Genomic DNA, 114562 nt, shown 5'->3' with positions numbered 1-114562 from the left:
TCTTCGCCTATGACGGCGAGAGCGGCCAGTTCAGCCTGGAGGATCCGGTGTAGGCTCTCCGCCCTCGGGGCATCACGCGGTAGGTGCCGGACCGACCGTGGTTGAGGGGCGACCTCCGCCATCGCGGTTCGGCACGATCCAAAGGGATGAATGCCATCGCCCAATGGGAGGGGCGCAAATGTCCGTTCACTGGAGCCAGGCCCGGCAAGAATTCACCTGATCATCTCTTCGGACAACGTCCCAATAGACAGTATCGGACGAGGCCGAGAGGGGTTGCGAGCCGGTCAAACTCGCCTACTCTAGTAGTCACTCGCATGGACCCGGTGGAATTCCGGGTGGCTCCTCCGGCCGCTGATCCGCCTGACAACGCAACGCGATATCGACGCAGCAGCGACGGTCAGACGATGACGCTCCTCATCGCGGAGCACGTCGAGAAGACACTTGCCTGCAAGGGCTTCTGATCCGGCCCGACCGATCCCTTCCCGCGCCGGCCTGATCGCTGCGCCGCTGCTCTCGATGATCTCCACGAGTTCAGTCGATGACCCATGCAAGCCACACGCCGTGCTGCCGAACATTCGTTCCTTCGGTACTTCGCCGCCTTCCTTGCGTTGGGCGCAGGTTTATTTCTTGTGATGCTCTATACCCTTAGGGCACTCGGTTCCCTGCCGGCGCCTCCTCTGACCGGCACCTTCTGCATCGATGAGAAGTTCAAGTTCCTCGCGGAGCAGGAGCTCGCCGACGTCGACCTGCTGGCCGTCGGGTCGTCCGTGACGTGGCGCAATATCGATTTCACCCCATTCGTCGCGAACGGCCTGTCCGAACACCCGCTGAACGCCGCCCCCTGCCTGCTTTACATGCATCAGACGGCGTTCTTCACAGAATTTCTTCTCGATCACTTAAAGAACGTCCGAACCGTCATCACCGTGGTCGCGCCGAGGGATTTCGAGACGTGCCCGGAGTCCGGTCGGTCATTCTTCTATCCGGAGCAGGCTGCCCCCTATGTCTTCCGCGACTCGTCGCCGCTGCTCATCTACGCGGCAAACTTCCGCCCGCTGCAGCTGATCCGCGACGCCCGTCACGTCGCCCGAAGGCGCTCCGACCCCGCGTCGGGAACGCCGATCGTGATGGGACCCTTCGGATCCGGGCCGATGGAAGGCACGACAGGCTGGAATCCGGCCCCTTCCTTCGACGACAAATGCTTTCAGGCTCTTGCCGCATTCGAGAAGATGCTCGCCGGCCGCGGCGTAGAGCTCATTCTGATCAGTTTTCCACTACATCCAGCTTGGCATTCCAAATACGACCCGGAGGGGCAGGTCAGCCGGGCGTTCGAAGCACAACTGAAGGCTTCGCTGTCGCAGGAGGAGACAGTGTTCGTCTCCAGCCGGGGATTCTCTCCCGACGGCGCCCTCTATGTCGACGCGGTCCACTTCAACTGGCGAGGCGCACGCCTCTTCTCGGCGGCCCTGGCCGACCGGCTTGGACCGGTTCTGACGCCGATCGCACGTTGAGGAGGAGGTGAATGCTCTTCAACTCCTTCGAATTCATCACGATCTTCCTGCCGATTTCTCTGATCGGATATTTTCTCTGCGCCCGCATCAGTCGAAATCTCGCATATGCCTTCCTGACGGCGGCATCGTTCGTCTTCTACGGCGCCTGGAGCGTTGCCTATGGCGCCATGCTCGTGGCCCAGCTCACGGCCAACTTCTTCATAGGGAAATATCTCTCCCGGCACATCGCCACGCGGAGGGCGTGGATCGCGCTGATCATCGGGGTAGCCCTGAACCTCACGCTGCTCGGCTATTTCAAGTACGCCAACTTCTTCCTGGAAACAGTCACTCAGCTATCCGGCATTCATTTCACCGCATTGTACATCATCCTGCCTCTGGCGATCTCGTTTCACACCTTTCAGCAGATCGCCTATCTAGTAGATGAATATCGTGGGCAGGCCCCTCGCTATACCTATCTTGAATATATCCTGTTTGTTCTGTTTTTCCCGCAGTTGATCGCCGGCCCGATCGTTCACCATTGGCAGCTGATCTCAGAGTTTCAGAAGTCGCGCATGAGATTCGATGCCGCCGCGTTCTCGTCCGGGCTGGCGTTCTTCGTGCTGGGTCTTTCAAAGAAGGTCCTGATCGCCGACCAGCTTTCCGGCCTGGCTGATCCGGTTTTCGATGGAGCCCTCCTTGTCCGACCGGATTTCGTCTCTTCCTGGATCGCCGTTCTTGCCTTCGGCCTCGGGCTCTACTTCGATTTTTCGGGCTACTCGGACATGGCGGTCGGCCTGGCGCGGATGTTCGGCATCCGGCTGCCCTACAACTTCAATTCGCCATACCGGAGCACCTCCATCATCGACTTCTGGAAGCGTTGGCACATCACGCTTTCGACCTGGCTTCGGGACTATCTTTACATTCCGCTCGGCGGCAATCGAAGGGGCCCTATCCGTCGACACGCCAATCTCATGGTCACCATGCTGACGCTGGCCGTATCGACGAATCTCACCGTCGTACGGCAGTTCGCCTACTTTCAGTTCTAGGCCGGCGCCGCTGATGACCGTGCGCCGCCGGTCCCGTCACCGCGGGAACCGCAGCAGCGACTCCAGCCCCCTCCGCTCCCGCGCCACGAGCCGGGCCCTGGCGTCGCCCTGGGGCGGGTCGCCGGCAGCGGCGCGCAGGATCGCGAGCAGGCGGTCGAGTACCACCTGCGCCTCGCCGTCATGCAGGTTGCAGGGGTCGAGGTAGAAATAGCCGTGCTCGACCTCGTGGTCGCGGACGATCACCGGCGGGTCGCCGGCGGCCAGCCGGTCGGCCATGTCCCAGGCGCCGAGGCCGGCCTTGGCCGGGTCGATCGTCACCCGGAGGCGGTCCAGCGGGTTGTCGGTCGGGTCGGGCTCGATCACCGCGGTCACGCCCGGCAGCCCGGCCAAACCCTCATGCCACAACTTGAGATGCCCATCCTCCCGCGCCCGCACCGCCGCATGGTCGCGCTTCTCCCAGGCGTCGAGCGCGGCGATGGTGCCGACCACCCCCTCCTTGCCGACCTTCATGCCGCGGCCGATGCCGCGGTTCTGCAGGAAGGCGGCGCGCACCAGGTCCTCGCGGCCGGCGACGATGCCGCCGGTCGGGCCGCCCAGGAACTTGTGCGAGCTGTAGATGGCGAGGTCGGCACCGCGGGCCAGGAAGCCGGTCAGGTTGTATTCCGAGGCGGCGTCGACGATCACCGGCACCCCCTTGGCCCGGCAGATCTCGGCGAATTCCTCGAGCGGGATCTGGCCGTATTGCACCACATGGTGCGAGACGACATAGAGCGCCGCGGCCGTGCGCTCGGTGATGGCGCCCTCCAGCTGATAGCCCTGCGCCAGGGTGGCGGTGCCGACCGGCACCACCTTGGCGCCGGCCAGCCGCACCGCCTGGTCGACCGGGGCGCCGTAGCTGACCATGTGGCCCACCTGAAGCAGCACCTCGGTCTTGGCGAGAGCGGTGGTGTCGGGCAGCCGCTCGATCGCCAGCAGGTCGGTGCCGGTCATGGCGCCGGCCACGGCCAGGCTGATCCCGGCCGAGGCCGAGGCGGTGACGAAGCCGGCCTCGGTGCCGCAGGACTTCGCGATCCGGACGCTGGCCTTGCGCTGCAGGTCGGTGATCTCGACGAATTGCGGCAGGATCTCGGCGATGGTCTGCACCGCCTCCGGCACCACGATCGAGGCGCCCAGCGAGGTCATGGTGCCCGAGACGTTGATCACCGGGCGCAGGCCCAGGCGGCGGCGGATATCCTCGTTCGACTTCATGGGCGTGCCTCCCTCAGCGCGCGAACTCGACGACGGCTTCGATCTCGACGGTGATCTGCCGCGGCAGCGACCCCATGCCGACGGCCGAGCGGGCGTGGCGGCCGATCTCCGGCCCGAACAGTTCGACGAACAGGTCGGAGCAGCCGTTGATCACCTCCGGATGATGCTCGAACTCTGGCACCGCGTTGACCATGCCGAGCAGCTTGACGATGCCGGTGATGCGATTGAGGTCGCCCAGCGCCTCCTGCATCACCGCCAGCAGGTTGACGCCGGTCAGCCGGGCATGGCGATAGGCGACCTCGCGGTCGACCGTGGCACCGACCTTGCCGCGGTGCAGGGTGCCGTCGGCCTCCAGAGGCCCCTGCCCCGACAGGAACAGGAGCTGGCCGGACACCCGGTGCGTCTCGAAATTGGCGACCGGCGGCGGCGCCTTGGGCAGCGTGATGCCGAGCGCGGCGAGACGGTCGTAGACATTGGGCATGATCAGTCCGTGGTCGGTTGGTCGTTCAGTTCGGCGTCGCGGATGCAGGCGACGAAGCGCCCCGGCTCCCGCTTCTCGAGCGGTGGCACGGCCCGGGCGCAGGCCTCGGTCGCGGCCGGGCAGCGGGTGCGGAACACGCAGCCGGAGGGCGGCGCGATCGGGCTCGGGATGTCGCCCTTCAGGATGATGCGGTCGCGCTTGGCCCGCGGGTCCGGCACCGGCGCGGCCGAGAGCAGCGCCTTGGTGTAGGGGTGGCGCGGCCGGTCGTAGACCAGGCGGGTCGGCCCCTTCTCCATGATCCGGCCGAGATACATCACCACGATCTCGTCGCAGAGATAGTCGACCACGGCGAGGTCGTGGGCCACGAACAGAAGGGTCAGGCCGAGGTCGCGCTGGATGTCCTGGATCAGGTTCAGCACCTGGGCCTGGACCGAGACGTCGAGGGCCGAGACCGGCTCGTCGGCGACGATGAAGTCGGGTTCCACCGCCAGCGCCCGGGCGATGCCGATGCGCTGGCGCTGGCCGCCGGAGAATTCGTGCGGGAAGCGGCGCTGGTGGTCGGCGTTGAGGCCGACCCGCTCCAGCAGCTCGCCGATCCGCTGGCTGCGCCGGCCGCGGGCCAAGCCGTGCGTGTCCAGCGCCTCGCCCAGGATCTCGGCCACGCTCATCCGCGGGTTGAGGCTGGCATAGGGGTCCTGGAACACGATCTGCATCCGCCGGCGCCAGGGGCGGAACGCCTTTTCCGGCAAAGCGGTAACGTCGGTGCCGTCGAACATCACCCGGCCGCCGGTCGGCTCGATCAGCCGCAGCACGGCACGGCCGGTCGTGGTCTTGCCCGAGCCAGATTCGCCGACGAGACCGACGATGCTGCCGCGCCGGATCGACAGGCTGACGCCGTCGACGGCGCGGACGACGCGGCCGCCGCCGATCGGGAAATGCACCGACAGGTTCTGCACGTCGAGCAGCGGCGCGGCGGCATCGGCTTGAGGAGCGATGCGGAGGGCGGTGGCGGTCACAGCTGGTCGGTCCTCCGGCAGCGGGAGCGGTGGCCGGGCTGCACCGCGGCGAGGTCCGGCACCGCGGCTTCGCAGGGCGCTTCGGTCAGCGGACAGCGCGGGGCGAAGGCACAGCCGGGCGGCAGCGCCATCACGCTGGGCACGGTGCCTGGGATCGGCTGCAGCCGGGCGTCGTCGTGCCGGCCGCCGGTGCGGGCGTTCGGGATGCAGGACAGGAGGCCGCTTGTGTAGGGGTGGCGCGGCCGGTCGAACAGCTCGAGCACCGGCGCCTCTTCCACCACCCGCCCCGCATACATCACGGCGACGCGGTGCGCGATCTCCGCCACCACGCCCATGTTGTGGGTGACGAACAGGATCGACATGCCGATCTCGGCCTGCAGCCGGCGCAGCAGATCCAGGATCTGCGCCTGGATGGTGACGTCCAGCGCCGTGGTCGGCTCGTCCGCGATCAGCACCGAGGGGTTGCATGACAGGGCCAGCGCGATCATCACCCGCTGGCGCATGCCGCCCGACATCTGATGCGGATAGTCATCGAGACGCGACGCCGCGGCCGGGATCTCCACCAGCTCCAGCATCCGCCTGGCCCGCGCCATCGCCTCGGCCCGGCCGACGCCCTCATGCAGTTGCACCGCCTCGGCGATCTGGTCGCCGACGGTGAACAGCGGGTTCAGGCTGGTCATCGGCTCCTGGAAGATCATCGCGATCTCGGCGCCGCGCAGGCGGCGCAGCAGCGCCTGGGAGGCGTGTGCCAGGTCGTGCTTCGTGCCCTTGCGGTCGCGGAAACGGATGGCGCCGCTCTCGATCCGGCCGGCCGGCTTCGGCAGCAGCCCCATGATCGACAGGCTGGTGACCGACTTGCCGGAGCCGCTCTCGCCGACGATCGCCAGCGTCTCGCCGCGCGCCAGGTCGAAGGACACGCCGTCGACCGACTTGGCGATGCCGTCCCGGCTGTGAAACCAGGTCCGCAGGTCCTCGACCGCGAGGACGATGTCGCGGGTGGACGCACTCATGTATGGACCGCCGGGTCGAACAACCGGCCCGCCTTGACCGACTTGGTGCCCAGCACCGCATGGCGCGGCGCGAACAGCCGGTCCAGCGTGGCGCTGTCGCCGGAGGAATCCGGCAGCGTCACCGACGCCTCCTCCAGCCCGAAGACGGTGAAGTCCGCCTCCGCCCCCACCCGCAGGTTGCCTTCGGCCGGCAGCCCGACCACCGAGCGCGGGCGGGTGCTGGCGGCGGCCACCACCTCTGCGAAGGGCATGCCGACGGCCAGCAGCTTCGACATGGTCGTCGCCATGTCCCAGACCGGGCCCTCGATCGACCGCAGATGCAGGTCGGTGGAGATCGAGAAGGGGTAGAGGCCGCGCTCGATCCCGGCGCGCGCCACCTTGAAGGAGAAGGAGGCGCCGCCGTGCCCGACATCGAGCCGCACCCCGGCCTCCGCCACCTGCTTGGCGATGCCGAACAGCTCCTCATCCTCCAGGATGTTGCCGCCCGGCTTGCCGTGGAAGCAGTGGGTCAGGACGTCGCCGGGGGTCAGCACATCCAGCACCTCCTCCAGCAGCGGCGGCGGCTCGCCGACATGGACCATCAGCGGCAGGCCCGAGATCTTCGCCACCTTCTTGGCGATCTTCACCGGCGTGATGCCCCAGGCGGCGGTCACCGTGCTGCAGGCCCGGCATTTGATGCCGCGGATGATGTCGCGGTTGGTCTCGATCACCTTCAGCGTACGGGTGATGTCGATCGAGCGCTGGTCGATCAGCTCGCTGACCCGGTTGCAGGCGACGAGGCCGATCGAGCCGATGTTGAGGAAGGCGACCACCCGCTCCGCCGCCGGCTCGACGATGAACTCGCGGAAGCCGACGAAGTTGCCTTCGCCCGAGGATCCGGCATCGACGATGGTGGTGACGCCATGCGCCAGCCCGCCCTGGGCCGGGCGGATCGAGATGTCGGTGCCGCCGTGATAGACATGGGCGTGCAGGTCGGCCCAGCCGGGCGACACCCAGCCGCCCTGGCCGTCGACGATCTCGACATCGGCGGGGGCGTCGATCCCCTGCCCCACACCGGCAACGCGGCCGTCGGCGATCAGGATGTCGAGCGGACCGTCGTCCGGGTGGTCGGGGAAGCCGGCCGGGCGGGCGGCGCGGATCAGGACAGGACGGGACATCACAGTTCCTTGCGCAGGCGGGGGTCGAGGATGTCGCGCAGGCCGTCGCCGACCATCTGCAGCGACACCACCGACAGCACGATGGCGAGGCCGGGGAAGACCATCATCCAGTCGGCCGAGCCCATGTATTGCTGGCCGGCATTGATCATGGTCCCCCAGGTGGGGATCTCGGGCGAGACGCCGACGCCGAGGAAGGACAGGCCGGCCTCGGCCAGGATGGCGTAGGCGAAGATGAAGGTGCCCTGCACCAGGATCGGCGACCACAGGTTGCGCAGGACATGGGCGGTGACGATGCGCCAGGTCGAGACGCCGAGCGCCCGCGCCGCCTCGACGAAGGGCAGCTCGCGGATCACCAAGGTCGAGGCGCGGACAATGCGGGCCAGGCGCGGCGTGTAGACGATGCCGAGGGCGACGATGACGTTGACCAGCGACGGCCCCAGCGCCGCGACCAGAGAGATCGCCAGCAGGATGTCCGGGAAGGCCATCATGGCGTCGATCACCCGGGCCACTACCTTGTCGGCCGGCCGGAAGAAGCCGGCGACGAGGCCGAGCACGATGCCCAGCAGCGAGGACAGGATCACCACGGCGAAGCCGACGAACAGCGACAGCCGGCCGCCATAGATGACGCGGGTGAAGACGTCGCGGCCGAATTCGTCGGTGCCGAACCAGTGCGCCAGATCCGGCGGCTTCAGGCGGTTGACGATCGACAGCTTCTGCGGCGCGTAGGCGGTGATCCAGGGTGCCGTGGCCGCGGCCAGGACCAGAACCGCCAGGATCACCAGGCCAATCAGCGCGGTCTTGCGGCGGACCAGCAGGCGGGCCAGCTTCAGGCGCTCGCCCGCAACGGAGATGGTAGCGGTGGCGGCCATCAGGTGCGCACCCTCGGGTCGACGAAGAGGTAGAGCAAGTCGATGGCGAGGTTGATCAGGACGTAGAGCGCCGCGATCACCAGCAGCGCGCCCTGGATCACCGGGTAGTCGCGCCGCAGCACGCCGTTGACGACGAGATTGCCCACCCCGGGCAGGCCGAACACCGTCTCGGTCACCACGGCGCCGGAGACCAGCAGCGCCGTGGTCAGGCCGATCACGGTCAGAATCGGGATCAGCGCGTTCTTCAGCGCGTGCTTCAGCACCACCCGCCGCTCCGGCAGGCCCTTGGCCCGGGCGGTGCGGACATAGTCGTCGTTCAGCACGTCGAGCATGCTGGCCCGGGTGAAGCGGGTGATGAGGGCCGAGTTGACGAGGCCCAGCACGATCGCCGGCAGCACCAGATGGCTCATCCGCTCAAGGAAGGTCGCCCCAGGCCCGCCGTAGCCCGATACCGGGAACCAGCCGAGCTTGACCGCGAAGATCTGCATCAGGATCAGGCCCAGCCAGAAGCTCGGGATGCTGGCGGTGAACATCGACACGGTCAGCACCGCCTGGTCCAGCGACGAGCCGCGCCACACCGCGGAGGCGATGCCGACCGGCAGCGCGATCGCCACCGCGATCAGGATCGACAGAACCGTCAGCATCAGCGTCGGCTCGGCCCGGTCGCCGATCGCGCTCAGCACCGGCTGGTTCAGGAAGATCGACTGGCCCAGGTCGCCAACCGAGATCTGGCCGAGCCAGGTCACGTACTGCACCGGCAGCGGCTGGTCGAGGCCGAGCTTGGACCGTAGGTCGGCAACATCCTCCGGCCGCGCCTCGGGGCCGAGCATCACCGCGGCGGGGTCGCCCGGCGTCACCCGGATGATGACGAAGACGACCGTCGCCACGATGAACATCACCGCGACCATGCCGATCAGGCGATTGACGATGTAGGAGAGCATGGGGCTACAGCGTCCTGAGCGTCTGCAGGCATCTTTTTTCTGTCATTGCCGGGCTTGACCCGGCAATCCAGGGGCCACCGAGAGCGGCTCGGGCCGCCCTGGATCCTCGGGTCAAGCCCGAGGATGACAATAAAGGAGAATGGTCGAGCACCAGCACGGCCCTCACTTCTCCACCCACGTGTTCCAGAAGGACGGCCAGGGCGACGGCTCGTAACCCTTCAGCTTCGGCGACTTGGCCGAAAGGGCGTTGAAGTCGCCGACCTTGATGAACGGCACCTCCGCCATGATCGCGGCCTGGACGTCGGCGTACAGCTTCGCCCGCTGCGCTGGGTCCGAGGCCGCATTGAAGGCGTCGAAGGCGGCGCGGCGGCGCTCGGTCGACCACCAGCCCGGGCCGCTCTCGGACATGCCGAGATTCAGCGCCGGCTCCGGCAGGAACGGGCTGTGGGTGAAGAAGATCTCCCACAGCGCCGGGTCGTTGCGGCGCTGGGTCAAGGTCGCCCAGTCCGACACCTGCAGGTCGACCTTGAAGCCGGCCGCCTTCAGGTATTCCGCCGCCACCAGCGCCATCTTGTAGTGGAACTCGTATTGCCGGCTGGTCAGGATCCGGATCGGCTCGCCGGCATAGCCGGCCTTTTCCATCAGCTCCTGCGCCTTCTCCGGATTGCCCTGGTCGTAGGTGTCGACCCCGGCGTCGTTCCGCCAGGGGAAGCCCTCCGGATACATGGCGCCGTCGACGGTGAAGAACTCCGGCTTGCCGAAGGCGGCCAGCATCATGTCGCTCTCGCTCAGCGCCGCCTGCACCGCCTGGCGCAGCTCGAGCTTCGCCAGCGGTCCCTGCTTGGTGTTCAGCATCATGATCGGGTAGCCGAAGGACTTCAGGATCACCGGCTCGGTGGTCGAGAGGCCGGTCAGCCGGTCGTAGGATTCGACCGGCAGCAGGTCGGAGAAGTCGTACTGGCCGGAGATCGCGCCCTCGATCCGGGTGTTGGCGTTCGGCACCGGGATGAAGCGGATCTCGTCGAGATACGCGGTGCGCCGGCCGGCATAGCGGCTCGGCTCCTCGTTGCGGGCGGCATAGCCGTCGAAGCGGGTCAGCAGGATATACTGGTCGGGCTTGCGTTCGGCCAGCCTGTAGGGGCCGGTGCCGATCACCTCGGTCAGCGGCTCGTCCATATGCGCCTTCGGCATAATCACCGCGGCGCTGTTGTTGAAGGCCAGCAGCGACAGCAGCGGCGCATAGGCCTGCTTCAGCTTGATACGGACCGACAGGTCGCCGGTCGCCGTCACGCTCTCGATCATCGGCGCCGCCTGCTTGCCGCGCGAGGCGACCCGCATCCAGCGCTCCAGCGAAGCGACGACGTCGGCCGCGGTCAGCTTCTCGCCGTCATGGAAGGTGACGCCCGGGCGGATCCCGATGTCGTAGGTGCGGCCGTCGTCGGAGATCGCCGGCATCGCCTCGGCCAGCAGCGGCTGCAGCCGCCACTCACCGTCGAAGGTGAACAGCGTCTCGTAGACATGCTGGGTGATCATGCCCAGCAGATCGCCGGTGTTCGCCATCGGGTCGAGCGTCGGCGGCTCGCCGATGGTGGCGACGTCGATCGTGCCGCCCTTCACCGGGTCGGCGAACGCCGCGCCCGGCACCAGGGCGGCGGCAACGAGGAGGGAGAGCAGCAGGCGGCGCATGGGCTGGGTCTTCATGGCTTGCGTTCGGCGGCGGCAACGGCGGTCGGGAAGAAGCGCAGAGGAGCCACCCTGACCGTCATTGCGAGGAGGCGAAGCCGACGAAGCAATCCAGGAGCCAAGGCAAGCTGCCCTGGATTGCTTCGCTGCGCTCGCAATGACGGTGTAGTGTCATTCAGGCGTCCGTCACTTCTCGACGTACGCGTTCCAGAAATACGGCCAGGGGGCCGGGGTCACGCCCTGCAGCGCCTTCGACTTCGCCGACAGGGCGTTGAAATCGCCGACCTTGATCAGCGGCACCTCCTCGGCCATCACCTGCTGCACGCCGGCCCAGAGCTTCACCCGCTCGTCCTGCGTCAGCGCCTGGTTGAAGGCGCCGACCGCCTTCTCCTTGGCCGGGGTGTCCCACCAGCCCGGCGAGCCCTTGGCCAGGGCGCCGATCAGCGCCGGCTCCGGCAGGAACGGGCTGTGGCTGATATAGATCTCCCACAGCGCCGGGTCGGTCCGACGCTGGGTCAGCGTCGCCCAGTCGGTGACGTCGAGCTGGACCTGGAAGCCGGCGGCCTTCAGGTATTCCGCCGCCACCAGCGCCATCTTGTAGTGGAACTCGTATTGCCGGCTGGTCAGGATCCGGATCGGCTTCTGCCCGTCATAGCCGGCCTCTTCCAGCAGCTTCTGCGCGCCCTCGGCATCGCCCTTGTTGTAGATCTCGGTGCCGACCTCGGTCCGCCAGGGATAGCCTTCGGGATACATGGCGCCGTCGAGGGCGTAGAAGTCGGTGCTACCGAAGGCGGCCGCCAGCATGTCCTCCTCGTTCAGCGCCAGTTGCACCGCCTTGCGCAGGCGGACGTCGCTGAGCAGGCCTTCCTTCGTGTTCATGACGAAGACCGGCCAGCCGAAGGGCTTCAGGATGATCGGCTCCGACGCTCCGGCCTTGACCTTGTCATAAGCCTCGACCGGCAGGGAATCGGTGTAGTCGAACTGGCCGGCCACCGCCCCTTCGACCCGGGTGTTGGCATTCGGCACCGGCGCGAAGCGGATCTCGTCGAGATACTGCTTGCGGGCGCCGCCATAGCCGTCCGGCTCGCCCTCGCGCGGCTTGTAGCCGTCGAAGCGCACCAGTTGGATGTACTGGTCGGGCACCCGCGCCTTCAGCATGTAGGGGCCGCTGCCGATCGGGTCCTTCATCTCCGGCGCGATCTTCTCCGACGGCACGATCACCGCGGCGCTGTTGTTGAAGGCCAGCAGGGCCAGCAGCGGCGCGAAGGGCTGCTTCAGCGTGATGCGGATGGTGTAGGGGTCGACCTTCTCGATCGCCTCGAAATTGGCGACGGCGAGCTTCCCGCGCGACGCCACCTCGGTCCAGCGCTTCAGCGAGGCGACGACGTCGTCGGCATCCAGCGCCGAGCCGTCATGGAAGGTCAGGCCCTGTCGGATCCGAATGGTGTAGACGCGGCCGTCGGCGCTGATCTCCGGCATTGCCTCGGCGATCAGCGGCGTGACGGTCCAGTTGGCGTCGAAGGTGTAGAGCGTCTCGAAAATGTGCTGGGTGATGATGCCGACCAGGTCGGCGGTGCTGACCATCGGGTCCAGCGCCGGCGGCTCGCCGATCGTCGCCACGGTGATCGACCCGCCCTTGGCCGGCGCGGCCGCGGCGCCGGACGACACCGGCAGCAGCCCGAGGGCGATCAGGCACAGGATTCGCAGCATTGACTCCCCCTGTCGTGAGCCTCTAGTATTCCGTTATTAGGAAGCAACATCTTCCGTTGCGGAATACGCTAAAACCGATGCAGCCGGGGCGTCAACCCCATCCGATCGGGCCGAGCGGCGGAATTGCTCGGCGATTGACCGCAATGCGAGACAAAGCCTAGCTTCGGACAGGCGCGGGCTATACCACTCGGCCGGAGCAGCGGCCGGGAGCAGACAGGACGGGACCATGGTGGAAGCAGCGGTGACGAAGGCCGAGAAGGCGGGCGAGCGCAGCCGGGTCAGCGGCATCGAGCGCGCCGTGCAGATCTGCGACCATCTGCTGGCCGTCGGCCGGCCGCTGACCGCCTATGACGTGTCGAAGGCGCTGGGCGCGCCGATGTCGACGATCTACGGCGTGGTGGACTCGCTGCTGCGGCAGGACCTGCTGTCGCGCGACGGCGACGGGCTGCTCTGGTTCGGCCCTCGCCTCTATCACTATGGCCTGGCCTATGGCCGCAGCCTGAATCTGTTGGAGACCGCGTCGCAGGAGATGCGGGAGCTCAGCCGCCTGCTGGGCGAGACGGTGCAGATCTGCGGTCGCGACGAGGGCCATATGGTGGTGCTGGCGATGGCCGAGCCGCCCGGGCATTTCCGGGTCTCGTCCAAGGTCGGGACCCGAGTGCCGTTGAACTGGACCGCCTCCGGCCGCCTGCTGATCGGACACTTGCCCTGGGCGGAGCGGATCGAGCTGATGCGCCGCGCCGCCCAGCCCTCACCCACCGGTATGGCCGAGACCGACCCGGAGGCGCTGTGCCGGGCGGCGGAGACGGCGCTGGCCGAGAAGCTGGCGATCCAGCTCAGCGAATCCGACTTCGCCGTCGCCTGCATCGCCGCCCCGATCTGCAATCCCAACGGCGACTGCGAGGCGACGATCAGCGTCGTGCTGCCCGAGCAGAAGGCGCGCGAGCGCGAGCGCACCTACAGCGTCGCCGTCCAGGAGGCGGCGAGCCGGATCGAGCGGCTTCTGGGCTGGCGGTCCTGAAGCCCTCCCCTACCGATCCCGCGCGGCTAGGTCGCGTACGACCGGGTCCACGGCGTGATCGAAGGCGGCAGCCTCCGCCACCGCGAAGCGGAGCGCGCGCCGCTTTTCCGTGACATAGGCCGCGCCGGCGACACCGGACAGGCCCGACGGGTCGGTGTGGCGGAAGGCCCGCTGCGCCCGGTTCGTCGCCCGCGCCGCCTGCTTGGCCCGCACCACCTGGCGCGTGAAGTCGCGATCCATGGCGATCTCTCCCTCGTTCGGGATGCGGCCGTCGCCGCATCCGGTCGACGCCGGTGCCGGGGAAACGCATGCATCGACACCGGTGTTCCCGAGAAGGACGCGGAGACTCCGCCATGCCCTTCCCGGATGACGTGCCTGAAGATGCCAGATCTGACGCGAACCGCCCAGCAGACATTGAAAGAAGGTCAGACGCTCTGACCTTTCCGTGAGATCTACAACCCTGATCCAATACATCATACAAATATATTAATCATGACCGATTTCACCGGCACCAACGGCGCCGAAATCATACCCAACCTCATCATCGGACCGGTCCAGGCCATCGGAAACGACTTCGTCGACGCCCAGGGCGGCGATGACGTCGCGATCGGCTGGTCCGGCGACGACGTCATCCGCGGCGGCGCCGGGGCGGACGTGATCATCGGCGGTCTGCTGAACGCCGCCGGCGTCATCACCCTTTCGGGTATCGATGCAGCGGATTACACGAATTCCGCCGAAGGCGCGACGGTCGACCTCTCAGTCATCGTCGACCTCGTGCTTCCGATCCTGGGCATCGACATCCAGCTCACCGGCGCCTCCCAGGGCTTCGGCGGCGACGCTCAGGGCGACTACCTGGTCGGCATCGTCAACCTGCTCGGCTCCGACACGGGGGGGCGACAACCTCAGCGGCAGCGCCGCCGCCAACACCCTGAACGGCCAGGGCGGCAACGACACCCTGGACGGCCAGGGCGGGGATGACACCCTGCTCGGCGGCGACGGCGACGACCTGCTGACCGGCGGGGCCGGCGCCGATTCTCTGCAGGGCGGCGCCGGCACGGACACGGTGGACTATTCCGGTTCCGCTACGCCCGTGACCGTCAACCTCACCACCAACACAGCCAGCGGCGGCGACGCCGAGGGCGACACCTTCTCCGGCATCGAGCGGGTGATCGGCACCGCCGGGGACGACAACCTGACCGGGTCCACCGGCAACGACACGCTGGTCGGTGGTGCCGGCGCCGACACCATCAGCGGCGGCGGCGGCGTCGACACGGTCGACTATTCCGGCTCGGGCTCCGGCGTCGATGTCGACCTGCAGAACGGCACCGCCAGCGGCGGCGACGCCGAAGGCGACACGCTGAACGGCATCAGCAACATCACCGGCACCGACTTCATCGACCACCTGTATGGCAACGCCTCGGCCAACACCATCATCGGGTTGGACGGCAACGACACGCTCCGCGGCGGCGGCGGTGCCGACGCCATCGATGGCGGCGCCGGGTCGGACTTCGCCAACTACCAGGGGTCGGCGGCCGGAGTGACGGTCAACCTGCTGACCGGCACCACCAGCGGCGGCGATGCCGCAGGCGACACCCTGACCAGCATCGAGAACCTGTACGGGTCGAGCTTCGACGACAACCTGACCGGGGACGACAACCACAACATCATCGGCGGCGAGCTCGGCAACGACACGATCGTCGGCAATGGCGGCGACGACGTTCTCTCCGGCGAGGAGGGCAATGACAATCTCGACGGCGGCGACGGCGCCGACCGCCTCGTCGGCGGGGACGGCAACGACACCGCCAATGGCGGGGCCAGCAACGACTCGGTCAGTGGCGGTGCCGGCGACGACACCATCAATGGCGGGGCCGGCGACGACGTCCTGACCGCCGCGGACGGGACCGACACGATCAGCGGCAATGACGGCAATGACATCATCAATGGCGGGGCCGGCGCCGATGCGATCGACGGCGGGCTCGGCACCGACACGGCCTACTACATCAACAGCACGGCCGGGGTGACCATCGACCTCGCCACCGGCAGCGTCTCCGGCGGCGACGCCGTCGGCGACACGCTGACCAGCATCGAGCAGCTCTACGGCTCGAACCTCGCCGATGCGCTGACCGGCGACACCGGGGCCAACCGGCTCTGGGGGAATGGTGGCGATGACGTGCTCACCGGCGGCGCCGGGGCCGACACCCTCAAAGGCGGTGCCGGCAGCGACAGCTTCGTCTACACCGCCATCGGCGATAGCACCGTGGCCGCGGCCGGCCGCGACGTGATCGAGGACTTCGCGACCGGCGACCGGATCGACCTGTCCGCGATCGACGCCAACGGGTCCGGTGGCGCCTTCACCTTCGGCACCGGTGCCTTCACCGGCGTGGCCGGCGAGCTGCGGGTGGTGGCGCTGTCCAACGGCTATCAGGCGGTCTATGGCGACACCACCGGCGACAAGAACCCCGACATCGCGATCATCGTCCTGTCGGATCACACGCTGACGGCCAGCGACTTCGTGCTCTGAACCCACTCCCGCACGCCCCCACCCTGCCGCCGTGCAGGGTGGGGTTCTTTTTTGCGCGGGTCGCGTGCGGGCGCTTGGCCCGGGCGGGTGCTACGGCGATACTCGCAGCCGGAAGGCCGGAACGGCCCGGTCCGGAGGGACGAACAGGGATGCGGCTCACATCAGCTCTGCTCGCGGGTGCGCTCCTCGTCCTCGCCGCCCTCGCCGCTCCGGCGGCCACGCCGCTGCTGCTGCCCGGCCTCGGCCCCGACGACCGGCGCGTGCCGGTGGACGGCACGGCCGCACCGTGGCGCAGCCTGGCCAAGGTCCAGACCGGCATCGGCGGCCGCTGCACCGGCGCCCTGATCGGCCCCCGCCGCGTGCTGACCGCGGCGCACTGCCTGTTCAACCCGCGGACCCGCCGGTTCCTGTCCGCCTCCTCGCTGCATGTCCTGTTCGGCTACGACCGCGGCGAGTTCATCGAGCACGCCCAGGTTGCCGAGGTGGTCCACGCCGAAGCCTACGACCCTCTGCGGCCGCGGGAGGAGTATGCGGTGGACTGGGCGATCCTGGTGCTGGCCGCGGATGCCCCGCCGCAGGCTCCGCCGCTGCTGGTCGCGGAATCGGTGCCGCCCCCGGGCACGGCCGTCGTGCTCGGCGGCTACAGCCAGGACAAGGCGCAGATCATCACCGCCGACACCGCCTGCATGGTGCTCGGCACCGACCGGACGGCGCGCGGCCTGGTGCTGATCCACGACTGCAACGGCACGCGCGGCACCAGCGGCAGCCCGCTGCTGGCGCTGCAGGACGGCGAATGGCGGGTGGTGGGCGTCGCCGTCGCCGGCTCGACCGACCGGCTGACGCTGAACTTCGCCGTCCCGTCCACCGCCTTCGCCGCGGCGCTGCGGTGATGAAGGCCTCACGCCGCCCCGGGCAACCGAGCCGCCCTGGGCCGGCCGGTCAGCCCTTCTCGCTTCGCCGGTCGCAGACGACCTTGAGATAGCGCCCCTCACCCAGCTTCGGCCCGAGCGCGGTGCTGGCCAGCATCGCCTGGCCGGAGACGCCGCAGCCGAGCGGCGAGCTCGCCACGGGACCGGCGACCACGTCGACCGCGGTCTCCCGGTTGCAGTCGCGCTGCGGCATCGCCGTCGCGCAGACGAGGATGAGGGTGGTGAACAAGTCCATGATGCTACCGCTCCCTGGGTTGTGCACCACCCGGGGCTTCCTCCTGGAGATTCGTTCCGGATCGACAACCGATCCCGCGCCGGCCGGCTTCCGTGGCTGCGACGCAACGTCACCGGGCCCCGCCACGGCCTGCTCTCGAAATCGGTCCAGCGACCGCTCCGGTCATTGTGCACCGCAACATAAACGGAGACAAGCCTGCCCGGCAGCGCCGGGGCCATGCCTCAGAAGTGCCATGGGATGATGGTAAGAAGATGGAGCCGGCAGGGAGTCGAGGCGGACCGCCGCAGTGGTGGAAAGCCCGTCGGGCCTGTGCAGGCGGTCGTTCGTCCTGATCGGGGGGAGTGATGCGACGGACTCTACTGTGCGCCGTCATCTGGACGGCCGCGGCCTCGCCGATGGCGGGTCACGCTCAGGACATGTTCTGGTCGACGACGCTGCCCGCGGTCACCGGCACCGATACGCTCGGCCTTCATTTGCGCAATCTGCGAGAGCAACAGCAAGACGGGGGTCAGCAGCCGAAACCGGCAGTTCCTTCCGCTGCGACCTTCCGGTACACCCCTTCGCTCCAGCGCCGCACCGCCAACCTGGCGCAGTTCGTGGCCAAGAGCCGGCAGAACGATCCCAAGGGCGCCGACGATCTCGCCAGGGTGTTCGCCTCGACCGATGTGATCGAGGCGATGCGAGCCCCGCTTGCCGAGGCCGGGCTGCGGATCGACGACGTTGCCGATGCCTATGCCGTGTACTGGATCAATGCCTGGCAGGCGAGCCGCGGCGTCGACGACGATGTCAGCCGCCGCATGGCGACGGCGGTCAGGAACCAGGTGGCCGGCGTGATGGCGTCCACCGGCGCGCTGCGCGGAGCTAGCGATGCGGCCAAGCAGGAGATGGCCGAGAGCCTGCTGATCCAGGCGGCGCTGATCGGGGAAGCGATGAAGCAGAGCCAAGGCAACCCCGCGCTCAGCCGCCAGCTCGCCGCGGCGGTGTCGCAGGGTGCGCGCGGGATGAACCTGGACCTGGCCAGCATGACGCTGACCGAGGACGGCTTCGTTCGCGCGGACTGAATCTCTAGGCCTGGCGCGGGTCGCGCCAGCTGTAACGCGGCTCGTAGCCGAGCACCCGGCGGGCCTTCTCGATCGACAGCAGGGTCTCGTTCGGGCCGAAGGGGCGCTTGCGGGGCACGCCGGGATAGACGGCGTCGAGCAGCGCGTCGTTCGGCTGATTCATCACCGTATCGGCGTTGGCGATGACGAAAACATCCGCGCCGGTCAGCTTCGATTCCAGCGCCAGCCGGATCGCCTGGGCAGCGTCCCGCGCGTCGATATAGGCCCAGAGGTTCCATTTGCGCTTGCGCGGATCGTCGTCGAAGCCGGGGAACTCGGCGTAGCGCTCCGGGTCCATGACGTTGGACAGGCGCAGCCCGATGATCTTGGCCTCTGGGTCCCAGCGGCAGAACTGCTTCGCCATCTCCTCGCCCATCAGCTTGGACAGGGAATAGGCCGTCTCCGGCCGGCCGGGATATTCCTCGTCCACCGGCACATAGGGCGGCGGAGTGTCGAAGGGCAGGCCCAGCACGGTCTCGCTCGATGCCCAGACGATGTTGCGGATCCTGAGCTGCCGCGCCGCCTCGAACACGTTGTAGGTGCTGACCGTGTTGGTGGCGAAGGTGACGTGATTCGGCGCCAGGCCGGGGGCGCGGATCGCCGCCAGATGGACGATGCCGGTGACCTGCGACACCCGGTCGTCGATCGCCGAGAAGGCGGCGATGGTCTGGCCGAAATCGGTCAGATCGACGCGGCTGTGCCGGACCGACGGGTCGGCCGGCGGCGCCAGGTCGACCGAGCAGACGTCATAGCCATGCGCGATCAGGTCCTTCAGGCAGGCGCGCCCCGCCTGGCCGCTGCCGCCAGTGACGATGATCATCTGCTCCTCCCTCACCGCTCTATTGTCAGACAAGATAGGTCAGGGATCGAGCTCGGGATAGTGGCGGAAGATGCCCATCTGGTTGAACGGGATGCGCCGGGGCGAGGCGAGATAGGCCTTGATCCGCGGCAGAGCCGCCACAAGATCGTGCAGCGCCACGAGGCGCGGATGCTGCGGCTCGATCCGTGCCATCGCCTTCGGGAAGGCGTAGCGCAGCCCGGCGATCATCTGGAACATCGATAAGTCGGCCGTGGTCACCTTGTCCCCGACCATATGCGCGTCGCCGGCCGGGTTGCGGGCCAGCACCCGCTCGAAATAGCCGAGATATTTCGGCAGTCGGTGGGCCAGGAAATCCGCGGCCCGGCGCTTCGCCTCCGGCTTCTGCTCCTCGTAGTACAGGCCACTGCCGATCGGGTGGTGGGTGTCGTGCGCCTCGACCAGGAAGTCGGCGATGGTGAGCTGCAGCTGGTGGGTCCACAGCCGCCCGCCCTCCTCCGCCGGCGCCAGCCCGTGCCGGTCGCCCAGGAACAGCAGGATGTTGGCGGTCTGGCCGATCACGAGGTCGCCGGCCTTGAGATAGGGCGGCGCGAAAGGCGGCTCGGCCACGGATTCGTCCTGCAGGAAGTGCATCAACCCGGGAAGGTCGTCGCCCTCGCCGCGGGCGACGTCGACATAGTCGGCGCCGGCCTGCTCGAGCGCGAGCCGGACGAACTCGCCGCGCCCCTGGATCTCGGGCCAGTAGTAGAGCTCATAGGTCATTCGCCGGATCCTTTCGTGACCGCCCGGCCGGGACGTCCCCGGCCGGACGCCGCCATTTCACGCTGGGTTCACGTCGCTCCGCTAGCGTGGTCCATGCCGTCTCGCCCGGATGGTCGCCCCATCGAGCCTCTGCTTCGCTAGCTATTTCATGCGCCGTCATATTCAATCGTACCGCATAGTCGGAGAGGCATATTCAATCGAAGCCGTCGGCTCGATGGGCTCCGGCACAGCAGATTCCGGGACGCGGCACGTGTCGGAACCCAGTCGTGGAAAGGGAGGATAATGGGGCAACACGGCGGACTGGACTGCCCGTCATTCACGGCGCGGTTCGGCAAGCGGCCGGGCGCCGGGGCGCTGGCGGGCGCGACCACGCAGACAGGCACAGCGCAGGCCTTTCGCAATTTCGGCTCCGGCGACCCGCCGTCGGCGGCAGAGGTTCATCGCCGCGCGGAGGAGCCGCTGGCGGCGCAGACGTTGATCTGCAAGCTGATCCGGCGGATGCAGGAACCGCACCGCTATGCCGATGAGGGCAAGGCGCATGCCGATCCGACCGACAACGGGCGGATCCCGGCCGGCTACACCTATTTCGCCCAGCTCGCCGGGCACGATATCGTCCACGGCGCCATGACCACCGTCAGCCTGGCCGACGGCACCCTGCCGCGGGTCAACCTGCGGTCCCGGCCGCTGGTGCTGGACACCATCTACGGCCGCGGCCCGACCGACGATCCGATCAGCTACGAGATGCCGGAAGCCCATGGCGAACTCCGGGAGAAGCTGCGCCTCGGCCACATCCGTATCACCGAGCCGGGCAAGCCGAACGCTGCCTGCCCGGTGCACACCGCGCGCGATGTTCCGCGGGCGCGGATCGAGGGGCTGAGCGACCCGGCGACCGAGGGTGCGGCCGACACCCTGCTGACCGACCCGCGCAACGACGACAGCGTGAACCTGTCCCAGCTGACCACGCTGTTCCTGATGTTCCACAACGCGGTCATCGACATCCTGCGCAGCCGCAGCCCGTTCCCGGACGAGGTCTCGGCCTCGGCCGAGCTGCTCAGCTTCGCGCGCTTCTCGCTGGCCCGGCAGATCACCGCGGCGGTCTATCGCGGCATCGTGGTCAATGACCTGCTGCCCCGCCTGATCCGGCCGGAGATCTGGAAGCTGTACAACCAGGCCCGCCCCCGGCCGCTGGCCGACACGCCCGACGGCCGGATGCCGATCGAGTTCTGCGACGCCGCCTACCGCCTCGGCCATGCCATGGTGCGGGCGAGCTACCGGATGAGCCGGCAGACCGAGACCTTCGGCGTCCGCGACATGATCGAGACCTCCTCGGCCCGGCGGGCGCGCGAGACGCCGATCCGCGACATCTGGGTCTGGGAATGGTCGCGCTTCTTCTCGATCGACGAGTCGAGGCCCCAGCTCAGCCGGCGCATCGGCCCCTCCTACAACGCTGTCATGCTCTATGACAGCCTGTTCCGGAACGCCTATGCGCCGGGATCCGACGACACCGTCGACGGGACGATGTCGGGGCTGCTCTACCGCGACCTGGTCCGCGGGTCGTTGAGCGGCCTGCGGACCGTCAACACACTGGCCGAGTTGATGCCGGCCGCGGTGCTCGACCGCTCGCGCCTGCTCGCCGACCGCGAGCACCGCATCGCGACGCTGCGTGCCTGGCTCGACGCGGGGGACACCGTCGCCTTCGAGCCCGGGGAGCGCGACGCCATCGCCGCCGACCCGCCGCTTCTGTTCTACCTGCTGTTCGAGGCCGCCCATGAGGAGGACGGCAAGAGCTTCGGCACGCTCGCCTCAGTCATCACCGCGGACGTCTTCGCCGGGGCGCTGGAGCAGACCCGCGACCTGATCGAGGAGGCGCGGGACCCGGTGGCCGGGATCACCACCGAGGAGGCGGTCGCCCACGTCTTCGGCCGGTCCGTGCCCGGGACGATGAGCGAGCTGATCGTCTTCGTCGCCAAGGCGCTGAAGCTCGAATCCGTCGAGCCGCCATTCATCTGAATCACATCACCGTCACCGCGCTCCCGCCGGGGGCGCCGATATCCAAGAAGAGAGGGGAAGGTCATGAGCGGGAAAGACGAGCTGAAGCCGATGAAGATCCTCGATTACGAGGCGGCGGGGCGGAAGGTGGTGATGTGGGCGCAGAAGCCCGAGACCCGGCCGAAGGACATGGCCGAGTTCCGCGCGCAGCTCAAGGGATTGGTCGACATTCCGGAGCGGTACGAGACGCTGGAGATCTGCCAGGGCGACGACCACCATTTCATCCTGCGCCTGCCGCCCAACCGGCAGGTGACGGAATCCGAGCGCCGGGCGAAGAAGCAGGCCAAGGAGAATCCGGGCGTGGCCTCCTATGATCCGCCGCACTTCTACCTCGATATGCTGACCGGCCAGAAGCCGTTCGACAATGTCGAGTTCTACTACTCACGCATCTCGGATTACACGATTCGGGGCTGCAAGTAGGCGGGCAGACTGCGGGAACGGGGCGATCGCGGAGTCGCGCTCGATGAGCCCGGCGATCGCCAGCCCATCCCGCAGTGCTTCCCACACCTTGCGATCGGCAATCGGAAAACAGTGCAGCAGCCATCTGGCGACATCGGTTTCGTCCGGGTCGGGGTCCCCGAACCAGGCGGCCTGCACGGTCTCGACAAAGCGCGCGCCTTCGGCCTGGGCGGCATCCGTGTCGCCGACAAGGCCGTGGGCGGCCGCCTTCCAGCCGCCGAGATAGTAGAGGACGTCACCGGCATTCTCCGCCGCGGCGATCGCGCCGGCATAGTCGCCGAGAACGAAACGGACCCCCGCCTGATAGGCCCAATGCAGGCGGGAAATGCCAAGGCCGAGATCGAGCGCCATTTCGGCGGTCGCTGCGGCCTGGGCCGTGTCGCCGCAATAGGCATAGCCCAGCGCGGAGGACACCAGCGTCCAGGGATCGTTCGGGTTGAGGTCGCAGGCGAGCTGATAGCTGACCGGCGCCTTGTCGTAATTGCCGCTCATCGCATTGGCCCAGCCGAGGGAGAGGTGGGCGCGCGTGTCGAGCGGATCGAGCTGGACCGCCATCTTGGCGAATTTGAGGGCTTCCTGGTGCCGCTCCATGGTCCGGGCGATGCCGGGGAAGACCAGATGCCGGGAATTGAGGATCTGGACCAGGCTGGCATAAGCCGGGGCGAAGCTCGGCGCCTCCTCGATCAGCGACCGGAAGATCGATTCGGCCCGCGCCTCGTCGTCCGGCCGCCACTGGAAGCTCAGGGAATGGCCCCGCAGCCAGCGGTCGTGGTGGGCCAGCGACAGCTCCGGGCTGCCGGAGATCTGGGTCAGCCGCTCGGTCGACAGGTTGATGTCGAGCGCCCCGGCGATGCGGCGGATGATGCGCTGCTGCGCCGGCCGCCAGCCATGCTCGACGATGGTGAAGCGCTCGCTCCAGACGAAGCGGCCGCCGAAGGAATCCTTGAGCGTCAGGATGAAGCGGGTGCCGGATTCGTCCGGCAGGGCGGTGCCGTCGATGCGATAGGCGTTCGGCATCTGGGCCTGGGCCACCGCCTCGCTGCCGTCGATGATGCTCCAGTCGCGGAACCGGACCAGCGAGGCGATCAGCTCGTGCCGGAAGGCGCGGATCATGCCGCGCTGCTCCGGCGCGATGTCGGCGATGTCGAACTCGGTGACCACGATGGCCTGGCCCCGACCGGCCAGGGCCGGCAGGGAGGCGGGCACGGCGGGCTGAGGCGCCGGCACCGGCGCCGCGGCGGCCTGGGCGGCCTTCGGATCGCCGAACTCGCCCGCCTTGACCTTGAGGATCAGCTCCTGGGTCTCCGGCGAGGGTTCCATGCCGAACTCCTGGTCCAGCAGGTCCCACAGGTCGCGATAGGCGCGCAGCGCCCCGCCGAGGTCGCCCAGCCGGGCCGAGGCCTCGATCACCGCCCGGCAGCCGACCTCGTGGGTCGGGTCGAGATTGACGATGGCGGTGCCGATCCGCTTGGCCAGGCGCGGATCGGCTGACCCCGGCAGCCGGTCCTCCAGCTCGCGCAGGATGCGCTCCTGCAGGATCTGGCGCTGCACCAGCAGCCAGGCGCGGAAGGCCGGGTCGATATCGTCGAGCCCGGCCAGGAAGCTGTCCGGCAGGCGCTTCTCCGCCAGCAGCATCGCCGGCACTTCCCCGGCCTCGAGGTCCCGGAGGATAGCGAGGCAGTCGACATGGAGCTGCCCGAGATCGAGGCAGACGGTCAGCCGGTCGGCCGAGAAGACGGTGGGGCCATGCGTGGCCAAGGCGCGGCGCAGATCGGCGATCGTCTGCCGCAGCGAAGCCCGGGCCTTCTCCTCCTCGTATTCGCTCCACAGCAGGCCGGCGACCCGCTCCCGGCTTTCCCGGCCGTTCAGCGTCGTCGCCAGATAGGCCAGCAGCGCCTGCGACTTGCGGTTCGCGATCGGGATCGGCGTGCCGTCGGCCCGCAACGACACCTGCCCCAACGTCGTCAAGCTTACCCTGGCTCCGGTCACCGGCCCGATCGGCTGTATTTCCATCACCCGCCCACACGACCCGCGCCCGGCGCGGCTTCCTGTCCGAAAATGGCTCAATCCAGAAACATTCAGAAAAGATCGATACCACGTTCCCAGGGCGGATTGCGCCAGTTCTTTTCCATGGCGCGATACAGGCGTGGCGATACCGGACCGGCGGGAAACGGCTGCAGAGACGGCACCAGCGCCCGGGCGACGGCGATGCCGAATTCGGCGCGGCCGAGGTCGGCCGCATAGGCGCGATGGCCGGCCTGCGCCAGCCGGCCGACCAGGGTGTCGAGCATCTCTTGGTCGCTGCCCGTGAACGGCGGCAGCTCCCGGTCCGGCGCAGTCTCCAGGATCGGCAGCTCGTTCAGCCGGACGCCCGAGGCACGGTCGAGCTGGCGCTGATCGGCATCGTTCAGAGCACCTTCGCCGCGATGACGGCGCTTGGCCACGACGAGATGAAGGCCCAACTCCATCTGGCACAGTTCGATCAGGGCCGACCGCGCGGCGCGCCGAAGATCGACGCCGGCGGCGAATCCGGCGGCGAAACCATCGCCTGCGGTGGTGAAGGACAGCGCTGCGACGCAGGGCACGCCGAGATCGGTGGAGATGTCGAGCAGCATCGTCTCGCGGCCCGCCGCTGTCCCCCGCAACGTGGAGATGAGATCGAGCGCGCCGAGACACCGCAGCATCCCGGTGTCGAGCCGCCGCCCCGGCTGCCCGCCGCGCCACCACAGCGCCACCGCGTCGCGTTCGATCACCTCGAGCAGCGCCGCGGTCGTGGCGCGCGCGTGGCTCACGCCTGCGGAGCAGCCGGTGCCGAGGGCGATGCGCGCCGTCCCGGCCAGCCCGCGGAACACCAGCTCCGCCGGCAGCCAGACGGCCTCCCCGCCGTCGAGTCGACGTCCCGGCGTCCAGGACCGCTGCCGCAACGCCGCAGCGTCGGGCAGGCCGAGCCATGCGGCGAAGACCTGTTGCGCTTCCGCCTCGGGCAGCCCGCCCGCGTCCAGCGCCTTGCCCGGCGTCAGGTGATCCCCCGGCCGGATGAACTGCGACAGATACTCCACCCCCTCGCCGACGCAGGCGGCGAAGGCACGGCCATGGTCGAGCGCGGCGCCGGCGAGGCTGGCGATGGTATCCTCCCCTGCAATGAGGCCGAGGCGCCGCGGGTCGGCTTCGCCGCCGACGAAGACCAGCCCGGGCGCATCCGGCGCCGGCAGCCGGAACAGCGCGGACAGATGCGCCGCCGCGTCCAGCAGCGCGACCGCATTCGGGACGGTCTCGCGATGAGGCTCCAGCGCCTCTCCGGCCTCCGATGCGAAGCCGAGGCCCAGGAGCAGCTGCCGCGCCGGCGCTGCCATCTCCGCCTCTGGCGGCCGCCGTCCCGATAAAATGTCGGCGGCCGCCGAGAACAGCCGCGCATGCTTGTCGGTGTCCTGCACGACGGCGCCTAGAACAGGCTCAGCTGCCGCTCGGCCGGCCGCCTCGGCGCCGGGTCCGGGCGGCGATGGGCCAGCAGCTCGGCCTCGATCTCGCCGAGGAAGGGCGACGGCTCGAGCCGGACCGTGCCGCCGCGCCAGCGCCGCTCGCGCGCCCGGCACAGGAACAGCCGGTCCATCGCCCGGGTCATGCCGACATAGAACAGCCGCCGCTCCTCCGCCAGCGCCGCCGGGTCGGCCTCGCCGAAGCGCAGCGGCAGCACCCCGTCCTCGAGGCCGAGGATGAAGACCACCGGGAACTCCAGCCCCTTGGCGGCGTGCAAGGTCAGCAGCGAGACCCGGTCGGCGCGCGGGTCCCAGAAATCCGTCTCGGTGGCCAGCGCCACCGCGGCCAGGAAGCCGGCGCGGTCCTCTCCATCCTGCCGGGACGCGATCAGGGACAGGCGCTGCAGCGCCGCCGTCGCCGCGGCCGGGTCGGCGCCGTCGCGACGCAGCCGCTCCGCCGCGCGCTGCAGCTGCTGCGCCAGCGGCCCCTCCTCCGCCTCCTCCTCCAGGGCCGCCATCAGCGCCCGCACCGTCGGGTCGTCGGCCAGCGGCGCCAGCGAGCTGGTCTTGACCGGCATGCCGGCGCGGCCCAGCGCGTCTGCCACCGCCTCGGCCTGGCTCTCGGTGCGGTACAGCACGGCGATATCGGCGAAGGAGATCTGATCCCGCGCCGTGCCGTTCGACCGGCCGCTGTCGATCGAGAAGAAGCTGTGGCCGCCCAGCAGCGCCTCGATCTCCGCCACCACGAACTCGGCCTCGGCTTTGTCGCTGGCGGCGGCATGGGCGGAGATGCGGTCCTGCATCGCCCGCACGATCTCCGCCGCCGGCTCTTCCCTCCCATCCGCGCCGATGAAGCGCGAGGCGGCGGTGACGATGGTGCCGGTCGAGCGGTAGTTGCGGCGCAGCCGGATCACGGCGGCGCCGGGATGGTCGCGGTGGAACCGGTCGAAGCAGGAGGCGTCGGCGCCGCGGAAGCCGTAGATCGCCTGGTCCGGATCGCCGATGACGCAGAGATTGCCGCCGGACGGCACCAGCAGCGACAAGAGGCGCACCTGGCTGTCGTCGACATCCTGGAACTCGTCGACCGAGACGTGGCGGAACCGGTCGCGGTAGAGCGCGACGAGGCCGGGATCACCCTCCAGCGCCGCGATGGTCTTGCCGACCAGATCGTCGAAATCGATCCAGTTGCGCAGCGCCAGCGCCTCGTCGGTGCGGGTCAGAGCCTCGGCAAGATCGGGATCGGCCGTCACGCCGGTGCGCTTGGCGCGGGAGATGGCGCGCAGCAGCCGCTCCGCCTTGGTGCGTGACACCTCCAGCACCTCCTGCAGCAGGGCCGCGCGCTCCGCCTCCCCCGCCACCCGGAAGTCGCGGTGCAGCCCGGCGGCATCGCCGTGCTCGCGCAGGATGGCGAGGCCGAGCGAATGGAAGGTGTGGATCGGCATCCGCGCCGCGGCCCCGGGCAGCAGGGTCTCCAGCCGCTCGCGCATCTCCGCCGCCGCCCGGCGGGTGAAGGTGATGGCGAGGCAGGATTCGGGCGCCGCGCCGCCTGCGACCAGATGGGCGATGCGGTGGGTCAGCGTCCGGGTCTTGCCCGAGCCCGGCCCAGCGACGATCAGCAGCGGCCCCGCCACCGTCTCCGCCGCCGCCCGCTGGTCGGGATCGAGCCGGTCGAGGAGGCCGGGATCCGGCTTCACCTCGTCATTGCGAAGAGGCGAAGCCGACGAAGCAATCCAGGAGTCGGTGCCTGTGGCCTCTGGATTGCTTCGCTGCGCTCGCAATGACGGTTCTGGAGAAGCCGCCTTCGCCTCCGCCCGCCGTTGCGGCAGGTCGAACAGCAGGCCGCCGGCGGTGCGGCTCTTCAGCTCCTGCGGCTCGAACAGGCGGATCAAGCCGTATTCGCCGTCATAGCCGGCGTCGCGGATCACCTGCCCCTGCCGTAGCCGCGTCACCGCCTCGGCCAGCAGCTCGGATTCGGCGCGGGCGATGTCCTCGACCGGCACCTCGCCGAGGATGCCGAGCTCCGACCCCAGCGTGCCGACCAGGCGGTCGTAGCTGCGCTCCACCGCCTTGCTGGCCGGCCCACTCGACAGCAGTTCGGACAGGATCTCGGGCAGCGGCACCAGGCTGGCGATCTCGCCGGCCGTCGGCGGCGGCACCGCCTCGGCCTCGCTGCGGTCGGCCAGTGTCTCCACCCGGTGCAGCACGCCGACGGTGACCGGCTGGCCGCAGACCGGGCAGCGGCCGTCCAGCGCCAGCGTCTCGCGCGGAGCCAGCCGGACGCCGCATTTGCGGTGGCCGTCGGCGTGGTACTTGCCCTCCTCCGGGAAGAACTCGACCGTGCCGACATAGCCCTCGCCGGTCTCCAGGGCCCGGCGGATGGCGAAATAGTCCGGGTCGCAGTCGAAGGCCGTCGCCTCGCGCCCCAGCTTGCCCGGCGAGTGCGCGTCGGAGTTCGAGATCAGGCGGTAGCGGTCGAGGAAGGATATGCGCCAGTTCATCGCCGGGTCGGAGGACAGGCCGGTCTCGACCGCGAAGATGTGGTCGGAGAGGTCGCCGTAGCATTCGGCGATGGAATCGAAGCCCGACTGCGAGCCCAGCGCCGCGAACCAGGGCGTCCAGATATGGGCCGGCACCAGATAGGCGCCCGGGCCCGAGGCCAGCGTGATCTCCAGGAGGTCGCGGGAATCGAGGCCGAGGATCGGTCGCCCGTCCGAGGCGATGTTGCCGATCTGCGCCAGGCTGGCCTGCAGCCGGTCGATCGTGTCGAAATCCGGCCCGTAGATCAGGTGGTGGATCTTCCGGGTGCGGTCGCCCTTCTTGTAGATGGTCGAGATCTCGGTCGACAGCATGAAGCGCACCGGCGTCCGGCACGGCGCCGGCAGCGTCGCCATCACCGCGGCCTCGAGGTCCGGCCGCAGCCGGAACAGACCCGGCGTGTCCGGCACCAGCTTGTCCTTCAGCTCGGCCAGCCAGACCGGGTGCACGCAGTCGCCGGTGCCGACCACGCCGATGCCCTTGCGCGCCGCCCAATGCGCCAGGTGCTCCAGGTCCAGGTCCCGGCTGGTCGCCCGCGAATGCTTGGAATGGACGTGCAGATCGGCGTGAAAGCGCATGGCGGTCCCGTGTCCTGCGCGCCCGCGGATCGCCCCGGCGGGACTCGGGCGCCGATCCGAGAATGATAAGACGCTGGGCTGGAGGGGCAAACGCTGCGACGTTAGTCGACGGCCGCCGGCAGGAACCGGGCGAAGGGCTCCTCCACCGTCCGCCGCAGGATGTCGCGGTAGCGGGCGTGGCAGGGGTGATCGACCGAGATGCGGCCGAACTCCGCCGTGCCCGCCGCCGCCATCGGCACCAGCACGATCGGCGCCGCCACCGGCGTCAGCTGCGAACCGGGCCCGGCCTGAAGCGTGGTCAGGATGCCGCGCATCTCGCCGGTGATGGTCGGCCGGCCGAGGATCGCGATCCGGTATTGCCCGTGGGTGTTGGTCACCAGGTAGATGTGGCCGGATTGGTGCGGCACCGACACCGCGCCATTCTGGGTGAAGGCGGCGTCGACCCGCTCGGATTCCCGAAAGGCCAGGCACGAGCCCGCCTCGTCCCAATGGATCTCGGTGCGGTAGGCGTAGACCGCGCGGCGATCGCCGAAGGACGGCCGCAGCGTCAGATAGACGCCCTCGATCCAGGACACGGCCGGCCGGGCATAGGAGCCGAGCTCTGCTGGCGCCACCCCGGCCGGCGGGGCCGGCGCGGCTGCGGTCGGTGTTGCCGATCGCGGCTCCGGATGGCGGAGCCTGACGCCCAGCGCCTCCTCCAGCCGGATCAGGGTGGCCAGGGTGAAGGGCCGGCGCCCGGACAGCGCCTTTTCCAGTGTCGACAGGCTGATCTTCGCCTGGTCGGCCAGGAACTGGCGGGAGATGCGGCGGCGCGCCAGCTCCTCCCGCACCAGCCCGGCGACGGCGTGGCTCTGCTCCTCCGACAGCTCGTGCTCGGCTGGGTGCGTGCCCCCCACCAAAGCGCCCTCCTGCGCACAGATCCGCACCGATCCGCACAGGCCGGTGCGCAGCAAGACCTATCGCGGCCGCCGCCTGCCGAACAAGCCGGATCATCACCGTGGCCGGACAGAGCCCGCCGGACGAACAAAAAACAAGGCCGGACGGACGCCGGCCCGAGGTCTACGGAGGGTTCGATGACACGCATGATACGCGGGGCGCCGCTGCTTCTGCTCTCTCTGCTGCTGGCGGTGCTGGCGGTGCTGACGCTGGCCGTCGCCGGCCGCACGGCCCGGGCCGAGGCCGGCCCCGCGCTGGTGACGCCCGGCGAGATGCAGTCCGGCGCGCTGCTGTTCCGCGCCAATGAGAAGGGTCGCTATGTCGAGGCGCCGCGGCTCGGCACCGATGTCGACCTCTCGGTCAGCGGCCCGACGGCGCGCGCCCGTGTCACTCAGGTCTTCCAGAACCCGACCGACCGGTGGGTCGAGGCCGTCTATGTCTATCCGCTGCCGGAGGACGGCGCAGTCGACACCCTCAAAATGGTGGTCGGCGACCGCATCATCACCGGCGACATCGCCCCACGCGAGGAGGCGCGCCGCACCTACGAGGCGGCGAAGCAGGCCGGGCAGACGGCGGGGCTGGTGGAGCAGGAGCGGCCGAACCTGTTCACCACCTCGGTGGCCAATGTCGGCCCGGGCGAGACCGTGCTGATCCAGATCGAATACCAGGAGAGCGTGCGCCAGTCCGGCGACCGCTTCTCGCTGCGCGTGCCGCTGGTGGTGGCGCCGCGCTACAGCCCGGCGCCGGTGGCCCAGACGGTCGATTTCGCGCCGGGACAGACCGGCTGGGGCCGGACCGCCGACCCCGTGCCGGACCGCGACCGCATCTCCCCGCCGGTGCTGGATCCGCGCGAGGATGCCCCGGTCAACCCGGTGACGCTGACGGTGCGGCTGCAGGCCGGCTTCCCGATCGGCGAGGTGGTCAGCGCCAACCATGCCGTCGACATCGAGACGCAGGGGCCGGACAGCCGTGCGATCACGATGAAGGGCCCGGTCCCGGCCAACCGCGACTTCGAGCTGAGCTGGACCCCGGCGGCCGGCGCCGCGCCTTCGGTCGGGCTGTTCCGGGAGACGGTCGGCGGCGAGGACTACGTGCTGGCCTTCGTCACCCCGCCGGCCTTGCCGCAGACGGAGGACAGGCGGTCGCGCGACGTGGTCTTCGTGATCGACAATTCCGGCTCGATGGGCGGCGCCTCGATGGACCAGGCCAAGGCCAGCCTGCTCTATGCCCTCGGCCGCCTGTCCCCGGCTGACCGCTTCAACGTGGTGCGCTTCGACGACACGCTGGACGTGCTGTTCCCGGACGTGGTGCCGGCCGATGCCGAGCATCTCGGCGAGGCGAAGGCCTTCGTCTCCGCGCTGGAGGCATCGGGCGGCACCGAGATGGTGCCGGCGATGCGGGCGGCCCTCACCGACCGCGGTGACGATGGCCGCGCCCGCCTGCGCCAGGTGGTGTTCCTGACCGACGGCGCCATCGGCAACGAGCAGCAGCTGTTCGACACCATCGCCGGCATGCGCGGCCGGTCGCGGGTGTTCATGGTCGGCATCGGCTCCGCCCCCAACACCTATCTGATGAGCCGCGCCGCGGAGCTGGGCCGCGGCAGCTTCACCCAGATCGGCGCACCCGAGCAGGTGGAGGAGCGGATGCGCAGCCTGTTCGAGAAGCTGGAGAGCCCGGTCGTCACCAGCCTCTCGGCCGGCTTCTCGGCCGGCGGGGCGGATGCGACGCCGGAGACCCTGCCCGACCTGTATCGCGGCGAGCCGGTGGTGCTGGCGGCGAAGCTGGCCTCGCTGTCCGGCACGATCGAGATCAAGGGCATGATCGGCGACCGGCCCTGGATCGTCACCCTGCCGGTGGCGCAGGCAGCCGAAGGCCGGGGCCTTTCCAAGCTGTGGGCCCGGCGCCGGATCGCCGATGCCGAGGTGGCGCAGACGCTGGGCCGGATCACGCCGGAGCAGGCCGACCAGCGCATCCTATCGCTGGCGCTGCAGCACCATCTGGTGACGCGGCTGACCAGCCTGGTCGCGGTCGACAAGACACCGCGCCGGGTGGAGGGGGCGACGCTGACCCGCACCGACATCCCGCTCAACCTCCCCGCCGGCTGGGATTTCGACAAGGTCTTCGGCGCCAGGCCCAAGCCCGAGTTCCGCGAGGCCGGGCTGCTGCTGCCCGCGGCCGCCCGCGGCGAGGGCCCGGCGGCCGCGGACAAGCCGGCGCCGGTCGACGACGTGGTACTGCCGCAGACCGCGACCGATGCCGAGCTGCGGATCATGGCCGGCCTTCTGCTGCTGCTCGCCGGTCTCGGCCTGGCGCTGGCCCGCCGGACGGGGAGGGCCGCATGAGCCTGACCGTCCCCCTCCCCCACCGGCCGGTGGGGCAGCGGCGCCGGCCCCGACTGCGGATGGCCGCCGCCCTCCTCCTCGTTCTGGCCGGGCTGATGCTGGCCGGCCAGGGCCTGTGGATCCACGCCAAGGCGACGCTGGCGCAGGTTCTCCTGGACCGCGCCTTCGCCGAAACGCTGGCGGCCGGCCGGCCGGTGAAGCCCTGGCCCTGGGCCGACACCTGGCCGGTGGCGCGGATCGAGCTGCCGCGGCTCGGCGAAAGCGCCATCGTGCTGGCCGGCAGCAGCGGCCAGGCGCTGGCCTTCGGCCCCGGCCATGTCCAGGACACGCCGGAGGCCGGCGATCCCGGCACCGCCGTCTACGCCGCCCACCGCGACACCCATTTCCGGGTCCTGCGCGACGTCAAGCTGGGCGACGAGATCGCCGTCACCCGCCGCGACGGACGTCGCGTGAGCTTCCGCGTGACCGGCACGCGGGTCGCCGCCTGGGACGTCTCCGGCATCGACCCGCGGGCGCCCGGCCGCAACCTGGTGCTGGCCACCTGCTGGCCCTTCGACGCCACCACCCGCGGCCCCTACCGCTACCTGGTCGAAGCGGAGGAGATCCGCCCGGCGCAGACCGGCCCGGCGGGCGCGCTGGTCGCCGATGCGGCTACAGGCCCGCGACGGTAAGAGCATTGCCAAGGGCGGCGAAGGCGGCGGTGTTGTCGAAGATGCACCAGGCCAGGACGCCCGCCGCCCGGTGCTCCTCCAGCAGCCGCCGCATCCCGGCCAGCACGGCGTCGTCATAGTGGGAATAGTAGATCCGCGGCGAGCCGTGCAGCCGGTAATAGACCAGCCCTCCCCAGCCGCCCGGCTCCCCTGCCCCCGGCGCGCGGGCCGGATCGGCGGCGACGCGGGCCACCCGCAGCGCCGCCAGCAGGTCCTCCACCTCTCGCCCGAACCAACTCGCGTGGCGCGGCTCGCAGGCCACCGGCGCATCGATCCGGCGGCGCAGGTCGGCGAAGAACGCCTCCGCCGCCTCCGCCTCGAAGGCCAAGCTCGGCGGCAGTTGCACCAGCAGCACCCCGAGCTTCGGCCCGAGCCCTTCTACCTCCGACGCAAACCGGTCGATCAGGTCGCCGCAATCCTTCAGGCGTCGCTCATGGGTGACGCTCCGCGGCAGCTTCACCGCGAAGCGGAAACCCGCCGGCACCCAGGCGGCCCATCGCTCATAAGTCTCGCGGCGATGCGGGCGGTAGAAGGAGGTGTTGATCTCGGCCGCGTTCAGCCGCTGCGCATAGCGCTCGAGTTGCGAGCCTTCGGCCGGGAACCGGTCGGCATGGCGCGACGGCACGCTCCAGCCGGCGGTGCCGATATAGGTCGGGACGTCGGTCATCCTGCAGACAACACCCCGGCGGGGATTTCCGTCGACGTGATGCAATCAGCCTTCATAACCGATGACACATGTCCCTCACCGTCATGGCGAGCCCCGAAGGGGCGTGGCCATCCAGCATGGTTGGGTTCGTTCTGGCTGCATGACTGGATGGCCACGCTTCGCTCGCCATGACGAGGAAGGGGCCGGAGAGTCGACCTCAATGAGGACTGGTGTAAGGTGCGGCCAGCGAGGAGGGCCGGTTTGGCGACGGAGCAGCTGGAGATCACGACGGATCGGCGCGCCGCGCCCGCCCGGCGCCGCACCATCCCGCTGTCCGGCACGCTGGCCGCGGTGATGGCCGGGCTGGTGGCGCTGACCGCGATCGACGTGCTGGCCGTGTTCTGGTTCATGACCGCCGGCACCACGCGCGACCTGCTGGCCAAGGCGGCGCAACTCGGGCTCGATTCGGTCCAGGCGCGGATCACCGACCGCTTCACCCCGGTCGAGGATCAGCTCGCCTTCCTGTCGCGGGAGATCGCGGCCGGGCGCGCCGACCCAGCGGACGGCGCGGGGCTGGACCGGCTGATGACCGGCGCCCTGGCCGGGACGCCGCAGGTCCGGGTCCTGTCCCTGACCACCCCGGACGGCGCGATCCGCGGCGTCACCCAGGGCCCGCACGGCGTCTTCGCCTTCACCGACGCGATCCACACCGACAATGAGCGGCGTGAGATCGAGGAGGCGCGCGGCCGCGACGACGCTGCCTGGGGCCCGATCTATTTCGTGCCGGCGGAGCCGATGCGCACCTCGGTCGCCAATCTGCGCCGGCCGGTCCATGCCGACAGCCGCTTCGTCGGGGTGCTCAGCGCCACGATCACGGTCGACGCCCTGTCGGACCACCTGCGGACGCAGGCCAACCCCGGCACCACGCCCTTCATCCTCTATGGCCGCGACCGGGTGCTGGCCCATCCCAACATGGCGACGGAGCGGCCGGCCCTGTCGCGCGAGCATCCCCTGCCCCTGCTGGGCGAGGTCGGCGACCCGTTCCTGGCGGCGCTGTGGACCGAGGGCCGGCCCGAGACGGTCGGCGAGGCCGATCTGGAGGCCCGCGTGGTGCGCCTCGGCGATGACGGCCGCGTCATCCTGACCCGCACCGTCACCGGCTATGCCCCGGCACCGCTGATCGTCGGCGTCGAGGTCCCGGTCGACGTCCTCGACAAGCCCGGCTCGGACCTGCTGCGCGCCGGGCTGGCCGGGCTCGCGGTGCTGTTGATCGCCATCCTCGTCGCGATCGCGGTCAGCCGCGCCATCGCCCGCCCGGTCGGCGCCATGGCACGGCAGGTGCGCGCCGTCGGCTCGCTCGATTTCTCCGCCCTGCGCCCCCTGCCCGGCAGCCTGTTCTCGGAGCTGGACGACCAGGCCCGCGCCTACAACACCATGCTGACCGGGCTGCGCTGGCTCGAGACCTATGTGCCGAAGGCGCTGGTGCGGCGCCTGCTGCGCAGCGGCGGCGCGGTGCCGTCGGCGGAGCGGATGGTGACGGTGATGTTCACCGACATCGTCGACTTCACCGCGACGGCGGAGCGGATGCCGGCGGCCGAGGTCGCGGCCATGCTGAACGCCCATTTCGACCTGCTGGGCCGTTGCGTCGAGGCCGAGGGCGGCACCATCGACAAGTTCATCGGCGACTGCGTCATGGCCTTCTGGGGCGCGCCGGACGACCAGCCGGACCATGCCGACCGGGCCCTGCGCGCCGCCCGCGCCATCGCCGCCGCGGTGGCGGCGGACAATGCCGCCCGGCGCAGCCGCGGCCTGGCCCCGCTGCGCCTGCGCATAGGCCTGCACAGCGGCCCGGTGGTGGCCGGCAATATCGGCATGAGCGGCCGGTCGGGCTACACCATCGTCGGCGACGCGGTGAATCTCGGCAACCGGCTGGAGCAGCTGGGCAAGGCCGTGGCGCCAGCGGATGAGATCGTGGTGCTGGTCAGCGGCGAGACCGTCGACCTGCTGGCCGGCGACCGCTCCGGCCTGCGCGGCCTCGGCGCCCAGGCTGTTCCGGGACGCCGGACCGCGATCGAGATCTTCCGGCTGGAGACCCCGGCCGGTCGCTCCTGAGGCCCATGATGCTCGACCACGTCTCGATCACCGTCTCCGACCTCGCCGCAGCCGAGCGCTTCTACGACGCGGTGCTGGCGGCGCTCGGCGTGGCCAAGGTCGGCACGGACCGGACCTGGATCGGCTATGGCGAGCGCTGCGACGCCGCGCATCCGGAGCGCAGCTACCTGTCGATCCGGCTCGGGCCCCGGCCGGAAGACGCGCCGCGCCGCCACTGGTGCTTCAAGGCGGAGAGTCGGGCGGCGGTAGACGCCTTCTGGCGCGCCGGCCTGGCCCATGGCGGCCGCGACAACGGCGCCCCGGGCCTGCGGCCGGACTACCACCCCAGCTACTACGCCGCCTTCCTCCTCGACCCCGACGGCAACCGGATCGAGGCGGTGTGCCATCGGCCTGAGTAACAGGAAGGTACAAGAGGAATACTCACGGACCTCCCACCGTCATTGCGAGGAGGCGAAGCCGACGAAGCAATCCAGGCGGGGTGCCGCTGGATCGCTTCGCTACGCTCGCGATGACGCCTGCGGAGCCGGGTCGAGGGATCGGTCGTCAGCAGTCCGTCGAGATCGATAGCGGCCCTCAATCGCTCGAATCCCGCCTTACAGCCCCACCGCCCCCGGCGGGGCCAGGGACAGGCGGCGGGCGGCGGCGATCAGGGTGTCGAGCAGGTCGCGCTGCCGCTCCTCCGGCGTGTCGAGCGGGGTGACCAGACACAGGGTCGCCACCGCCCGCGCGTCATGGTCCACCACCGGCGCCGCCAGGCAGCAGGTGAAGCGGTCGACCAGCTCCTTGGTCACGGCATAGCCGCGTGCCCGCGCCGCCTCGGTCTCGGCGACGAAATCCGCCGGCTCGATCCGTGCCCCTGACGGCAACGTGAAATCCTCGGCCGGGATGAACTCCGCGATCTCGGCCGCGCTCATATGCGCCACCAGCAGACGGCCGGAGGCGGTCCAGGGGATCGGCAGCCGGATCCCGACCTCGGAGGTGATGCGGAAGGTGCGCCGCCCGGGCTCGTTCAGCATCACCACGTATTTGGCGCCGTCCAGCATGCAGAACTGCGCCGTCTCGCCGGTCTCGGTCGCCAGCCCCAGCACTTCGCGCCGGGCCCGGCTCAACAGGTCGACCCCGGCGACATAGCTCTGGGCGTAGTAGTGGACGGCGCGGCCGAAGAACACCGCACCGCCCTCCCCCGCCGGCTCCAGGATCCGCGCCGCGGTCAGCCGGCCGACGATCTCGTAGAGGGTCGAGCGCGGCGCGCCGATCGCCTTGGCCAGCTCGCCCATCCGCATCGGCGCCCGGCGCGCCTGCAGATGCTCCAGGATCGCCACCGCGCGGTCGATGCCCCGCTCCCGCCCGGTCTCCTTCGCCATGCTTTCCCCGTCACCGCGCTCGGTTGCGCTCGCCCGGAGACGAGCTTATCGTACCAGTTGTCCAACATACAAGATGATTGTCTGATATACCGGACAACAAACAGGAGGCTGAGATGCAACCCATCGCCCGGACCCTGCTGTCCGCCCCCGTTCTGACGAGTGTCTGCGCCGCCGCCTTGCTGCTGGGAACCGCCGGCGGCGCTCTGGCCGCGGACAAGCTTCAGGAGGTGCTGAGCCGCGGCAAGCTGATCGTCGGCACCGGCAGCACCAACCCGCCCTGGCACTTCAAGACCGAGCAGGGCGACCTGGCCGGCTTCGACATCGACATCGCCCGGATCATCGCCAAGGGGCTGTTCAATGACCCGAGCAAGGTCGAGTTCGTGGTCCAGTCCTCCGACGCCCGAATCCCGAACCTGACCACCGACAAGGTCGACATCACCTGCCAGTTCATCACCGTCACCGCCGCCCGGGCGCAGCAGGTGAACTTCACCATCCCCTATTACCGCGAGGGCGTCGGCCTGCTGCTGCTGAAGGACGGCCGCTACAAGAGCCATGACGAGCTGAAGGCGGCCGGCAGCGGCGTCACCGTCTCGGTGCTGCAGAACGTCTATGCCGAGGCCATGGTGCACGCGGCGCTGCCCGAGGCCACGGTCGACCAGTACGAGAGCACCGACCTGATGTACGAGGCGCTGAACTCCGGCCGCGCCGACGCCGCCGCCACCGACATGTCGTCGCTGCGCTGGTTCATGAAGCAGAACCCGGACCGCTATCTCGACGCCGGCTATGGCTGGAACCCGCAGACCTATGCCTGCGCCGTGAAGAAGGGCGACCAGGACTGGCTGAACTTCGTCGACACCGCGCTGCACGAGGCGCTGACCGGAGTCGAGTTCGAGACCTACGCCGCCTCCTTCGAGCAATGGTTCGGCCAGCGCCCGGCGGCCCCGGCCATCGGCTTCCCGACCGAGATGCGGTGAGCAATCCCCGATCTCTTCCTCGTCATTCCCGCGAAAGCGGGAATCTCGTCCCGCTCTTTTGGTGAAGAGATCCCCGCTTCCGCGGGGATGACGGGGCTGGGGAGCGGATCGGCGGAGGACAAGGGGTGACCTACCAGTTCAATTTCGGCGTGGTCTGGGCCAGCCGCGACCTGCTGCTGAGCGGCCTGGCGCTCGGGCTCGGCCTGGCGGTGCTGTCGATCCTGATCGGCTGCGTCATCGGCCTGGTCGGCGCCTTCGCCGCCACCTCGCGCAGCCGGGTCGCGCGCGGCCTCGCCTCCGGCTACGTCACCTTCTTCCGCAACCTGCCGATCCTGGTGATCCTGCTGTTCGTGTTCTTCGCCCTGCCGCGGGCCGGAATCCGCCTCGACAAGATCGACAGCTTCGTGGCCTCGCTGTCGGTCTATGCCGGCGCCTACCTCGTCGAGGTGTTCCGCGCCGGCATCCTCTCAGTGCCGAAAGGCGTGCACGAGGCCGGCACGGCGCTCGGCCTCCGGCCGATGCAGATCCGCCGCCTCCTGGTGGCCCCGTTGATGCTGCGGAACATCCTGCCGGCGCTGGGCAGCAACTTCATCTCGCTGTTCAAGGACACCTCCCTGGCCGCCGCCATCGCGGTGCCGGAGCTGACCTTCTACGCCCGCAAGATCAACACCGAGAGCTTCCGCGTAATCGAAACCTGGATGGTGACCAGCCTGCTCTATGTCTGCGCCTGCACCATGATCGCCTTCCTGCTGCGCCGGCTCGAGGCGCGGCTGCGGCTGCCTTGAGGCCCTGGCGATGGACGCTTTCCTGCAGCAGATCTGGGTGGCGCGCTGGGCCCTGCTCGACGGGGCCTGGCTGACGGTGCAGATCTCGGTGCTGTCGATCGCCGCCGGCACCGTCTTCGGCGTGCTGGTCGGCCTCGCCCTGACCTACGGCACCGCCCCGATCCGCTGGCCGGCCCGGCTGTTCGTCGACTTCGTCCGCGGCACCCCGGTGCTGGTCCTGGTGCTGGCCGCCTTCTATATCCTCTCCGTCGTCGGCATCCAGCTGACCGCGGTGCAGGCCGGCATCTTCGCGCTGGCCGTGTTCTGCAGCTCGCATGTCGGCGAGATCGTGCGCGGCGCGCTGCAGGCGATCCCGCGCGGCCAGATCGAGGCGGCGAAGTCGCTCGGCCTGCATTTCCGCCAGACGATCATCCTGGTCCTGATCCCGCAGGCGCTGCGCCAGATCCTGCCGAGTTGGGTCAACACCGGGACCGAGATGGTCAAGGCCTCGACCCTCCTGTCGGTGATCGGCGTCACCGAGCTGCTGCTGGCGACCAAGGAGGTGATCAGCCGCAACTATATGAGTCTGCAGTTCTATCTGCTGGCCGCGGCGATCTATTTCCTGGTCAATTTCGCGATCGAGCGCCTCGGCAAGGCCCTGGGTCGCCGCGCCGCGCTGAAGTAAGGGCGTGGAGGCAGCCTCACCCTCAAGTTCTTCGGCATTCCACCCACAATTGCCTCAAATAAATAATACATGAATATGCACACGATACCCGAGTCTCGAATCCATATCATTTGCTTAAATTCCGACATTCCAAACAGAAAGTCTGAGAATTAGAATCTTTCTTCTTGTCGCCAGGAAAGAGTCTATATAGGTTTCGCTCCAGCCCGAAACCGGTCAGCGCCTGACGAAACCTTCCTGGCCATATCGCCAAAGGATCCCGGCGCCAGCTTTCGTGGCCTTCGGCGGCCGCTGCCTTTGGCAGGGCCGCGCCCCGGCCGGGCCCCGTGGTGCCTTTGGCCCCGCCCGCGGCGGGCGTTGTTTTTGGAACATCGCTTTTGACTGGAAGGGGGAAACGGACATGACAGCGACCAACAGCAACACCGACGACACCGACATCCTGACCGGCACGCCGGGCGACGACACCATCGACGCCGGCGGCGGCCGCGACGTGGTGAGCGGTGGCGCCGGCGACGACGTCATCAATGGCGGCGGCGGCCCCGATGTGATCACCGGCGGCTCCGGCAACGACATCATTGATGGCGAGGAGGCCTTCGACATCATCGATGGCGGCGCCGACGATGATTGGGTCCGCGGCGGCACCGGCAACGATGTCATCACCGGCGGCGACGGCCGCGACATGATCGCCGGAGGCAACGGCGCCGACATTCTGGATGGCAGCACCGGCAATGACCTGCTGCGTGGTGGCGCCGGCGCCGACATCCTGAGCGGCGGCGACGGCATCGACATCGCCAGCTACGCCGAGAACGCGGTCGCGGTCTCGATCAACCTGGCGACGGACGAGTACCATGGCGGCAATGCCGAGGGCGACGTCATCGGCGACGACATCGAGGCGATCCACGGCAGCCGGTTCGGCGACACGCTGACCGGCGACGATCGCGGCAACATCCTGCGCGGCCTGACCGGCGATGACGTGCTGACTGGCGGCGGCGGCGACGACCGGCTGGTCGGCGGCGATGGCGAGGACCGGCTCGAGGGCGGCGCGGGCGCCGACACGCTGATCGGCCGCTCCGGCGCCGACAGCTTCGTCTATGCCGCCGCGGGCGACACCGGCACCGGCTTCGACACCCGCGACGTCATCGCCGACTTCTCCTCGGCCGACGGAGACAAGATCGATCTTGGCGGCATCGACGCCGACGGCGACGCCGGCAACGGCGACACCGCCTTCACCTTCATCGACGGCGCCGCCTTCTCCGGCCAGGCCGGCGAGCTGCGCTTCGTCAATGACGGCGTGGTCTCCGTGGTCAGCGCCGATATCGACGGCGACCGCCAAGCCGACCTGTCGATCGCGCTGATCGGCAGCGGTCTGGCCCTGACCGCCGGGGACTTCGTGCTCTGACGGGCGGGCCGGCGGCGAGGCGAAACGGAACAAAGCGCGGCGATACGGGTTTCCTGGCGTTCGATCGTTCCGTCCTCGTGAGCACCAGATGACCCGTCGCCTCCTGCCGATCGCCCTCGCCGCCGCCCTGCTCGCCGCCGGCTGCACCAACATGAGTCGCGAGGCCCAGGGCACGCTCAGCGGCGCCGGCATCGGTGCGGCCGGCGGCGTCGCCCTGACCGCCCTCACCGGCGGCAGCCTGCTGGCGGGCGGGGTGGTCGGCGCTGCGGCCGGCGGCGTGGCCGGCAATCTGAAGAGCAAGGGCTACTGGTAGTCCGGCCCGGCGGGGCGACGGCCGCCCGCCAGTATCCTCCCCCGGCCATCCATCTTCCATTTGCCTATCCGCCGCAAAGGCGGAAGGATAGTTCCATCATTTCACAGGGGAGAGAATAATGGCCGGAGTATCCATTAAACCCCTTCTTGTCGGAGCCGCGCTGATCGCCGCTGCGGCGGCGGTGCCGGCCCGGGCCGGGGACGTGCCGCTGGTCACCGGCGATCACTGGATCAAGGCCTCCGAAGCCGAGAAGAAGGCCTTCCTGGTCGGCGCCGCCAACATCATCTCGGTCGAGTACGAGCTGCGCCGCGACGACCGCCGCCGCGCCCAGCCGGGCGTGGTCGACGACCTGATCATTGGACTGCAACCGATGTCGCTGGCCGACATCTCCAAGGCGATCGACGACTACTACGCCGCGCATCCGGACCAGGTCTCGCGGGCGGTGGTCGAGGTCATCGTCACCGACGTCGCCAAGCTCGAACCTCAGCGGAAATAGGGAGGGTGCGATGATGAAGCGAATTCTCCTGCCCGTGCTGCTATGCGGCACCCTCGCCGCAGCCGCCTGCACCAACATGAGCCGCGAGCAGCAGGCGACGCTGAGCGGCGGCGCGATCGGCGCCGCCGGCGGTGCCGCGATCAGTGCGCTTGCGGGCGGCAATGCCGGGCTCGGCGCCTTGATCGGCGGCGCGGCCGGCGCCGTTGCCGGCAACCTGAAGGGCAAGGGCTACTGGTGATGCCCCGGCGCGGTCCGCCGCGCCGGCGGATCGCGCCGGTTTCCCTGCAGCAAGAGAAACCCGATTCTGGGAAGTCATTCTTGACGCGGCGCCTGCCATCCGCGATAGAGAAAGCATGTCCGTGATCGCAACCCGCATCGTCGTCAGACGCAGCCGCATCGCCGTCGGCGGGACGCCCGGACTCTGTGTGCGCTGATCATCGATCAGCGCCCGCACGCGTGCAGCCCCGCCGGAAACGGACGGGGCTTTTTCATGACCATCGCGCACCCCGTCCGACCGTTTGCAGATCGTTCAGATGGAGTTCGCGGATGACCCAGAACATCTATGACAATGCGGCCTTCTTCGCCGAATACAGCCGGCTGCGCCGGTCGATCGAAGGCCTGGACGGCGCCCCGGAATGGCCCGCCCTGCGCGCCCTGGTGCCGGATCTGCGCGACCGCCGCGTGGTCGATCTCGGCTGCGGCTTCGGCTGGTTCTGCCGCTGGGCGCGGCAGGCGGGCGCGGCCGAGGTGCTGGGCCTCGACGTCTCGGAGAACATGCTGGCGCGCGCCCGGGCCACCGACCCGGACGAGGCTGTGACTTATCGCCGGCAGGATCTGGAGCGGCTGGAGCTGCCACCCGGGTCCTTCGATCTCGCCTACAGCTCGCTGGCGCTGCACTACCTGGAGAACCTGGACGGGCTGCTGGCGCAGGTCCACCGGGCGCTGGTGCCGGGCGGCCGGCTGGTGGCGTCGGTCGAGCACCCGATCTACTCCGCCCCGTCCGACCCGAAATGGGTGCGGGACCCGGCTGGGCGCGACGTCTGGCCGGTCGACCGCTATCTCGACGAAGGGCCGCGGGTCACCGACTGGCTGGCCAAGGGCGTGGTCAAGCGGCACCGCACCATCGGCAGCTATGTCGGCCTGCTGCTGCGCGCCGGCTTCGCCCTGTCGCATCTCGAGGAATGGGGCCCGACCACGGAGCAGATCGCCGAGCACCCGGAATATGCCATCGAGCGGGAGCGCCCGGCCTTCCTGCTCTTCGCCGCCGATCGCTGAGGTCGCTTCGCTGGCGGCGGCGCTGTCCGACGGCACGCCGCTGGCCATGGCCGTGACCATGGCGCTGGTCGCCCCGGCCGCACTCCTGGCCGAGCGCATCGCCGTCCTCGGCCGCCGGCCACAGCCGGCATAAGGATCCCCGCTTGACCGAATGTTCCTTCTATGTTCTCATCCGAAGATCAGAACATAAAGGGAACATCATGTGCGACTGGACCTTCATCCGCGAGACCGTGACCCTCACCCTCCTGTTCGGGATCTGCTACGGCCTGGCCGTGTTCGGCTACGCCTGGGGCTTGTGAGCTCCCTGCCCTACCCGATCGCCGTCTGCTCCGGCGGCAGGGGCCGGGACTTGCCGTCGGCGTCGATCGCGACATAGGTGAAGGTGCCGTCGGTGACCTTGACCACGCTGTGGTCGGTGCGCCGCTGTACGAAGGTCTCGATCCGCACCTTCATCGAGCTGCGCCCGGTCGACACCAGCTCGGCATAGCAGGAGACGGTGTCGCCGATCCTGACCGGGGCCAGGAAGCTCATCGCCTCCACCGCCACCGTCGCGGTGCGGCCCCGCGCCCGCTCATGCGCCACCACCGCGCCGGCCAGGTCCATCTGCGACAGCAGCCAGCCGCCGAAGATGTCGCCGTTCGGATTGGCGTCCTTCGGCATGGCGATGGTGCGGAGGGCCGGCATCCCGGGCGGCAGCAGGAGGGTGGTCACGGAGGCAATCCTAGATTTGGTTACGCTGAAGGCCGGAAGTGTCTATATGATGGAGGCAGCCCGCAAATCCACGAGACGACCCCGATTCCGGATCATGGCAGATCTGTTCGAGCCCGGCAGCAACTCCAACGGCCGCTACACCGCCAGCGACATCGAGGTTCTGGAGGGGCTGGAGCCGGTACGCCGCCGGCCCGGCATGTATATCGGCGGCACCGACGACCGCGCCCTGCACCATCTGGTGGCCGAGGTGCTGGACAACGCCATGGACGAGGCGGTGGCCGGCCATGCCAACACGATCGACCTGTCGCTCGACGCCGACGGCTTCGTCACCGTCCGCGACAACGGCCGCGGCATCCCGGTCGACGAGCACCCGAAGTACCCCGGCAAGTCGGCGCTGGAGGTGATCCTCACTACGCTGCATTCCGGCGGCAAGTTCTCGAACAAGGTCTACGCCACCTCGGGCGGCCTGCACGGCGTCGGCCTGTCGGTTGTCAACGCCCTGTCGGACGAGCTGCGGATCGAGGTCGCGCGGGATCGTCAGCTCTATCTCCAGCGCTATTCCCGCGGCCTGCCACAGGGCTCGCTGGAGCGCGGCGGCGCGGTCCAGAACCGGCGCGGCACCACCATCAGCTTCCACCCGGATCCGGAGATCTTCGGTGCCGATGCCCGGCTGCAGCCCGGCCGGCTGTACCGGATGGCGCGGTCCAAGGCTTATCTGTTCCGCGGCGTCGAGATTCGCTGGCGCTGCGACCCGGCGCTGGTGGCTGGCGACGACCGCACGCCGCACGAGGCGGTGCTGCATTTCCCGGGCGGCCTCTCCGACTATCTGAAGGCGGCGCTGAACGACCGGCCGATGCGCACGCCGACCGCCTTCGCCGGCACCGCCACCTTCCCGGATGGCGGCGGCCAGCTGGAATGGGCGGTGGCATGGCCCGAGGACGATGACGACGGCTTCGTCCACACCTACTGCAACACCATCCCGACGCCGCAAGGCGGCACGCATGAGCAGGGCCTGCGCAGCGGCCTGTTGCGCAGCCTGCGCGGCTTCGCCGAGCTGGCCAACCACAAGCGCGCCGGCCAGATCGTCGCCGACGACGTGATGACCGGCGTCGCCGTGCTGCTGTCGATCTTCATCCCGAACCCGCAGTTCCAGAGCCAGACCAAGGACCGGCTGTCGTCGCCCGAGGCGGCCAAGCTGGTCGAGGGCGCGATCAAGGACCATTTCGACCACTGGCTGTCGGCCGACCCGAAATCGGCGGAAGGGCTGCTGGAATTCCTGGCCGACCGGGCGGAGGAGCGGCTGCGCCGCAAGCAGGCCAAGGAGAACGGGCGCAAGACCCCGACCTCTCGCGTCCGCCTGCCCGGCAAGCTGGCCGATTGCAGCCGCAACGCGCCCGAAGGCACCGAGGTCTTCCTGGTCGAGGGCGACAGCGCCGGCGGCTCGGCCAAGGCGGCGCGCAACCGCGAGACCCAGGCGATCCTGCCGCTGCGCGGCAAGATCCTGAACGTCGCCAGCGCCTCGGCCGACAAGCTGGCCGGCAACCAGGAGATCGCCGACTTGATCCTGGCGCTGGGCTGCGGCACCCGCAGCCAGTATTCCAGCGACAAGCTGCGCTACGAGCGGGTCATCATCATGACCGACGCCGATGTCGACGGCGCCCATATTGCGTCGCTGCTGATGACCTTCTTCTACAAGGAGATGCGCGGCCTGATCGCCGACGGCCGGCTGTATCTGGCGCAGCCGCCGCTGTACCGGGTGCAGGCCGGCACCACCACGGTCTATTGCCGCGACGATGCCCACAAGGACCAGGTGCTGGCCACCCAGTTCGCCGGCAAGAAGGTCGAGATCAGCCGCTTCAAGGGCCTCGGCGAGATGATGCCGGCGCAGCTGCGCGACACCACCATGGACCCGGCCAAGCGGTCGCTGCTGCGGGTCGAGCTGGCGGACGATCCGGAGGATGAGATCGACGGCCGCCGCACCGCCGACCTGGTCGAGCAGCTGATGGGCCGCAAGCCGGAGCTGCGGCTGCGCTTCATCCAGCAGAACGCCGACAAGGCGACCGAGCTCGACATCTGAAGCTGGGGCGTGTGGCCGGGACGCGCGGCCGCAGGCTGTGACCCTGGGCACAAGCCGGACCGAACAGTCGGCGTAGAACACTGGTGCCCGCCGATTGGCGGGCGTCCCGCTGTGTGCGTATCATTAAGACCGGCTGCATCGAGAACGGACATGATCCAGCACCTCCGCCGCCTCCTGCCCCTTGCCGCCCTGGCCCTGGCGCTGGCCGCCTGTTCCGGGCCGCGGATCGTGCGCAGCGATCTCGGCATGATGTATTCGACCGGCGAGCTGTTCGCCGCCGCCGACGGCCGCGACCTGCGCACCGTGGTCCAGGGCAATCCCTTCGGCACGCCAGGCTTCGACCAGCGGGTGACCGAGATCATGACCGGCACCTATGTCGGGCCGCGCACCCGCTTCACCACCACTCCGGGGCCGACGGAGAACCGCAACTACTTCGTCTCGGTGGTGTTCAACGCCCAGCCCGAGGTCAACCCGTTCAATCTGTGCGACCGCAAGACCTGGACCACGGCGCCGGCCAAGCGGCCGATCGTGGTGCGCGCCGCCTTCTGCATCCTCGGCCGCGAGCAGTCGGCGGTGGCGGGCTATCTCGACCAGGCGACCGGGCCGGACGACCCGCAATTCGTCTCCCTGGTCCGCCACCTCACCATCCAGCTCTTCCCCTACGTCGCGCCGGTGCCCTTCGGCCGGCCGGATTTCCCCTAATCCGTCAACCGCCCGAGCCAGGCGGCCAGTGCGGCGTTGACCGCCTCCGGCTGCTCCATGGTCGAGAGATGGCCGCTGTCCTCGACCACGACCAGCTCGGCACCGGGGATCAGCCCGGCCATCTCCTCGGATACCGGCAGCGGCGTCAGCGCGTCCTGCCGGCCGCAGACCACCAGCGTCGGGCAGCCGATGCGCGGCAGGTCCGGCCGGCTGTCCGGCCGCCCCAGGATCGCGGTCTGCTGCCGCAGGAAGGCGTCACGGCCGATCCGCGCCGCCATCGCCATCACCCGCCCGGTCAGGACCGGATCCTCGAGCCGCGAGGGGTGCAGCAGCATCGGCAGCAGCCGCGGCGTCACACCCTTGAACTGCCCGGTCCGGGCCAGCGAGATCAGGCCGCGCCGGCGACGGCTCTGCTCTTCGCTGTCCGGTCGGGCCGAGGTGTCGATCAGGGCCAGGCCGGCCACCCGCTCCGGCGCCCGGCGCATGATCTCGAGCGCGACATAGCCGCCCATCGACAGCGCCGCCAGGGCGAAGCGCGGCGGCGCCGCGTCCAGGGCCGCCGCGGCCAGCCCCGCCACCGTGTCGGCGCCGGTCAGGCTGGCCACCGCCACCGGCCGCCCGGCCGACAGGACATTGAGCTGCTCCGCCCACAGATCGGCGTCGCACAAGAGGCCGGGCAGGAACAGGACCGGCAGGCTCATCGCAGGAAGGCGCTGACGGTGCGGAACTCCTCGGTCGCCGCTTCGCCCAGCCATTCGAAGCAGACCATCTCGGCGGTCACCACCTCGATCCCACCCTGCACCAGCCGCAGCTCCGCCACCGCAGTGCTGCGCGGTGCGCGCGCCGTGGTGGCGTCGATCGCGACCACCGGCCGGAACCCGGCGTCGTGCAGGTCGAAGGCGGTCTGCAGCACGCAGACATGGCTCTCCAGGCCGCAGATCACGACGGTGCGGCGGCCGATGCCTTCGAGATGGTCCAGCAGCGCCGGTTCGCCGACGGCGGAGAAGCGGGTCTTCGGCACCACCGGCGCGTCCGGCGCCAGCGCCGTCAGCTCTGGCAGGGTCGGGCCCAGCCCTTTCGGATATTGTTCGGCGAACAGCACCGGCACGTCGAGCGCCACGGCGCTGCGGATCAGCGTCTCGATCCCCTTCCGCGCCACCGCGAAGTCGTGCATCGCGGGCACCAGCTTCTCCTGCGCATCGACCACCAGGAGGATGCCGTCGTTCCGGTCGAGCAGCATTCGTCACCTCGTTCCATTCGTCCCCGCGGCCGCGCGAATCGCGTCGGCCAGCCTCAAGCTAGGGCGAGCCATGCCCGGATGTCTCGATAGTTTCAATTGACTTGACGCGGGTTTTCCCCATTTAAAGGGCCTGCGGCGGGCCGCGCGGCCGCCCCCATTAGTAAAGATTCCTGTACGATGCTCTTTTCGGATCTTGGGCTGAAGCCCGAAATCCTGCGCGCCGTGGACGATGTCGGCTACACCACGCCGACCCCGATCCAGGCCCAGGCCATACCCTATGTGTTGATGGGACGCGACGTCCTCGGCATTGCGCAGACCGGCACCGGCAAGACCGCTGGTTTCACCCTGCCGATGATCGAGATCCTCGCCTCCGGCCGGGCCCGGGCGCGCATGCCGCGGTCGCTGATCCTGGAGCCGACGCGCGAGCTGGCGGCCCAGGTGGCCGAGAATTTCGAGCTGTACGGCAAGTATGAGAAGCTGTCCTACGCCCTCCTGATCGGTGGCGAGAGCTTCGAGGACCAGATCAAAAAGCTGGACCGCGGCGTGGACGTGCTGATCGCCACGCCCGGCCGCATGCTCGACCTGTTCGAGCGCGGCAAGGTCCTGCTGGCCGACGTCAAGATCCTGGTGATCGACGAGGCCGACCGCATGCTCGACATGGGCTTCATTCCGGATATCGAGCGCATCGTCGGCCTGCTGCCGCCGCTGCGGCAGACCCTGTTCTTCTCCGCCACCATGCCGCCGGAGATCCGGCGCCTGTCGGAGGCCTTCCTCAGCAATCCGAAGCAGGTCTCGGTGGCCCCGCCCGCGACCACAGCCGAGACGGTGGAGCAGCGCGTCGTCATCGTCGAGACCGAGGACAAGCGCAAGGCGCTGCGCCACCTGCTGCGGCAGGAGGAGGTCAAGAGCGCCTTCGTGTTCTGCAACCGCAAGCGCGACGTCTCGGTGGTGTTCAAGTCGCTGCAGAAGCACGGCTTCAACGCCGGCCAGCTGCACGGCGACATGGTCCAGTCGATGCGCAACGAGACGCTGGATCGGTTCCGGCGCGGCGAGATCGCGACGCTGGTCTGCTCGGATGTCGCGGCACGCGGCATCGACGTCAGCGACATCGGCCACGTCTTCAACTTCGACGTGCCGATCCATGCCGACGACTATGTCCACCGCGTCGGCCGCACCGGCCGCGCCGGCAAGACCGGCAAGGCCTACACCATCGCCACGCCCGAGGAGGGCCGCTTCGTCAAGGCGATCGAAAGCCTGACCAAGAAGCCGATCCCGGTGCTGGTCCTGCCCGAGATCGGCGTCGAGGGCTTCCTGTCCGAGGACGAGATCAAGCAGCGCGGCAAAGCCCGCCGGCGTGGCGAGCGGCCGGAGCCGGCCAGGCGCCCCAAGGTGGACAGACATCGCGACTCGGCGCCGGAGTCGCGCCGCGATGAGCGCGCCGAGGCGCCGCCGCGTCCCGTCGAGGACCGGCCGCGTGCCGACGAGGCGCGTCGCGGCGGCGATCGGCCACGCCGGGAGGCCCCTCGTCGGGACGACCACGACCGGCGGCGGCACCGCGACGACCACGAGGATGTGCCGGTGCTCGGCCTCGGCGACCATGTCCCGGCCTTCCTGCTGCGCCCCGTGCCGCAACGGAAACGCAGCGCGGCGGAGGTAACCGAAACCGCCGCCTGACCCGCTCATCGATACTGCACTGCCGCAACCGTCGTTGACTTCGCCCCTTCGCTTTCGGCACAAGGGGCGACGGCTCGCGGCGGAGCGTGGAAGCGGCAGTGAAGCGAATCAATCGGTTATCGACCTTTCTCGGCGCCGTTTCCATGGCCGCCATGCTCACCGCGATGGGTGCTTCGGCCCAGGAGCAGGGCCAGCCGCAGACGCAGCCGGCCGCGCCGGCCGGGCAACAGCAGCCGCCGGTCATCAGCGCCGACGAACTGATCTACGACCAGACGCTGGGCCTCGTCACCGCCCGCGGCAAGGTCGAGATCCACCAGAACAACCAGATCCTGCGGGCTGACCAGGTCACCTACAACCAGAAGACCCAGGTGGTCGCCGCCAGCGGCCACGTCACCCTGGTGCAGCCGGGCGGCGAGGTGATGTTCGGCGATTACGCCGAGCTGACCGACGACATGAAGGACGGCTTCATCCAGCAGGTGTCGCTGATCCTGGCCGACAATTCGCGGATGATCGGCAACAGCGCGGTGCGCGAGCGCGGCGAGGTCACCACCATCGACCGCGCCGTCTACTCGCCCTGCAACCTGTGCAAGGAGGATCCGACCCGGCCGCCCCTGTGGCAGATCCGCGCCGTGCGGGTGACCAGCGACGCGGTGTCGAAGGACATCATCTATCACGACGCCTTCATCGACCTGTTCGGTGTGCCGCTGTTCTACACGCCGTATTTCTCGATGCCCGACCCTTCGGTCGACCGGCGTTCCGGCTTTCTGTTCCCGACCTTCGGCTCTACCTCCGACGTCGGGCCGTTCTTCGGGCTGCAGTACTATTTCGACATCTCACCGGACCAGGACGCGACGCTCGGCGCGCTGGTCACGCGGGACAACGGCCCGATGTTCAGCGGCCAGTACCGCAAGCGCTTCGACAAGGGCCAGGTCGTCCTCGAAGGCAGCGTCAACCAGAGCGGCTATCTCAAGCTCAACCAGAACGGAACCTCGGATTTCCGGCCGCAGCAGTTCCGCTGGCACTTCTTCGGCTCCGCCCGATACGACTTCGACCAGAACTGGCGGTTCGGGGCCGATATCAACCGCACCTCGGACCGGACCTATCTCGACGACTTCAACATCTCCAGCGCCGACGTGCTGCGGAGCCGGGTCTACGCCGAAGGCTTCTATGGGCTGAACTACATCTCGGTCGAGGCGCTGGACTGGCAGGACCTGCGCGTGCCCGGCACCGGCATCGGCAGCCGCGGCTTCTCGCCCACCATCCTGCCCTGGGCGCAGGCCAGCTACGTCAGCGAGCCGAACACCGCCGTCTTCGGCGGCCAGTGGTTCGTCAACGCCAGCGCCATCAACCTGCTGCGCGACTACGACCCGACCACCGACGACCCGGACCGCGGCATCGACACCCGCCGCCTGTCCAGCCAGATCGGCTGGCAGCGCGAAGTCTACACCGATTCCGGCATCGTGCTGTCGGCCCGCGCCTATATGCGCGGCGACCTGTACCAGTCCAGCGACGTGCCGGACGGGGAGGAGAACGGCGAGGTCCTGCTCCGCGACAATGTCGTCGGCGGCCGGCTGTATCCGGCGGTCAACGTGACCGCGCGCTATCCCTTCGTCGGGCAGCTCGGCTCGTATCAGCAGATGATCGAGCCGGTCGTCAGTTTCAGCGCATCGACCGCGATCGACAGCAGCAACAAGGACATCCCGAACAACGACAGCGCCGACATCGAGTTCGACGAGATCAACCTGTTCAACGAGAACCGCTTCCCGGGCCTGGACCGGGTCGAGACCGGCCAGCACGTCTCCTACGGCCTCCGCTACGGCCTGTACGGGTCGGACGGCTCCTCCGCCACCGCCTTCTTCGGCCAGAGCTACCGTTTCCAGGAGGATGACGACTTCTCGGAAGCCTCCGGCCTCCGCGAGAAGCTGTCGGATTATGTCGGCCGCGTCACCCTGCATCCCGGGCCGTATCTGAACCTCGACTGGCGCTTCCGGCTGGACAAGGACAACTTCTACAGCCGCCGGCAATACGTCCAGGCCAGCACCAACCCCGCGGACTGGCTGAACCTCAACGTCAACTACAGCCTGCTCGACGATAAGGGCGAGGACAATGACGGCAACACCTTCGACCAGCAGCAGGTCGGCGCGGGCGCCAGCGCCAAGATCTCGGATTACTGGACGCTGTCCACGGGCATGACCTACGACATCGAGGGCATGCGGCCGTACCGCTACAGCGTCGGCGCGCAATATGCCGACGAATGCTTCATCTTCGGCGTCACCGCGCAGCGCCAGTTCACGACCGCCGAGGACCAGAAGGAAGGCTATTCCTTCTTCCTGACGCTGAGCCTGAAGAATCTCGGCGAGGTGCCGCTGAAGTTCAGCAGCGAGCAGGACCGCACCCCGGGCACCTGACCGGCGCCCGCCCCCCCTCCAGTTACGTCACAGCACGGCCGGCCGGCTGCGTCGCCAACAGCATGTCGAGGCCGAGCTGGGCGGCATTGGCGCCGGAGTCGATGAAGGGCGGCAGGCGGCTCCCCGGCGGCCGTTCGGCCTCGCACAGCGTCACCATGCGCGGCACCCAGCGAACGACATGGTCGATCAGGGCCCGTACCGCCGGCACCAAGCCGCGGCGCGAGGCGAACACCGCCTGGACCTCCGCCTCCTGCAGGCGCCAGTCGGGCAGGATGTGCTCCAGCAGGCCGGCCTCGAGCGCCGGCCGGCACATATAGTCCGGCAACAATGCCACTCCGAGCCCCGCGATCGCGGCTTGGCGCAGCAGGAACATGTCATCGGTCGCCAGCCGCGGCACCAGCGGCACCGATTGAGCCGCCCCCGAGCCGTTGACCATTGTCCAGACATGCCGACCGTCGGCGCGATGCAGGTCGAGCATGCCGAGCCTGGCGAGATCCGCCGGCTCGGCCGGCCGACCGAGTCGGTCGAGCAGCGCCGGCGCCGCGACCACCACGCCACGGGTCTGGGCCAGCACCCGGACCACCACGTCGGACGGTTCTGTTGGCGGCAGCCGCACCCGCAACGCCAGGTCCACCCGCTCCTCGATCACATCGACGCGGCGGCCGGTCAGCTCCATCGAGATGCGCACCGCCGGATGGACGGCCAGGAAATCATTGAGCAGCGGCGCGATCATGGTCTGCGCCAGGATCGGTGGGCAGGTGATGCGGATCAGCCCGCTCGGCTCCGACCGCACCTGCGCCACCGCCTGTTCCGCCGCCTCGGCCTCGGCCAGGATGGTCTCGCAATGGCGCAGGAAGCGTTCGCCGACATCGGTCAGCGACAGCCGGCGGGTCGAGCGCTGCAGCAGCCGGACGCCCAGCCGTTCCTCCAGCGCCGCGACGCGGCGGCTGAGCCGCGACTTGGGCAGGCCGAGCGCCCGGCCGGCCGCGGTGAAGCCGCCGAGTTGCGCCACCTTGGCGAACAGGCGGAGGTCGTTCAGGTCGAGCATGGTCATCCTCGGACGGATTGTTGCCGACAGTAGAACGATCCATCGCAGATTTCCACACTACAGGTCGATTGGCCCCATCCGTAAATGCAATGGCGAAATGAACCCGCCACAGACGGAAGGGCAGACCCGTGAAGATCCTGCAGATCGATTCCAGCCCGCTTGGCGACGCCTCGGTGTCGCGCCAGCTCACCCGCGCCACCGTAGATGCGTGGCGGGCGCAGTATCCGCAGGCCGAGTTGGTGTATCGCGATCTCGCCGCCGACGCGCCGGCGCATCTCTCGGCCGAGCGCCTGGCGGTGATCAAGTTCGGCAAGGACGCCGAGCTGACGCCGGCCCAGGCCGAAGAGCGGGCGCTGATCGACGCGATCGTCGAAGAGTTCCTGTCGGCCGATGTCGTCGTGATCGGCGCGCCGATGTACAACTTCACCGTCCCGACCCAGCTCAAGGCCTGGCTCGACCGGCTGCTGCAGGCCGGCCGCACCTTCCGCTACGGCGAGACAGGCCCGATCGGCCTGGCCGGCGGCCGCAAGGTGATCATCGCCTCATCGCGTGGCGGCATCTACACCGCGGGGCTGGAAGCGATGGACCACCAGGAGGCCTATCTGCGCACCGTGCTTGGCTTCATCGGCGTCACCGACATCGACTTCGTTCGGGCCGAGGGCGTGGGCTACGGGCCGGAGCACCGCGACCGTGCCCTGGCCGAGGCGCATCAGCAGGCCAAGGCCTCGCCGGGCATGGCCGAGGCCGCCTAACCGTCCTCACCTGCCTGAAACGCAACGAGGCGGGCCTAGGGCCCGCCTCGCCGCTTTTGGTCCGGTCGGACCGAAGGGTCAGCGCATCACCGGCATGGTGAATTCGGCCCCGCCCTTGATGCCGGTCGGCCAGCGTTCGGTCACCGTCTTCAGCTTGGTGTAGAAGCGCACCCCATCCGGCCCGTACATGCCGAGATCGCCGAACGCCGAGCGCTTCCAGCCGCCGAAGCTGTGGAACGCCATCGGCACCGGGATCGGCACGTTGACGCCGACCATGCCGACATTGCAGTTGCTGACGAAGGTGCGCGCCGCGTCCCCGTCGCGGGTAAAGACCGCGGTGCCGTTGCCGTATTCGTGCCGGTTCACGAGATCCAGCGCGGTTTTGAAGTCCGGCGTCCGCACCACCGACAGCACCGGGCCGAAGATCTCCTCCTTGTAGATCCGCATCTCCGGCTGCACCTGGTCGAACAGGCAGCCGCCGAGGAAATAGCCGTTCTCGTATCCCTGCAGCTTCAGGCCGCGGCCGTCCACCACCAGCCTCGCCCCCTCCTGGAGGCCGAGATCGACATAGGAGCGGACCTTGTCGTAGTGCTGCCGGGTGACCAGCGGCCCCATCTCGGCCTCGGGGTCGGTGCCGGGGCCGATCTTCAGCGCCCGCACCTTCGGCTCCAGCTTCTCGATCAGCTTGTCGCCGACATCGCCGACCGCGACCGCGACCGAGATCGCCATGCAGCGCTCGCCGGCCGAGCCGTAGCCCGCGCCCATCAGCGCATCGACCGCCTTGTCGAGATCGGCGTCCGGCATCACCACCATGTGGTTCTTGGCGCCGCACAGCGCCTGCACCCGCTTCCCGTGCGCCGCCGCGGTGGCATAGATGTACTCGCCGATCGCGGTCGAGCCGACGAAGCTGACCGCCGCGACGCCGGGATGGGTCAAGAGCGTGTCGACCGCGACCTTGTCGCCATGCACCACGTTCAGCACGCCCGGAGGGGCGCCGGCCTCGATCAGCTTCGCCGCCAGCCAGTTGGCGGCCGACGGGTCCTTCTCCGACGGCTTCAGCACGAAGGTGTTGCCGCAGGCGATGGCCATCGAGAACATCCACATCGGCACCATCACCGGGAAGTTGAACGGCGTGATGCCGGCGCAGACGCCGACCGGCTGGCGGATCGAGAAGCTGTCGATCTCGCGCCCGACATTCTCGCTGAACTCGCCCTTCAAGAGATGCGGGATGCCGCAGGCGAACTCTACCACCTCGAGTCCGCGCTGAATCGACCCCTTGGCGTCGGACAGGACCTTGCCGTGCTCGGAGGTGACGATCCGCGCCAGCTCCTCGATGTTCTCCTCGATCAGCTGCTTGAAGCGGAACATCACGCGGGCGCGCACCACCGTCGGCGTCGCCGCCCAGGCGGGCAACGCCTTCTGGGCGGCGACGATGGCGGCGCCGACCTCCTCGGCCGAGGCGAAGTCGACGCGGCCCGAGACCTCGCCGGTCGCCGGGTTGAACACGTCGCCGGCGCGGCCGCTGCGGCCGGGCACGGCCTTGCCGTCGATGAAGTGATGGATCGAACCCAAGGCTGCGTTCCTCCAGAACAGAATTCTTTCTCACCGACAGCCGGAAAACCGTCCGAATCGCCGCGCCCGCTGCGACGGGCTTGGCGGCCGGGGCGCCGCTGTCGTAACTACCCGCCATGCTACGGCGGCCAGGACCGCCGGCAAAGCGTCAGGATGGGGTTGCATGGGTCTCGGTCTTTACGATCCGGAGCGCCGCTACCGGCGGCGCGTCTGGGGCGCGATCATCCGCGTCTTCTTCTCGATCACGGTGCTGGTGGTGGTGGCGGCCTTCGCCTATCAGATCGGGGTCGAGCGGAACCGGGGGCAGATCACGACCCTGCAGTCCCAGGTCGCCGGGCTGACCCAGGACAAGAGCCGGCTGGAGCAGGAGCGGGTGCAACTGCAGGCGGCAGCGCAGACGGCGCAGATCCAGTATCGCGAGCTGATGGCGCGATTCGAGCGTGAGGTGCCGACCGGGATCTATCGCGAGCTGGCCGACAAGGTGGCGCAGCGGCTGCAGAGCGGGCTCGACCCGCAGCGCCTGGCCTTCTACATCGACCAGGCCTCGGCGCCGCGCGACTGCAAGCCGGGCGAGAGCAAGCGCTTCATCCTGCCAACCCAGAACGCTGTGGGCGCCAACAGCTCGGTCGCCTTCGCCAACAACACCATCGCGGTGACCGGCCGCGGCGAGAGCGCGGTGGATGAGAACGGCAAGGCGCAGGCCTGGTTCGACCCGGGCAAGTCCGTGACCGTGAATCTCCGCGGCATCGACGGCAAGCAGGCCACCGCCACCGGCATCCTGCCGATGTTCCAGACCATCGTGATGGGCGACAAGGAGTACCGCTTCAGCCTGGTCGAGGGCGAGCGCAGCTTCGTCCGCGTCACCAGCGAGATCTGTGCCTTCCCGTGATGCACCTCGACGGCCTCCTGCCGCGCCTGCCCGCGGGGCGCGAATGGGTTCCGGTCCGCCATGGCGAATCCGGCGACCGCGTCTACCGGCGCAGCGACGGCGCCGCCTATGCCAAGATCTCCACCGGGCACGGCGCCGCTCTCCTGGACGGGGAGCGACGCCGCATCGACTGGCTCGCCCGGTTCGGCCTCGGATCGCCGAAAGTGCTCGACTGGGTCGCGTCGGACGGCGCCGCCTGCCTGGTCATGAGCGCCGTCCCCGGCGTGCCGGCGAGCGAGCTGACGGCGCCGGAGCTGGTTCAGGCCTGGCCATCGATCGCCGAGCGGATCAAGGCCCTGCACGCCCTGCCTGCCGCGGACTGCCCCTTCGACCGAGGCCTGGCGGCGATGGTCGCCCGCGCCGAGGACGTGGTCGCGCGCGACGCGGTCAATCCCGACTTCCTGGCCGAGGAGGACCGGGAGGTCCCACCCCCTGCCCTGCTCGACCGCGTGCGAGCGGAGCTGCCGCAGCGGTTGGCGCAGGAGCAGGGCGACCGCGTCGTCTGCCACGGCGACGCCTGCATGCCGAACCTGATGATCGACCCGGAGACGCTGCGCTGCGTCGGCCTGATCGACCTCGGCCGGCTCGGCGCCGCCGACCGCTATGTCGACCTCGCCCTCCTCCTCGCCAACGCCCGCGAGACCTGGACCGGGCCGGAGCAGGCGCAGGCGGCCCATGACCGCCTGTTCGAGATCCTCGCTCTCCCGCCGGACGAGGGCCGGCTCGCCTTCTATCTCCGCCTCGATCCGCTGACCTGGGGGTGATGCCCTGATCGGTCTGAAGAGGTGGATTGGCCTGCTAAGTATGGCCGAGAGCGGTTGCTCGGGGCGTGCCCATGGCTCCGAGAGCCCTCTCGCGTACGGAGAAAGCCGAGCCCTTCGTCCACATCATTCGGAAGTGGTATGGCTATCTAGCTCCTATGGATACTGTATTTTGACTAAATTTTTTGCTTCCATATTGACGAACGTACAATAGAGCCCAAGATGACAACCCGCCTTCACCTGACAGTCGATATTTCTTCTAGTTCTGTATTCGAATTTCTGACGGGAGAGGAAAAAGAGTATCACAGCTCCGCGAGGATCAATAAAAAATCTGTGAAAATTGATGCGATTTATTGCTCTGAACAGATATCTCTTTGCTATGGAAGGAAAGAATATTACTGCAGTATCGAAAATGACTCAACCGCCCGCCCCTTCAATATTATTATCCCCATTGAGCAACCGCTCCTCCTCACGATCGTTCATTCACTCCTGGTCAGGAGTGACACAACGCAAGCCCAGCGGGACCGGCTCCTGGCGGTCTTTAGGGGATACGACCCCGCCGCCCATCCCGATCCGGAAAGATACATCCGCCAACGAGTAGACGGGGAACTCCCGAAAGACCTGTTCCGCGTCGCAGTGTCGTTCTCGCTGTTGCGGACCGGGGCCAAAAAGGAACACATCGACGAACGGGAAGCGATGCTCAACCGCTACCGTCAGGGTCATCCGTCCTCGGGAGAAACCGTTGCGTATATGAAGTTGGACGCGACCGAGCTTGTCCAAGACGTTCCAATGCCGACTCGAGATGGCGCAGTGGACCAGGCGTCCGCTATGGATCGGAAGCTCCGGCTGCCGGTCGGGGTCTGAGCTGGGTCGCGAATCCCGAAGCTTCCTACGGCTCCGCCGGGTTCCTGCCGACCACCTTCTCCAGTTCGCGGTCGACCTGGACGAACGGCTTGTCCGGCGCCACGACCCGCCGGCCTGGGGGTGGGGACCATGCGCCGTCTTGGCTCGTCTCGTAAGCCACGGCCCAAAGATACTCGCCTTGGGAAGGGCACACCTCGACAAGCCGCCCTCATTTCGTGCTCCCGGAAAAAGAGCGTAGGCTTCGCAGTTTCCCGACGAACCACTGCCCGCACGGACCAAGACTGCGCTCCTCGCTCCAGATCACGAACACCGGCTGATGGTCTTCAACCGGCAATCCTTCGAGCGCCAGCACAACGAGATCGCCGGACTCGATTTCGGGAGCCACGAGGTGCTCCGGCATAAAGCCCCACCCGATGCCGGCGCGCAGCAGCATATGCTTGGTTTCGATGTCCCCGACCGTCCAGAGCCGGGTGCCGAGCACGAAGTAGTCGCCGGCCGTCGCCTGCGATCGGTCCGCCACCACGATCTGCACATGCTCGCCGCGCGCGAATTCAAGCGACTGCCCCGCAAGCGCGGCGAGCGCATGATCGCGCCGGGCCACTGGCACCAGGCGGATGTGCGGAAGGGTCGCGCTCATGATGCCCGGACCAGCGGACGGCAGGCTGGCGAGAATGCCCACATGGCATGTCTCAACGACCCGCTTCGTCACTCCCGACAGGATCTCGGTATGGATGTTCACCGCCGTGCCGGGAAAGGCGGCCTGGAATTCCAACAAGATCGGTCCCAACTGGGCCCGGTCATACAGAGCGTCGACGACCAGGTTGAGCTGAGCTTCCGTGCCGTGCGAAATGGCACGCGCCTTGTGTTTCAGGGAATCCGTCTGTCCGACAATGCGGGCGATCTCGCGGAGCAGCAGATTCGCCTCCGCCGTCGGCTGCGCCCGCGAGCCTGAGCGGTCGAAGAGCTTCACGCCGAGCTGCGCCTCGAGTTCGGCAACGGCGTAGCTGACGGCCGACTGCGTGCGGTTGAACCGCCGCGCGGCCGCCGAGAACCCGCCTTCTTCCGCGATCGCCAGAGCCGCACGCATCTGGTCGAGAGACAATCCTTCGACATTCATCCCATCATCCCATCGAAATATTCGATCGCTTCTAGAAATTCTTCGGCGGTTCGCAGTAGTCGCAACGGACACTACTCCTCTCACCGAACCCGGCCTTCGGCTGAGCCGCACTTCCAGCAACCCGAGTTGAAAAATGGTACCAGCTTCCCTGCATCTCCGCGCTGCGGTCGGCTACGCGGCGATCGGCATGACGATGGGCATGGCGATGGCGGCGCGCCAGGATTTTTCACTGATGCCTGCGCACGCCCATCTCAACCTTCTGGGTTGGGTTTCGGCCTCGCTCTACGGCCTCTTCCTGAGGCTGCATCCCGAGGCCGGATCACACCGGGTTCAATGGATCCATTTCGTGCTGGCCCATTTCGGCGTCGTCAGCATGACGGCAGGCCTCGTCTTCATTGCGTTCGGCCGCCACGCCGTCGGAGAGACGCTCGCCATCATCGGCGGCACGCTGTCCATTGCCGGAATTCTGCTGTTCGCGACCCTCGTATTCCGGGCGAAGACCGTCATTGCATCTGCGAAAGGTAAGTACGGTCCCATTCGGCGTCTGCCCGGCGACCATGCGGTGCCAAGCATTCCCGACGGAAACCCACTTTGAGCATCCAAGTATCACCAGGAGAGAGAGAAGGAAGCATGAGCAAGAAGCAAGAGGGCGAGCTCGGCAACGTCCGCCGCTCAGCTCGTGGGGAGCAAGGGACGATCGAGGTTCTCGGCATTCTGCTCGAGGCGAAGATCAGTGAAGCTGAAACCGGCGGGCACTACAGCCTGTTCGAGGCGGTTGTGCCGCCGGGCGCTGGGGTGCCGCTGCATCAGCACGCGCAGCAGGAAGCCTTCTATGTGCTTGAGGGCCAGGCGCAGTTCTGCCGCATAGGCGCGAGCGGCGGAGAATGGATTGACGTCGGGCCGGGCGATACCGTCACTATTCCGGGCGGGGTCATGCACGGCTTCCGCAATCCCGGTTCCGCGCCGGTTCGCGTGTTGATCACCTGTGCCCAGGGCCTAGAAGCCTTCTTCCGCGAGGCAGGCGTGCCGGTCACGGCCGCATCGCCTGTGCCATCCGGCCCGCCGTCGCCGGCAGCCATCGAGCGGGTCATCGGCATCGCGATCATGCACGGCCAGACCTTCGCCCCGCCGGAAGCAATGCCGTCGGCGGCCTGAGGCCTCTCGGATCGCGGGCCTCTCCTACGGCTCTGCCGGGTTCCTGCCGACCACCTTCTCCAGCTCGCGGTCGACCTGCACCTTGACGTCCTGCTCGACCCGGACGTTGAGGTTGATCTCGATCGGCTTGTCCGGCGGCTCGACCCGGATCACCGGCGAGCAGGCGCCGAGCAGGGCTGTGAGGCAGAGGCCGGCGCAAGCGGCGCGGGATCGGTCGGTCATCTGGGCTCGGTCTCTTCTCGTCAGCACGGCGGCTCGGTGCGGCGCCCCAGCCGTTCGACGTAATAGTCCCGGATCCGGTCGCCGATCCGCGCCAGCGCCAAACTGCGCCGGGCGATGGGGTACAGCGCGCCCGACAGGTTGACGTTGAGCGCGATCGGGAAGCCGCCATAGAGGTCGGGGTTCGAGCCGCGCACCGCCAGCCGCACATTCGCCTCGCCATCGCTGCGGCCGTCCAGCGTGGCCCGCAGCGACTGGTACTGGAAGTTGCGCAGCGCCGTCATCAGCGTGTCCATGCCCGGTTCGGCGGCGGCCGCCGCCTTGATCTCCTCCGGCGCCGTCGCGCCGCCGTAGCGGATCTCGCCCGGGCCGCGCGTCGCCAGCAACCCGTTCTCGACCACGATCGTGTCGCGGTCGAGGCGGAACGGGATGGTGCCGTCGACCGTGCCGGTGGCGCGGAGGTCGCCGATCCTGGCCGCGGCCACGGCGCGGGCCAGGTCGAGTCCCTCGATATGCAGAACCGAGGGCCGCCCGCGGCGCCCGCCGGAGCCGCCCTCGACCCTGACCTTCGCCCCGGTCCAGTCGAGCGTCAGCCGCCGCAGGTCGACGCCGCCCAACCGGCTCCAGCCGAAGCGGGCATCGACATCGGTCAGCGGCGGCATCGCATCGTCGATGAGGAAGCGGCCGATCCTGACCCGCTGCCCCGCCGGCAGCCGCAGCGGCGAGAACCGGTCGAGCCGGAGATCGGCGGTCGCCGCCTCGGCCCGGCCCCAGGGCGTGCGAAAGGCGGCGTTGCGCAGCCTGAGGCCGATCGCCGTCTCCTCGGCGCTGCCCCAGGCGATCTGCCCGCCACCCTCCAGCCGGCCGTCGACGCAGGCCAGCGGTGTGCCGGCCAGGGCCGGGACCACGTCCTTCGGCTGCAGCCCGCGCCGGCGGAATCGCACCGGATCGAGCACGAGGTCGAGGCCGCCGTCGCCGGTCGTCAGGTCGTGTTTTCCGGTGCCGGTGGCGCGAGCCCGGCCCTGCGGATCGGTCAGCTCGGCTTCCAGCGACAGTATATCGGTGGTGGCGTCGAGCCGGCTGCGCATCTCCGCCTTCAGCGGCACCACCGGGTCGCCCACGATCGCCAGCCGCCCAGCGGTGAGGCTGGCGTCGAACGGAATCCTCGCGCCCGGGACGACCGCGACATCGGCGTCGACATCCTCGACCGACAGCCCGGCATCGGGCAGCGCCAGCTTCCCGTCGGCCGCGGTCAGGCGGTAGGTGCCCTCGGGCTGCGCGGGGGCGATGGCCAGCACCGGCGTGGTCGCGGTCAGCCGGTTGGCGTCGGCGCCGATCGACAGGTCCAGCGCCAGCGCCGGCACCGCCGCGCGCACCAGCGGCGGCCGGTCGGACTCGAGGTCAGTCTCCAGCAGCGGCCGGCCCTCGGCGTCCGGGCACAGCTGCGCCGCCGCCGGTACGGCCAGGCGCAGCCGCGGCGTGAAGTCCTGCGCCGGCACGTCCAGCAAGAGGCATTCGCCGTTCACCGGCCGCACCGTCAGCTGCGAACCGATGGTATCCACCCGGACCGTGCCGCGCGCCATGGCGTTGCCGCCCTCCTTGCCCGGCAGGCCGATGGCCGAGCTGCCCGACAGCGTCGCGGTCCAGCCGGTGTCGGTGGTCTCGCCCGACACCGTCATCGGGCCGGGGTCGATGGTCAGGCCGATCGCCTCGAAGGGATCGAGGTCCAACACCGCCTCCGGCACCCGCACCTTGGCCTGGCCGGCATCGTTCAGCCCGAGCTCGGCGTCGACCGAGCCGGCGACGTCGAAGCCGGCGACATTGCCCTTGGTCGCGCCCGTCAGCCGCGTCCACCAGGTGTCGCCCTCGCGGCTGAGCTCGAGGCGCTGCGGCCCGCCCTCGCCCGGCAGCCAGTCGAGATCGACCGACAGCTTGCCCGAGGCGAAGTGGCCCGCCACTTTCCAGGGCCGGCTGCCGGCCAGGGTCAGGGTGCCGCCGGACAGGTCGATGGTGGCGCTGAGTTGCCCGGTCTGCAGCGCCACGCCGGTGCCGGCCTGGACGCCGTCGGTCGAGACCCGGATGAAGCCGTCGGCCAGGAGGGCCGGCAGATCGGCGAGGCTGGGCAGGCCGGGGGTCCGCACCGTCAGCCAGGCGTTGATGTTGGCCCGGCCGGTCAGGCCGCCCTCGAAGCCCAGGGCCGGCGCCACCGCCGCCAGGTTGTTGGCCGCGACCTGCAGAGCCAGATCGGTGCCCTCGCCCTGCGTCGAGCCCTGGACCTGCAGGCCGAGGCTGCCATCCCCCGCGCCGATCTTGGCGCCGACGATCAGCTGCTGCAGCCGCTGCAGCGTGCCGTTGCCCTGCACGCCGAAATCGCGGAACCGGGCGGCGCCGCGCTCGACCTCCGACACCGTTAGCGCGCCCTCGATTGTGCCGCTGGTGTCGCGCTCGCCGCCATAGGCGATCCAGCCGCTGACCCCGGCGAGCGACAGTTGATCCGAGCGGAAGGTCGCCTGTTCCAGCTGCACGCCGCCCCAGACCTGGCCTTGGGGGGTGTTGGTCAGGTCGAACTTGGCCTGGGCGACACCGCCGGCGCCGGCCGGGCGCAGCCGCCCGCTCCACACCAGCCGGCCGATCTCGTTCACCGCGCCCTCGGCCTCGACCGGCGTGCGGATCCGGCCCCAGGGGGTGTCGATCACGATCGTGCTGTCGCGCACCGAGATGGTCTGGAACGGGATCTGGGTCAGCCCCCCTCCCCCGCCCTCGCCGGAGCTTCGGGTCAGCACCTCCATCCGCGGCAGGTCCAGCGTGCCCGAGCGGTCGATGCCGAGCCGGATCGAGACGCCGGAGAGCGCGATCGAGGACAGCCGGCCTTCGCGGATCAGGGTCCAGGGGTTGAAGCCGAGCGAGATGCGGTCGATCTGGATCCGCCCGTCCGCCACCGCGACGCCGCCGATCTCGGCCGAGCCGAGGTCGACGCTGGACACGGTCAGCCGCTCGACCGGCACGCCCTCGGCCCTGAGGCGGGCGACCGCCTCCGCCTCGACCCAGCCGGGCAGCAGCCACCGCGCGGCGACGACGAGCCCGACCAGGGCCGTCAGCAGCGTGAGCAGGGCCGAGAGGCCGGCCGTCCAGCGGCGGGGAAGGAATCGCGCCATCCCGCCACTCTAGCCGAGACGGCGCGCCGGGACATCGCACCGCTCGCGCCGCACCGCCCGCCCGGAAGGGCTCAATAGGACGGCGACGGCTCCGCCTGCGGCGAAGCACGGCAGGCCGCGCGCGACAGCAGCGGCGCCGCCGCGAGCGCCATGGCGAGAAAGGCGGCGCCCCCCGCGCCGAAGGCCCAGGCATAGCCGTCGACGGCATCCGCCCGGGTCGCGGCGATGGACATCAGCGCGGCGAGCCCGACCGTCGGCCCCAGCTCCATCGCCGTGTTCATCACTCCGCCGGCCAGGCCGGCCTGCCGCTGCGGAACGTTCATCGTCGACAGCACGGCGGAGCCGGAGAACATCAGCGACAGGCCAGTCGCGAGCAGGACCATGCCGGGCAGCAGGCCCGCGGCGTAGTCGGTCCCGCGGTCGATGCCGGCGAGCAGGCCCAGCCCGGCGGCGGCGGCGAGCAGCCCCGCAACGGTCACCCGCGCCGGGCCGAAGCGGCCGACCAGGGCGGGGGCGAGATGGTTCGCCGCCATCAGGGCGACGGCGAAGGGCAGAAAGGCCAGCGCCGTGGCGAGGGGGCTCCACTCCCGCGCCTGCTGCAGATACAGCGACAGCACGAACTCGATCAGGGCGGAGCCGGCCGCCGCGAGCAGCATCCCAAGGAGGCCGGCGATCCGGCAGGGATTCGGCAGGAAGTCCGGCGGCAGCAGCGGATCCCGGACGATCCGCTCGACGCCCAGGAACGCGGCCAGCAGGGCGACACCGGCGACAAGCGGCCCCCACACGGCGGCCGAACTCCAGGGCTGCTCGCCGCTCGCGATCAGGCCGAAGCTCGCCAGCACGATGCCGGCGGTGGCCAGCAGCGCCCCGGCCGGGTCGAGCCCCGGCCGGCCGCCGGTGGTCCGGTCGGCCGGCAGCAGGCCGCGCGTCGACGCCAGGCCGGCCAGCGCGACCAGGACCGGAACGGCGAACATCCAGCGCCAGGACAGCCAGGTGGTCAGGATTCCCGAGACGACGAAGCCCAGGATCGCGCCGAGCACGGAGACGCCGCCCCAGGCGGCCATCGCCCTTCCATAGGCCGCGGGCTCGGGGAACAGCGTGCGCAGCACCGCCATGGCGGCGGGTGCCGTCAGCGCGCCGCCGACGCCCTGGGCGAAGCGCGCCCCGACCAGCACCGCGAAGCCGGGCGCCGCGGCGGCGGCCAGGGAGGCGCCGCCGAACAGGATCAGCCCCAGAGCGAACATGCGCCGCCCGCGATAGCGGTCCGCCAGCCGTCCGCCGAACAGCAGCAGACCGCTGAACGGCAGGCCGTAGGCCACCTGCAGCAGCAGCAGATCCGCCGGGGTCAGGGCGAACTCCGCGGCGATCCTGGGCAGCGGCACCATGATCAGGGCGATGGTGAAGATCAGCGTCCCCTGCACCACCGCGAGGACGGTGAAGCCAAGCCTCGTCCTCGGCGAGGCAGCGTCTTCGGACAATCGGTGTGCGGTCATTCCGTGTCTCCAGAGAGTGGGGCCCGGCCCGCGGGCCGGCATCTGTCGACACATCATTCAATAAAACAATTGAATGATAAAGAGAGAAGCGGCCACCGGATGCTGTCAGCCCGGTGAGCCCATGATCGGCCCCGTCCTCATCCGCTCCCTAGAACCGTCATTGCGAGGAGGCGAAGCCGACGAAGCAATCCACGCCTCCGCTCTTGCTGCCCCATGGACTGCTTCGCTGCGCTCGCAATGACGACCAGGGTTCACACCGCCTCTTCCTCCCCCAGCGCCGAAATGGTCCGTTCCGTCTCGGCGCTGCGGGCGCGGGCGACCTCGGCGATGGTGCGGCGCAGGTCGGGATGGGCGCCGGCGAGCGCCTGCAGGTCGCGCGCGGTCAGCGCCAGCAACTTGCAGAAGGCGATGGCGGTGACGGTGGCGGTGCGGCGGCCGCTGATCAAGAGCGCCATCTCGCCGAAGAAGTCGCCGCGGCCGAGCCGGAACTTGCGCCCGCCGCGGCCGATCTCGACCGCGCCGGAGGAGATGAAATACATGGTGTCGCCGCGGTCGCCGGCCTGGACGATGGTCTCGCCCGGCACCGCGAAGATCGGCTTCAAGAGCTTGCAGATCTGCTCGATCCGCTCCTCCGACAGGCCCTGGAAGAACGGCAGGCGCCGCACCAGCTCGGCGGTGCCGAGGCCGAGGTCCAGCGCCGGCCGCCGCTGCAGCGTCTCGTACAGCCGGCCGACGTCGCGCTGCAGGTCCTCGTAGATCTCGCCGGTGATGAACTGCTGGTTGCGCAGCTCGTCATACTCCGCCGATTCCAGCCGCAGCGCCGCCCAGCGCAGGAAGCGCTCGGACATCCGCCGCTCGTAGTCCGGATATTGCAGCCTCAGCGCCTCGATCGCGGCGACGATGGCGTCGAGCCGCGTGGTCAGCACGGCATCGAGCGACTGCCACACCTCGGCGCCGAGCAGCCGGCGCAACTCGGCCTCGGCGTGGCGCTTCAGCGTCTCGATCATCATCCGCGCCACCTTCAGCATCTCGAGGCGGTCGGCGATGCGGCTGGACAGCGGCCCCTCCCAGCCGGTGGTGCGCTGCAGCAGGATGGCCAGGCGGAAGCCGGGGCCGAAGCCGATGTTGCGGGATGCCGCGGCGAGATAGCCGGCGCGGCCGCCGGTCATCGCCGCGTCGTGCAGCCGGCCGACCTGGGCCAGGAGGTCGGCGGTGGTGCGGCGCGACATCAGCTTCTGGTCGAAATGCTCGACCACCAGGTCGCGTTCGCGATTGGCCAGCGCCATCAGCCCCATGCGCTCGCGTTCCTTCGGGTCGAGCATGAAGGGCCGGCTGGCCAGGCCGCTGAGGCGGCTGCGATAGGCCTCGGCCGCCTCCTTCGCCACCTCCGGCGCCAGGTGCTGCTCCGCGCCGATCTCCTCGATCCGCTCGGCGATGCCCTCGCGCGCCTGGTGCAGGGCGCGGTCGCGCAGCGCCAGCTCGGTGGCGGACAGCGCGTTGAGGCCGAGCGCGCGCATGACGAGGCGCAGCGTGGTGGCGTTGACCAAGAGGGTCCACAGCACGAAGCCGGTGGCCAGCACCACCACGAAATGCGTCGCCTCGGTGCCCAGCAGCGGGTTCTCGCTGACCGCCAGCGCCAGCGCCAGGGTGACGGCGCCGCGCAGGCCCCCCCACAGGATCACCAGGCGGTAGGGCGTGCTGACCGGCTGCGCCACCTTGAGCGCGGTCAGCAGCGGCAGCAGCCCCCACAGCACGATCGCCCGGGCGACGAAGGCGGCGGCGACCAGCACCAGCAGCAGGAGACCGTCCTCGACCGTGGCGTCGCGCAGGAACTCCGGCACCAGCATTGCGGCGAAGATGAAGATCAGGGTCGAGGCGCAGAAGCCCAGCAGCGCCCACACCTTCTCCAGCCCCTCCCAGCCCTCGGCCGAGATCCGCACCCGGCCGGTGGAGCCGACCACCAGCGCCACCGTCACCACCGCGACCACGCCGGAGACGTGCAGGTAGCGCTCGGCCACGACATAGGCGATGTAGGGCAGCGCCAGGGTGAAGGCGACCTCGGCCACCGGGTAGCGGTTCAGGGGCCGCATCACCATGAAGGCCAGGCGGCCGGCGATGAAGCCGAACAGCCCGCCGCCGATGAAGAAGCGCAGGAACAGCAGCGGCGCGCCGCCGGCATCGGCCTCGCCATGGCCGCCGGCACCGGCGGTCAGCAGCCCGACCAGCACGATGTAGAGGGTGATGGCCGCAGCGTCGTTCAGCAGGCTTTCGCCCTCGACCAGGATGGTCAGGCGCCGCGGCGCGCCGGCGTCGCGGAAGATGCCGATCACCGCCGCCGGGTCGGTGGTGGCGACGATGGCGCCCAGCAGCAGGCACAGCACGAGGCCGTGGCTCGAGGTGCCCCACAGCGCCACGCCGACCACCAGGCTGCACACCAGCACGGCGACGACGGCGAGGGTCAGGATCGGCGCCAGGTCGTCCATCATCCGCCGGACATCCATATGCAGCCCGGCCTCGAACAGCAGGATCGGCAGGAAGATGTGCAGGATGGCCTCGGACCGGATCTCGCCGCCGGTCACCGCATGGGCGAATTCGGACAGCGGCCCGCCGCTGCCGATCGCGCCGGTGACGGTGGCGACGCTGCCGAGGGCGATGCCCAGCCCGGCGATCAGGACGGAATGCGGCAGCGACAGCCGGGTCGCCAGCGGCTGCAGCAGCGCGACCAGGACGAGAAGGACGGCGATGGCCAGCACGGCCAGGGCGATATCGGGCATGGGACCCCATCGGCAGAACCGGGCGTCCCCCCGCCCGGCCCCGCGATACTACACGAGCGGAGCGGCCTGTCGCGGGTGATGGCGATCACTGAGCGGCGTTTTGACGGCCATCCCCCTCACCCTCCCGTTGCTGACGCAACGGGCGCCTCCCTCTCCCCGAGGAGAGGGAAAGGACGGCGATGCTCAAACACCTCTCCTTGGGGAGAGGTCGAAATCGCGGCACGCGATTTCGGGTGAGGGGGTGGCCCCGGCCTCGACGCCGTGCCCCGCCCTATTCCTTCACCATCTTCACCTCGAACCGCTCCGGCGGATGGGCGATGGCGTCCTGGGCGGCGACGATCTGGATCTCGCGCTGGCCCGACCGGTGCGTCGCCTCCATCACCGCATAGACGGTGCCGGCGGTGCGGCCCAGCGCCGCGGCGGGGTCGCCGCTGCGCAGGTAATGCGCCAGGAACAGCGCCGCGGTGATGTCGCCCGACCCGTTGACGGTGATCGGCAGCCGCGGCGTCGCCACGATCCAGGCCCCCTCCGGCGCCACCGCCAGCATCTCGATCACCTCCGCCGGCGCGTCGCTCCGCGTCAGGCTGGTGACCAGCACGATCTTCGGCCCGGTGGCCTGCACGATGCGGGCGGCCTCCAGCGCGTCGGCCAGAGTCCTGACCTCCCGCCCCTGCCCGCTGAAGCCGGACAGGTACTCCAGCTCGAACTGGTTCGGGGTGATGATGTCGGCCTGCGGCACCGCGCGGTCGCGCATGAACTCCGGCAGGCCGGGGCGGACGAAGAAGCCGCGGCCGACATCGCCCAGCACCGGGTCGCAGCAATAGATCGCCTTCGGGTTGGCGGCCTTCACCTTGGCCACGGCGTCGAGCACGACATGGCCGAGCGAGACGTCGCCCATATAGCCCGACAGCACGGCGTCGCAGCCCGGCAGCACGCCGCGCTCCTCCACGCCGCGCAGCACCTCGGCGATCTGGTCGGCCGGCAGCACCGGGCCGCGGAAGCTGCCGTAGCCGGTGTGGTTGGAGAAATGCACGGTCAGCACCGGCCAGACATCGATGCCCAGGCGCTGCAGCGGGAACACCGCGGCCGAGTTGCCGACATGGCCGTAGGCGACGGAGGACTGGATCGACAGGATGGCGGTCACGGGGCGGCGTCTTTCCGGTTGGTGTGGTCGTTGGTGGTCGGATGGGCGGAGGCGGCGCGGCCTCCCGTGTCATACAGGCTGCTTTGCGGCACCGTCACCCCCTCACCCTCCCGCCGCCTGCGGCGTCGGGCCCCTCCCTCTCTCCGAGGAGAGGGAAAGGAGGGCTCCGGCCCTTTACACCTCTCCTCGGGGAGAGGTCGAAATCGCGCAGCGATTTCGGGTGAGGGGGCGGCGCAGGCCTCTCCACTTGCTCACGCCGCCGCCAGGCTCAGATCCGGGTCGCTGCGCAGCAGCTCGACAAGCGCGCGCAGTCCGCGCTCCAGCTCCTCGGCGTCGGAGGCGGCGGTCAGGGTGATGCGCATGGCGTGCGGCGTCTCCGCCCTTCCGGGCACGAACAGCTCGGTCGAGGTCATGGCGAGGCCCCGCTGCCGCGCCGCCGCGACCACATCCTGCGCCCGCCACGGCTCCGGCAGCTCCAGCCAGATGTGGAAGCAGCCGGGCTTGGTGTGCCAGGTCAGCCCGTCCAGCGCCCGCACCGCCACGGCCTGGCGGGCCTTGGTCTCGCGCCGGATGCGGTCGGCCAGCACGTCGCAGGTGCCGTCCTCGATCCAGTCCGCCGCGATCTGCCCCATCACCGGCGGCGCCATCCAGTTGGTGGCGCGGGCGGCGGAGCTGAAGCGCCCGATGCGGTCGGACGGCATGGCGGCGAAGCCGATGCGCAGCGACGGCGCCATGCTCTTCGACACCGCGGTGATGTAGATGCTGCGCTCCGGCGCGAAGCTGGCCAGCGCCGGCGGCGGGTCCTCGGCGACATAGCCGTAGATGTCGTCCTCGACGATGGTGATGCCGAGGTCGCGGCACAGCTCGGCGATCACGCGGCGGCGCCCCTCCGACATCGTCTTGGTGGTCGGGTTGTGCAGCGTCGGCGTGGTGTAGAGGAGCCGCGCGCCCGAGGCCCGGGCCGCGGCCTCCAGCGCCTCCGGCGTCATCCCCTCCTCGTCCATGGCGACGGGGCGCAGCGACAGGCGCAGCAGGCTGGCCAGCGCCCGCACGCCGGACCAGGTCAGCTCCTCCACCAGGATCGGGTCGCCGGGGTCGCTGAACGCCATCAGCGCGGCGGTGATGCCGTGCTCGGCGCCGCTGGTGACCAGCACGCGCTCGGGCCCGACCTCGATGCCGCGGCGGCGGATCCACTGGGCGCCGGCGGCGCGGTGCTCCCACCGCCCGGTATGGGCCTGGTAGTTGATCAACTCCGGCAGGGCGTTGGAGCCGGCGATGCGGCGCATGGCCTCGGCGAATTCCGGGGCGATGACATGGGTGGGCGGCCGGTTGACGCCGAGCTCGATGGTCTGCGGCCCGCCGACGGCGGGCATGTCGAGCGTGGCCTGGGACCGGGCGCCGGCCTTGACGAAGCTGCCGCGCCCGACCTCGCCGGCGACGAGGCCGCGGCGCTCCGCCTCGGCATAGGCGCGGCTGACGGTGCCGACGGTGACGCCGAGCCGCCAGGCGAGGTCGCGATGGGTGGGCAGCCGCTCGCCGACCTTGAGGCGCCCAGCATAGACGTCCTCGGCGATGGCGTCGGCGATGCGGAGATATTTCGGCCCCGAGCGGTCGACCAGCGACGGCATCCACATGGCGGCCTCCTTGGCGCGATTGTCTCGATCCACATCACAGCACGATCGGGACAATCAGGCCAGAAGAGGCTGGCTACGACGAGGACATGACAGGATTGTCGAGAGGCGTGACCGTCAGGCCCCGCCCGACGACGGGTCGCGCGGGGGCACGACATTCCCGCGTTCGAGGGCGGCGACCGCCTCTTCCGTGACGCCCTCGCCCGTCAGTCCCAGGCGTTCCGCCTCGGCGCCGGCTTCCTTGACGGCATGCTCGGCAACCTGGTCGGCCTTGTCCAGCTGCCGCAGGGTGAAATCCTCAGCCTCCTGCTTCAGCTTGTCTTTGCTGCTGCCGACCGTGCGGTTCTCGATCTCCGTTCCAGGCAGCATGGCGCCGAGTGCGGCCCCGATCGCAATGCCGAGTCCGGCCAGGACCAGCGGCTCGTCGCGGCACAGCTGCCGGAAGCTCTGGGTGACCGACGCCATCCGGTGTCCGACGGCAGCGGCGGAACCGCCGACGGCCGAGGCGCCGCGGCTGGCCCGGCTTGCGATGCCTTCGTAAGCCGACGACACGCCGCTGCCGATCGTGGAGCCCGCGGCCTCAACCGCCGTCCCGACGCGCTGGCCGAGGTCGCTGGCCTTGTCGCCGAGGCGCGACGCCATCTCCGTGACTCCGGCGCCGCCCCCGGCCGTTTCCTCCTCGGTGTCCGTGCGCGCCCCCACAACGGCGCCCGACTCTGACGGCTCCCTGGCCTCGGCGCGGCCGGTCCCGGCGAGCATCAGCCAGGCAAGCCCGGTCCCGACAAGGGCCAAGGGCAACGGGTTGTCCACGGCCTGGCGCTTGAGGTTTCCGACGAAGGCGGCACCCGTCGAATCCCGCGTATAACCCATCACCTCGTCGAGGACATGGCCCGGCGTCATCCGCGTGCGAAGCTCCGCCAGCGAGTCGCTCAGCGCGGCCCGGTATTGCTCGCTTTCGCGCTCAAGCTGCTCTGTGTGCGTCATGGCTCGTCTCCTGCCTCACCACGGCCGCGTCACGCTGCAGCTGGTGAATTGTCCTGTCGGGAACCAAGCTCGCGGCTCTCAGCCGGCCCATGCCGACCAAAAGCAGGATCAGCCCGATGATCAGCGCAGCGCCGCCGACGATGAGCGCCGCCGCCCACGCCGTCAGCCCGGAGTTCACCAGGGCGACGACGGCGGCTTCGAGCAGCACCACCAAGCCGGGAATGATCAGGACCGCACCGATGGCCGTCAGGGCGATGCCGGCCCCGACGCGGCCGATATTTTCCGAGATTTCCGCGCGGGCGAGGCGGCTTTCTGCGCGAACCAGGTTGCTGAGTTGGATGACGACGTCGGTGATGACCTCGGAGACCGGACGATGGAACCGTGCGACCGCCATGGCTTCTCTCCTTAGGGGATGGGCTTCGCCGAGCTCTTCAGGAAGCGTGACAAGGCCAGGCCGGCGAGCAGCGCCGCCCCGAAAAAGAGGGCTGGCCTGCTGCGGGCGAACCGGTCCGCGCCCTCGAACAGTTCGTCGACGCTTCGCTGCCGCAATGCGGAGGCCGTGCTCGACATGCGTTCGGCGCCGTCCCGAATCACATCCGCCACCGCGGGGCTCTGGCCTTCCAGATCGTCGGCGGCCGAGCGCATTGCCCGGCTTGTCGCATCGATGATATCGGCCCCGGCCTGCTTCTGGCGTCCGGCGACGTCCCGGACGGTTCGCTTGATCGCATCACCGGTCTTGCGAAGGCTGCCGGCGGGCGCGGCCGTGGTCGGGGAGGCAGCTGGCTCTCCCGCCTCGAATGGGGTCTTCGTGGAATCGCCGGCGTCTTCGGACTGCGGGTCCATGGCTGTGCCTCCCAGTGGCGCCTTGTTGCACGCGTCGCCGAGGCGCCGGTCGGCAGACGCTGCTTCGAGAGTACGGAGACAACAAGGGTTTCCGATCTCCGGTTCCGGCACGGCTCCGCCCGGCCTTTCCTCGGCAAAAGACGGTGCTGCCGTCAGCGGCTTAGGCGCGGCCGACGGTGCCGACGGTGACGCCGAACCGCCAGGCGAGATCGCGATGGGTGGGCAGCCGCTCGCCGACCTTGAGCCGCCCGGCATAGACGTCCTCGGCGATGGCGTCGCCAATGCGGAGATATTTCGGCCCCGAGCGGTCGACCAGCGACGGCATCCACATGGCGGCCCTCCTCCTCGGTGCGCCCTAATTGGCGCGATTGTGTCCCGATTGTCTCGATCCGCATCAGGGCATGACCGGGACAATCGGGACAGGTGAGGCGGATGCAGGATGAGCAGGGCTGGATTTGGGGATACGAAGGGATAAGCCTATCCCCATACCCATATGCGCGATCTAACCTATGACATGGCGGCAGGAATGAATGCTACACGATCGCCTTCCTGTGCGGTGTCACCGGCAAACCATTCGTAGTGGACGGCGCTTGCGACATCGTTCGGCGGTTCTTTGTTTTCGATAACAATGATTTGGATTGTCTTATCGACTGACTTTAGTGCACTCCAGAAAGCTGCTTCGACACTTGCATCGATCGGACCGTCGGCACCCTTGACCTGAGTCCCTCTCTTCTTGTAGCTCGTAAGAGGTGAATCGATCACAACAAGGCCAGGATGTGGACGGCCTTCGCGCTGACAATAGCGCAGCAAAGCAATCACAAAGGCTGAATAGAGCACAGCACGAACACCCTTGCCGTGCGACTGACGGGCCTGGCCATCAACAATGATGTCGAATGTGCGCTCGTCGAACTCGACCCGACCTGCGCCAACCCATCGCCATTCCCGCAAAACGGCTTCGACCTCTTCGCAGAAGGTGCGAAGCGCTTTACTAGGGAGTGGTTCCCATTGTCTCTTTGTACCACGTGTAGCTGACGCCGCACGCTCAATCTCATTCTTCTTTACGCGAAGACTTTCGAGCAGTTCGCGATCGATTTTCGTCGTTTCGAGTTCCACGCGACGGGAAACGAGGGATTGGAGCCGTGCGGTGTTTGTCTGTAGGCTAGGTTGCACGACGCTGTCTAGGCGGCGGCCGGTACGATCTAATACTTCGAGCGCAGAGTTCCGCTGTCGGGCGCGCGCTTCGCGACGCAGTTCGAGGCTTGCAATGGCATCTTCTAAGTCCTTGCGCTGCGCCAGAATTTTCGCAGCTTCGGCGCGTGCGGATGCGTAGACTTCTACGCTTCCAGACGCGGCAGAATGCGCGTGGTCTGGTGTCATCAGCTGATCGCAAAGCGGACATTTTACCTCTTGAAGCCCATCAAAGTAATGAGCTCCTTCAGCAATAAAATCTAAACGCTCAAGATCCGAGCCGTATCGCTCATCTAAAAGATGATAGCGCGTTAGCAGCTCATCGATAGCTAGTATCTGAGCATCGGCATGTTGAAGCTCAGCCGTTGCCGCTTGCCGCTCCCGAAATAACGCCTCACGTTCATCCTCGAATCGAGCCAAGGCCGCCGAGATGGAAGCGATCGTACTGTCGACTCGCTCAATAGAATCATCAGGATCAGCCTGCCGCAAGCTCGCGAATCGCTTTTCGAGTGGCTCCAATAGATCATCAATAACGGTCAGCTGGGCATTAAGCTTGGCTCTCGCGATCTCTCGTTTCTCAGCTGCTATGACCCCTTGATCGTCCTTTCCGGAAAGCATGAATGCGAACATACGTTCACGTGCCGTATTGTCGTAACCTGACCGCCCGAGGACGGGCGACTGCTCTTCAATCACCGAGATCTCGTCGACCGTGATCACTGGCATAAGTGTCCTGATCGTCAGTCGCTGCGTCTTACCATCATTGTTTGATCGCAACTTCGCTTCCGAGATTCCTGCGAACGGAAAGAGAATTGACGTTACATCGACTGCATTGCTCTTTCCATGGCGGCGATACGCTATCTTTTCCCCTTCTTTGGAGATCTCGTCTATTCGGCATCTATGAGCAGCAAGATCGCCACCGGATAGACTGCGCTCCAACGTGAGAAACGTCTTTTCCGAGTTTTCGAACTCAACAAAGAGCTGCTCATACGGTTCAGCCTCAGGAATTCGCTTACGCAGTTCGTCTGCCCCAAAGATATAATCGAGACAGTGCATTAAATAGCTTTTGCCAGTATCTGATTCACCCGCGACAATGTTTCCGCCGGCAACGAACGCGACGCTCGCATCGACGACTCCTGATCCGCGCAATAGAATTTTACGAAGTTGCAGCAACTTACAGCTCCAGATTATTGATAGCCGTCATGCGGTCGAATTCCGCCCCCCAACGCCCAATATTCTCAGACATATAGCTCTGCAGAGCACGGTCATCGAAGTGCCGGAAATTCGTCACTACCCATGCCGATCGTTGCCGCAACGCGTCCGCATAACCAGTCCTCATCAAACCCAGGAAGGCATCGGTCAGCGGAGTCGAGCGGTATGTTATCCCTGACGTATCAAAGGTCTTCTGCAAAAGTTCGCGTGCGAACATCTGATTCAGTCCGAGTTGCAGCAGGTCGCGCTTCACAAGCAGTTCGGCGCCGCGAAACGGCACTGATGGGTGCAGACTTTTTGGCCCCCCAGGGACGTCACCGGAATGGACGAGCAGGTAGTCGTAGGATACGAGGCGCTGCAGATCGAGGGGCGCACCATCGGCGGCCGCCAACACGAACAAGAGTCGCAACCCGCACTCCAGCGGCGAGTTGAAAGGTCGTGCAGAGCGGGCACGATCGATCACGGCTCGCACCATCTGACTAGGCCCTCGTTTGCCATCTGATGGCACATACCCTCCCGATCGTTGGCGAGCACATGAGGCGCGAGAACATGTGCACCGAGCTGGAGTTGCTGAGCCCCCTTCACCGTATTGGTAAGTCGTTGATAGCCCGTAGCGTTCGTCTCGCTATACCAGTGATAGAGGCCGTTGCGGAATTCGTCGAGCAGCGTGTCGAAAAAACCGACATCTGCCATTTGATCACGCGCAAGCTCCTTCAGCCCTTCCGCACAATAGAAAGTAATTCTTGATCGATCAAAAAGACGTCGATGCTTATCTAGATGGCTAAAGTCCTCTACCGCGGAGATAGGCGAGCCGATTTCTGCAGCGATCACTTCAAATAGTTGACAGACGTAACCAGTTTCTCCAGGAGTAACTTCCGATGGCGGTGTAGGCGGTTTAGCTCGTTCGATCAGAGGCAGACCGAACACAGTTAGATGATAACGCGTCTGGCTATGCTCCTTGAGCAGATCGTGAGGCTGCTTCGCTCGAAATATGCTGAAATCGAAGGCTTCAATGTGCTTTCGCAGCGTCTCCGTCAGTTCGACCGGGTCCTTTCTGATAGCCCCTCGGCAATACTTATCCCAATTATTGAGAACAAATGCTCGAAGGTTCTCAGGAACGTCCAGCAGATCCTGAAAAGGAGAAGTCACGCCCTTGTGAGTGACGAAGTGGTACTCGACGGGCGGCTGATAGTCACCACGCTCTGTGTAGAACATGACCTTCGCAATCTCGCCTGCAGCCGCCCCTGCACCCAGAGCTACGCCATAGTGCTTGCACTGATAAAGGCGCCAGCGACGCTTCAATACGGAAGGAGGGTCAAGCCAAGCAATTACGTCACGGCCTTTGTCGCCCGCACCGCCACGTTGTTGGACCTCGACAATCTCAGGGACCTTGGTCGAGAGATAGTCAGAGGCCCATTCCAGAGCGAATCGTTCGAACTCAGCAGCGCTAAACTGGGCAAGGCGATCAAGGGGGTTCACTGGCAACCCAACTCCAAGCCCAAGCAACCGCGCATTTGCCCCGGGCCACGGCGTCGGCGGCGTAAGCGCCTCAGCTATGCCCAGCGCATCATGCACCAGAGATTTTGCCACTTCCCACCCTCAAACTTCAGAGACCTGACAGCGCACCGGCACACAATCCGCACCACCGCTGAGCGGGCAGGTCAGAAAATCATCACCCTCTTGGAGGTCCATACAAATCTCCTCGTCCGGCTCGCGATCCGGCGTTCCGTATATGGTGGGAAGAACAACAGGCTTCGTTCGATCGAAGCGGTGGTCTCGGCCGGGACAGGCCTATCGAAAACGCCTAACCGGAATGGTGCCGAGCGGACAGTCGGCAATGCCCGACGCCAATCAGATGCAACGCAATCGCCGATGCGGTCTCAATATCGATGATCATATATGCCCCCTCGCCCCCTGCGGTTGTTCGCCGCGCCGGGCATGGCGGACAGTTAAGACTGAATCCCTGGACGTCGCAAGATGCCGCCGCGCATCGCTCGGCTAGGGAAACGTAATGTTCCGGTTGCGTTAACCCGCAATTTTGTTCATGATATGTTCCATGGACATGGCGCAGACCGATCGCGAGGCGGGCGAGGCCCGGCCGTCCGATCCCGATCTGAACTGGACGGGATGGGCGCTGGACAAGCTGCGCGAGGTGGTCGAGATCGACATCCGCTGCAAGCGGCTGACCGAGCGGCAGCAGCAGGCGACCTTGGCGGGGCCGGAGGAACCGCCCGATTTCCCGCTGATGCAGTCGCGCCTGTCCCGCTCGATCCGGCTGTCGATCGCGATGGCCGAGCGGATCCGCGGCGACTACCTGCACCGCCGGGCCGAGGCTGAGGAGTCGGGGGCGCTGGAGCGCCGCCGCCGGCGGCGGGAGCAGGCCGTCAAGGCCGTGGTCGAGGCGGTCACGGCGGCCGAGGCCGCGGATCTCGCCGAGGTCGACGAGACTGTCACCTCCGAAGAGACCGAACGGCTGCGAGAGCAGGTGTGGGAGAGGCTGACCGAGGACGAGGTGCTGGACGTGCAGCTCGACACCCTGTCGGCCGATGAGTTCGTGCGGGAGGTCTGCCGCTGGCTCGGCCGCCGGCTGGATCCGAGCCGGCTGCCGCAGGGCTGGGACGACGTTACCCGGGCCAATGACAATGCCTCCGGCCTGCCGATGGAGGCCGCCGGGGCCGCAGCCGCCGATCATGAGCCCGCAGAGGAATGGCCGTGGACGCCGGACGAGTTCGATTCCGGCCGGCCCGTGCAGCGGCCGTCGAAGCCGGACAGCAGCTGAGCGCCGTTCATCGCCGAGACCGGCTGTCCCGACCATGAAACCGTCATTGCGAGCCCGAAGGGCGTGGCAATCCAGCGGCACCGGCTTCTGGATCGCCGCGGCGCTGCGCGCCTCGCGATGACGGTCGTGTTGCTCGGGCGGCGGAGATCCTCCCGGAGGAGGGAAAGATGGATGGGCCGGTGGAATCCGGCTCAGGCCCGCCGAGCCCGTTCGAGAATGCGTCCGGCGTGAGTCGGCTGGCGGTGATTGTGAGAACCGGAGCGCAGCGGACATGAAGGTCCGTGAGCACCGGAAGCGGAACAATCGCCGTCAGACGGCCGCACCGGGCGCATTATCGGGCGGGCGCGTATCTCCAGACCCCGTCCGCCCCCGTTTCCCGCGCCAGCTCGCCGGACGCGACCAGGTGGTTCAGATGCGCCGTCGCCTCGCCCACCGCGAACATCAGCTGCTGCCGGTCCAGCTCGCGCCGGAACAGCGCCGCCATCAGGTCGGCCACCGTCGCCGGATCGCGGCAGACCTCGCGGGTCAGGGCCAGCCGCTCCGCATGATGCGCGACCAGCCAGTCGATCCGCTCGCCGAGGCCGAAGAAAGGCAGGCCGTGCGAGGGCAGCACCAGCGTCTCCGCCGGCAGCTGCCGCAGCACGGCGAGGCTGCGCAGGAAGTCCGAGAGCGGGTCGGCCTCGGGCTCCGACGGCCAGACCGAGACGTTCGGGCTGATCTTCGGCAGCACCTGGTCGGCCGAGATCAGGATCCCGCGCCCGGCATCGTACAGGCAGGCCATCTCGCTGGAATGGCCCTCGCCCACGATCACCCGCCAGCCCGTGCCGCCGATCGGCAGCAGGTCGCCGTCGCGGATGCGGCGGGCGGCGACCGGCAGGGGCGAGACGCCGCGGCGATAGACGTTGCCGCGCGACTCCACCGCCTCCGCCGCCTCCGGCGGCAGGCCGGCGGCGCGGTAGAAGGCGGCATGCGCGGCCGCCACCTCGGGCCGGTCGTCCGACCAGGTGGCGCGGGCCATGGCGTATTCCGACAGCGTCATCACCAGCGGCGCGGCGAAGCGTTCGCACAGCCAGCCGGCCAGGCCGATATGGTCCGGATGCATGTGGGTCACCAGCACCCGCCGGACCGGCCGGTCCTTCAGCGGCCCGGCCAGGAGGGTTTCCCAGATCTCGCGCGAGGCGGCGTTGCCGATGCCGGTGTCGACCAGGGTCCAGCCGCCGGCCTCGTCCTGCAGCAGCCACAGGTTGACGTGGTTCAGCGCCATCGGCAGCGGGAAGCGCAGCCACAAGAGGCCGGGCGCCACCTCCACCGGCACGCCGGGTTCGGGCGCCGTGGGGTGGGGATAGGTGAGGATCGATGCGTCCATGGCGCGCATCCTCGCGATGTCGGGCGGCGCCGCCAAGCGATTGTTGCGCAGGGAAGCGCTGCGCCCCCTCTCCCGCGCACGCCGATACAAGACCCTCGCCGCCGGCCGGGCCATCTCTGCGGCGATCCCATCGAGAGGAGTGCCCGCGATGCCCGCCCCTGCCCCGAAGGCGCCGATCAACCTGGCGCGGAAGTTCAGCCTGTTCACCGACCAGTGGCAGCCGCGCGTGGTCGCCGAGATGAACGAGCTGCAGTTCAAGATCGTCCGCCTCGAGGGCGACTTCCTCTGGCACCACCACCCGGAGACGGACGAGGCCTTCCTGGTGCTGGAGGGCGAGCTTCGCATCGACTTCCGCGACGGCGCGGTGACGCTGGGCCCGGGCGAGATGGTCGTGGTGCCGAAGGGCGTCGAGCACAAGCCCTTCGCCGCGGGCGAGGTGAAGCTGATGCTGATCGAGCCGCGCGGCATCCTCAACACCGGCCACGAAGGCGGCGAGCGCACGGCGCAGAACGATATGTGGGTCTGATATCGGGAGCGGTCTCCCTTTCCCGTCATGGCGAGCCCCGAAGGGGCGTGGCCATCCAGCGACACCGACCCCTGGATCGCCACGGCGCTGCGCGCCTCGCGATGACGATCTCCACCGGTCGATCCTGCCTTGACGGCGCCGCCGGCGCGCCCTCAGGGCACCGCGGACGCCGGCCGGCGGGTGAACCGCCCGCCGATGCGATAGCGCGAGCCGGGGAACAAGAGGCGGGCGACGCTGACCAGGCGGCCCGCCGACCAGGTGCGGCGATGCACCAGAAGGCAGGGCTCGTGCCGGCCGATCCTCAGATGCTCGCGCTCCCAGGGCTCGGCCAGCACCGCCTCGACCACATGCTCGCCCTCCGACAGCGGCGCCTGCTGCATCAGGTAGTCGTGCGGCGTGATCCGGGTGAAGTCCTGCGCCAGGTAATGAGGCGCGGTCTCCAGCCGGACGAAGCGGTCCTCCAGCAGGATCGGCACGCCGTCCTCGTGATGGATCAGGACCGAATGGGCGACGGCGGCGCCGTCCGGCACCTCCAGCCGCGCCGCCGCCTCCCCGGTCAGCGTCTCCGGCCGCAGCAGCACCACCGCAGCGCTGTGGGCGTGGCCGCGGGCGCGGACGTCGTCGGCGATGCTGCGGATCTCCATCAGCGGCGCCTCGGGCTTGGCTCCGGCTACGAAGGTGCCGACGCCCTGCACCCGCACCAGCACCCCGGCCTCGGTCAGCTCGCGCAGCGCCCGGTGGATCGTCATCCGGCTGATGCCGAGCGAGCGCACCAACTCGTTCTCCGACGGCACCCGCCCGTTCGCCGGCCATTCCCCGGTCTCGATCGAGCGCAAGATCATCGCCTTGACCCGGCGGTACAGCGGCAGCGGCTCGTCGAGCGTCAATGTCAGCGGCTGGGGATCCATCACGGTTCGCGGGCGTCCTCTCCGGCCCTTGTCGGCCTGTCACAGCTTGTATATACAACTCTATACCAGTTCAGCCCAAGACCAAACAATCCAGGAGGCTTGCCGTGACGACCGTCACCAACCGCCGCGTCATCCGGGCGCCGCACGGGCCGGAGAAGAGCTGCCGCACCTGGCAGGCCGAGGCCGCGATGCGGATGCTGATGAACAATCTCGACCCCGAGGTGGCCGAGAACCCGGACGAGCTGGTGGTCTATGGCGGCATCGGCAAGGCGGCCCGCAACTGGCGGTCCTTCGACACGATCGTCCGCACCCTGAAGGAGCTGGCGCCGGACGAGACGCTGCTGGTCCAGTCCGGCAAGCCGGTCGGCGTGTTCCGCACCCATGCCGACGCGCCGCGGGTGCTGATCGCCAACTCCAACCTCGTCCCCGCCTGGGCCACCTGGGAGCATTTCCGCGAGCTCGAGGCCAAGGGGCTGATGATGTACGGCCAGATGACGGCCGGCTCCTGGATCTATATCGGCAGCCAGGGCATCGTGCAGGGCACCTACGAGACCTTCGCCGAGGTCGGCCGCCAGCACTATGGCGGCGATCTGAAGGGCCGCTGGATCCTGACCGGCGGCCTCGGCGGCATGGGCGGGGCGCAGCCGCTGGCGGCGACCATGGCCGGCGCCTCGATGATCGCGGTCGAATGCCAGGCCAGCCGGATCGAGCGCCGCCTCGCCACCCGCTATCTCGACCGCAAGGCCGAGAGCCTGGACGAAGCGATGGCGATGGTCCTCGAGGCGAAGGCGCGAGGGCAGGCCGTCTCGGTCGGCCTGCTCGGCAACGCCGCCGAGGTGTTCCCGGAGATCGTGCGGTGCGCCAAGGCCGACCCGGCCTGGCGCCCGGACGCGGTGACCGACCAGACCTCGGCGCACGACCCGCTGAACGGCTACCTGCCGGCGGGCTGGAGCTGGGCCGAGGCGGAGGAGCGTCGCCGCACCGACCCCGAGGGCGTGGTGCGCGCGGCCAAGGAGAGCATGGCGACGCATGTCCGGGCGATGCTGGACTTCCACGCCATGGGCGTCCCGACCCTCGACTACGGCAACAACATCCGCCAGATGGCGCAGGACATGGGTGTCGAGAACGCCTTCGACTTCCCCGGCTTCGTCCCGGCCTATATCCGGCCGCTGTTCTGCCGCGGCATCGGCCCGTTCCGCTGGGCGGCCCTGTCCGGCGACCCGGAGGACATCTACAGGACCGACCAGCGGGTGAAGGAGCTGATCCCCGATGACCCGCACCTGCACAACTGGCTCGACATGGCCCGCCATCGCATCGCCTTCCAGGGCCTGCCGGCACGGATCTGCTGGGTCGGCCTGGGCCAGCGCGCCCGGCTCGGCCTCGCCTTCAACGAGATGGTGGCGAAGGGCGAGCTGAAGGCACCGATCGTGATCGGCCGCGACCATCTCGACTCCGGCTCGGTCGCCAGCCCGAACCGCGAGACCGAGGCGATGCAGGACGGCTCCGACGCCGTCTCCGACTGGCCGCTGCTGAACGCCCTGCTCAACACCGCCTCGGGCGCCAGCTGGGTCAGCCTGCATCATGGCGGCGGCGTCGGCATGGGCTACAGCCAGCACGCCGGCATGGTGATCGTCGCCGACGGCACGCCGGAGGCGGCGCGGCGGCTGGAGCGGGTGTTGACCAACGACCCCGGAACCGGCGTCATGCGTCATGCCGATGCGGGCTACGACATCGCCCGCGACTGCGCCCGCGAGCAGGGCCTGAAGCTGCCGATGCTGGAGGACACGCATGGATGACGGGATCGTTCGCCACGACGGCATCGTCCGCGACCAGACCGAGCTGCGCAGCCGCTACGCCGAGCCCAGCGAGCTGGTCCGCAACAAGCTCCTGAACCGGATCGACCGGCACGCCCGCGCCTTCATCGGCCTGTCGCCCTTCCTGGTGATCGCCACGGCCGGGGCCGACGGCAGCGCCGACGCCTCGCCTCGCGGCGACGCGCCCGGCTTCGTCACCGTGGCCGACGACAGGACGCTGCTGATCCCCGACCGGCGCGGCAACAACCTGTGCGACAGCCTGTCGAATGTGATCGAGAACCCGAAGGTCGGGCTGGTCTTCTTCGTCCCCGGCGTCAACGAGACGCTGCGGGTCAACGGCAGCGCCGCGATCACCACCGACCCGGCGGTGCTGCAGCCGATGGCGGTGGACGGCAAGGTCCCGGCCTCGGCCCTGCGCGTCACGGTCGGGCAGCTCTACTTCCACTGCGGCAAGGCGCTGATCCGGTCCCGCCTGTGGGACCCGGCGGTGCAGATCGAGCGCGGCAGCTTCCCGACCCTGGGCAGGATCCTGGCCGACCAGATCAAGGGCGTCGACACCGCCGAGGCCGATGCCCGGCTCGAAAACTCCTACCGGAACCACCTGTACTGACATGGCCGACATCACCTTCACCGCCGGCCGGCTGACGCTGCCGCAGCTCCGCGCCATCGCCCGCACCGACGCCGCGGTGCGGCTCGACCCCGCCTGCCGGCCGGAGATCGAGGCCGGCGCCGCCGCCGTCGCCGCGATCGTCGACGAGAACCGCACCGCCTACGGCGTCAACACCGGCTTCGGCAAGCTGGCCCAGACCCGGATCCCGACCGAAAGGCTGCAGCAGCTGCAGACCAACCTGGTGCTGTCGCACGCCACCGGCACCGGCCCGCTGCTCGACGATGCCACGGTCCGGCTGATCCTGGCGCTCAAGCTCAACGGCCTGGCCCGCGGCCGCTCCGGCGTGCGCTGGGTGGTGATCGAGGCGCTGCAGGCGCTGCTCGACGCCCGCGCCTACCCCTGCATCCCGGCCAAGGGCTCGGTCGGCGCCTCGGGCGATCTCGCCCCCCTCGCCCATCTCTCGGCGGCGCTGCTCGGCGAAGGCGAGATCCGGCTACGCGGCAAGCGCTGGCCGGCCGCCGACGCGCTGCGCCAGATCGGCCTGTCGCCGCTGACCCTGGCGCCGAAGGAGGGCCTGGCCCTGCTGAACGGCACCCAGGTCTCCACCGCCCTCGCCCTCATGGGCCTGTTCGCGGCCGAGGAGGCGTTCGCCGCCGGCCTTGTCGCCGGCGCCATGTCGGTCGACGCCGCCCGCGCCTCCGACGCGCCCTTCGACCCGCGCATCCACGAATGGCGCGGCCAGCCGGGCCAGATCGAGGTGGCGGCAGTGCTGCGCGGCCTGCTGGCGGGCAGCGCCATCCGCGCCTCGCATATCGAGAACGACGACCGGGTGCAGGACCCCTACTCCCTGCGCTGTCAGCCGCAGGTGATGGGCGCCTGCCTCGACCAGATCCGCCACGCCGCGCGGATCCTGGAGATCGAGGCCAATGCCGTCTCCGACAACCCGCTGGTGTTCCCGGACTCGGGCGACGTCATCTCCGGCGGCAACTTCCACGCTGAGCCGGTGGCCTTCGCCGCCGACAACCTGGCCTTGGCGATCGCCGAGATCGGCGCGATCTCGGAGCGGCGCATCGCGCTCCTGACCGATTCCAACCTCTCCGGACTGCCGCCCTTCCTGGTGGCCGATCCGGGGGTGAACTCCGGCTTCATGATCGCCCATGTCACCGCGGCCGCCCTGGCCAGCGAGAACAAGAGCCTGGCGCATCCGAGCTCGGTCGACAGCCTGCCGACCTCGGCCAACCAGGAGGACCATGTGTCGATGGCGACCCATGCCGGGCGCCGCCTGGCCGACATGGCCGAGAACACGGCGGCGATCGTTGGCGTCGAGCTGCTGGCCGCGGCGCAGGGCATCGACTTCCTCCGCCCGCTGCGCAGCGCCGAGCGGATCGAGGCCGCGATGGCCGCCGTCCGTAACCGGGTGAAAGCGTGGGAAACCGACCGCTTCTTCGCCCCGGACATCGAGGCCGCCAAGGCCCTGGTCCGGGCCGGCACCTTCCTGCCTTATATGCCCGGCCTGCTGCCGAGCACCCTGGAGGCCGCGTGATGGACGCCTTCCGCCTGCACCGGGGCACCGCCCCCCTGCTGCTGAGCATCCCGCATGTCGGCACCGCGGTGCCGGAGGCGATCCGCGACCGCCTGGCGCCGGAGGCGCAGGACCTGCCGGACACTGACTGGCATCTCGACCGGCTCTACGACTTCGCCGAGGGGCTGGGCGTCAGCATCATCCAGGCGGTGCAGTCGCGCTACGTCATCGACCTGAACCGGCCGCCGGGAGACGAGAGCCTCTATCCCGGCCAGGCCACCACCGGCCTGTGCCCGACCATCCGCTTCGACGGCGTGAAGCTGTACCGGCCCGGCGCCGAGCCGGATGCGGCGGAGATCGCCGGACGGATCGAGACGGTGTGGAAGCCCTACCACGCCGCTCTGGCGGCGGAGCTGGAGCGGCTCCGCGCGCAGCACGGCTACGCCCTGCTCTATGACGCGCATTCGATCCGCTCGCGGGTGCCGCGGCTGTTCGACGGCCTCCTGCCCGACCTCAACCTCGGCAGCAACGGCGGCGCCTCGGCGGCGCCGGCGCTCAAGGACCGGATCGCCGAGATCTGCCGCACGGCCGAGAGCTTCACCCATGTCGTCGACGGCCGGTTCAAGGGCGGGTACATCACCCGCCAATACGGGCAGCCGGAGCGGAACGTGCACGCGCTGCAGATGGAGCTGGCGCAGCGCCACTACATGGACGAGGACTCGCCCTTCGCCTACCGGCCGGACGTGGCGCCGCCACTGAAAACGGTGCTGCGCCGCGTGTTGGAGTCGATGCTCGGCTGGAAGCCGTGAGCAGCGCGCTGTCTCCGATCGAGCTGTGGCTCGGCCGCTGGGAGCTGGAGGCGGACGGTGAGCTGATCGAGCGCAACGGCGCCGATGTCGCCTTCGTCCGTCGCGGCGACCACCGGGCCGTGCTGAAGGTGCTGAAGCCGGGCAGTGACGAGGCTCTCGGCCCGGCAATGCTCGCCCACTACCGCGGCCGCAGCGCCGTGCGGGTGCTGGGGCATGAGCAGAACGCCGTGCTGCTGGAACGGGCCCTGCCGGGGACGGAGCTGACCGAGCTCGCGCTCTCCGGCCGCGACGACGAGGCCGTCCGCGTCCTGTGCGGCGTGATCGCCAATCTGCACCAGGACGACCCGCCGCCCGGCCCCTGGCCGACGGTGGAGGATTGGGGCCGCGCCTTCGCCCGCTACCGCGCCGGCGAGCCGCATGACGAGGTCCCGGCCGGCCTGCTCGACCGCGCCGAGGCCGAGTACAGGGACCTCTGCGCCACCCAGGGCCGGCGTTTCCTGCTGCATGGCGACCTGCACCACGAGAACGTGCTGGACGGCGGCGACCGCGGCTGGCTGGTGATCGACCCCAAGGGCGTGATCGGCGAGCTGGCCTATGAGACCGGCGCCAGCCTGCGCAACCCGGGTGGCGCCGAACACCTCTACAACGATCCCCGGCAGATCACCCGCCGCGTACGGCTCTTCGCCGAAGGCCTGGGTCTGCCGCAGGAGCGCATCCTGCGCTGGGCCTTCGCCCAGGCCGTCCTCTCCGCCCTCTGGCATGTCGAGGACGGGGACGACGACGAGGACGTCGCCGCGGCGATCGCGACCGCCGCGGCGATGCGCAGCCTGCTGCCGGGCTGACTTAGTCCGGCAGGATCGCCACCGCCCTCGTCCAGCCGGCGGAGGCGGCGCGGATCTTCACCGGGAAGCAGCTGACGGTGAAGCCGGTGGCGGGCAGCGCCTCCAGGTTGTACAGCTTCTCCAGATGGCAGTAGCCGATCTCCCGGCCGGCCTTGTGGCCTTCCCAGATCAGCGAGGCGTCGCCGGTCTCCTGGAACCGCCTGGCCGTGTGGCTGAACGGCGCGTCCCAGCTCCAGCCGTCGGTGCCGACCAGGCGGATGCCCTGGCGCAGCAGGTGCAGCGTGGCGTCGCGACCCATGCCGCAGCCGCTGTCGACATAGTCCGCCTGGCCGTAGCGGGTGCCGGCGCTGGTGTTGACCAGCACGATCTCCAGCGGCTTCAGCGTGTGGCCGATCCGCTCCAGCTCCACATCGATCTCGTCCGGCGTCACGATGTGGCCGTCCGGCAGGTGCCGGAAGTCCAGCTTCACGCCGGGCTGGAAGCACCACTCCAGCGGCACCTCGTCGATGGTGATGGCGCGCTTCCCGCCATCCATCGTCGGGTGGTAGTGCCAGGGCGCGTCGAGATGCGTGCCGTTGTGGGTGGAGATGGCGACCCGCTCCTCCGCCCAGCCCTTGCCTTCCGGCAGCTGGTCCGGCCGCAGGCCCGGGAACACGAACGCAACCTCGCGCGCCGTCTCCTCATGAGCGCGGTAGGTGATCGAGACCTTCTGGAACGGCGGGTCGGCCGGGACGTCGTTCTCGAGCGGGATCGAGATGTCGATGAGCTTGGGCATGGGTCCTTCCGCGAGGAGCTGACGATTCGATTGGAGGCCAATCTAGCCAGCCGCTCACTTCCCCCGGCAATCCTCCGCATCGGTGCCGGCGGCGCAGAGGCCGGAGCCCTTGCCGGGCTCGTCGCATTCGCCGTCGCCGGTGAAGGGACAGGCCGCCGGAGTTGCGGCGCCCCCCGAGCCGGTGCTGGGGGCGTCACCGCCCGCAGCCGAGCAGTCCGTGGCATCGGTCCCGGCGGAGCAGAGGCCGGTGCCGCGGCCCGGCTCGTCGCACTCGCCGTCCTGGGCGAACTGGCAGCTGTCGTCGCCCGCGGCCGAGGGCGCGGCCGGCGCCGCGGGGGCTTGGCCGGTGCCTGCTTTCGCCTTGCAGTCGGTGGCATCGGTCCCCGCGGCGCAGGCGCCGGAGCCGATGTCCGGCTCGTCGCAGTCGCCGTCGCGGGCGAAGGGGCAGCTGTCGTCGCCTTGTCCGGTCGGCGTCGCGGGCGCAGTCGGAACCGGCTGATCGCCTCGCCGGGCCTTGCAGTCGGTGGTGTCGGTGCCTGCGGCGCAGGCGCCCGAGCCGATGCCCGGCTCGTCGCACTCATTGTCCCGGGCGAAGGGGCAGCTGTCGTCGCTAGGCCCCTGGGCCGGCGCGCTTGGAGGCGGCGCGGGCGTGGCGGCCGCGCAATCCGCCGTGTCGGTGCCGGCGGCGCAGAGGCCGGAGCCCTTGCCCGGCTCGTCGCAGCGCTGGTCGAAGGCGTAGCGGCACGCATTCGCCGGTTCGACCACGGCTTCCGGCCGGCAATCGGCGCTGTCGGTGCCGGGGGCGCAGGTGCCGTTGGCCTCGTCGCATTCGCCGTCATGGGCGAAGATGCAGGAGTTGTTGGTGCCACCTTCGGGCGTCTGCTGCGCCACGACCGGGAGCGGAAACGCCAGCGCCGTCGCCGCCAGCATCCAGGCCCATCTCGAAGCCATACGCCGTCCCCTCCCGCCATGCGCCCGACATCCTAGATACATGCAGGAGAATGGCATGACAAAGGCGCCTGCCCGTTGCCTCTACGGAACGATCGGGCGTATCAATCACGCCCTTCGCAGGAGATTGGTTCGATGAGCACCCCCGCCCCCGTCCATGTCATCGGCGCCGGCCTGGCCGGCAGCGAAGCCGCCTGGCAGCTGGTCTCGGCTGGCGTGCCGGTGGTGCTGCACGAGATGCGGCCGGTGCGGCGGACCGAGGCGCACCAGACCGACGGCTTCGCCGAGCTGGTCTGCTCCAACTCCTTCCGCTCCGACGACGCGATGTACAACGCCGTCGGCCTGCTGCACGAGGAGATGCGGCGCTGCGGGTCGCTGATCATGCGCCACGCCGATGCCCACAAGGTGCCGGCCGGCGGCGCGCTGGCGGTCGACCGCGACGGCTTCTCCGCTGGCGTCACCGCCAATCTCGCTGGCCATCCGCTGGTGACGGTGGAGCGCGGCGAGGTCGCCGGCCTGCCGCCGCAGGAGTGGGACAGCGTGATCGTCGCCACCGGCCCCCTCACCTCCCCGGCCCTGGCCGAGGCGGTGCGCGGCCTGACCGGCGAGGCGGAGTTGGCCTTCTTCGATGCCATCGCGCCGATCGTCTACCGCGACACGATCGACTTCGGCACCGCCTGGTTCCAGTCGCGCTACGACAAGCCCGGCCCGGGCGGCACCGGCAAGGACTACATCAACTGCCCGATGTCGAAGGAGGAGTACGAGGCCTTCATCAGCGAGCTGCTGGCCGCGCCGAAGACCGAGTTCAAGGACTGGGAGAAGGACACGCCCTATTTCGACGGCTGCCTGCCGATCGAGGTGATGGCCGAGCGCGGCCCGGACACGCTGCGCTGGGGCCCGATGAAGCCGGTTGGCCTGACCAACCCGCACAGCGACCGCCGGCCCTGGGCCGTGGTCCAGCTGCGCCAGGACAACGCCCTGGGCACGCTGTTCAACATGGTCGGCTTCCAGACCAAGATGAAATACGCCGAGCAGGTGCGGGTGTTCCGCATGATCCCGGGCCTGCAGAATGCGGAGTTCGCGCGGCTGGGCGGGCTGCACCGCAACACCTTCATCAACAGCCCGCGGGTGCTGGACCCGGTGCTGCGGCTGAAGGCGATGCCGCGGCTGCGCTTCGCCGGCCAGGTCACCGGCGTCGAGGGCTATGTCGAGAGCGCCGCGATCGGCTTGCTGGCAGGCCGGATGGCGGCGGCGGAGCGGCTGGGCCGGGCCATCATCCCGCCGCCTGTGACCACCGCTCTCGGCGCCCTCTTGAACCACATCACCGGCGGCGGCGAGGCCGAGACGTTCCAGCCGATGAACGTCAATTTCGGCCTGTTCCCGCCCCCCGAGATCCCGGAGCGCCAGCCCGGCCAGAAGAAGGTAAAAGGCCGCGACCGCAAGAGCCTGTACAGCGAGCGGGCGCTGGCCGATCTCGATCTCTGGCTCGGCCGGCGCGCAGCGACCTGACAGAGCGTCGACGGAGCGGCGTTTACAAAAAATAATATTTGGACGGATGTTCGTTCGTCGGCCCGCTGAGACAATGGGGCCATGGCGGGATCAAGAAAGACCATGTCGACCTCCGCAGCGGCACCCCCGGAGGCTCAGCCGCATGTGCTCCTTGTCGAGGACGATCTCGAGATCTCCCGGATGCTGCAGGGCGTTCTTGCGGAGAGCGGCTTCATCGTCTCCGCCGCAACCGTCGCGGCCGGGATGGACGCGGTGCTGGCCCGCGCCGAGGTCGATCTCGTCGTGCTCGACATCATGCTGCCGGGGGAGGACGGGCTCAGCATCTGCCGTCGGCTCCGGGCCGCCTCGACAATCCCGATCATCATGGTGACGGCCCGCGGCGACGCGGTCGACCGGATCATCGGGCTGGAGATCGGGGCCGACGACTACCTGCCCAAGCCGTTCGATTCCCGCGAGCTGGTGGCGCGCATCCGGGCGCTGCTGCGGCGCGCCCAAGGCGGGAACGGCGGCGGCCGCATGCGCCCGCTGCGCTTCGCCGGCTGGCGGATCGATCCGGCATCTCGGCAGCTGCACGACCCCGACGGGGTCCAGGTCGCCATGACCAGCGTCGAGTTCGATCTGCTGGCGGCGCTGTGCCGGCACTCCGGCCAGGTGCTGTCGCGCGACCAGCTGATCGAGCTGACGCATAGCGGCCTGGCCAGCCCGGTCCAGCGCAGCATCGACGTCCATGTCAGCCGCATCCGGCAGAAGATCGAGCCGGACCCCGACAACCCGCGCTACATCAAGACCGTGCGCCTCGGCGGCTACATGTTCGCCGAACGCGTCGAGCATGCCTGATGCGATACCTCTCTCGCCTGCTGCCGCGCAGCGTCGTCAGCCAGATCACCGGGATCGTCGCCGCCTCGATGCTGCTCGGCATCGGTCTGACCGGCACCGTTCTGTTCCTGTTCTTCAGAGAGCCCGACGCGCGGGACGGCGTCATCCTTTCGGCGGCTGCAATCGCCAAGATCACCCAGATCGTCCAGAGCGCCGACACCCCGGAAGAGGCCAACGGGATCCTCGACGTCGCCCGGCGTGCCGGCGCCGATGTCATCCGAATGCCGTCAGGGGAATTCGCCGCCCAGTCTGAAGGCGGGCCGACGTCGATCCTGTCGGAGCTGATCGCCTATCAACTGAAGACCCTTTGGGGCATCGAGGCACGCGGTGCCAACCTTCCTTCCGGTGCCGGCCATGGTCTCGTCGTGCAGGTCGACGATCGGTTCGTCCTGCTGTTCCCGACACCGACCTGGGCCGGCCTATGGCGGTTCATCCTCAAGCCCACGGTCCTGATCATCGTCACGATGATCGTGTTCGTGCTGTTCCTCTCGATCTACGCGGTGCGCTGGATCATCGCGCCGCTGTCGGCGCTGGGGGCTGCGGCCGAATCCTTCGGGCGCTCGCCCGAGGACGCCCGCATGATCGACCGCCGCGGACCGCGCGAGATCGGCCAGATGGCCGATGCCCTCAATGACATGCGCACCCGCATCCGGGCCCTGATCGACGACCGCACCCGCATGCTAGCCGCGATCAGCCACGACCTGCGGACGCCGCTGACCCGCCTGCGGCTGCGGGCCGAACGGATCGATGACCCGGAGCTGCGGGACGGCATCCTGCATGAGGTCGTGCGGATCAGCGGCATGCTCGACGAGACCCTGGAGTATCTGCACCCCGGCATCCGCGAAGAGCGGATGTCGCGGGTCGATCTGACGAGTCTGCTGCAGACGGTCTGCACCGAATTCGGCGATGTCGGGCACAATGTCACCTATGCCGGGCCGCCGCGCCTGGCCTGGTTCTGCCGGCCCAACGCGCTGGCCCGGGCGGTCAGCAACGTCGTGGACAACGCCGTTCAGCACGGATCGGCGGTACGGGTCGGCCTGCGCATCGGCGACGGCGGCGCGGCGGAGATCGAGGTGGCGGACGATGGTCCGGGCATCCCCGCGGGGCTGCGCGAGAAGGTCTTCGATCCCTTCTTCAAGGGCGACGACAGCCGGCCCGCGACGTCGGGCAGAGGGTTCGGGCTGGGCCTGTCGATCGCACGCGACGTCGTCCGTGGCCATGGTGGCCGCATCGAGCTGCTCGACCATGTGCCGCACGGCCTGATCGTCCGGATGTCGCTTCCTGCAGCCGATACGATCTCCGGCCGGGACCCGATCTATGAGTCGCCGATGACCGCCGGAAATCCCGCAACATCTCTTAACATAACTTAAAACCGACCTGTTCTGCCGGCTTCTATTCTCGCAGCTCAATCGAGCCTCGGGATGAACCGAATGTCAGTGTCACTGTCGACTGCCGTCTCCTCGTCGCCACGAAATATCTGTCGAGTCAGAACTTGCGCGCCGCTCGTCCTGACCGGTGCCTGCTTGTTCCTTGTCGCGATCAGCATACGTGCAGAGGCCCAAGACGTAATCATCGTGCCGCCGGAGGACGCTCCCGCCCCGGAGGCCGCCAGTCCCGGCGGCGACTGGACCTTCGTGCTCGGCGCCGGCGCCCGGGTCGCGCTCAGCTACGAAGGTTCCGACAAGTTCTCGGTGTCGCCGGGGCCCTTCGTCGCGATCAACTGGAGGGACCGGGTCTTCCTCGACATGGAACACGGGCTGGGCGTCAATGTCGTGCGGACGGAGACGCTCCGGCTGGGACTGTCGGTGAATTTCGCGCCGGGCCGGGACGAGGACGACGAGGACCACCTGAAGGGGCTGGGCGACATCGACCCGGCCGCGCGCGGCCGTGTCTTCGCATCCTATTCCGTCGGCATGGTGCAGTTCGGCATCGACGTAGCCAAGGATTTCGGCGGCAGCGAGGGTCTGCAGGTACGGCCCGACGTGTCGGTGAAGGTGCCGCTGTCCGAGACCTGGACGCTGTCGTCGGGCCTCTCCGCCACCTGGGCCGACGACGATTACATGCAGACCTTCTTCGGCGTCTCTCCCTCGCAGTCCCGGAGGTCGGGGCTGGAGCGCTTCGACGCCGGGGCGGGGTTCAAGAGCGTCGATTTCCGGGTCGGCCTCACCTGGAACCTGTCCGACAGCTGGTTCACCACGGCGAATGTCGGTGTCGGCATCCTGCTCGGCGACGCGGCGGACAGCCCGATCACCGAGAGCGGAGTGCAGCCCTCGATCGGGCTCGCGGTCGGCTACCGGTTCTGAGGTCATCCTCCGGGCCGGCTGACGCCGGCCTGAGCCTGATGTGACGGACCGATGCTGACCTAGCAAGAGCCGACGGACATCCCGCCCATGCGATCTTTCATCGCCGCGTCCGAAGCGTTGGTGACTCGGGCGAAGGTTCGTGTAGTTTAGAACGGGTCAAAACTACGCAACGCGATCGGAGGGAACATGGCCAACGAAGGCAAGTGCCCGGTCACGGGTGGGACCCGCGCGTACACGAACCGCGACTGGTGGCCGAACCAGCTGAACCTTCAGGTGCTCCATCAGCACTCCGCCCTGTCCGACCCGATGGGCGAGTCGTTCGATTATGCCAAGGAATTCAAGAGCCTCGATCTCGACGCCGTGATCAAGGACCTGTACGCCCTGATGACGGATTCGCAGGATTGGTGGCCAGCCGATTTCGGCCACTACGGCGGGCTGTTCATCCGCATGGCCTGGCACAGCGCCGGCACCTACCGCATCGGCGACGGCCGTGGCGGAGGCGGGCGGGGCCAGCAGCGCTTCGCGCCGCTCAATAGCTGGCCGGATAACGGCAATCTCGACAAGGCGCGCCGGCTCTTGTGGCCGATCAAGCAGAAATACGGCCGGAAGATCTCCTGGGCCGACCTGATGATCCTCGCCGGCAACGTGGCCCTCGAGTCGATGGGCTTCAAGACCTTCGGCTTCGGCGGCGGGCGCGCGGACACCTGGGAGCCCGACCAGGACATCTTCTGGGGCCCCGAAGGCAAGTGGCTGGCGGATGAGCGCTACAGCGGCGACCGCGAGCTGCAAGGCCATCTCGGCGCCGTGCAGATGGGCCTGATCTACGTCAATCCGGAAGGCCCGAACGGCAACCCGGACCCCGTCGCCGCGGCCCGCGACATCCGCGAGACCTTCGGCCGGATGGCGATGAACGACGAGGAGACGGTGGCCCTGATCGCCGGCGGCCACAGCTTCGGCAAGACCCACGGCGCCGGCGACGCGGCCCTGGTCGGGCCGGAGCCGGAAGGGTCCGACATCGTGGAGCAGGGCCTGGGCTGGCGGAGCACCCACGGCACTGGCCACGCGGGCGACGCGATCACCAGCGGCCTGGAGGTGACCTGGACCTCGACGCCGACGAAGTGGAGCAACGAGTTCTTCAAGAACCTGTTCCAGTACGAATGGGAGCTGACCAAGAGCCCGGCCGGCGCGCATCAGTGGAAGCCGAAGGACGGCGCCGGCGCCGGCACGATCCCGGATGCGCACGACCCATCGAAGCGGCACGCGCCGGCGATGCTGACCACCGACCTGTCGCTGCGCTTCGACCCGGCCTATGAGAAGATCTCGCGGCGCTTCCTCGAGCATCCGGAGGAATTCGCCGACGCCTTCGCCCGCGCCTGGTACAAGCTGACCCATCGCGACATGGGGCCGAAGGTGCGCTATCTCGGCCCGCTCGTGCCGGACGAGACGCTGATCTGGCAGGACCCGGTCCCCGAGGTCGACCATCCGCTGGTCGATGCGTCGGACATCGCCGCGCTGAAGGCGAAGGTGCTGGCCTCCGGCCTCTCCGTCGCCCAGCTCGTCTCCACCGCCTGGGCGTCGGCGTCGACCTTCCGCGGCTCCGACAAGCGCGGCGGCGCCAATGGCGCCCGCATCCGCCTGGCGCCGCAGAAGGACTGGGCGGTCAACCAGCCGGACCAGCTGGCGACGGTGCTCTCCAAGCTGGAAGCGATCCAGCAGGAGTTCAACGCCTCGGCGGCCGGCGGCAAGAAGATCTCGTTGGCCGACCTGATCGTCCTCGCCGGCGGCGCTGCGGTCGAGAAGGCCGCGAAGGACGCCGGGCAGGACGTGCAGGTGCCCTTCACCCCGGGCCGCACCGATGCGTCGCAGGAGCAGACCGACGTCGCCTCCTTCGCGCCGCTCGAGCCGAAGGTCGACGGGTTCCGCAACTATCTCGGCGAGACGCTGGTGGCCCTGACGCCTGAGGAGATGCTGGTCGACCGGGCGCAGCTGCTGACGCTGACGGCGCCGGAGATGACGGTCCTCGTCGGCGGCCTGCGCGTGCTGGGCGCCAATGCTGGGAACTCCCCGCATGGCGTCTTCACCCAGCGGCCGGGCGCGCTGACCAACGACTTCTTCGTCAACCTGCTCGACATGGGCACGCAGTGGCGGCCGTCCTCGGACGCCGAGAGCATGTTCCAGGGCCGGGACCGGAAGACGGAAGAGGTCAAGTGGACCGGCACCCGGGTCGACCTGATCTTCGGGTCGCATTCGCAGCTGCGGGCGCTGGCCGAGGTCTATGGCAGCGCCGACTCGCAGGAGAAGTTCGTGAAGGACTTCGTGGCGGCATGGGTCAAGGTGATGAACCTCGACCGCTTCGATCTCGCCTGATCTCGGCGGCGGATCCCCGGCGGTCGACGCCGGGGATCCGCTCCGTGAACGCGGAAACAATTTTCACGCACGATCATAATCGCCGCTGCGCAACTGGCGCGATCCTTTCGTGAGCTGGAAACTCGGAGCGATTCCGAGCCGGCCGCCGACGATCGCGTTCTCAGGAGGCGCTACCAGAACGGGTTTGAGGGTCAGGCCGGCCGGGCGGCTGTCAGTCCGTTCGGCGCTGATCGACCGTTGCGGCCCGCCACGGCCATCATCGGAGACGAGCACCCGGACGCGGAGATCCACAGCACCCTGCGGAATGCGAGCGAAAGCGGAGTGCCCTGCCAGGCTTGAGGCGATCGCGAAGCGTGATACGATCCGTCCCGACCGTCATGCGTCTCTCCGGTGTCGCGGCCGTCTGGCTCTCGCCATCAAGGGGAGGGAACGAGATGTGTTAAGCAGACGCGAAGTGTTGGGGCGCGCGAAGGACGGCGCCCTGGTGCTCGGATCGGCAGCGCTCGGCGCCGGTCTCGGCCTGCCACGGATCGCATGGGCGGCGGGCACCCCAGTGACAGCAGGGCATTCCGGCGGGCGCCGCCGCGAGCGCGGTGCTTGACGCCCTTCCGGGCAAGAAGCCGCTGATCAAGCTCAGCTATCGGCCGCCCAATTACGAAACGCCGCTCGAGTATTTCAGCGAGCTGCTGACGCCGAACGACGCCTTCTTCGTGCGCTACCATCTTGCCGACATTCCCGAGGTCGACGTATCGACCTGGAAGCTCGCGGTCGGGGGCGACGCTGCGGAAGGCCGTGTCGAATACACCCTCCAGAATTTGCAGAGCGACTTCGAGCAGATCGAGCTTGTCGCGGTCAACCAATGCTCCGGCAACCGCCGCGGGCTCTCGAACCCGCATGTGCAAGGCGTCGAGTGGGGCTATGGCGCGATGGGGAATGCGCGCTGGAAGGGTGTGCGGCTCAAGGACGTGCTCGAAAAGGCTGGCGTAAAGAAGGAGGCGATCGAGGTCGCCTTCGACGGCGCCGACAGGGCCGTCGTCGAGAAGACGCCGGACTTCATCAAGAGTATACCGATCTGGCGCGCGCTCGACGAGAACACCCTGCTTGCCTGGGAGATGAACGGCGAGCCGCTGCCGCATTGGAATGGCTATCCGCTCAGGGTCGTCGTGCCGGGCTGGACCGGGACCTACTGGGTGAAGCACCTCACCTCGATCGACGTCCGGGCCGAGCCGCAAGGCGGCTACTGGATGAATCCGGCCTATCGTATTCCGAAGAGCAAATTCGCGTTGGTCGACCGCTTCCTCTCGCAGGAGACCGACGCCAACACACCGATCACCGAGATGGTGGTGAATTCGCTCATCACCAATCTCACCGACAATACGAAGGTCGCGGCTGGCCAGCCCGTTGAAGTAAAGGGCATCGCCTGGGACGGCGGCTATGGCATCCAGACCGTCGAGGTCTCGACCGATGGCGGCGAAAGCTGGCGGCCGGCGGCGCTCGGCGAGGATTTCGGGCGATTCTCATTCCGGCCGTGGAGCTACCGGTTCGCACCAACCGCCGGCACACACGCGCTCATGGTCAAGGCAACCAACGGGATCGGCGCGAGCCAGCCTGTCACACCGATCTTCAATCCGGCCGGCTACCATCACAACGCCGTTCAGAAGATCGCGATCGTCGCGGCGTGATGATGAGGAGGAGGCCATGCGTGCACTGATCCTGCTGATCGCCGCGCTCCTCGCCCCGCCGGTGATGGCCGGCGAAGAGCAGATCGTGCTGAAGGACGGCTCCGGCCGTGACGTGGTCGAGGCGAACTGCGCCGCGTGCCACAGCCTGGACTACATCCAGATGAATTCGCCCTTTCTTGACAGGGCAAAATGGGAAGCGACGGTCAAGAAGATGGTCGACCGGTTCGGCGCGCCGATTGCGGAAGCCGATGCCGCGGCGATTGTAGAGTACCTGACGGCAAATTGCGGCCCACAGTAGGAGCGCTCGAGCCGAGACGCCCGCCGCCGCCCCACCGGCGTCGGACGAGGCCGCCCGGGACACCGAGATGGTGTCCCTGATGGCCGAGCTCAGCCTGGAGCTGGCCCGGGCCTTCCAGGCGCGGGGACTCGCCGCCATCCAGGCCGGCGATCTCGACCGCGCCGGGAAGGCCGAAGCCGGCTTCAACCGCCTCTTCCTCGGCATTCGCCGCGCCGTCGCCCTCAAGGCCAAGCTGCGTCAGCAGCGGCAGGAGGAGCAGCGCGAGGCCGCGGAGCGCCAGGCCCGACGGCTGTGGCCGGCGTGAGCTTAGCGCCGCGGGGCTATCCGGACGTTGCCGAACATCACGTTGCGCGTCATCGGCCGGGCCAGGAATTCGTGCGGGAAGCCGAGGTCGACGGCACTCGCCGCCTCCAGCCGCGCCTTCTGGCCATCGGTGAACACGACGTCGAGGGCACCGAGATTGTCCTCGAGCTGCGCCAGCGTCCGCACGCCCATGATCGGCGCGGTCACGGCGGGGTTGAGCAGGGTCCAGGCGAGGGCCACCTGCGCCGGCGTCTTGCCGATCTCGACCGCCACCGCCTTGACCTCCTCGGCGATCGCGAGGCCGCGCTCGGTCAGGGCGCCGTTGGCGGCGGCGACGTTCTTGCGCGTCCCCGCGGCCTCGGCCGAGCCGCCGCCGATGTCGAGGTCAGCCCGGCTGTACTTGCCGGTCAGCACGCCGCTGGCCAGGGGCGACCAGGGGATGACCCCGAGACCGAGCTCCCGCGCCATCGGGATCAGGTCCCGCTCGACCGTCCGCTCGATCAGGCTGTATTCGATCTGCAGCGCGACCAGCGGTGACCAGCCGCGGAGATCTGCGGTCGTCTGCATGCGCGCGATCTGCCAGGCCGGGGCGTCGGAGATCCCGACATAGAGCACCTTGCCGGCGCGGACGACGTCGTCCATGGCGCGCAGGATCTCCTCGACCGGGGTCGTGAAGTCCCAGGCGTGGAGATAGAGCAGATCGATGTAATCCGTCTGCATCCGCTGCAGGCTGCTCTCGACCGACCGGACCAGGCTCTTGCGGTGATTGCCGCCGGAGTTCGGGTCCCCGGCCCGCAGCGGCAGCGTGTATTTGGTCGCGATCACCAGCCGGTCGCGCCGGTCGGCCGCGAACTTGCCGACCAGGCGTTCGGAGCTGCCGTCGGTGTACTGGTTGGCGGTGTCGATGAAATTGCCGCCTCGGTCGACATAGCTATCGAAGATCCTGCGCGCTTCCGCCTCGTCGGCGCCCCAGCCCCAATCGGTGCCGAAAGTCATCGCGCCGAGGGCGAGCGGCGAGACCCTGAGGCCGGACCGGCCGAGCAACCGATAGAAGTCCAGGGACAGCGTGTCGCTCATGGTCATCTCCTGCTGTGGTTGGCCGGAAGATGGCGCGCTGACATCCTTCGCTGAAGGCGGCATTATCCGCATGGGCTGTTAAGGGAATGATGCACAATGCGGGGCAGCGACTATGCCGAGCTGCGAGCCTTCGCCGCCATCGCCGAGCATGGCAGCTTCGCCCGCGCCGCGGCGCATCTCGGGGTATCGCGATCGGCCCTGAGTCAGACTATCCGGGAGCTGGAGGGCCGGCTGGGTGTCCGGCTGCTCAACCGCACCACTCGCAGCGTGGCGCCAAGCGAAGCCGGGGCAAGGCTCCTGGCCGAGCTGCTGCCCGCCCTGGCCGACCTCGACACCGCTCTCGCCAATGTCCGTGCCCTGCGCGACACGCCGGCGGGCCTGCTGCGGATCAACGCCTCGCGCATTGCCGCGATCCATCACCTGGCGCCACTGATCGGCCCTTTTCATGAGGCCTATCCGGACATCGCCCTCGACATCGTGGTCGACGACCGGCTGGTCGATATCGTCGCCGAACGCTTCGACGCCGGCCTGCGGCTCGGCGAGATGGTCGAGCGCGACATGGTCGCGGTGAAGCTGGGCGGCGAGATCGAGCTGATGGCCGTCGCCGCCCCTTCCTATCTCGACCGCCATGGCGTGCCCGAGACGCCGCGCGACCTGCGGCACCATCGCTGCATCAATTTCCGCTGGCCGACCGACGGCAGCCTCTACCGCTGGGAGTTCGAGCGCGGCGCGGAGAAGCTGGAGGTGGCGGTGGAGGGCCCGCTCACCGTCACCGAGCCGGAGGTCGCGATCCGGGCAGCGCTGGACGGCGTCGGCATCGCCTATCTCTTCGACCTCCAGATCCGGCCGCTGGTCGAGGCCGGCCGGCTGGTGCGGCTGCTCGAGGCGTGGACGCCGCCCTTCCCCGGCTTCTACCTCTATTATCCGAGCCGCCGACAGATGCCGCCGCCGCTGCGCGCCTTCGTCGATTTCCTGCAGCGGCGGCAGGCCATGTCTACCGACGGCCGGTGAAGGGCTTGGCGACGGAGTCGAAGAAGCTGAACAGGGCGTCGCCGGCGATGACCCCGGCGGCGACCACCTCCATCTCGCCCCGTCCGTCCTCGCCGCGCCAGCGGGTCCACAGGAAGCGGATGACGATGCCGGCCAGCACCGCCCAGCCTGCCAGTGGGGCGTTCAGCAGCAGGCCGGTCGCGAACAGGATCCCCATCTGCCGCCGCGACCCGCCGAGCCACTGGACGATCGCCCCCGGGATGGCCCAGAGGGCGAGCGACCGCGCCACCTCCGGTGCCACCCCGGCCCCGATCGTGGCGGCATAGACCCGGTCGACCGGCGGCAGCAGGTCCTGCGCGAAATACGCCTCCCAGGACAGGAAGACGACGACGATCGCCACCAGGAAGGCGACCATCGCGGCGAACAACTGCTGCCGCCGGCCGTCACGCTCGAACTCCGGATCGGCGCCGTGGCCGCGCAGGATGTGCCCGGCTTTCAGGTCGTAGCCCATATCGGCGAAGGCCGGCCCGGTGGCGGCCGAGAAGGCGACCAGCAGCGCCAGCGCCGCCGGCGGGAAGCCGATCAGCATGCCGATCATGAGCGTGATCAGCGCCACGGCGAAGGCCGGGAACCAGCCGGAATGCATCGCCGCGAGGCCGACGATCAGTTCATGCACGAAGGCCGCGAAGGCCGCGTAGAGGACGAACGCGACGAGCATGCCCCAGGACAGTTCGGTCCACAGCCCGCCGGCCGCGGCGATCAGCATGGCCAGGAGGATGTAGCCGGCCGTGCCGAGGCCGAGCGCCCGCCGCAGCGCCGCATCCGATTGCGTACGGACGCCGCCATTGGTGTCCCGCCGCAGGATGGTCGAGCCCACCTGCAGCAGCGCCACCAGGCCGGCGCCGATCATCACCCCGTGCGGGATATAGGCCTTGGCCAGGTCGCCGCCGGGGATGATGCCGGCGAAGGCCTCGCCGCCGAAGAGCTGGGCGGAATAGCCGCGCAGCAGCAGGCCGATGCCGAACATGGCCAGCGCCCAGATGTTGCCGATGAAGGCGATGCCGAAGGCCGACATCGGGATCTTGAAGAAGGCGCCGACAGCGCCGATGGCGACACCGACGCCCAGCAGCGCCGCCTTGCGACCGCCCTCGTCGCCGGCCTTGATCGCCTCGGCCGCGGCCACGCCCGGCGGCCAGGCGCCGGTCGCCGGGAACACTTTGGTGTCGAACATCCGGTACAGCAGATAGGCATCGAGCAGCATGGCCAGGGCGACGCCGGCGAACATCGGCAGCACCAGGTCCGGCCGGCCCAGCGCATAGGGGATGCCGATCGGCAGCAGCAGGCTGTTGGCGGCGCCGAAGGTGGCGCTGGAGATCGCGCTCTGCGCCAGGTTCTGGAGATGGATCGAGCGGTAGCGGGCGAACAGGCCCAGCGGCACGCGCGCCAGAACCATGGCGGCCAGGGCACCGATCAGCGAAGTGTTCGCCGAGACGCCTAGGCTGACCAGGATCTGCATGCCGATGATGGCGCCGAATATGCAGAGCAGGACGATCAGGGCGAGGGTCGCCGGCTCGAACACGCTCGGATGCCGGCGCGCGGCGGATGGAAGGCCTGTGGCGGGGGACCCGGTCTGGTCCGCGGTCAGGTCGTGCTGCATGAAGCCTCCTTGTGAAGCCGCTTGCCGCGGCCTTGATCTCGTGATGCGGGCTCTTGGGCGTGTCCCTATCGAGAAAGGGCCGCGCCTCTCCGTGGAGGGCGCGGCCCTGAAGGTCATGCGGCCTTGGTGGCGTCGGCGGCGGCCACCGTCGAGACCAGCCCGTCGCCGGCGTCGCGGTCCAGCGCCGCGCGGGGGCGTTCGGCGGGATCACCAAATCCCGCGCCACCGGCCAGGACGATCTCGATGATCTCGTCCGGCTTGGCCAGCTGCACCAGCTCGCCGGTGCCGCAGTCGCGCAGGATCTTTCCGTGGGTATCGCGCACCACGCCGTGCGCCGCACCGCCAGGTGCGCCGCCGAACAAGCCGGGGTTGCTCGACTTCACGCCTTCCGGATAGACCGCGACGAAGGTGGTCAGCCCGTCATCGGCCAGCTTGCGCAGCGAGACGCGCTGGCCGAGCCCGCCGCGGTGGCGCCCCGGCCCGCCGGAGTCCCGGACATAGGTCTTTTCCAGCACCAGCACCGGGACGCGGGTCTCGAACAGTTCGACCGAGGTGTTGGCGGCCGAGGTCGGCCACAGCAGGCCCGACTTGCCGTCACCATGCGACGAGGCGCCCTGCCCGCCGCCCATGAACAGCATGTCGGAATAGGTCGCGCCCGCCGCGTCGCGGCCGTAGATGGTGGCCGCGACCGGCAGGCCGGTGAAGGCCTGGACCTTGTCCGGCGCCGCCTCGGCCAGCGCCCGGAAGATGTTCGGCGCGATGTACCAGCCGGTGCGGGTGCGCAGATTGACCGCCATCGGCCGGGTGGCGTTCAGGATCGACCCTTCCGGCGCCTTCACCTCGAACGGCCGATAACAGCCGGCATTGCCGCGGACATTCGGTGTCAGCATGCATTTCAGCGGATAGGTCGCGTGCGCCGCGGTGTAGTTCAGCGTGCAGTTCAGCCCGCCCTGCGGCAGCTGCGCCGGCGCCCCGGCGAAGTCGAGGGTGATGCGATCGCCCTGGACGGTCAGCTCCAGCGGATAGCGCAGCCGCTCGCCCAACGGGTTGTTCTCGATCTCCGACCGGTAGACGCCGTCCGGCAACGCCGCGATCGCCTCGCGCATCGCCGTCTCGGACCGACCCTGGACCACCGCGGCCAGGGCCCGCAGGTCCTGCATGCCGTATTCCTGCATGAAAGCGACCAGCCGCTCGGCGCCGAGCGCGTTGGCGGCGACGAAGGAATGGATGTCGCCCGTCACCTGCGCCGGGTTGCGCACATTCTCCGCCAGCAGGCGGAACAGCGTCGCATTCGGCCGTCCCTCCTCGGAGAGCTTCATCGGCGGGATCTGGAATCCCTCCTCGAAGATCTCGCGGGCGCGCAGGCTGTCCTTGGTGCCGCCGATGTCGGAGACATGGCCGACCGTGCCCATCAGCCCGACCAATCGATCGTCGTGGAACACCGGCGTGACCACGGCGATGTCGAACAGGTGCCCGGCGCAGAGCCAGGGATCGTTGGTGACCAGCACGTCGCCGGGCCGTAGCGTTTCCGCCGGATACTCCTTCAGCAGCGCCTTCACCGCCCGCGGCAGGGTCAGGTTGAACACCGGCATCGCCCGTGGCGAATGGGCCAGCGTCTCGCCCTCGGGATCCAAGAGCTCGCAGGCGAAGTCCTGGGCCTCGGAAATTACCAGTGAGAAGGCGGTGCGGCAGACCGTCAGCCACATCTCCTCGACAACGGTGACCAGGCGGCTCCACATGATCTCCAGCGCGATCGGGTCGGCCTCGATCCGGGCGATCGCCTCGGACAGCGGCATCTCGACGGTGACCAGCTCCTGGACCGGCGCAGCGATGCCGATGGCGATGCGCAGGTTCAGGCTGTCGTCGACCCGCACGACGTCGCCGGGCGGCACGACGGTCGTGGATTCCCGCTCCTCGATGATCGCCGGCCCTTCGATCCGATCGCCCGGCGCCAGCGCGTAGCGGTCATAGACCACGGCCTCGACCGAGCCGTCGGCGAAGCGGGCCAGCCGCGTGCGCTTGCGCTTGGCCGCGGTGTCGCCGCCCCCGGCCGCGCCAGTCAGCGACAGCGTCGGGGTCGGGCCCAGGCAGCGGACGCGGAAATTGATCGCCTCGATCTCGGCGCCGCCATAGAGCGAGGTGTAGCGGGCGGTGTAGACCTCGGCGAAGGCGGTGCGGATCGCCTCCAGGCTGCCGGCGCCGATCGGGTCGGACGGCAGCGGCACGGCGATCTCATGCATCTGGCCGACGAGGCGCATGTCCGCGCTGCGCTCGACCGTGACCGCCGCCGCATCGACGCCCGCCTCGGCCAGGCGCCGTCGGCCCTCGGCCTCCAACTCCGCCAGCACGCCGTTGACCACGTCGGCGTCGAAATCGCCCGAGAAGCGGACCGGGTGCGAGCGGACCAGCTCGAAGGACAGCGGCGCCGCCAGGAATCCGAGCGCCGAGGCGGCGCCGGAGGCCGGCGGGATGATCACCTCGGCGACACCCAGGATCCGCGCCACGCCAGCGGCATGGGCCGGCCCGGCGCCGCCGAAGCCGACCATGGCGTAGCGGCGCGGGTCCTTGCCCTTCTCGACCAGATGCACCCGGGCGGCGGCGGCCATGCTCTCGGTCACCACCTTATGAATGCCCCAGGCCGCCTCCTCGACCGACAGGCCGAGCGGTTCCGCCACCCGCGCGACCGAGGCCTCGGCCGCCGCCTTGTCGAGCGCCATGCGGCCGCCCAGGAAGAAGCCGGGATCGTAGTAGCCGAGCACCAGATTGGCGTCGGTCACCGTCGGCTGGGTGCCGCCCTTGCCATAGCAGGCCGGGCCGGGGTCGGAACCGGCGGAATGCGGCCCAACCCGCAGCAGTCCGACCTCGTCGATCGAGGCGATCGACCCGCCGCCGGCGCCGATCTCGATCATGTCGATAACCGGCGCCTTGATCGGCAGGCCCGAGCCCTTCTTGAAACGGTGGACGCGGCCTGCCTCCATCATCGGCGCGATCTCGGCGCGGCCGTCCTCGATCAGGCAGGCCTTGGCGGTCGTGCCGCCCATGTCGAAGGAGATAACGTCGGCCTTGCCGGCCAGGGCGCCGAACAGCGCGGTCGCCAAGCCACCACCGGCCGGGCCGGATTCGAGCAGACGGATCGGGAAGGCCCGTGCCGTCTCCGGCGCCACCAGCCCGCCGGCCGAATGCATCAGCCGCAGCGTGCCGGCGAAGCCGCGCACCGCCAGCTCCCGCTCCAGCCGCCCGAGATAGCGGTCCATCGGCGGCTGGACATAGGCGTTGGCGCAGGTGGTGACGCAGCGCTGGTACTCCCACAGCTCGGCCACGACCTCAGAGGACAGGGAGACGGCAAGCTGCGGGAATTCGGTGCGGACGATGTCACCGACGATCCGCTCATGCTCCGGGTTGCGGTAGGCGTGCAGGAAGCAGACGGCGACCGCCTCGACACCCTCCGCCACCAGCCGGCGCAGGGCGGCACGCACCGCATCATGGTCCAGCAGCTCGACCACGGTGCCGTCGCGGTCCACCCGCTCCGGTACCTCCAGCCGCAGCCGGCGGGCCACCAGCGGCTCCGGGAACTGCAGGAACAGGTCGTAGATGTCGTAGCGCTGCTCCGTGCCCATCTCGAGCACGTCGCGGAAGCCCCGGGTGGTGATCAGCCCCAGCTTGGCGCCCTTGCGCTCGATCACGGCGTTGGTGACCAGGGTGGTGCCGTGCACCATCTCGCCGACATCCGACAGGCGGATGCCGGCCATTTCCACCAGTTCCTCGATCCCCAGCAACGCGGCCTCGGACGGGTCGTGCGGCGTGGTCAGCCGCTTGTGCAGCTTCACCGTGCGCCCCTCGCCGTCATAGAGGATGAAGTCGGTGAAGGTGCCGCCGATGTCGAAGCCGATGCGCCAGCGCGTCGCCTGCGGCAAGGTGGTCTGCGACATGATCGATCCGTCCATTGTCATGCTGCGGAGGCCGAGATCTCGGCCTGGTTCGTCCAGTGCGGGTCGCAGGCCAGGGCCGCGACCTCCCGTGCCGCGGCCAGCAGCCGGGCGATGATGTCCTCCCGCTCCTCCGCCGTGACGGTGGAGATCGGATAGGCGATGCAGAGGCTGACCGCCTCGCCCGTCTCGGGCGACCCCACGGCGGTGGCGACGGCCCCGACGCCGCGATTGGCCTCGTCATGCGATTCCGCGAAGCCCAGGCGGCGGACCGTCTGCAGCCGCTCCAGCAGCTCATCGAGGGTCTGCGGCGCGGTCGGCGAGACTGGCTGCCACGGCTCTGGGAACAGCTCCCGGACTTGCTCATCCGACAGCCGGGCCAGAAGTGAGCGGCCAGTGGCGCTGGAATGGGCCGCGAGCGGCCGGCCGACCGGCGTGGCGACACGCAGCACATTGGTCCCGGGATGATAGGTCAGGCCGGTCACCTCGCCGCCGTCGCGGATCGAGACGTAGCCGGTATGGCCGACCGCGGCGACGATCCGCCCCACCACCGCATCCGCCCGGCCGACCAGCGAGGAGGTGGTGCGGAACAGGTGCCCGACGCCGAGGATCAGCGGCCCCGGACGGTAACGCTTGGTTTCGCCGACGGTCTCCAGGAGTCCGGCATCGCGCATCGACCGCAGCAGGCGGGAGATGTTGCTCTTCGGTAGCGACAGCAGCGACGCCGCCTCGGTCACCGTGATCTCGGTGCGGCTGGCGGAGAAGCAGCGCAGGACAGCGGCGGCGCTTTCGAGCGTGGTCATGAAGCCACCTCAAAGAAGTTCCATTTTACGGAACTAGAATTTCGAATATTGAAACTCTAACCACCGCCGCAGAGGCCGATCAACCCCGTTTACGGCGCATGGCAAAAGCCCGGCGGAAACGCCGGGCTGTGGATCAAGATCGGGATCTGCAGAATCTGGCGACGGCTAGTACCGGCCGAGAAGCGCCCCCAGCACCAAGTCGGCTTGGCGCAGCGGCGGCGGTTCCTGGACCAGAGCCAAGAAGACGTCGTATCCCGCCCGCCGCAGCCGGCGGAGATAGCCGTCGGCCAGGCGAGCCGACAGCAGGGCCGGCGTCGCCGACCGCGGCACTTCGCGCCGTAGGGCTCGTGCCTCGTCCAAATGCCTTTGCGCCGCCTCCACGACGCGAGCCACCGCCCGGCTCAGCGCATCATGCGGCTTCATCTCGAACAGCAGGCCGCGGTCGACGCCCTCGGCCGCGACGATCTCCTGCGGCAGGTAGAGACGCTTCTGCCGGGCGTGGAACGGCACGGCGCGCATCAGCCCGACCAGGGCCCAGGCGGTCCCGATCCCCGTTGCCGCCCGATGCGCGGCCTCGTCGCGCACGCCCAGAACCTCGAGATGCAGGCGCAGCAGCGGCCCGGCGGTGTCCGCGGCGTAGCGCTCGAGATCGGCCAGGGTCGCCGGCGGCTCGTCGTCGAGGTCGCGCTCGCGGGCATCGATGACGGTGTCGAAATGCGCACGGGTCAGGTCATGGGCCCAGACCGCCGGGGCCAGCGCGTCCAGCACCTCGTGACGCCGCGGCCGGCCCTCATAGATTTCGCCGATGGCATCGCGCCACCATTGCAGCCGGATCTGGCCGAGCAGCGGCTGGCTGACTACTTCGCGCGTCTTCGCCACCTCGATGTTGAAGGCGTAGAGCGCGAACAGCGCCGGCCGGCGCGGCGCCGGGGCGAGCAGGCAGGTCAGGTAGCGGTCGTGGTCGAGGCGGCGAACCTGCTCGCCGTTCTGCCCCAGGGGATCGGTCGTCGGCATGGCGGCCCCTATATGCCCGCTCGCAGCACCGCCCGCCACCGGAGCTTGCCAGCCATGCTCCGAGGTTGAACACTCGGCCGGATACAGATCGGGAGGTGACCGATGAAGGCGATCATCGTCGGCGGCGGCATCGGCGGTCTAACGACGGCGCTGATGCTGCACGCACGCGGCCTGGACTGCGCGGTGTTCGAGCAGTCGGCCGAGCCGCGGGAGATCGGCGTCGGCATCAACACCCTGCCGAATGCGATCCAGGAGCTCGCCGGGCTCGGCCTGCTCGACCGGCTCGACGCCGTCGCCATCCGCACCCGGGAGCTGCTGTACTGCAACCGCTTCGGCCAAGTGGTGTGGCGCGAGCCGCGCGGCCTGGATGCCGGCTTTCCTGTGCCGCAATTCTCGATCCACCGCGGCCGGCTGCTCGGCGAACTGCACAGGGCGGCGCGGGAGCGGCTCGGCGGCGAGATCCACCATGGGCGCCGCCTAGCCGGATTCGAGCAGACTGGAGCCGAGGTCGTCGCGCATTTCGTCGACCGCCACGGCGCGCCGGCCGGCACCGCGCGGGGCCACGTTCTTATCGCGGCCGACGGCATCCATTCGATCGTCCGGGACACGCTGTATCCCGACCAGGGGCCGCCCTCCTGGAACGGCGTCATGATGTGGCGCGGCGCGATCGACTGGCCGGGCTATATGGACGGGCGGACCATGATCGTCGCCGGCGGCATGCAGGCGAAGGTCGTGCTGTACCCGATCGCGCCGGGCACCGCGCCGGACCGGCGGCTGACCAACTGGGTCGTGTGCGCGCGCATCGGCAACGGCAGTGCTCCCCCACCCCGGCGCGAGGACTGGTCGCGGCCCGGCCGGCTGGACGAGGCCCTGCCGCACGCCCGGCGCTTTGCGCTGCCGGAGGCAGACATCACCGAGATCATCCAGGCGACGGCGGAGTTCTGGGAGTACCCGATGTGCGATCGCGACCCGCTGCCGCGCTGGCGGCACGGCCGGGTGACGCTGCTGGGCGACGCGGCGCATCCGATGTACCCGGTGGGGTCGAACGGCGCGTCCCAGGCGATCCTCGACGCCCGGGCCCTGGCCGATGCCCTGGCGGAGGCGCCGGACGCCGAGGCCGCCCTGGAGCGCTACGAGGCGGAGCGGCGGCCGAAGACCGCGGAGATCGTCCGGCTCAACCGCAGCGGCGGGCCGGAGGGCGTGATCGACGTGGTCGAGCAGCTGGCGCCGGACGGCTTCGAGGACATCGAGGCGGTCCTGCCGCATGCGGAGCGCCAGGCGATCGTCCGGGGCTATGCGACGGTCGCCGGTTTCACCCCGGCCCAGCTCCGTCGCCCCAACTGACCCTAAGCAGGCGGCGGCAGAAACTCGACATCGTGCTTCGCCGCCAGCGCCACCACCGCCTCCGGCGTCTGCTGCGGCAGGTCGTGCAGGGCCTGGAACAGCTCGACCAGCCGGCCGGTCGGGGCCACCCAGAACAGCGATTTCGCGATCGCGCCGCTGTTGTTGAAGATGCCGTGCGGAATGCCCTTGGGCAGGCGCACGAGGTCGCCGACCGTGGCCGATGCGTTCTTGCCGTCGAGCAGGAAGTCGAGCCGGCCCTCGAGGATGTAGAGGAACTCGTCCTGCAGAGGGTGGATATGCGGCGGCACGAAGGTGCCGATGCCCAAGGTGGCGTGCCAGGCGAAGCTGTCCTCGGAGATCTGCTTCGGCACATAGGTCTGGCCGAGGATCGACCAGGAGATGCCGTCGATCCCCTCGTTCGCTCCGGTGATGCCCGCCGTCATCGCCTTCATGTCGCGCCTCCCCGATCTCTGCTGCCCGGCTCTCGGCCGAGCCGCTCCAAGACTATCAGACCGGGATCAGCGCCGCAGCGGCGCGGCGGCCCTCCGAGATCAGCACGTTGTAGGTGCGGCAGGCGGCGCCGGTATCCATCGCGTCCATGCCGATGCCGGCCTCGCGGATCTGCCGCCGCAACGCCGAGGGCAGCAGCACCATGCGTGGGCCGCAGCCGATCAGCAGCACCTCGACCGGCGGCTCGATCCGCTTCACCGGGTCGAGATCGGCCAGGGCCAGATCCTCGATCCGGCCGATCGGCCAGGGCGCCTCGCCCTCCGGCCACACCAGCATCGGCCCCTGATGCAGCTCTCCGGCGATGCGGAAGCCGCCCGGCTGATAGCCGTCGATCATCCGCCGCCCGGGCGGTATGACGGAGGAGATTTCCACGATCCCGCTCCGTCCCGCTCAGCTCACTTGCGCGCCAGGAAGCGGGCCAGCCCCTTGGGCTTCTCCGCCTCGGCCGGCGCGTTGGCGGCGGCCGGAGCCGCGGCCTCCTCGGCCTTGTCGCCGTTGCCCGACCCGCCGTTCTTGGCCGGCTCGGTGCGGGCCAGCACCGTGGTCACGGTGCTGCGGATCACCTTGACCCGGACGTTCTCGGCGATCTCCACCGTCAGCTCGTCATCGGCGACCTTCTGCACGGTGCCGACGATGCCGCCGCCGGTGACGATTCGGTCGCCACGGCGCAGCGCGGCCAGCATGTCGCGGTGCTCCTTCGCCCGCTTCTGCTGCGGCCGGATGAGCAGGAAATAGAACACCACGAAGATGAGGATCAGCGGCGCGAATTGCACGAGCAGGCCGGCACCCCCGGCCGCGCCGGGATCGGCCGCTTGGGCATAGGCCTCGGAAATGAACATCCTTCGCTCCACCTTTACAGTCGCGCGCGACTATAGCGGCCGGGGCCGCGGTTGCAACGGAATCCGGTCTGCCTGCGCCCCGGCAGGATCGCCTCGGCGATCCTGCCGGACTTGGAGGTTTGCAGGATGGCCGGGCCCGGCCATCCTGCCAGGGCAGGGGAGCCCTGCGGCGGTTGATCTCGACAGCCGCGCGGCACGATCATTAGCGTCGGCTGGCCGAATGCGAAGGAGAACGTCCAGTGGCCGACCTGGATCCGACATATCTGCAGCAGCTGACCCGCATCGCCGATGCGCTGGAGCGGTTGGCGCCGCCGCCGCCGGTGCCGACCGACCTGGCCAGCGCCGACGCCTTCACCTGGGAGGCCGAGCACGGGCGGCTGCAGCCGGTCGCCACGGTCAGCCGGGTCGATCTTGGCCTACTGCAGGGCATTCAGCTGCAGCGCGACCTGCTGCTGGAGAACACCCGCCGCTTCGCCCGGGGCCTGCCGGCCAACAACGCGCTGCTCTGGGGCGCCCGCGGCATGGGCAAGAGCTCGCTGGTCAAGTCGGTGCACGCGGCGGTGAACGGTGAGGCTGGCGGCGTCCTGGCGCTGGTCGAGATCCATCGCGAGGACATCTCCTCCCTGCCCCGCCTGCTGCATCTGCTGCGCGCCTCGACCCGCCGCTTCATCCTGTTCTGCGACGACCTGTCCTTCGACGGCCAGGACGCCAGCTACAAGTCGCTGAAGGCGATCCTGGAGGGCGGCATCGAAGGCCGGCCGGAGAACGTGGTGTTCTACGCCACCTCGAACCGCCGCCACATCCTGGCGCGCGAGATGATCGAGAATGAGCGGTCGACCGCGATCATCGCCGGCGAGGCGGTGGAGGAGAAGGTGTCGCTGTCCGACCGCTTCGGCCTGTGGCTCGGCTTCCACGGCTGCAACCAGGACACCTATCTCGAGATGGTGGAGGGCTACGCCGCCGCCTTCGGCCTCGAGATCGATCCTGCGACGCTGCGCGCCGAGGCGCTGGAATGGACCATTACCCGCGGCTCCCGCTCCGGCCGCGTCGCCTGGCAGTACATCCAGGACCTGGCCGGCCGCCTGGGCAAACGGCTCGAGGCTGCGAAGTAAGAAGAAGGGGCGGCTCTCGCCGCCCCTTTCCTTCAGTTGAGGAACAGCCCGACGCCCGGCGCCAGCGGCAGGCCGAGCTCGACCCACAGCACCAGGAAGGCGGACCAGGCGATCAGGAAGCCGATCGAGATCGGCAGCGTCATCGCCGCCAGCGTGCCGATGCCGGCATCCTTCTGATAGCGCTGCAGGAAGGCCAGGCAGACGGCGAAGTACGGGCTCATCGGCGAGATCACGTTGGTGACCGAGTCCGAGATGCGGAAGGCGGCCTGGACCAGCGCCGGCTCCAGCCCCACCAGCATCATCATCGGCACGAAGACCGGCGCCATCAGCGACCACTGCGCCGAGCCCGAGGTGATGAAGACGCTCATCACCATCGCCAGCAGGATGAAGGCCAGCACCAGCGGCGTGCCGCCCAGCCCACCGGTGTCGAGCAGATGCGAGCCGTGGATCGCGATCCACTCGCCGAGATTGGTCCAGCGGAACCAGGCCAGGAACTGCGAGATGGCGAAGAACAGCACCAGCGTCGGCGCCAGCTCCTTCACCGCCTCGGCCATGTAACCGGCGATGTCGCGGGCGCTTTTGACCTTGCCGACCGCAGAGCCGTAGACCCAGCCGAGCAGCAGGAAGAACACCGCCAGGATCGCGACGATGCCTTCGAGGAAGGGCGACGGCACCAGCCCGCCCTGCTCGTTGCGCAGCGGCGACCCGGCCGGCAGCACCGCCACCAGCACGACGGCGAGGAAGGCCAGCGTCACCCAGCCGACGCGCTTCAGCGCCCGCGCCTCAGCGGCGCCGATCGGCTCCAGCTTCAGCACCACGTCGCCGGTGTACTTGCCGGCCAGCGGCTCCACGATCCGCTCGATCACCAGGGTGCCGACCAGCGACAGCAGCACCGCCGAGCAGGCGATGAAGTAGTAGTTGTCGAGCGGCGAGACATAGGCGTTCGGGTCGATCGTGTGCGCGGCGCCGGTGGTGATGCCGGACAGGAGGACGTCGACCGGGGTGATGAACAGGCTGGCATCGTAGCCGGCCCCGACCGCGACATAGCCGGTGACCGCACCGACTAGCGGGTTGCGTCCGACCGCCTGGAAGATCATCGCTGAGAGCGGGATCAGCACGATATAGGCGGCGTCCGAGGCCAGGTGGCTGCACATGCCGACCAGGAAGATGACGAAGGTCGTCAGATGCCGCGGCGCCTTGATCACGCTGACCTGCATCAGGCTGGCGATCATCCCGACCTTATCGGCCACGCCGATCGCCAGCATGATCACCAGGATCACGCCGAGCGGCGGGAAATTGACGTAGTTCTTGGCCAGCGAGGTCAGGGCGAAGACCAGCCCGTCGCCGGAGATCAGGCTCTGGACCAGGACCTCCTTGCCGGTCTTCGGGTTGATGCCGGAGGCGCCGCCCAGCGACATCAGCCAGGACAGCACCGCGACGACGCCGCAGAGGATGAGGAACAGCAGGAACGGGTGCGGCAGACGGTTGCCGGCCCGCTCGATCAGGGCGAGGAAGCGCTGCATGGCGGAGCGGCCTTCGGCGCGGGTGGTGGCGGTGGTCATGGTCAGCCCACCCCCAGGCGGCGTTCGGCGATGGCGAGGAACATCCCGGCGGCGACCGGCAGGATCTCGTCGCGGTAGTCGTAGCGGGGGTGGTGCAGATAGGCGCTGTCCTCGCCGTTGCCGACGAAGAAGAAGCAGCCCGGCACCTTCTCCAGGTAAAAGGCGAAGTCCTCCGCCCCCATGGTCGGCAGCGAGTCCATCCGGCCGGAGCGCTCGGGGCCAACCAGGTCGAGCGCGGTCGTCAGCACGAAGTCGGTCTCTGCGGCGTCGTTCACCACCGAGGGGATGCGCATTGTCTGCTCGATCGCCGCGGTGGCGCCATGCGCCTCGCAGATCTGGACGATCACCCAGCGCAGCTCCTGGTCGATCCGCTCATAGGCCGCGGGCGACCCGTCGCGGGTGTTGATCGACAGCGTCGCCGCCGTCGGGATGATGTTGTGGCTGTTGCCGCCATGGAACTGGGTGACGGTGACGACGCCCGATTCCAGCGGCGACAGGCGGCGCGACACCACGCTCTGCAGCCCCTGCACCACGGCGGTGCCGACGAAGATCGGGTCGATCGCAAGATCCGGCCGCGAGGCGTGGCCGCCCTTGCCGGAGATGGTGACCTCGTAGAGCGAGCTGCCGCCCATGGTCGGGCCGGCCTTGGCGAAGACGCGGCCGAGCGGATAAGCCGGGCGGTTGTGGTAGCCGTAGATCCTCTCGACACCGTCCAGCGCCCCGACCTCGATCATCCGGGCGGCGCCGAGCCCGCCCTCCTCCGCCGGCTGGAACAGCAGCTTGATCCGGCCGGACAGGCGGTCGGCGATGCCGGCCAGGCCGCGGGCCGCCAGGAGCAGCGAGGCGGTGTGCCCGTCATGGCCGCAGGCATGCATCCTGCCGGGGGTCTTCGAGGCATAGGGAAGGCCAGTGTCCTCGAGGATCGGCAGGGCGTCCATGTCGGCGCGGAAGGCGATGGTCGGCCCCGGCCGGCCGGTGTCGAGCAGGCCGACCACGCCGGTCCCGGCCAAGCCGGTCTCGACCGCGTAGCCGAGGCCACGCAGGCGCGACGCCACCAGATCGGCAGTGCCATGCTCCTCGTATTTCAGCTCGGGGTTCGCGTGCAGATGCCGGCGGATCTCCACGGCTTCCGCGATCGCCTCGGGCGAAAAGCTCTCCATCGCCATCCCTGTTCAGGTCTTGGTTCGTCGATCCGTGGTATGGAGGGGATCCGCATGCCACAAGCGCTATAATTCGAACAACGCGTTGCCGCACCGGCAACGGACGAAAGAAACGTCATGCAGAGCACCGCGCTTCGCTACTTCCTGGAGGTCGCCCGGTCCGGTTCGATTGCGGATGCGTCGAAGCGGCTGAACGTCGCCGGCTCCGCCATCAGCCGGCAGATCGCGAAGCTGGAGCGCGAGCTGGGGGCCGAGCTGTTCGAGCGCCGGCCGCGCGGCATGGTGCCGAGCGCGGCGGGGGAAATCCTGGCGGCGCACGCCCGGCGGGCAATGCTGGACGGCGAACGCGCCGCCGCCGAAATCCGCGAGCTGCAGGGCCCTCATCGCGGCCATGTCCGGCTGGCCAGCTTCGAGGGCTTCGCCCTGGACATCCTGCCGGCGGCGGTGGCCGCGTTCCGCCGCGACCATCCGGGCGTGAGCTTCCATCTCTGGGTCGGCACCTCGGTGCAGATCGCCGAGCGGGTGCGGGACGGCGAGACCGACATCGGCATCACCTTCAACCTGGCGCCCCCGCGCGGCGTGACAGTGGAGCGGATGATCCGCCGGCCGATGCACGCGCTGATGCCGCGTACTCACCCGCTGGCCGGGCGGAAGTCGATCACCATGGCCGAGACCCTGCCCTACCCCGTCGCCCTGCCGGATCCGGACCGGACCCAGCGGCAGCTGATCGACGCCTGCTGCAACCTGCAGGGGCTGGCGCTGGAGCCGGTGCTGTCGACCAACTCCATGGCCGCGCTGCGCCGCTTCGGCGACATCGAGGGCTGCATCCACTTCACCAGCGCGATCCGCGACCCCGGCCGGGTGGAGATGGGCGAGTTCGTCGCCGTACCAGTCGCCGACGAGGGCATGACCGACAGCACGCTGCACATCCTGACCATGGCCGGCCGCACCCTGCCGGCCGCGGTGCGCGCCTTCCGCGACGCCCTGCTGGCCGAGCTGGCGCCGGTGGAACGCTCCTAGCTCACTGCAGATACTGCTTCGGGTCGACCGGCTGGCTGTTCTTCCGCACCTCGAAGTGGAGCTGCGGCTGGTCGACGGCGCCGGTCTGGCCGACCGTGCCGATGGTCTGGCCGGCGGTGACCTGATCGCCCTTCTTCACCGACAGCGATGCGGCATGAGCGTAGGCGGTGACCAGCCCGTCGCCGTGCTGGATCAGCACCAGGTTGCCGTAGCCGCGCAGCTCGTTGCCGGCATAGGCCACGACGCCGGGGCCCGCGGCCTTGATCGGGGTGCCGGCCGGGGCCGAGATGTTGATGCCCTGGTTCGGCTTGCCGCCGAGCGGCGCGTTGTATCCGGCGATCACCGAGCCGGACACCGGCCAGGCGAAGCGGCCGGAGGCCCGGGCCGGCGGCTGGGTCGCGGCCGCCGCCGGCGGCTGTGTGCTGGCGACCGGCGGCACCGGGGCGGCGGGCGTCGCGGGCTTCGGCACGATCGAGGTCGGCGCGGCCGGCGTCGGCGCCGTGGGGGTCGGGGCCGTCG

General features: G+C 69.0%; 106 protein-coding genes, 1 pseudogene and 1 other annotated feature (1 of these 108 cut by a window edge). Of the genes and pseudogenes, 53 read left to right on the top strand and 54 right to left on the bottom strand.

Annotated elements, in window-relative coordinates; translation table 11 throughout:
• From KXR53_RS02385 to KXR53_RS02375, 3 genes are all read left to right on the top strand, one after another.
• Positions 1-53 carry the end of an ABC transporter ATP-binding protein gene (locus KXR53_RS02385; RefSeq protein ID WP_437373024.1) on the top strand. 1288 nt of this gene lie to the left of the window's left edge, so only the last 53 of its 1341 coding nucleotides appear in the window; its start codon lies off the left edge, out of view; its stop codon occupies positions 51-53.
• 260 nt (positions 54-313) lie between these two features.
• Positions 314-369, top strand: a sequence feature (sul1 is cis-regulatory element that is thought to sense ions involved in sulfur or methionine metabolism; They are found in Alphaproteobacteria).
• A gap of 176 nt (positions 370-545) precedes the next feature.
• A complete protein-coding gene (locus KXR53_RS02380; protein ID WP_437373022.1) occupies positions 546-1508 on the top strand; it encodes a hypothetical protein in 963 nt (320 codons plus the stop codon).
• 11 nt (positions 1509-1519) lie between these two features.
• Positions 1520-2533 (top strand): MBOAT family O-acyltransferase, encoded by a 1014-nt coding sequence (locus tag KXR53_RS02375; protein ID WP_437373021.1) that lies wholly within the window; start codon positions 1520-1522, stop codon positions 2531-2533.
• Positions 2534-2569: 36 nt separating this feature from the next.
• Here the strand turns inward: KXR53_RS02375 and KXR53_RS02370 are convergent, their stop codons facing one another.
• The 9 genes from KXR53_RS02370 to KXR53_RS02330 form a co-directional block, all read right to left on the bottom strand.
• Entirely contained in the window at positions 2570-3781 is a 1212-nt protein-coding gene (locus KXR53_RS02370; RefSeq protein WP_437373019.1) for an aminotransferase class V-fold PLP-dependent enzyme, read from the bottom strand.
• Positions 3782-3794: 13 nt separating this feature from the next.
• Complete coding sequence (locus tag KXR53_RS02365; RefSeq protein WP_437373017.1) at positions 3795-4262, bottom strand: RidA family protein; 468 nt, start codon at positions 4260-4262, stop codon at positions 3795-3797.
• Positions 4263-4264: 2 nt separating this feature from the next.
• A complete protein-coding gene (locus KXR53_RS02360) occupies positions 4265-5278 on the bottom strand; it encodes an ABC transporter ATP-binding protein (protein ID WP_437373015.1) in 1014 nt (337 codons plus the stop codon).
• A complete protein-coding gene (locus KXR53_RS02355) occupies positions 5275-6288 on the bottom strand; it encodes an ABC transporter ATP-binding protein (protein WP_437373014.1) in 1014 nt (337 codons plus the stop codon). Before KXR53_RS02355 ends, KXR53_RS02360 begins: the two co-directional genes overlap by 4 nt.
• On the bottom strand, positions 6285-7445 hold the full coding sequence (locus tag KXR53_RS02350) for an amidohydrolase/deacetylase family metallohydrolase (protein ID WP_437373013.1): 1161 nt from the start codon (positions 7443-7445) through the stop codon (positions 6285-6287). The genes KXR53_RS02355 and KXR53_RS02350 overlap by 4 nt, the downstream gene beginning before the upstream one ends.
• Positions 7445-8314 carry an ABC transporter permease gene (locus KXR53_RS02345; RefSeq protein WP_437373011.1) on the bottom strand — a complete coding sequence of 290 codons (870 nt, stop codon included), beginning with the start codon at positions 8312-8314 and terminating at the stop codon, positions 7445-7447. Before KXR53_RS02345 ends, KXR53_RS02350 begins: the two co-directional genes overlap by 1 nt.
• Positions 8314-9255, bottom strand: coding sequence for an ABC transporter permease (locus KXR53_RS02340; RefSeq protein WP_437373009.1), 942 nt, complete (start codon positions 9253-9255; stop codon positions 8314-8316). Before KXR53_RS02340 ends, KXR53_RS02345 begins: the two co-directional genes overlap by 1 nt.
• Positions 9256-9417: 162 nt before the next feature.
• A complete protein-coding gene (locus KXR53_RS02335) occupies positions 9418-10956 on the bottom strand; it encodes an ABC transporter substrate-binding protein (RefSeq protein WP_437373007.1) in 1539 nt (512 codons plus the stop codon).
• A gap of 168 nt (positions 10957-11124) precedes the next feature.
• Positions 11125-12648 carry an ABC transporter substrate-binding protein gene (locus KXR53_RS02330; protein WP_437373005.1) on the bottom strand — a complete coding sequence of 508 codons (1524 nt, stop codon included), beginning with the start codon at positions 12646-12648 and terminating at the stop codon, positions 11125-11127.
• Between the two features lie 226 nt (positions 12649-12874).
• Between KXR53_RS02330 and KXR53_RS02325 the strand changes: the two genes are divergently transcribed.
• Positions 12875-13669, top strand: coding sequence for an IclR family transcriptional regulator (locus KXR53_RS02325; RefSeq protein WP_437373003.1), 795 nt, complete (start codon positions 12875-12877; stop codon positions 13667-13669).
• Between the two features lie 9 nt (positions 13670-13678).
• On the opposite strand, the gene KXR53_RS02320 is transcribed toward KXR53_RS02325, so the two are convergent.
• Complete coding sequence (locus KXR53_RS02320) at positions 13679-13909, bottom strand: hypothetical protein (RefSeq protein ID WP_437373001.1); 231 nt, start codon at positions 13907-13909, stop codon at positions 13679-13681.
• Positions 13910-14161: 252 nt separating this feature from the next.
• Between KXR53_RS02320 and KXR53_RS02315 the strand changes: the two genes are divergently transcribed.
• The 4 genes and pseudogenes from KXR53_RS02315 to KXR53_RS02300 all read left to right on the top strand — a co-directional run bounded on the left by KXR53_RS02315 (position 14162) and on the right by KXR53_RS02300 (position 17080).
• Positions 14162-14647: a hypothetical protein gene (locus KXR53_RS02315; protein ID WP_437372999.1), complete on the top strand. Its 486-nt coding sequence runs from the start codon at positions 14162-14164 to the stop codon at positions 14645-14647.
• Positions 14598-14702, top strand: a pseudogene (locus tag KXR53_RS02310) (calcium-binding protein); the annotation flags it as partial. The gene KXR53_RS02315 and the pseudogene KXR53_RS02310, both read left to right, overlap by 50 nt.
• A 57-nt stretch (positions 14703-14759) precedes the next feature.
• Positions 14760-16190 (top strand): calcium-binding protein, encoded by a 1431-nt coding sequence (locus KXR53_RS02305; protein ID WP_437373462.1) that lies wholly within the window; start codon positions 14760-14762, stop codon positions 16188-16190.
• Positions 16191-16339: 149 nt separating this feature from the next.
• Entirely contained in the window at positions 16340-17080 is a 741-nt protein-coding gene (locus KXR53_RS02300; protein ID WP_437372997.1) for a trypsin-like serine peptidase, read from the top strand.
• Positions 17081-17129: 49 nt separating this feature from the next.
• Here KXR53_RS02300 and KXR53_RS02295 read toward each other — a convergent pair whose 3' ends face one another.
• Positions 17130-17354, bottom strand: coding sequence for a hypothetical protein (locus KXR53_RS02295; RefSeq protein WP_437361976.1), 225 nt, complete (start codon positions 17352-17354; stop codon positions 17130-17132).
• Positions 17355-17770: 416 nt separating this feature from the next.
• Here KXR53_RS02295 and KXR53_RS02290 point away from each other — a divergent pair, with 416 nt between their 5' ends.
• Complete coding sequence (locus tag KXR53_RS02290) at positions 17771-18415, top strand: DUF6683 family protein (RefSeq protein WP_437372995.1); 645 nt, start codon at positions 17771-17773, stop codon at positions 18413-18415.
• A 4-nt stretch (positions 18416-18419) separates the two neighbouring features.
• Here KXR53_RS02290 and KXR53_RS02285 read toward each other — a convergent pair whose 3' ends face one another.
• Positions 18420-19274, bottom strand: a complete 855-nt coding sequence (locus KXR53_RS02285) for an NAD-dependent epimerase/dehydratase family protein (RefSeq protein ID WP_437372993.1) — start codon at positions 19272-19274, stop codon at positions 18420-18422.
• 39 nt (positions 19275-19313) lie between these two features.
• Positions 19314-20033: a glutathione S-transferase gene (locus KXR53_RS02280; RefSeq protein WP_437372991.1), complete on the bottom strand. Its 720-nt coding sequence runs from the start codon at positions 20031-20033 to the stop codon at positions 19314-19316.
• Positions 20034-20315: 282 nt separating this feature from the next.
• Here KXR53_RS02280 and KXR53_RS02275 point away from each other — a divergent pair, with 282 nt between their 5' ends.
• Both KXR53_RS02275 and KXR53_RS02270 read left to right on the top strand, forming a co-directional pair.
• Positions 20316-22043 carry a peroxidase family protein gene (locus KXR53_RS02275; protein WP_437372989.1) on the top strand — a complete coding sequence of 576 codons (1728 nt, stop codon included), beginning with the start codon at positions 20316-20318 and terminating at the stop codon, positions 22041-22043.
• A 63-nt stretch (positions 22044-22106) separates the two neighbouring features.
• The gene (locus KXR53_RS02270) at positions 22107-22502 is read left to right on the top strand and encodes a hypothetical protein (protein ID WP_437372987.1); all 396 of its coding nucleotides are present in this window, start codon (positions 22107-22109) and stop codon (positions 22500-22502) included.
• Here KXR53_RS02270 and KXR53_RS02265 read toward each other — a convergent pair.
• The 4 genes from KXR53_RS02265 to KXR53_RS02250 all read right to left on the bottom strand — a co-directional run bounded on the left by KXR53_RS02265 (position 22464) and on the right by KXR53_RS02250 (position 30026).
• Complete coding sequence (locus KXR53_RS02265; RefSeq protein WP_437372985.1) at positions 22464-24509, bottom strand: BTAD domain-containing putative transcriptional regulator; 2046 nt, start codon at positions 24507-24509, stop codon at positions 22464-22466. The two genes, KXR53_RS02270 and KXR53_RS02265, sit on opposite strands and share 39 nt — an antisense overlap.
• A gap of 110 nt (positions 24510-24619) precedes the next feature.
• Complete coding sequence (locus KXR53_RS02260) at positions 24620-25975, bottom strand: YcaO-like family protein (protein WP_437372983.1); 1356 nt, start codon at positions 25973-25975, stop codon at positions 24620-24622.
• An 8-nt stretch (positions 25976-25983) separates the two neighbouring features.
• The gene (locus KXR53_RS02255; RefSeq protein WP_437372981.1) at positions 25984-29130 is read right to left on the bottom strand and encodes a UvrD-helicase domain-containing protein; all 3147 of its coding nucleotides are present in this window, start codon (positions 29128-29130) and stop codon (positions 25984-25986) included.
• Between the two features lie 101 nt (positions 29131-29231).
• The gene (locus KXR53_RS02250) at positions 29232-30026 is read right to left on the bottom strand and encodes a helix-turn-helix domain-containing protein (RefSeq protein ID WP_437372979.1); all 795 of its coding nucleotides are present in this window, start codon (positions 30024-30026) and stop codon (positions 29232-29234) included.
• 177 nt (positions 30027-30203) lie between these two features.
• On the opposite strand from KXR53_RS02250, the gene KXR53_RS02245 reads away from it, so the two are divergent.
• Positions 30204-32408: a marine proteobacterial sortase target protein gene (locus KXR53_RS02245; RefSeq protein WP_437372978.1), complete on the top strand. Its 2205-nt coding sequence runs from the start codon at positions 30204-30206 to the stop codon at positions 32406-32408.
• A complete protein-coding gene (locus tag KXR53_RS02240) occupies positions 32405-33079 on the top strand; it encodes a class GN sortase (protein WP_437372976.1) in 675 nt (224 codons plus the stop codon). Before KXR53_RS02245 ends, KXR53_RS02240 begins: the two co-directional genes overlap by 4 nt.
• Here KXR53_RS02240 and KXR53_RS02235 read toward each other — a convergent pair.
• Positions 33060-33785, bottom strand: coding sequence for a DUF72 domain-containing protein (locus KXR53_RS02235; RefSeq protein ID WP_437372974.1), 726 nt, complete (start codon positions 33783-33785; stop codon positions 33060-33062). The genes KXR53_RS02240 and KXR53_RS02235 overlap by 20 nt on opposite strands.
• A gap of 240 nt (positions 33786-34025) precedes the next feature.
• Between KXR53_RS02235 and KXR53_RS02230 the strand changes: the two genes are divergently transcribed.
• Together KXR53_RS02230 and KXR53_RS02225 are read left to right on the top strand one after the other, a co-directional pair.
• Positions 34026-35876 (top strand): adenylate/guanylate cyclase domain-containing protein, encoded by a 1851-nt coding sequence (locus tag KXR53_RS02230; RefSeq protein ID WP_437372973.1) that lies wholly within the window; start codon positions 34026-34028, stop codon positions 35874-35876.
• A gap of 8 nt (positions 35877-35884) precedes the next feature.
• Positions 35885-36274, top strand: coding sequence for a VOC family protein (locus tag KXR53_RS02225; RefSeq protein WP_437372972.1), 390 nt, complete (start codon positions 35885-35887; stop codon positions 36272-36274).
• A 195-nt stretch (positions 36275-36469) separates the two neighbouring features.
• On the opposite strand, the gene KXR53_RS02220 is transcribed toward KXR53_RS02225, so the two are convergent.
• A complete protein-coding gene (locus tag KXR53_RS02220; RefSeq protein ID WP_437372971.1) occupies positions 36470-37240 on the bottom strand; it encodes an IclR family transcriptional regulator in 771 nt (256 codons plus the stop codon).
• Between the two features lie 113 nt (positions 37241-37353).
• Here KXR53_RS02220 and KXR53_RS02215 point away from each other — a divergent pair, with 113 nt between their 5' ends.
• The 9 genes from KXR53_RS02215 (at position 37354) to KXR53_RS02175 (ending at position 43276) form a co-directional block, all read left to right on the top strand.
• On the top strand, positions 37354-38214 hold the full coding sequence (locus KXR53_RS02215) for a transporter substrate-binding domain-containing protein (protein WP_437372969.1): 861 nt from the start codon (positions 37354-37356) through the stop codon (positions 38212-38214).
• 125 nt (positions 38215-38339) lie between these two features.
• The gene (locus KXR53_RS02210) at positions 38340-38999 is read left to right on the top strand and encodes an amino acid ABC transporter permease (RefSeq protein ID WP_437372967.1); all 660 of its coding nucleotides are present in this window, start codon (positions 38340-38342) and stop codon (positions 38997-38999) included.
• A gap of 10 nt (positions 39000-39009) precedes the next feature.
• Positions 39010-39663 (top strand): amino acid ABC transporter permease, encoded by a 654-nt coding sequence (locus tag KXR53_RS02205; RefSeq protein ID WP_437372965.1) that lies wholly within the window; start codon positions 39010-39012, stop codon positions 39661-39663.
• A gap of 397 nt (positions 39664-40060) precedes the next feature.
• Positions 40061-41059, top strand: coding sequence for a calcium-binding protein (locus KXR53_RS02200; protein ID WP_437372963.1), 999 nt, complete (start codon positions 40061-40063; stop codon positions 41057-41059).
• An 88-nt stretch (positions 41060-41147) separates the two neighbouring features.
• Entirely contained in the window at positions 41148-41372 is a 225-nt protein-coding gene (locus KXR53_RS02195; protein ID WP_437372961.1) for a hypothetical protein, read from the top strand.
• A 118-nt stretch (positions 41373-41490) separates the two neighbouring features.
• Positions 41491-41868: a hypothetical protein gene (locus KXR53_RS02190; RefSeq protein WP_437372959.1), complete on the top strand. Its 378-nt coding sequence runs from the start codon at positions 41491-41493 to the stop codon at positions 41866-41868.
• A gap of 10 nt (positions 41869-41878) precedes the next feature.
• The gene (locus tag KXR53_RS02185) at positions 41879-42106 is read left to right on the top strand and encodes a hypothetical protein (RefSeq protein WP_437372958.1); all 228 of its coding nucleotides are present in this window, start codon (positions 41879-41881) and stop codon (positions 42104-42106) included.
• Positions 42107-42414: 308 nt separating this feature from the next.
• On the top strand, positions 42415-43143 hold the full coding sequence (locus KXR53_RS02180) for a class I SAM-dependent methyltransferase (protein WP_437372956.1): 729 nt from the start codon (positions 42415-42417) through the stop codon (positions 43141-43143).
• On the top strand, positions 43091-43276 hold the full coding sequence (locus tag KXR53_RS02175; RefSeq protein WP_437373466.1) for a hypothetical protein: 186 nt from the start codon (positions 43091-43093) through the stop codon (positions 43274-43276). Before KXR53_RS02180 ends, KXR53_RS02175 begins: the two co-directional genes overlap by 53 nt.
• Before the next feature lie 176 nt (positions 43277-43452).
• Here the strand turns inward: KXR53_RS02175 and KXR53_RS02170 are convergent, their stop codons facing one another.
• Positions 43453-43854, bottom strand: coding sequence for an acyl-CoA thioesterase (locus KXR53_RS02170; RefSeq protein WP_437372954.1), 402 nt, complete (start codon positions 43852-43854; stop codon positions 43453-43455).
• A gap of 94 nt (positions 43855-43948) precedes the next feature.
• Here KXR53_RS02170 and parE point away from each other — a divergent pair, with 94 nt between their 5' ends.
• Together parE and KXR53_RS02160 are read left to right on the top strand one after the other, a co-directional pair.
• Complete coding sequence (gene parE / locus KXR53_RS02165; protein ID WP_437372952.1) at positions 43949-45931, top strand: DNA topoisomerase IV subunit B; 1983 nt, start codon at positions 43949-43951, stop codon at positions 45929-45931.
• A 150-nt stretch (positions 45932-46081) separates the two neighbouring features.
• Entirely contained in the window at positions 46082-46633 is a 552-nt protein-coding gene (locus KXR53_RS02160; protein WP_437372950.1) for a hypothetical protein, read from the top strand.
• Here the strand turns inward: KXR53_RS02160 and KXR53_RS02155 are convergent.
• Both KXR53_RS02155 and KXR53_RS02150 read right to left on the bottom strand, forming a co-directional pair.
• A complete protein-coding gene (locus KXR53_RS02155) occupies positions 46630-47334 on the bottom strand; it encodes an alpha/beta fold hydrolase (protein WP_437372948.1) in 705 nt (234 codons plus the stop codon). The genes KXR53_RS02160 and KXR53_RS02155 overlap by 4 nt on opposite strands.
• Complete coding sequence (locus KXR53_RS02150) at positions 47331-47873, bottom strand: isochorismatase family protein (RefSeq protein ID WP_437372946.1); 543 nt, start codon at positions 47871-47873, stop codon at positions 47331-47333. The genes KXR53_RS02155 and KXR53_RS02150 overlap by 4 nt, the downstream gene beginning before the upstream one ends.
• Positions 47874-48050: 177 nt before the next feature.
• Between KXR53_RS02150 and KXR53_RS02145 the strand changes: the two genes are divergently transcribed.
• Entirely contained in the window at positions 48051-49547 is a 1497-nt protein-coding gene (locus KXR53_RS02145; protein WP_437372944.1) for a DEAD/DEAH box helicase, read from the top strand.
• Between the two features lie 143 nt (positions 49548-49690).
• The gene (locus KXR53_RS02140; RefSeq protein WP_437372942.1) at positions 49691-51955 is read left to right on the top strand and encodes an LPS-assembly protein LptD; all 2265 of its coding nucleotides are present in this window, start codon (positions 49691-49693) and stop codon (positions 51953-51955) included.
• 22 nt (positions 51956-51977) lie between these two features.
• Here KXR53_RS02140 and KXR53_RS02135 read toward each other — a convergent pair whose 3' ends face one another.
• Entirely contained in the window at positions 51978-53003 is a 1026-nt protein-coding gene (locus tag KXR53_RS02135; RefSeq protein WP_437372940.1) for a LysR substrate-binding domain-containing protein, read from the bottom strand.
• 128 nt (positions 53004-53131) lie between these two features.
• On the opposite strand from KXR53_RS02135, the gene KXR53_RS02130 reads away from it, so the two are divergent.
• Positions 53132-53755, top strand: coding sequence for an FMN-dependent NADH-azoreductase (locus KXR53_RS02130; protein ID WP_437372938.1), 624 nt, complete (start codon positions 53132-53134; stop codon positions 53753-53755).
• Between the two features lie 78 nt (positions 53756-53833).
• Here KXR53_RS02130 and KXR53_RS02125 read toward each other — a convergent pair whose 3' ends face one another.
• Positions 53834-55327 (bottom strand): CoA-acylating methylmalonate-semialdehyde dehydrogenase, encoded by a 1494-nt coding sequence (locus tag KXR53_RS02125; RefSeq protein ID WP_437372936.1) that lies wholly within the window; start codon positions 55325-55327, stop codon positions 53834-53836.
• 163 nt (positions 55328-55490) lie between these two features.
• Here KXR53_RS02125 and KXR53_RS02120 point away from each other — a divergent pair, with 163 nt between their 5' ends.
• The 3 genes from KXR53_RS02120 (at position 55491) to KXR53_RS02110 (ending at position 57880) form a co-directional block, all read left to right on the top strand.
• Positions 55491-56216, top strand: a complete 726-nt coding sequence (locus KXR53_RS02120; RefSeq protein ID WP_437372934.1) for a hypothetical protein — start codon at positions 55491-55493, stop codon at positions 56214-56216.
• Positions 56216-57019 (top strand): APH(3'') family aminoglycoside O-phosphotransferase, encoded by an 804-nt coding sequence (locus tag KXR53_RS02115; RefSeq protein WP_437373460.1) that lies wholly within the window; start codon positions 56216-56218, stop codon positions 57017-57019. The genes KXR53_RS02120 and KXR53_RS02115 overlap by 1 nt, the downstream gene beginning before the upstream one ends.
• A gap of 219 nt (positions 57020-57238) precedes the next feature.
• Entirely contained in the window at positions 57239-57880 is a 642-nt protein-coding gene (locus KXR53_RS02110; protein WP_437372932.1) for a hypothetical protein, read from the top strand.
• 208 nt (positions 57881-58088) lie between these two features.
• Here the strand turns inward: KXR53_RS02110 and KXR53_RS02105 are convergent, their stop codons facing one another.
• A complete protein-coding gene (locus KXR53_RS02105) occupies positions 58089-58997 on the bottom strand; it encodes a LysR family transcriptional regulator (RefSeq protein ID WP_437372930.1) in 909 nt (302 codons plus the stop codon).
• A gap of 133 nt (positions 58998-59130) precedes the next feature.
• On the opposite strand from KXR53_RS02105, the gene KXR53_RS02100 reads away from it, so the two are divergent.
• Together KXR53_RS02100 and KXR53_RS02095 are read left to right on the top strand one after the other, a co-directional pair.
• Positions 59131-59592: a cytochrome-c oxidase gene (locus tag KXR53_RS02100; RefSeq protein ID WP_437372928.1), complete on the top strand. Its 462-nt coding sequence runs from the start codon at positions 59131-59133 to the stop codon at positions 59590-59592.
• A 35-nt stretch (positions 59593-59627) separates the two neighbouring features.
• Complete coding sequence (locus KXR53_RS02095) at positions 59628-60152, top strand: cupin domain-containing protein (protein WP_437372926.1); 525 nt, start codon at positions 59628-59630, stop codon at positions 60150-60152.
• Positions 60153-60176: 24 nt separating this feature from the next.
• Here KXR53_RS02095 and KXR53_RS02090 read toward each other — a convergent pair whose 3' ends face one another.
• The 13 genes from KXR53_RS02090 to KXR53_RS02030 all read right to left on the bottom strand — a co-directional run bounded on the left by KXR53_RS02090 (position 60177) and on the right by KXR53_RS02030 (position 76382).
• Entirely contained in the window at positions 60177-60374 is a 198-nt protein-coding gene (locus KXR53_RS02090; protein ID WP_437372924.1) for a YnbE family lipoprotein, read from the bottom strand.
• A 20-nt stretch (positions 60375-60394) separates the two neighbouring features.
• Positions 60395-63526, bottom strand: a complete 3132-nt coding sequence (locus KXR53_RS02085; RefSeq protein WP_437372923.1) for an intermembrane phospholipid transport protein YdbH family protein — start codon at positions 63524-63526, stop codon at positions 60395-60397.
• 71 nt (positions 63527-63597) lie between these two features.
• Complete coding sequence (locus KXR53_RS02080) at positions 63598-65019, bottom strand: MFS transporter (RefSeq protein WP_437372921.1); 1422 nt, start codon at positions 65017-65019, stop codon at positions 63598-63600.
• 251 nt (positions 65020-65270) lie between these two features.
• Positions 65271-67793, bottom strand: a complete 2523-nt coding sequence (locus tag KXR53_RS02075) for a cation:proton antiporter (protein ID WP_437372919.1) — start codon at positions 67791-67793, stop codon at positions 65271-65273.
• A 271-nt stretch (positions 67794-68064) separates the two neighbouring features.
• Positions 68065-68937 (bottom strand): pyridoxal kinase PdxY, encoded by an 873-nt coding sequence (pdxY, locus tag KXR53_RS02070; RefSeq protein WP_437372917.1) that lies wholly within the window; start codon positions 68935-68937, stop codon positions 68065-68067.
• A gap of 251 nt (positions 68938-69188) precedes the next feature.
• The gene (locus tag KXR53_RS02065; RefSeq protein WP_437372915.1) at positions 69189-70571 is read right to left on the bottom strand and encodes a PLP-dependent aminotransferase family protein; all 1383 of its coding nucleotides are present in this window, start codon (positions 70569-70571) and stop codon (positions 69189-69191) included.
• 114 nt (positions 70572-70685) lie between these two features.
• Complete coding sequence (locus tag KXR53_RS02060; RefSeq protein WP_437372913.1) at positions 70686-71552, bottom strand: hypothetical protein; 867 nt, start codon at positions 71550-71552, stop codon at positions 70686-70688.
• A complete protein-coding gene (locus tag KXR53_RS02055) occupies positions 71530-71946 on the bottom strand; it encodes a phage holin family protein (RefSeq protein WP_437372911.1) in 417 nt (138 codons plus the stop codon). Before KXR53_RS02055 ends, KXR53_RS02060 begins: the two co-directional genes overlap by 23 nt.
• Positions 71947-71957: 11 nt before the next feature.
• Positions 71958-72395 (bottom strand): hypothetical protein, encoded by a 438-nt coding sequence (locus KXR53_RS02050; RefSeq protein ID WP_437372909.1) that lies wholly within the window; start codon positions 72393-72395, stop codon positions 71958-71960.
• Positions 72396-72555: 160 nt separating this feature from the next.
• Positions 72556-72726, bottom strand: a complete 171-nt coding sequence (locus KXR53_RS02045) for a GntR family transcriptional regulator (RefSeq protein WP_437372908.1) — start codon at positions 72724-72726, stop codon at positions 72556-72558.
• Between the two features lie 176 nt (positions 72727-72902).
• Positions 72903-74753 (bottom strand): hypothetical protein, encoded by a 1851-nt coding sequence (locus KXR53_RS02040; protein ID WP_437372907.1) that lies wholly within the window; start codon positions 74751-74753, stop codon positions 72903-72905.
• A 1-nt stretch (position 74754) separates the two neighbouring features.
• Positions 74755-75267, bottom strand: coding sequence for an ABC-three component system middle component 2 (locus KXR53_RS02035; RefSeq protein ID WP_437372905.1), 513 nt, complete (start codon positions 75265-75267; stop codon positions 74755-74757).
• Positions 75252-76382, bottom strand: coding sequence for an ABC-three component system protein (locus KXR53_RS02030; protein WP_437372903.1), 1131 nt, complete (start codon positions 76380-76382; stop codon positions 75252-75254). The genes KXR53_RS02035 and KXR53_RS02030 overlap by 16 nt, the downstream gene beginning before the upstream one ends.
• A 466-nt stretch (positions 76383-76848) precedes the next feature.
• Between KXR53_RS02030 and KXR53_RS02025 the strand changes: the two genes are divergently transcribed.
• The gene (locus KXR53_RS02025; RefSeq protein ID WP_437372902.1) at positions 76849-77571 is read left to right on the top strand and encodes a hypothetical protein; all 723 of its coding nucleotides are present in this window, start codon (positions 76849-76851) and stop codon (positions 77569-77571) included.
• Between the two features lie 331 nt (positions 77572-77902).
• On the opposite strand, the gene KXR53_RS02020 is transcribed toward KXR53_RS02025, so the two are convergent.
• Positions 77903-78937: an MBL fold metallo-hydrolase gene (locus KXR53_RS02020; RefSeq protein WP_437372900.1), complete on the bottom strand. Its 1035-nt coding sequence runs from the start codon at positions 78935-78937 to the stop codon at positions 77903-77905.
• A 148-nt stretch (positions 78938-79085) separates the two neighbouring features.
• Here KXR53_RS02020 and KXR53_RS02015 point away from each other — a divergent pair, with 148 nt between their 5' ends.
• Positions 79086-79463: a cupin domain-containing protein gene (locus KXR53_RS02015; protein WP_437372898.1), complete on the top strand. Its 378-nt coding sequence runs from the start codon at positions 79086-79088 to the stop codon at positions 79461-79463.
• A gap of 152 nt (positions 79464-79615) precedes the next feature.
• Here the strand turns inward: KXR53_RS02015 and hutC are convergent, their stop codons facing one another.
• Positions 79616-80371 (bottom strand): histidine utilization repressor, encoded by a 756-nt coding sequence (hutC, locus tag KXR53_RS02010; protein ID WP_437373458.1) that lies wholly within the window; start codon positions 80369-80371, stop codon positions 79616-79618.
• A 104-nt stretch (positions 80372-80475) separates the two neighbouring features.
• Between hutC and hutU the strand changes: the two genes are divergently transcribed.
• From hutU to KXR53_RS01985, 5 genes are read left to right on the top strand one after another with little or no spacing between them, the layout of a single operon-like run.
• On the top strand, positions 80476-82167 hold the full coding sequence (gene hutU, locus KXR53_RS02005) for a urocanate hydratase (RefSeq protein WP_437372897.1): 1692 nt from the start codon (positions 80476-80478) through the stop codon (positions 82165-82167).
• Positions 82160-82795 (top strand): pyridoxamine 5'-phosphate oxidase family protein, encoded by a 636-nt coding sequence (locus tag KXR53_RS02000; protein WP_437372895.1) that lies wholly within the window; start codon positions 82160-82162, stop codon positions 82793-82795. The genes hutU and KXR53_RS02000 overlap by 8 nt, the downstream gene beginning before the upstream one ends.
• A 1-nt stretch (position 82796) precedes the next feature.
• On the top strand, positions 82797-84338 hold the full coding sequence (gene hutH, locus KXR53_RS01995) for a histidine ammonia-lyase (RefSeq protein WP_437372893.1): 1542 nt from the start codon (positions 82797-82799) through the stop codon (positions 84336-84338).
• On the top strand, positions 84338-85126 hold the full coding sequence (hutG, locus tag KXR53_RS01990; protein ID WP_437372891.1) for an N-formylglutamate deformylase: 789 nt from the start codon (positions 84338-84340) through the stop codon (positions 85124-85126). The genes hutH and hutG overlap by 1 nt, the downstream gene beginning before the upstream one ends.
• A complete protein-coding gene (locus KXR53_RS01985) occupies positions 85123-85968 on the top strand; it encodes an aminoglycoside phosphotransferase family protein (protein ID WP_437372890.1) in 846 nt (281 codons plus the stop codon). The genes hutG and KXR53_RS01985 overlap by 4 nt, the downstream gene beginning before the upstream one ends.
• A gap of 1 nt (position 85969) precedes the next feature.
• On the opposite strand, the gene KXR53_RS01980 is transcribed toward KXR53_RS01985, so the two are convergent.
• Positions 85970-86743 carry a cyclase family protein gene (locus KXR53_RS01980; RefSeq protein WP_437372888.1) on the bottom strand — a complete coding sequence of 258 codons (774 nt, stop codon included), beginning with the start codon at positions 86741-86743 and terminating at the stop codon, positions 85970-85972.
• A 54-nt stretch (positions 86744-86797) separates the two neighbouring features.
• Complete coding sequence (locus tag KXR53_RS01975; protein ID WP_437372886.1) at positions 86798-87694, bottom strand: hypothetical protein; 897 nt, start codon at positions 87692-87694, stop codon at positions 86798-86800.
• A 132-nt stretch (positions 87695-87826) separates the two neighbouring features.
• Here KXR53_RS01975 and trmFO point away from each other — a divergent pair, with 132 nt between their 5' ends.
• The 5 genes from trmFO (at position 87827) to katG (ending at position 94746) form a co-directional block, all read left to right on the top strand.
• Positions 87827-89200, top strand: a complete 1374-nt coding sequence (gene trmFO / locus KXR53_RS01970; protein WP_437372885.1) for a methylenetetrahydrofolate--tRNA-(uracil(54)-C(5))-methyltransferase (FADH(2)-oxidizing) TrmFO — start codon at positions 87827-87829, stop codon at positions 89198-89200.
• A gap of 102 nt (positions 89201-89302) precedes the next feature.
• Positions 89303-90037, top strand: a complete 735-nt coding sequence (locus KXR53_RS01965) for a response regulator (protein ID WP_437372883.1) — start codon at positions 89303-89305, stop codon at positions 90035-90037.
• Positions 90037-91446, top strand: a complete 1410-nt coding sequence (locus tag KXR53_RS01960; protein WP_437372881.1) for an ATP-binding protein — start codon at positions 90037-90039, stop codon at positions 91444-91446. The genes KXR53_RS01965 and KXR53_RS01960 overlap by 1 nt, the downstream gene beginning before the upstream one ends.
• A gap of 204 nt (positions 91447-91650) precedes the next feature.
• Positions 91651-92379 (top strand): MipA/OmpV family protein, encoded by a 729-nt coding sequence (locus tag KXR53_RS01955; RefSeq protein WP_437372879.1) that lies wholly within the window; start codon positions 91651-91653, stop codon positions 92377-92379.
• A 186-nt stretch (positions 92380-92565) separates the two neighbouring features.
• Entirely contained in the window at positions 92566-94746 is a 2181-nt protein-coding gene (gene katG / locus KXR53_RS01950) for a catalase/peroxidase HPI (RefSeq protein ID WP_437372877.1), read from the top strand.
• Between the two features lie 63 nt (positions 94747-94809).
• On the opposite strand, the gene KXR53_RS01945 is transcribed toward katG, so the two are convergent.
• Positions 94810-95037 carry a hypothetical protein gene (locus KXR53_RS01945; protein ID WP_437372875.1) on the bottom strand — a complete coding sequence of 76 codons (228 nt, stop codon included), beginning with the start codon at positions 95035-95037 and terminating at the stop codon, positions 94810-94812.
• 302 nt (positions 95038-95339) lie between these two features.
• Here KXR53_RS01945 and KXR53_RS01940 point away from each other — a divergent pair, with 302 nt between their 5' ends.
• From KXR53_RS01940 to KXR53_RS01930, 3 genes are all read left to right on the top strand, one after another.
• Positions 95340-96428 carry a molybdopterin-dependent oxidoreductase gene (locus tag KXR53_RS01940; RefSeq protein WP_437372873.1) on the top strand — a complete coding sequence of 363 codons (1089 nt, stop codon included), beginning with the start codon at positions 95340-95342 and terminating at the stop codon, positions 96426-96428.
• Between the two features lie 16 nt (positions 96429-96444).
• Entirely contained in the window at positions 96445-96726 is a 282-nt protein-coding gene (locus KXR53_RS01935) for a hypothetical protein (RefSeq protein ID WP_437372871.1), read from the top strand.
• A 67-nt stretch (positions 96727-96793) separates the two neighbouring features.
• Positions 96794-97030: a hypothetical protein gene (locus KXR53_RS01930; protein WP_437372869.1), complete on the top strand. Its 237-nt coding sequence runs from the start codon at positions 96794-96796 to the stop codon at positions 97028-97030.
• 2 nt (positions 97031-97032) lie between these two features.
• On the opposite strand, the gene KXR53_RS01925 is transcribed toward KXR53_RS01930, so the two are convergent.
• Positions 97033-98106 carry an aldo/keto reductase gene (locus tag KXR53_RS01925; protein ID WP_437372867.1) on the bottom strand — a complete coding sequence of 358 codons (1074 nt, stop codon included), beginning with the start codon at positions 98104-98106 and terminating at the stop codon, positions 97033-97035.
• 96 nt (positions 98107-98202) lie between these two features.
• On the opposite strand from KXR53_RS01925, the gene KXR53_RS01920 reads away from it, so the two are divergent.
• A complete protein-coding gene (locus KXR53_RS01920; protein WP_437372865.1) occupies positions 98203-99117 on the top strand; it encodes a LysR family transcriptional regulator in 915 nt (304 codons plus the stop codon).
• Here KXR53_RS01920 and KXR53_RS01915 read toward each other — a convergent pair.
• The 4 genes from KXR53_RS01915 to KXR53_RS01900 form a co-directional block, all read right to left on the bottom strand.
• Positions 99101-100753, bottom strand: coding sequence for an OPT/YSL family transporter (locus KXR53_RS01915; protein WP_437372864.1), 1653 nt, complete (start codon positions 100751-100753; stop codon positions 99101-99103). The two genes, KXR53_RS01920 and KXR53_RS01915, sit on opposite strands and share 17 nt — an antisense overlap.
• Before the next feature lie 113 nt (positions 100754-100866).
• Positions 100867-104682 (bottom strand): hydantoinase B/oxoprolinase family protein, encoded by a 3816-nt coding sequence (locus KXR53_RS01910; RefSeq protein ID WP_437372862.1) that lies wholly within the window; start codon positions 104680-104682, stop codon positions 100867-100869.
• A gap of 17 nt (positions 104683-104699) precedes the next feature.
• Complete coding sequence (locus KXR53_RS01905) at positions 104700-105482, bottom strand: IclR family transcriptional regulator (protein WP_437372860.1); 783 nt, start codon at positions 105480-105482, stop codon at positions 104700-104702.
• 165 nt (positions 105483-105647) lie between these two features.
• Positions 105648-106496 carry a phytoene/squalene synthase family protein gene (locus KXR53_RS01900; protein WP_437372858.1) on the bottom strand — a complete coding sequence of 283 codons (849 nt, stop codon included), beginning with the start codon at positions 106494-106496 and terminating at the stop codon, positions 105648-105650.
• Positions 106497-106598: 102 nt separating this feature from the next.
• On the opposite strand from KXR53_RS01900, the gene KXR53_RS01895 reads away from it, so the two are divergent.
• Positions 106599-107840 carry a flavin-dependent oxidoreductase gene (locus tag KXR53_RS01895; protein ID WP_437372856.1) on the top strand — a complete coding sequence of 414 codons (1242 nt, stop codon included), beginning with the start codon at positions 106599-106601 and terminating at the stop codon, positions 107838-107840.
• A gap of 2 nt (positions 107841-107842) precedes the next feature.
• On the opposite strand, the gene KXR53_RS01890 is transcribed toward KXR53_RS01895, so the two are convergent.
• The 3 genes from KXR53_RS01890 to yajC are packed head-to-tail and all read right to left on the bottom strand — an operon-like array spanning position 107843 to position 109189.
• On the bottom strand, positions 107843-108292 hold the full coding sequence (locus tag KXR53_RS01890) for a cupin domain-containing protein (RefSeq protein WP_437372854.1): 450 nt from the start codon (positions 108290-108292) through the stop codon (positions 107843-107845).
• Between the two features lie 55 nt (positions 108293-108347).
• Positions 108348-108722 (bottom strand): Mth938-like domain-containing protein, encoded by a 375-nt coding sequence (locus tag KXR53_RS01885; protein ID WP_437372852.1) that lies wholly within the window; start codon positions 108720-108722, stop codon positions 108348-108350.
• 23 nt (positions 108723-108745) lie between these two features.
• On the bottom strand, positions 108746-109189 hold the full coding sequence (gene yajC / locus KXR53_RS01880) for a preprotein translocase subunit YajC (RefSeq protein ID WP_437372851.1): 444 nt from the start codon (positions 109187-109189) through the stop codon (positions 108746-108748).
• 239 nt (positions 109190-109428) lie between these two features.
• Between yajC and KXR53_RS01875 the strand changes: the two genes are divergently transcribed.
• Complete coding sequence (locus tag KXR53_RS01875) at positions 109429-110301, top strand: ATP-binding protein (protein WP_437372849.1); 873 nt, start codon at positions 109429-109431, stop codon at positions 110299-110301.
• 32 nt (positions 110302-110333) lie between these two features.
• Here the strand turns inward: KXR53_RS01875 and KXR53_RS01870 are convergent, their stop codons facing one another.
• Positions 110334-111863 carry an AbgT family transporter gene (locus KXR53_RS01870; protein WP_437372846.1) on the bottom strand — a complete coding sequence of 510 codons (1530 nt, stop codon included), beginning with the start codon at positions 111861-111863 and terminating at the stop codon, positions 110334-110336.
• 2 nt (positions 111864-111865) lie between these two features.
• The gene (locus KXR53_RS01865; protein WP_437372844.1) at positions 111866-113023 is read right to left on the bottom strand and encodes a M20 metallopeptidase family protein; all 1158 of its coding nucleotides are present in this window, start codon (positions 113021-113023) and stop codon (positions 111866-111868) included.
• Between the two features lie 117 nt (positions 113024-113140).
• On the opposite strand from KXR53_RS01865, the gene KXR53_RS01860 reads away from it, so the two are divergent.
• Positions 113141-114043, top strand: a complete 903-nt coding sequence (locus KXR53_RS01860; RefSeq protein WP_437372842.1) for a LysR family transcriptional regulator — start codon at positions 113141-113143, stop codon at positions 114041-114043.
• Position 114044: 1 nt separating this feature from the next.
• On the opposite strand, the gene KXR53_RS01855 is transcribed toward KXR53_RS01860, so the two are convergent.
• Positions 114045-114562, bottom strand: a 518-nt coding sequence (locus KXR53_RS01855; RefSeq protein WP_437372840.1) for a murein hydrolase activator EnvC family protein, incomplete at its 5' end; no start/stop codon positions are given.

This window comes from Inquilinus limosus (genome assembly GCF_051487185.1).
GTDB classification, from domain to species: domain Bacteria; phylum Pseudomonadota; class Alphaproteobacteria; order DSM-16000; family Inquilinaceae; genus Inquilinus; species Inquilinus limosus_F.
Note: the sequence above shows the minus strand (reverse complement) of the source record. Positions and strands in the feature narration are given on the sequence as shown.

Coding starts and splice junctions, on each gene's coding strand:
- KXR53_RS02380 (WP_437373022.1), top strand. CDS start 546: ATGCAAGCCACACGCCGTGCTGCCGAACATTCGTTCCTTCGGTACTTC.
- KXR53_RS02375 (WP_437373021.1), top strand. CDS start 1,520: ATGCTCTTCAACTCCTTCGAATTCATCACGATCTTCCTGCCGATTTCT.
- KXR53_RS02370 (WP_437373019.1), bottom strand. CDS start 3,781: ATGAAGTCGAACGAGGATATCCGCCGCCGCCTGGGCCTGCGCCCGGTG.
- KXR53_RS02365 (WP_437373017.1), bottom strand. CDS start 4,262: ATGCCCAATGTCTACGACCGTCTCGCCGCGCTCGGCATCACGCTGCCC.
- KXR53_RS02355 (WP_437373014.1), bottom strand. CDS start 6,288: ATGAGTGCGTCCACCCGCGACATCGTCCTCGCGGTCGAGGACCTGCGG.
- KXR53_RS02350 (WP_437373013.1), bottom strand. CDS start 7,445: ATGTCCCGTCCTGTCCTGATCCGCGCCGCCCGCCCGGCCGGCTTCCCC.
- KXR53_RS02345 (WP_437373011.1), bottom strand. CDS start 8,314: ATGGCCGCCACCGCTACCATCTCCGTTGCGGGCGAGCGCCTGAAGCTG.
- KXR53_RS02340 (WP_437373009.1), bottom strand. CDS start 9,255: ATGCTCTCCTACATCGTCAATCGCCTGATCGGCATGGTCGCGGTGATG.
- KXR53_RS02335 (WP_437373007.1), bottom strand. CDS start 10,956: ATGAAGACCCAGCCCATGCGCCGCCTGCTGCTCTCCCTCCTCGTTGCC.
- KXR53_RS02330 (WP_437373005.1), bottom strand. CDS start 12,648: ATGCTGCGAATCCTGTGCCTGATCGCCCTCGGGCTGCTGCCGGTGTCG.
- KXR53_RS02325 (WP_437373003.1), top strand. CDS start 12,875: ATGGTGGAAGCAGCGGTGACGAAGGCCGAGAAGGCGGGCGAGCGCAGC.
- KXR53_RS02320 (WP_437373001.1), bottom strand. CDS start 13,909: ATGGATCGCGACTTCACGCGCCAGGTGGTGCGGGCCAAGCAGGCGGCG.
- KXR53_RS02315 (WP_437372999.1), top strand. CDS start 14,162: ATGACCGATTTCACCGGCACCAACGGCGCCGAAATCATACCCAACCTC.
- KXR53_RS02300 (WP_437372997.1), top strand. CDS start 16,340: ATGCGGCTCACATCAGCTCTGCTCGCGGGTGCGCTCCTCGTCCTCGCC.
- KXR53_RS02295 (WP_437361976.1), bottom strand. CDS start 17,354: ATGGACTTGTTCACCACCCTCATCCTCGTCTGCGCGACGGCGATGCCG.
- KXR53_RS02290 (WP_437372995.1), top strand. CDS start 17,771: ATGTTCTGGTCGACGACGCTGCCCGCGGTCACCGGCACCGATACGCTC.
- KXR53_RS02285 (WP_437372993.1), bottom strand. CDS start 19,274: ATGATCATCGTCACTGGCGGCAGCGGCCAGGCGGGGCGCGCCTGCCTG.
- KXR53_RS02280 (WP_437372991.1), bottom strand. CDS start 20,033: ATGACCTATGAGCTCTACTACTGGCCCGAGATCCAGGGGCGCGGCGAG.
- KXR53_RS02275 (WP_437372989.1), top strand. CDS start 20,316: ATGGGGCAACACGGCGGACTGGACTGCCCGTCATTCACGGCGCGGTTC.
- KXR53_RS02270 (WP_437372987.1), top strand. CDS start 22,107: ATGAGCGGGAAAGACGAGCTGAAGCCGATGAAGATCCTCGATTACGAG.
- KXR53_RS02255 (WP_437372981.1), bottom strand. CDS start 29,130: ATGCGCTTTCACGCCGATCTGCACGTCCATTCCAAGCATTCGCGGGCG.
- KXR53_RS02245 (WP_437372978.1), top strand. CDS start 30,204: ATGACACGCATGATACGCGGGGCGCCGCTGCTTCTGCTCTCTCTGCTG.
- KXR53_RS02240 (WP_437372976.1), top strand. CDS start 32,405: ATGAGCCTGACCGTCCCCCTCCCCCACCGGCCGGTGGGGCAGCGGCGC.
- KXR53_RS02235 (WP_437372974.1), bottom strand. CDS start 33,785: ATGACCGACGTCCCGACCTATATCGGCACCGCCGGCTGGAGCGTGCCG.
- KXR53_RS02225 (WP_437372972.1), top strand. CDS start 35,885: ATGCTCGACCACGTCTCGATCACCGTCTCCGACCTCGCCGCAGCCGAG.
- KXR53_RS02220 (WP_437372971.1), bottom strand. CDS start 37,240: ATGGCGAAGGAGACCGGGCGGGAGCGGGGCATCGACCGCGCGGTGGCG.
- KXR53_RS02215 (WP_437372969.1), top strand. CDS start 37,354: ATGCAACCCATCGCCCGGACCCTGCTGTCCGCCCCCGTTCTGACGAGT.
- KXR53_RS02205 (WP_437372965.1), top strand. CDS start 39,010: ATGGACGCTTTCCTGCAGCAGATCTGGGTGGCGCGCTGGGCCCTGCTC.
- KXR53_RS02200 (WP_437372963.1), top strand. CDS start 40,061: ATGACAGCGACCAACAGCAACACCGACGACACCGACATCCTGACCGGC.
- KXR53_RS02195 (WP_437372961.1), top strand. CDS start 41,148: ATGACCCGTCGCCTCCTGCCGATCGCCCTCGCCGCCGCCCTGCTCGCC.
- KXR53_RS02190 (WP_437372959.1), top strand. CDS start 41,491: ATGGCCGGAGTATCCATTAAACCCCTTCTTGTCGGAGCCGCGCTGATC.
- KXR53_RS02185 (WP_437372958.1), top strand. CDS start 41,879: ATGATGAAGCGAATTCTCCTGCCCGTGCTGCTATGCGGCACCCTCGCC.
- KXR53_RS02180 (WP_437372956.1), top strand. CDS start 42,415: ATGACCCAGAACATCTATGACAATGCGGCCTTCTTCGCCGAATACAGC.
- KXR53_RS02175 (WP_437373466.1), top strand. CDS start 43,091: ATGCCATCGAGCGGGAGCGCCCGGCCTTCCTGCTCTTCGCCGCCGATC.
- parE (WP_437372952.1), top strand. CDS start 43,949: ATGGCAGATCTGTTCGAGCCCGGCAGCAACTCCAACGGCCGCTACACC.
- KXR53_RS02160 (WP_437372950.1), top strand. CDS start 46,082: ATGATCCAGCACCTCCGCCGCCTCCTGCCCCTTGCCGCCCTGGCCCTG.
- KXR53_RS02155 (WP_437372948.1), bottom strand. CDS start 47,334: ATGAGCCTGCCGGTCCTGTTCCTGCCCGGCCTCTTGTGCGACGCCGAT.
- KXR53_RS02150 (WP_437372946.1), bottom strand. CDS start 47,873: ATGCTGCTCGACCGGAACGACGGCATCCTCCTGGTGGTCGATGCGCAG.
- KXR53_RS02145 (WP_437372944.1), top strand. CDS start 48,051: ATGCTCTTTTCGGATCTTGGGCTGAAGCCCGAAATCCTGCGCGCCGTG.
- KXR53_RS02140 (WP_437372942.1), top strand. CDS start 49,691: ATGGCCGCCATGCTCACCGCGATGGGTGCTTCGGCCCAGGAGCAGGGC.
- KXR53_RS02135 (WP_437372940.1), bottom strand. CDS start 53,003: ATGCTCGACCTGAACGACCTCCGCCTGTTCGCCAAGGTGGCGCAACTC.
- KXR53_RS02120 (WP_437372934.1), top strand. CDS start 55,491: ATGGGTCTCGGTCTTTACGATCCGGAGCGCCGCTACCGGCGGCGCGTC.
- KXR53_RS02115 (WP_437373460.1), top strand. CDS start 56,216: ATGCACCTCGACGGCCTCCTGCCGCGCCTGCCCGCGGGGCGCGAATGG.
- KXR53_RS02110 (WP_437372932.1), top strand. CDS start 57,239: ATGACAACCCGCCTTCACCTGACAGTCGATATTTCTTCTAGTTCTGTA.
- KXR53_RS02105 (WP_437372930.1), bottom strand. CDS start 58,997: ATGAATGTCGAAGGATTGTCTCTCGACCAGATGCGTGCGGCTCTGGCG.
- KXR53_RS02100 (WP_437372928.1), top strand. CDS start 59,131: ATGGTACCAGCTTCCCTGCATCTCCGCGCTGCGGTCGGCTACGCGGCG.
- KXR53_RS02095 (WP_437372926.1), top strand. CDS start 59,628: ATGAGCAAGAAGCAAGAGGGCGAGCTCGGCAACGTCCGCCGCTCAGCT.
- KXR53_RS02090 (WP_437372924.1), bottom strand. CDS start 60,374: ATGACCGACCGATCCCGCGCCGCTTGCGCCGGCCTCTGCCTCACAGCC.
- KXR53_RS02085 (WP_437372923.1), bottom strand. CDS start 63,526: ATGGCGCGATTCCTTCCCCGCCGCTGGACGGCCGGCCTCTCGGCCCTG.
- KXR53_RS02080 (WP_437372921.1), bottom strand. CDS start 65,019: ATGACCGCACACCGATTGTCCGAAGACGCTGCCTCGCCGAGGACGAGG.
- KXR53_RS02075 (WP_437372919.1), bottom strand. CDS start 67,793: ATGCCCGATATCGCCCTGGCCGTGCTGGCCATCGCCGTCCTTCTCGTC.
- KXR53_RS02065 (WP_437372915.1), bottom strand. CDS start 70,571: ATGTGGATGCCGTCGCTGGTCGACCGCTCGGGGCCGAAATATCTCCGC.
- KXR53_RS02060 (WP_437372913.1), bottom strand. CDS start 71,552: ATGACGCACACAGAGCAGCTTGAGCGCGAAAGCGAGCAATACCGGGCC.
- KXR53_RS02055 (WP_437372911.1), bottom strand. CDS start 71,946: ATGGCGGTCGCACGGTTCCATCGTCCGGTCTCCGAGGTCATCACCGAC.
- KXR53_RS02050 (WP_437372909.1), bottom strand. CDS start 72,395: ATGGACCCGCAGTCCGAAGACGCCGGCGATTCCACGAAGACCCCATTC.
- KXR53_RS02045 (WP_437372908.1), bottom strand. CDS start 72,726: ATGTGGATGCCGTCGCTGGTCGACCGCTCGGGGCCGAAATATCTCCGC.
- KXR53_RS02035 (WP_437372905.1), bottom strand. CDS start 75,267: ATGGTGCGAGCCGTGATCGATCGTGCCCGCTCTGCACGACCTTTCAAC.
- KXR53_RS02025 (WP_437372902.1), top strand. CDS start 76,849: ATGGACATGGCGCAGACCGATCGCGAGGCGGGCGAGGCCCGGCCGTCC.
- KXR53_RS02020 (WP_437372900.1), bottom strand. CDS start 78,937: ATGGACGCATCGATCCTCACCTATCCCCACCCCACGGCGCCCGAACCC.
- KXR53_RS02015 (WP_437372898.1), top strand. CDS start 79,086: ATGCCCGCCCCTGCCCCGAAGGCGCCGATCAACCTGGCGCGGAAGTTC.
- hutC (WP_437373458.1), bottom strand. CDS start 80,371: ATGGATCCCCAGCCGCTGACATTGACGCTCGACGAGCCGCTGCCGCTG.
- KXR53_RS02000 (WP_437372895.1), top strand. CDS start 82,160: ATGGATGACGGGATCGTTCGCCACGACGGCATCGTCCGCGACCAGACC.
- hutH (WP_437372893.1), top strand. CDS start 82,797: ATGGCCGACATCACCTTCACCGCCGGCCGGCTGACGCTGCCGCAGCTC.
- hutG (WP_437372891.1), top strand. CDS start 84,338: ATGGACGCCTTCCGCCTGCACCGGGGCACCGCCCCCCTGCTGCTGAGC.
- KXR53_RS01980 (WP_437372888.1), bottom strand. CDS start 86,743: ATGCCCAAGCTCATCGACATCTCGATCCCGCTCGAGAACGACGTCCCG.
- KXR53_RS01975 (WP_437372886.1), bottom strand. CDS start 87,694: ATGGCTTCGAGATGGGCCTGGATGCTGGCGGCGACGGCGCTGGCGTTT.
- trmFO (WP_437372885.1), top strand. CDS start 87,827: ATGAGCACCCCCGCCCCCGTCCATGTCATCGGCGCCGGCCTGGCCGGC.
- KXR53_RS01965 (WP_437372883.1), top strand. CDS start 89,303: ATGTCGACCTCCGCAGCGGCACCCCCGGAGGCTCAGCCGCATGTGCTC.
- KXR53_RS01960 (WP_437372881.1), top strand. CDS start 90,037: ATGCGATACCTCTCTCGCCTGCTGCCGCGCAGCGTCGTCAGCCAGATC.
- katG (WP_437372877.1), top strand. CDS start 92,566: ATGGCCAACGAAGGCAAGTGCCCGGTCACGGGTGGGACCCGCGCGTAC.
- KXR53_RS01935 (WP_437372871.1), top strand. CDS start 96,445: ATGCGTGCACTGATCCTGCTGATCGCCGCGCTCCTCGCCCCGCCGGTG.
- KXR53_RS01930 (WP_437372869.1), top strand. CDS start 96,794: ATGGTGTCCCTGATGGCCGAGCTCAGCCTGGAGCTGGCCCGGGCCTTC.
- KXR53_RS01925 (WP_437372867.1), bottom strand. CDS start 98,106: ATGAGCGACACGCTGTCCCTGGACTTCTATCGGTTGCTCGGCCGGTCC.
- KXR53_RS01920 (WP_437372865.1), top strand. CDS start 98,203: ATGCGGGGCAGCGACTATGCCGAGCTGCGAGCCTTCGCCGCCATCGCC.
- KXR53_RS01915 (WP_437372864.1), bottom strand. CDS start 100,753: ATGCAGCACGACCTGACCGCGGACCAGACCGGGTCCCCCGCCACAGGC.
- KXR53_RS01910 (WP_437372862.1), bottom strand. CDS start 104,682: ATGTCGCAGACCACCTTGCCGCAGGCGACGCGCTGGCGCATCGGCTTC.
- KXR53_RS01905 (WP_437372860.1), bottom strand. CDS start 105,482: ATGACCACGCTCGAAAGCGCCGCCGCTGTCCTGCGCTGCTTCTCCGCC.
- KXR53_RS01900 (WP_437372858.1), bottom strand. CDS start 106,496: ATGCCGACGACCGATCCCCTGGGGCAGAACGGCGAGCAGGTTCGCCGC.
- KXR53_RS01895 (WP_437372856.1), top strand. CDS start 106,599: ATGAAGGCGATCATCGTCGGCGGCGGCATCGGCGGTCTAACGACGGCG.
- KXR53_RS01890 (WP_437372854.1), bottom strand. CDS start 108,292: ATGAAGGCGATGACGGCGGGCATCACCGGAGCGAACGAGGGGATCGAC.
- yajC (WP_437372851.1), bottom strand. CDS start 109,189: ATGTTCATTTCCGAGGCCTATGCCCAAGCGGCCGATCCCGGCGCGGCC.
- KXR53_RS01870 (WP_437372846.1), bottom strand. CDS start 111,863: ATGACCACCGCCACCACCCGCGCCGAAGGCCGCTCCGCCATGCAGCGC.
- KXR53_RS01865 (WP_437372844.1), bottom strand. CDS start 113,023: ATGGAGAGCTTTTCGCCCGAGGCGATCGCGGAAGCCGTGGAGATCCGC.
- KXR53_RS01860 (WP_437372842.1), top strand. CDS start 113,141: ATGCAGAGCACCGCGCTTCGCTACTTCCTGGAGGTCGCCCGGTCCGGT.